Here is a 115,343-nt window from a genome sequence, read left to right as displayed (position 1 = left end):
CAGCTGCGCTTTCTGATCCATCAGGGAGCCGCCGACCACTGGCTCGCGGGTCCTTTCATCAGCGCAGCGGGGCAGGTGGTGGTGCGCCACGGTTCGCGGACTGCCGCCTATGACGACGCCGTGGCCAGGCTCCGCGCCGGTGAGTACCTGGCCGTGATGCCCGAAGCCGGCGTCAGCCGCAGCTTCAAGGTCCGCGAATGCAGGACCGGGGCGGTACGGATGGCGGCCGAGGCGGGCGTGCCGCTCATCCCGGTCTCAATCTGGGGTGCCCACCGGATCCTGACCCGCGGCAACGGCCTTCCGCTGCACCTCATCCGGCGCGCACCGGTCCGGGTCCATATCGGCAAGCCGGTGCACCTGGCCGCGGATGTCGACGCGGATGCTGAAACGGCACGGCTCCGCGGGACGCTGCAGGCGGGAATCGACGCCGCCATCGCCAGCTTTCCCGTGGCGGCCCGGCCGGGCGACTGGTGGATGCCGGCGGACCTCGGTGGCGGCGCCATCTCCGAAACGGAACGCCGAAGGCTCGATGCCGCCGATCTGGCGAGGGACCGCCGTCGTACTTCTGATCCCCCAAGTAAGTAGCAGAACAGGGCGTTCCCAAAGCTGGGAACGCCCTGTTCTGCTACACAGACGGGTCAGTCGGAGACGACGAACGTCTCCGGGCCCTGGCGGCGGGCCTTGCCCGCTTCCATCAAAGGCCCGACGACGGCGCGCAGCGCTGCCATCGAATCGTCCACTTCCATGAGCACCGGGTATTGGTACGCGATGAGTGCCAGCAGGTCACGGACCGCTGCCTGGGCCTCGTCGGCGTCCAGCTCCGGCTCGTGGCCGAGGAACACGTCGGACGGGTGGTCAGCATGTCCCTGTCCGGGGTTTTCCTGCGCATAGCTGATCGCGAAGGCCTGGATCTTGCCCTTGCGGCTGGCCGGCACGCCGGACCCGAAGGCACTGGCTTTCGGGGCGCGCAGCACGATCGCGCCGTGCGCGCCGCTGAGCTCGTCCAGGAACAGTCGCTGCACCGTGCCGATGCCCAGTTCGCCCGGGCTGTCCCAGCCGTGCACGGACGTGTAGTACCGGCCCACGACGTCGGACAGCTCCACAGAACCGGTGGCCAGGTCCTCGATGCGCTCCGACGCCGCTTCCTCGGAACCGTCGCCGAAGACCGGCAGCTTCAGGGCCGCCGGCTCCACCACGACGAGCCGGGTGTGCTGGATCGGGGTGAGACCCGCCGCTTCCGCAAAGGCGGCGCCGGACGTGCCCGGCTCCACCTTGCAGCGCAGCCGGGTAACGCCCGACGGCGACCCCTCCGCCTCGCGGCGCAGCATCATGAGCAGCGTGGAACCGATGCCGGCCCTGCGGTGGTCCCGGGCCACTTCGACGTACGCCCACAGCCGCTCCGGGTGCAGGCTCGCCTCGTGGACCACGCCGGCAGCAACCGGGATGGCCACGCCGTCGACGACGTCCTCGGCCACGATGCAGCGCCGCCACGGCGCGTTTCCGGAAGGCGCGAGGGTGCCGCGGAACTGTCCCGCCTGGTCGGTCTCAGGGTCGCCCCAGACTTCCAGCAGGGCGAGGTCGTCGCCCTCGCGCCATTCGCGGTATTGGATCGCCACGGCTAGGCGCCGATCAGCCGTGCGGCCAGGTAGCCCTCCACCTTGTCCAGGGACACGCGTTCCTGGCTCATGGTGTCGCGTTCACGGATGGTGACCGCCTGGTCCTCGAGCGTGTCGAAGTCCACCGTGATGCAGAACGGGGTGCCGATCTCGTCCTGGCGACGGTAGCGGCGGCCGATGGCGCCGGCGTCGTCGAAGTCGATGTTCCAGTTCTTGCGCAGCTGGGCGCCCAGGTCCTTGGCCTTCGGGGAGAGGTCCTCGTTGCGGCTGAGCGGCAGCACGGCGGCCTTGACCGGGGCGAGCCTCGGGTCAAGCTTGAGCACGGTGCGGACATCCACGCCGCCCTTGGCGTTCGGGGCCTCGTCCTCGGTGTAGGCGTCGATGAGGAAGGCCATGAAGGACCGGGTCAGGCCGGCGGCCGGCTCGATCACGTACGGCGTATAGCGCTCGTTGGTGGCCTGGTTGAAGTAGCTGAGGTCCGTACCGGAGGCCTTCGCGTGCGTGGAGAGATCGAAGTCCGTGCGGTTGGCGATGCCTTCCAGCTCGCCCCACTCGGAGCCCTGGAAGCCGAAGCGGTACTCGATGTCGGTGGTGCCCTTGGAGTAGTGGCTGAGCTTGTCCTGCGGGTGCTCGAAGAAGCGCAGGTTCTCCTCCCGGATGCCCAGGCCGGTGTACCAGGCCATGCGCTCCTTCATCCAGTACTCGTGCCACTCTTCGTCCGTGCCCGGCTCCACGAAGAATTCCATCTCCATCTGCTCGAACTCACGGGTGCGGAAGATGAAGTTGCCCGGCGTGATCTCGTTGCGGAAGGACTTGCCGATCTGGCCGATGCCGAACGGCGGCTTCTTCCGGGACGTGGTGAGCACGTTGCTGAAGTTCACGAAGATGCCCTGCGCGGTTTCGGGGCGCAGGTAGTGCAGGCCTTCATCGCTGGCCACCGGGCCCAGGAAGGTCTTCAGGAGACCGGAGAATTCCTGCGGCTCGGTCCACTCACCGCGGGTTCCACAGTTGGCGCAGACGATGTCCTTGAGCCCGTTCTCTGGCGGGCGGCCCTTCTTCTCCTCGTATTCCTCTTCGAGGTGGTCCGCGCGGTAGCGCTTGTGGCAGGAGAGGCACTCGACGAGGGGATCGGAGAAGACCTCCACGTGGCCGGAGGCTTCCCATACCTGGCGGGGAAGGATCACGGAGGAGTCCAGACCCACCACGTCCTCACGGCCGCGCACCACGGACTGCCACCACTGGCGCTTGATGTTCTCCTTCAGCTCGGCACCGAGGGGTCCGTAGTCCCAAGCGGAACGCGAGCCTCCGTAGATCTCGCCGGCCTGGAAAACGAAACCTCTCCGTTTGGAAAGGGAAATGACCTGGTCGAGGACGGATTTTGCTGCCATGGGAACTCCAATTTCTACAGGGCCGCTGGGTGCGGTCCGCGGTGTCTCTGGCCCTGGACCGCGGCTGGATGCCGGGCGGGGGCGTGTGAAAGGGAAAACTGTGCAGGAAGCTGCGAGTCCTAGCCTACCGGGAGCTGCCTGTGGAGGGCGCCTCTCATCTTTGAAAGGGGTCCCTCGTTCGGGGTGCGCCGCTACCTTCGAAGGCGCCCGTCACCTTCGAAGCGCACCCCGCGGCCAGGGCAGGGTGGCCACGACAATGGACGCCAGGGTCAGCAGGGTCCCCAGAACCGTGGCCGCCTCCACCACGGTGCCCGGCGTGGGCACCAGCAGGTCTAGGCCGAGCGACCCCAGCAGCTGCCCGGCGATCATGCCGAGGCCCGTCACCAGCACCCCGAGGCTGCGAACCAGCAGCGCACCGAGGCCGATGAACACGCAGCCCATGGGCCCGCCGAGGTAGTACCACCACTCCCCCGGCAACGGGTTGGCCGGCCCGGCGACGGCCACCTTGATGGACCAGGCGACCCACAGCACGCAGGTGCCGGCGATGAAGTTCACCAGCGTGGCGGCGATCGGCGTCCCGTAGTGCACGGTGGCGGTGCCGTTCATGGCCTGCTGGAAGCTCATAAGGAAACCGGCCAGAACAGGCAGGATGATCGGCAGCAGGAGAGCCGCGGGATCGGCCGCCCCGGCGCCGGCCGTGCTGCCGGCCGCACCGGACGCCCCCGCCGCGCCGCCGGAGAAGCGCGGCGACACAGCCCAGGAGACCGCGGCGATGGTCAGGATGCAGCCGATGACGCGGATGCCGGTCACGGATTTCTTGCCCGCCGGGCCGATGCCAAGGCGGTCCACCAGCAGGCCGCTGAGCGTTTGGCCGGTGACCGTGGCCACGGTGAAGAGGGCTATGCCCAGCAGCCCCACGGTGAAGGACTGCGCGAAGACGAAGAAGGCGCCGATGCCGCCCGCGAGCGCGTAGTACGGCGGGAAGCGGCGTTCGCGCAGCGCGGGCAGGATCCGGGCGAGCCCCGCCCGCCCGCGCGGAGCCAGCAGGGACACGAGAACCATCACAATCAGCCCGGTGCTGAAACTGACGACTGCGGCGGCGACGCCGTCACCGAGGCGGGCACCAAGGGCCCCGTTGATGCGCCCCTGGACGGGAATCGCAAGGCCGGAGGCCACGGCCATCGGAAGGCCCGCGGCAAGGGGCAGCCGGGGTGCATGGGTCATTCGTTTCACCTAACGTCAGGCATCATTACAGGTATGAGCAACCCGGAAATCGAAGAGATCCCCATCCGCGACACCATGATCCGCCTGGGCCAGCTCCTCAAGCTCGCCAACCTCGTGGAGGACGGCGTGGAGGCAACGGAGCTGATCAAGAACGGCTTGGTCAAGGTCAACGGTGAGATCGACGACCGGCGCGGCCGGCAGCTTCACAACGGGGACACGGTGACAGTGAACGGCCAGACCGTCCGGGTCAGCGCCCCCCAGGTCTAAGGAGGCCTACTTCTTCAGCACCTCATGGGTGAGGAACTCGGACACGTGGCCGACCTCCTGCGCGTTGATGCCGTGCCACATGCCCGTGTACAGCACCTTGGTCAGTTTCACGTGCTTGCGCACCCAGCCCATCGTGTACTCGATCTTGTCCGGCGTGATGACCGGATCCTGCTGGTCCCGGCCCCAGAACAGCGGCACCGTCCCGTCCAGCTCGGCGTCCCTGAACTCGCCGTCGGAATCCGCATTGACCACAAAGCCGGAAAGTCCGACGACGGCGGCAAAGTCAGCGGGCCGCTGCCGGAGCAGCGTGGTCGCCATGGCCATTCCCATCGAGAACCCGAGAAGGGTGACGGACGGGTGGTTTGCCTTGACCGTGTCCAGCCAGTCCAGGACGTACGCTGACGCAGCCTTGACGGCGTCGACGGAGTATTCGATCGATCCGGTCAGCGGGAACCAGGAAAAGCCCGGCCCCATGGCGATGGGTGCGCGGACCGAAGCAACAGCGAAGTCGTCCGGGAGCATGTCAGCCAGGCTGAGGAGGTCCTGCTCGTTCGCGCCGTAGCCGTGCAGCAGGACGAGCAGGGGCTTGCCGGCCCTGGCTTCCTCAGGCTTGGACCACAGAACAACGGGGGCAGGAAAGGAGTCGGCTAAAGTCATGGCTCCATTCTTACAGTTACCCGCTGGTAACAACTTACGGTGGCGTAGCCAGGCGGTGACGGTACAGGATGGGAACGTGAGCGGAACCGAACCCATGCAGCAAGCCCCAGCGCCCATAGAAGAGACGAATGAGCCTGCGGGCCGCCATCCCTGGAACCGGTATGTGGCCATGGGCGATTCCTTCACCGAAGGCATCGGCGACCCCGAACCCAGCAGCCCGGGCGGCTACCGCGGCTGGGCGGACCGGGTGGCGGAAGAGCTTGGACGGGGCCATGAGGATTTCGCCTACGCAAACCTCGCCGTGCGGGGACGGCTGCTGCAGCAGATCATCGACCAGCACCATCGCGGCCATGGTCCTCGAGGCCCTGAATGTGCAGCACAGCCTGGTGCCGCTCGCGCCGAAGCCGTTGCCGCCGCGCAGCTGGCGCGAGGCGCGGAGCGAAGACCTCGTCTGGGCGCGGGAGTATTTTGTGCCGTGGGTGGTCCGGCGCCTGCGCCACAGGTCCTCCGGCGACGGCATCACCCCCAAACGGCCGACGCCGGGACCTGTGTTCGGTCCGGGCGTCCCGTTGGGTTCGGGTGAAGGGCCGCCGGGGCTGGGTGATCCGGTCCGGCAATAGCCGGGCTGAGCGGATGAACTGCCAGGGTAATCGAACTGGCAAAGGTGAGGAGCGTCGTCGGGCATGGATTCCCAGGAGGTGCTGCGGACCCGGCTGGCCGGCCAGCAGCTGAGGGAGCCGCGGGCTTCGACGGCGGAGGAAGCCCTGAGGAATCTGCTGGCCGTGCAGGCTCAGGAGTTTCCCTATGCGCGCTGGTCCCTGGCCCAGCGGACGACGGGGGCCACCGCGCAGGATGTGGAGCGGGCGGTCGCCGACGGACGGATTCTCCGGACCCATATCCTGCGGCCCACCTGGCATTTTGTGCACCGCGACGACCTGCCATGGTTGCGTGCCCTGTCCGAACCGCGGCTCCACCAGGCAAACGCCGGCACGTACCGCAGGACCGGAATCGACGACGGGGCAGCGTCCAGGAGCGCAGACGTGCTGGCGGAAGCGGTGGCCGGCGGGTTCCACCTCACCCGTGGGCAACTGGCTGACAGGCTGCAGACTGCCGGATTGCCGGCCAGGGGTCTCGCCCTCGCGTACCTGATCATGCATGCGGAGATCAGCGGGGTGCTGGTGAGCGGTACCCCCGTCCGCAGCCCGGGCGGAGCTCTGAGGCAGACCTATGCGGCGTTCGATGAGCGTGTGGCCGGGGCCGCCCCGGCTGCCGTGTTCTCGCGGGAGGAATCGTTGGCGGCCCTGGTGCTGAGGTATTTCGGGAGCCGCGGGCCTGCCACCGTCCGGGATTGCGCGGACTGGTCGGGTCTCACGATGACGGATGTGCGCAAGGGGTTGGTGCTGGCGGACGAGATTGCTCCGGGAGGGATCGCCGCCGCAAGCTTCGACGGCGCCGACTTCTATTTCCGGCCTGCTGGGTACGGCCGGGAGGCGCCGAGGCCGGGCGGGGGACCGGGACGGGTCTGTGAACCAGGGCAGGTACGCGAACCAGGGCGGGTCCGCGAAGCAGGGCGGGTCCGCGAAGCAGGGCAGGCCCGCGAACCAGGGCAGGCCGGCGATGGTCGGCCGCAGATCGACCTGGTCCAGTGCTACGACGAATACGTCATGGGCTACTCGGCCTCACGGCATTATTTCGGTGGAACCGCGCCGGCCTACCCCTTTGGCGACAACCCCATGCACGTGGTCCTGCTCGACGGGGTGCTGGCGGGATCCTGGCGGCATTCGATGGTCCGCCGGGGGTCCGCAGCGGAACGCTGCGAGCTGGACATCCGGTTCTCCCGGCCGCTGGGCCATGCCGCCGGGCAGGTCGTGGAGGCAGTGGAAGCTGCCGTGGCCAGGTACGGGGAGTTCCTCGGCATGCCGACAGTCCGGATTCCGGCGGGCACCTGACTCTGAGGCCCTGACCCCCAGACCCCTGGCTCCAAGTGCACCGCATTCCAGTGCACCGCTTTCCAGTGCACCGCATTCCAGCGCACGGCGTCCCGGAGCAGCTCCCAGCGCCCCTTCCCGTGCAGCCGTGCGCTCTGGGCATAAGCACCCCGGGCACTTTCCCTCACGGACTAAGCTGGAATCGACATTCACCGAGAGGCCCCACCGTGTTCGACTTCTTTTTCTGGATCATCATTCTGGCCGTCCTGGTTCCGATGGGCATGCGGATGTACCGGAGGTCGGTCCAGCGGCGGAACCAGGGGCCCGGCCTGCCCGGACAGTACCCCGGCCAGTTACCCAACCAGGGAGACGACCAGTTCGGCAACCAGCCGGGCAGCCCGTTTGGCGGCCCAATCTCTGGCCGCCCGGACAACCGGCCGAGGGACGGCTACACCCAGCAGGACTACTTCAGCGGCGGATTTGGGTTCCCGCAGCGCGGTGGCCGTGAAGAGCTTCCGCCCCTTAACCAGCCCTACCCGGATCAGCAGTACCCGCCATACCCACAGCCCGGACAGCACCAGTCGTATCCGAACCAGCCGTATCCGAACCAGCCGTATCCTAACCAGCCTGCCCCCGACGGAACTGGTGCACCCCCTTGGCAGCAGGGACCCGTTCCCTACGAGGACAGCCCGGAGTACCGGGCCAACCCGCCCCAGCCGCAGCAGACCCCCACCCCTCCCACCGGATCAGCCCCGTCAACTCCCCCGCCGCCGTCGGCTCCGCAGGGGTTCCGTGCACGGAAGCTGGCTGAGCTGGACCAACAGTACAGCGACGGCCAGATCTCCATGGAGGAGTACATGGCCCGGCGCAACGACATCATGAACGGTTAGGCAGCAAACCCGCGCTGCAAAGCCCCGCGATGCGGGGCCGCCCCTGCACCGCCTCAGGTTGAATTAACGGTCAGCTGAGTTGACCGGTCAGGACGCGTTGACGGTCAGCGTGACGGGGGCCGCCGTCGCGGGACCGCCGCATTCCGTCGCTTTGCCGATCTGTTGCCAGACCAGTGACACCCGTTTCTCCGCGAGAGTCTTGCCGGCACGATCGAGGGCGCGCACAGTTACCGACCCAGGCGATTCCACAACGAATCCAAATCGCCAGGCCTCGGAGCCGGTCCGCTCGACCGAGATGTGGTGTTCTGCCGGTCCCTGCCCGGGCGGGAAGCCGAGACCGTTGGCCCCGGTCGGAGTCGGAGTTGCCGTTGGAAGCACCGCTGGCGGGGCCGGGCGGTCTGTTTGCCGGGAACATGCATCCGGAGTGCACAGCTGAACCCAGGCCACGTCGCGGGTGTCCCCGTCCAGAGCCACAGTGACGTAGTTGATCCAGGCCATGGTCGGGCAGGCCTTGCCGCATCCCGGCACCGGCAGGAGCGCCGGCAGCAGGAGTGCAAGGCATGCAATAGGTCTCAGCCGGACCATGCGGCCAGCATAGGACCGGACACAATCGAAAGCTACAGGCTCCCGCGCTCGCTGACGAAGGGCCACAAGTGTACGTTCGCGCGAAAAGTATCGAGAACAAAAACAGCCCGCGGCCCGCTGCTTGTGGCTGCGGGACGCGGGCTGAGGCACAGGCCGGTCGAAACCGGCCCGAACTCAAGTTTTGATGTAAACCGAGTTTCGAGTTTAGTCGATCTGCGGGAAGCCGAGGTCAATCACCGACGTGGACGGGTCGGGCCAGCGCGTGGTGACCACCTTGCCGCGGGTGTAGAACCTGATGCTGTCCGGGCCGTACATGTGGGTGTCGCCGAAGAGCGAGTTCTTCCAGCCGCCGAACGAGAAGGTGCCTACCGGAACGGGGATGGGGACGTTGACGCCCACCATGCCGGCGTCTACGTCGAACTCGAACTGCCGGGCTGCGCCGCCGTCGCGGGTGAAGATGGCCGTGCCGTTGCCGAACTCGTTCTCGTTGACCAGCCGGACGGCGTCGCTGTACGTGTCCACGCGGACCACCGACAGGACCGGGCCGAAGATCTCGTCGTCGTATACCTTCATGCCCGGCTTCACGTGGTCCACCAGGCTGACGCCGATGAAGAAGCCGTTCGAATCGAACTGCTGCGAGCGCCCGTCCACGACGACGGTGGCGCCTTCGTTTTCCGCTCCCGCTACGTAGGAAGCCACCCGGTCCCGGTGTTCCGCGGTGATCAGCGGACCCATCTGGGAGGCGGGGTCGGTTCCCGGGCCGATCTTGAGGCCGGCCATGCGGCTGGAGATGGCCTGCACGAGGTCGTCGGCGATGTTGCCCACTGCCACGAGGACGCTGACGGCCATGCAGCGTTCGCCGGCGGAACCGTAGGCCGCGGAAACCGCAGCGTCGGCAGCCATGTCCAGGTCGGCGTCGGGCAGCACCACCATGTGGTTCTTTGCCCCGCCCAGCGCCTGCACACGCTTGCCGTGGTCCGCTGCCCGCTTGTAGATCGACTGCGCGATGGGTGTGGAGCCGACGAAGCTCACTGCCTTCACGTCGGGGTGCTCAAGCAGGACGTCGACCGCTTCCTTGTCCCCCTGGACTACGTTCAGCACGCCGGCGGGCAGCCCCGCCTCGGCAAAGGCCTCGGCGATGAAGATCGCGGCAGACGGGTCCTTCTCGCTGGGCTTGAGCAGCACGGTGTTGCCGCAGGCCAGGGCGCTGCCGATCATCCACAGCGGCACCATGGCCGGGAAGTTGAACGGCGTAATGCAGGCCACGACGCCCACCGGCTGGCGGACGGAGTGGACGTCGATGCCGCTGGAGACCTGCTCCGAGCGCTCACCCTTGAGCATGTGGGAGAGGCCTGTGGCGAACTCGATGTTCTCCAGGCCGCGGGAGATCTCACCTTCGGCGTCGGAAAGGACCTTGCCGTGCTCGCTGGTGAGGATGGCAGCGAGCTCGGGCTTGCGCTGGTTCAGGATCTCGCGGACCCGGAAGAAGATGTTGGTGCGCTTGGCCAGGCTGGTGGCCCGCCATGCCGGCAGCGCGGCGCGGGCGGCGGCGATAGCCTCCTCGGTCCGCGACGCCGAAGCGAGCGCCACCTGCTTCTCCTGTTCGCCGGTGGCCGGGTTGAAGACGGGGCCGAAACGTTCGGCGTCGCTGACGCGGCTGCCGTTGATGAAATGCGGGATCGTTTCCACGGGAAGTCTCTTTTCGTGCGTTGCTTGCAGATGCGTTGCTTATGGTGTGACCGGGGAATGTGCCGGAAGAGCCGGGCTACTTCGCGGAGGGCAGCGAGCCGTCGGCGAGCTTGATGATCATCGAGCAGTCCTTGCCCGCCTCGCCGGCGTCGATGAGCTGCTGGAACAGCTTCTGGACGTGCTTGCCGATCTCGAGCGGCGTGCCGGTGTCCTCGGCCGCACTGATGGCCAGGCCGATGTCCTTGTTGGCCAGTTCGGTGGTGAAAGTGGGGGCGAAGTCGTTGTTGGAGGCGGCGGTGGAGACCACGCCGGGCACCGGGTACCAGGTCCGCAGCGCCCACGAGTCGCCGGAAGAAACGGAGGCGATGTCCCAGAAAACCTGCTTGTCCAGGCCCAGCCGGTCGGCCAGGACGGCACCCTCCGCGGTGGACGCCAGGTTGATGAAGAGCATGAGGTTGTTGCAGATCTTCGCTGCCTGCCCGGTGGTGGCACCGCCGGTGGGGATGATGTTGGCCGCCATCGGGCCGATGTAGCCGGTGGCGTCGGCGACCGCACCCTCCTCGCCGCCCGCCATAAAGGTCAGCGATCCGGCCTTGGCCCCGCTCATGCCGCCGGAGACCGGGGCATCCACGAAACGGAAGCCGGCGGCAGCGGCGGCGTCGTGCAGTTCCTGGGCGGACGCGATGTCGATCGTGGAGGAGTCCACGAGCAGCGTGCGGGTGTCTGCGTGTGCCAGCACGCCGTCCTCACCGAGGTACACCGCGCGGGCGTGCTCACCCTTGGGCAGCATGGTGAACACCACGTCCGCGCCGTCGACGGCCTCGGCAATGCTGCCGGCCGGCTTCACACCAGCCTCCTCGGCGGCGGCAAGTGCCGCAGGGTTGAGGTCAAAGCCCCGGACATCGTGCCCGGCCTTCGCCAGATTTGCGGACATGAAGCCGCCCATGTTTCCGAGGCCGATCCAGCCGATTACTGCCATTTCATGAGCTCCTTTGCTACGGATCCGGCCGCCGGGGCCGGAAGGTCTGTGTCCACAATCACATCCTGCTAGAGTGCAATCAAGGGGAAAAATTACAGACGGCATGTGCACTGATGCACACAGAACGAAAGGCCCGCGGTGGACCTGAGGCGGCTTCCGAGCCCTGACGACCTGCTGATCCTGCTGACAGTGGCGCGCCTGGGCAGATTCAATGCGGTAGCGGAAACGCTGGGCACCACCCACACCACCATCTCCCGCCGGATCCTCGCCCTAGACAAGCAGCTGGGCGGGCGGACCCTGGAACGCAGCCCGCACGGCTGGGAACTGACCCAGCTCGGCGCCTCGGCAGTGGAGGCGGCGGAGGCCATCGAGAGCACGCTCGGATCACTCTCCGGCCTCATCAGCCAGGACCGGAGCGCCCTGGCCGGGCTGGTGCGCGTCGCGACGACCGACGGGGTTGGGGCGGTGTTCGTCACGCCTGCGCTGGTCCGGCTGCAGCAGCAGAACCCGCAGCTGAACGTCGAGATGCTGAGCGCCACCCGGAAGGTCAGCCAGAACAGGTCCGGCGTGGACCTGGAAATCGTGGTGGGCCGGACCGACGTCAGCAACGCCCAGACCATCTTCCTGAGCAACTACTACCTGCGCCTCTACGCCAGCTCCGGCTACGCCGCGGAACACGGACTGCCGGAAAAGCTCGACGACGTGGGGCAGCACGGCTTTGTCTCTTACGTTGAGTCTGCGCTCCAGGTGGCGGAGCTGGGGCACCGCTGGTCCTCCGAGCTGCCGATGCCCAGCTCAAGTTTCCAGGCCACAAGCGTGTTCGCCCAGGTGGAGGCCGTCCGGCAGGGCGCAGGCATCGGTCTGCTACCTAACTTCATGGTGGCCGGGCAGCCGGACTTTGTTCCCGTGCTCGCCGACGACTTCGAGCGCCAGCTGCCCATCTGGGCGGTGGCCCGGCCGGAGTCCCTCCGCTCGGCCCCGGTGCAGGCCGTCATCGCGTCGCTCAAGGAGGAAGTGAAGGCCCGGGCAGCCATGCTGGCGGGCTGATGCCCGGCCGTGCAGCGCCCGGACACCCGCCAGGCGCCCGGACGCCCGCCGGGCTGTTCCCCAGGCAGGCGAGCGCCCGCCGTCGGGCCCTGTCCCTCCGGGCTCAGGCCTGGAACAGCCGCCGCACCACCTGTCCGGCCGCGAGCGCATCCAGTCCCTCGTTGATCTCGGCAAGCGGCCTGGTGTCGGTGTGCAGCAGTTCCACGGGCAGCCTGCCCTCGCGCCAGTAGCCGAGGTAGAACGGGATGTCACGTGCGGGAACGGCGTCGCCCATGTACGAACCCAGCAGGCGCTTGCCGGCTCCGGCAAACTGCAGCGCCGGCACCGTCAGCTCTGCTGACGGGTGGGGCAGGCCGACCGAGACGACGGCGCCGCCCCGGGTGACGTGTCCCAGGCAGGCGGCGATCACCCCGGCCGAGCCGACGGCTTCGATGGCCACGTCCACGCCGTCGCCGGCGGCTTCCTTGATGAGACCGGCCGCGTCCTCGGGCGTCCCCACCGCGCTGGCGCCGCAGTCGAGGGCGAGCTGGTGTTTGCCAGGATTGGGGTCGATGGCGATCACGCTGGCGGCCCCGGCGAGGGAGGCGGCCATGACGGCGGAAAGCCCCACTGCCCCGAGCCCGAAGACGGCCACCGACTGGCCTGCCGCGACAGCGGCGGTGTTCAGCACGGCGCCCATGCCGGTGAGCACAGCGCAACCGAACATCGCCGCCACAGTGTCCGGGACGTCGTCGTCAATCACCACCACCGATTCCCGGGCCACCACGGCGTAGTCGGCGAAGGCCGAGACGCCCAGGTGGTGGTTGATCCGCTCCCCCGCCGGCGTCCGCAGCAGCGCCTCACCGTGCAGCAGGTCGCCCGAGCCGTTAACCTCGGCCGCCCGGTGGCACAGCGCAGGACGGCCCGACCGGCAGGCGCGGCAGTCCCCGCAGCTCGGCACGAAGACCAGCACCACGTGGTCACCCACGGACACATCGGAGACGCCGTCGCCGAGCGACACGACCCGCCCCACCGCCTCGTGGCCCAGCGCCATCGGTAGTGGCCGGACCCGCGAACCGTCCACCACGGACAAGTCGGAATGGCACAGGCTGGAGTAGGTGATGGCAATACCAAGCTCGCCGGCGCGGGGCTGCGGCCGCTCCAGTTCCTGCACGACGAGGGGCCGGGCGTCGGTGTAGCTGGGCTTCTGTGAGGGAGCTCCGGCCGCGGTTTCGGTGTTGGGGACCGTAGCGTAGAGGACTGCTGCTTTCATGGGAATCCTTGGTCTCGGTGAACGGGCAACTGCCCGGCCCCGCGTGGGTGGCGGGTCCGGGCAGCTGCTGAATGCTCGCTGGGGTCAGGGCTGAAGCCGGCCGGGTCTACTTCTTGCCCGCGGCCAGCAGGTCGGCAGTGCCCTGGGCATCGGCCGCATCCACGTCGTGGAGCGAGACGCCGCGGGTTTCCTTCAGGAAGAACACCGCGACGGCGGTGATGGCGCAGGCGATCAGCAGGTAGATGGCCACCGGAACGGAGGACTTGTAGGTGGCCAGGAGCGACGCGGCGATGATCGGGGCCAGCGAACCGGCGACGATGGAGGTCACCTGGTAGCCCAGCGAGACGCCGGAGTAGCGCATCCGGGTGGGGAACATTTCCGCCATGATCGCGGGCTGGCCGGCGTACATCAGTGCGTGGAACAGCAGGCCGATCATGATGGAAGCCAGGATGACCAGGTCGTTCTTGGTGTCCATCATCGGGAAGGCGAAGAAGCCCCAGGTGGCGCCCAGGATGGCGCCGGCCATGTAGACGGGCTTGCGGCCGAACCGGTCAGACAGCTTGCCGACCAGCGGAACGGCGGCGAAGTGCACGGCATGGGCGAACAGCAGCAGGAGCAGGATCCGGGTCGTGTCGGCCTGGACCACGGTCTTGAGGTAGGTGATGGAGAACGTCACCACGAGGTAGTAGAGGATGTTCTCGGCGAAGCGCAGGCCCATGGCCGTGAAGACGCCGCGCGGGTAGCGCTTGAACACCTCGGCAACGCCGTAGCCCTTGTGCCCGGCCTCGACCTCTTTGCGGGCTTCGAGGAAGATCGGGGCGTCGTTGACCTTGGTGCGGATGTAGTAGCCGATCAGGACGATCACCGCGGAGAGCCAGAACGCCACGCGCCAGCCCCAGCCGAGGAACGCTTCCTGCGTCAGCGTGGAGGACAGGATGAACAGCACGGCCGTGGCCAGCAGGTTGCCCATGGGCACGGCGGACTGCGGCCAGCTGGCCCAGAAGCCGCGGGACTTGCTGGGGCTGTGCTCGGCCACGAGGAGGACCGCCCCGCCCCATTCGCCGCCGACTGCGAAGCCCTGGGCAAACCGCAGGAAGACCAGGAGCGCGGGCGCCCAGTAGCCGATCTGCTGGAACGTCGGAAGGCAGCCCATGAGGAAGGTGGAAACACCCACCAGGATGATGCTCAGCTGCAGCAGTTGCTTGCGCCCGAACTTGTCGCCGAAGTGGCCGAAGACGATGCCGCCGATCGGGCGGGCAACGAAGCCGACGGCGTACGTGAGGAAGGCGGCGATGATGCCGTCCAGCTCGGTGCCGGCGTTGGGGAAGAAGGTCTTGCCGAAGACCAGGGTGGCAGCCGAGGCGTAGAGGAAGAACTCATACCACTCCACGACCGTGCCGGCCATGGACGCCGTGACAACTTTCTTGAGGCCTGAGGCCTTGACGTCGGTTTCTTCTGCACGCCTTGCGGCGGAGCTTTCCGTACTCATTGCGAACTCCTTCGGCGTCTTCCTCGACACCACGGGGACCAGTCGGGGGCGAACTGGTGTGATGCGCACCACGAACGCCGGATTCAACGAGTATGGTCTGCCAATGACGCAAGCTCAACGCCAAATAGTGCAGGGCGCATCTGCATAAATGCACACATCCACCGGTGGCGTTGCCACGATACGGTCGGCTCGGGCCGGGCGGACCGGTCCCGAATCAGTTGCGGAAGTGTTCCCTGAGCTGGGCATTCAGCTGCCCGATCTCCGTGAGGAAACCGTCGTGGCCGATCGGCGAATCGATCATGTGCACGTCCACGTTCCCGGGCAGGGCCTCGGCGAGTTCCAGCGACTGCGAGGGAAAGTACAGCCGGTCCGTCTCCACGGCGGCCACGAACACGTCGGCCGTGACCCGGGCCAGGGCTTCCTTCAGCGTCCCCCGCCCGCGGGTGACGTCATGGCTCATGAGCGCTTCCGTCAGGGCGATGTAGCTGTTGGCGTCGAAGCGCCGGACCAGCTTGTTGCCCTGGTGGTCGAGGTAGCTCTCCACCTGGTACCGGCCGCGGCCCGCCAGGGCATCGGCCTGCAGCGGCTCTTCAGGGGCCTGGGCGTTCCTGCCGAACCGGAAATCGAGCTCGAAGGCCGACCGGTAGGTGATGTGGGCAATCCGCCGGGCGAGCGCCAGGCCCTCCGCCGGTTCCGGGCCGCCGTAGTAGTCACCGCCGTTGAAGTGGCGGTCCTGCCGGATGGCAAGGGTCTGTGCCTGCGCGAAGGCGATTTGTTCAGCGGTGCTCCTGGCGCCAACGGAGATGACACCGCAGCGGCGCACGCGCTCCGGGAAAGTCACTGCCCATTCGAGCGCGCGTGCCCCGCCCATGGACCCGCCAACCACGGCGTGCCAGCTGCCGATGCCGAGCCGGTCCGCGAGCCTCGCCTCGGCAACAGTCGAGTCCCGAAGCGTCACCAGCGGAAAGCGTGAGCCCCACGGCTTGCCGTCCGGAGCGGTCGACGACGGTCCCGTGGACCCGTAACAGCCGCCCAGGATGTTGATGGAAATGACAAAGAACCTGTCCGTGTCCGCCGGCGCGCCCGGCCCGGCGAGCTGTTCCCACCAGCCTTCCTCGTCACCGGCACCCCGCGTCACGTGGGTGCTGCCGGTGAGGGCATGCTGAACGAGGATCGCGTTGGAGCCGTCCTCATTGAGCGTTCCCCAGGTTTCGTAGGCCAGGGTCACGTCCGGCAGGAAGCCTCCGGCCTCGAGCTCGAGGCTGCCGATGTTGAGGTACTGGACGGTGCCGTCGGGAAATGCACGGCCGTCAGGAAGAGTGCGGCCATCGGGAACTGCCGTCCCCTCCGGAACTTCGGCGGCGGGGACGTCGGTGCTGCTGACAGAAATCGTCATGGGTAAACCTCTTCTACGCGCTTGCCCGCCGGCAGCTGTCCGGCAGGCCAGGTCTTCACCCGGGGCACCCCACCGCGAAAGGAGGGTTGCCGGCCAGCAAGCCGGGGCTGTCGCTGGCACTCATGACCTGTTGCCCAGTTTACGAAACAGGCGGACATCTGCGCGAAGAATGTGACGGCTGTGTGACTCCCGGCCGATCCGCGCGCCGGGAGGACCACCAGCAACGGCCGGATCAGGCGCCTTTCGCCGCCCGGAATCCGGCGTCGAGGTCAGCCAGGATGTCGTCGATGTGCTCAAGGCCCACCGACAGCCGGACCAGGCCGGGGGCCACCCCGGCCACGCTCTGCTGTTCCGGGGTCAGCTGGCTGTGCGTGGTCGACGCCGGATGGATAACGAGGGAGCGGACGTCACCGATGTTCGCCACGTGCGAGTGCAGTTCCAGGGCATCCACGAAGCGCTTGCCTGCCTCGGCGCCGCCGGCGACGGTGAAGGACACCACCGCGCCGGTGCCCTTGGGCCCGTACTTCAGGCCCCGCTCGTACCACGGGCTGGACGGCAGTCCGGCGTACGCCACTGACTCCACATCGTCCCGGGCTTCCAGCCAACCGGCGACGGCCACCGCGTTGGCCACGTGGCGCTCCACCCGCAGGCTCAGTGTTTCCAGGCCCTGCGCGATGAGGAAGGCATTGAACGGGGACACCGCGGACCCCAGGTCGCGGAGGAGCTGGACCCGGGCCTTGAGAATGTAGGACAGGTTGGCTCCCAGAGCCCCGCCTGCGCCGAGGTCGCGGGCGTAGACCAGGCCGTTGTAGGTGGGGTCCGGCGTATTGAAGCCCGGGAAGCGCTCCGGGTCCGCACCGAAGTCGAAGTTGCCTGAATCCACGATGACACCGGCAATGGCGGCGCCGTGGCCGCCCAGGTATTTGGTGGCCGAGTGCACCACGATGTCCGCGCCCCACTCGAGCGGCCTGATGAGGTACGGCGTGGACAGCGTGTTGTCCACGATGAGCGGCACGCCGGCCTCGTGCGCAGTCCCGGCGACACCTTCGATGTCCAGGACGTCCTGCCGCGGGTTGGAAACCACCTCGGCAAAGAAGAGCTTGGTGTTCGGCTGCACAGCGTCGCGCCACTGCTCCAGGTTGTCAGGGTCGGCCACGAAGGTGACTGATATGCCGAACTTCTTCAGGGTGTGCGCCAGCAGGTTGTAGGTGCCGCCGTAGAGGCTGGGGCTGGCCACCACGTGGTCGCCGGCCTCGGCAATGTTCAGGATGGCGTACGTTTCTGCGGCCTGGCCGGAGCTCAGGAGCAGCGCGGCAAGCCCACCCTCCAGGCTGGCGATCCGCTGCTCAACGGCGTCCTGGGTCGGGTTGCCGATCCGGGTGTAAATGGGCGCGATCTCGGCGAGCGCGAAGCGGTCCGCCGCACTTTCGGCGCTGGGGAAGACGAACGACGTCGTCTGGTAGATCGGCAGCGACCGGGCGCCGGTGGCATTGTCCGGCACCTGGCCGGCGTGGATCTGGCGGGTTTCGAATGACCATGCGTCGGACATGCAGGCTCCTCTGCTCAAGGGGCATGTGCTGGTCCGGCACAGGCCCGCGCTTGCCGCACGGCGGGCGCCGCGCAACCAGGTCTTCACCCGGGGCACCCCGCCGCGGTGGAGGGTTGCCGGCCAGCGAGCCGGGGCCTTCTTCGCTGGCACTCATGACCTGCGACCAGTGTAGGAATGGCCCTGTTATGCCGACAGCTTTGTGACGAATTTCGTCAAAGTATGGACTTTTCGCAATGTTAGGCAACCCTAAGCTGAGAGCCCCGTCACAAAGTGCCAAGATGAGGGCATGCGCATGGATCACGTCTCTTACGCCTGTGAACACGATGGCCTCGCGGCCACCACCGAACGTATCTCCTCTGCCCTCGGCGTCGAAGCCGTAAAGGGCGGAGTGCACCCCCGGTTTGGGACCCGGAACATGATTATTCCGCTGGCCGGCCACAAGTACCTTGAGGTCGTTGAGGTCCTGGACCACCCGGCATCGGACAAGGCACCGTTCGGCCAGGCCGTCCGGGCCCGGTCCGCGGCGGGCGGCGGCTGGATGGGCTGGTGCGTCGAAGTTGACGACCTCGCCCCCTTCGAGGAGCGGCTTGGCCGCTCTGCCGTGAACGGCAACCGTAAGTTCCCCGACGGCCGGGAGCTGGTCTGGAAGCAGATCGGCATCCTGGGCCTGATCGCGGACCCCCAGGTTCCGTACATGCTGAAGTGGGAGGGCGATCCGGACCTGCACCCGTCCAACGCCTATGACAGCAATGTGAAGATGTCCAGCCTCACCATCGCGGGCTCTGCCGAGCGCGTGACCGAGTGGCTCGGCGAGCCGGTTGAACGGCCGCTGGAGGATGTCGCGGTGAACTGGGTGGCCCCGCACGGTACGCCGGGGATCCTCTCCGTCACGTTCGAAACCGCTGCGGGCGCCGTCACCATCTGACGCTCTCCGCCCTTCTCTTCGGCCGCCATCAGCGGGTGCCAACGACGTCACCCGCCGATGGCGGCCGAATCATTTTTAAGAACTGCAGTTAGCCCAGGCCGACGGCCTTGCCGAACAGGCTGAATCCCACGAACGCCACGATGTCCAGCAGCGCGTGCGCGATCACGAGCGGCATCACCCGGCGGGTTCTGGTGTAGACCCACGCAAAAACGATGCCCATGATGGCGTTTCCAATGAACGGGCCGAACCCCTGGTACAGGTGGTAGCTGCCCCGGAGCATCGAGGACACAAAGATCGCCAGAGGCATCGACCAGCCGAACTTGCCGAACCGGTCCAGCAGGTAGCCCACCACGATGACTTCCTCCACGATCGCATGGCGCACCGCGGACAGGACCAGCACGGGCACGGTCCACCAGTAGGCGTCGAGTCCGCTGGGGATGATCGCCGTCGTAATGCCCAGGGCACGCCCCGCGGCGTAGAGGCCGAGCGACGGAATGCCGATCAGGGCGGCCAAGCCGAGCCCCTGCAGCAGGTCCTTGCCAGGCCGGGCGAAGTTGAATCCCAGTTTCCGGAACGCGGAGCCGGAGTCATGCCCGGCCCCGGACTTCGACTCGCGCTGGTCGGTCAGGAAGTAGATCACCAGTAGGACCGGCACCAGGGCGAAGATGATGTCCAGGAGCTGGTAGGTCAGGTCGAAATACTCGCGGGTGCTTTGCGACCTGTTCAGCGTGGACGTCCCCTGCGCCAGCGGCGCCTGGGTCATCTTGTCCAGCAGCTGCACCACGGAGTAGACGGCGGACTGCCCCAGCGACAAGCCAAGGACAATCCATACTTCGAACCGCAGCCGACGGCGGGAGGGAACCAACATATTCCTATCTTGCCTGTACCTGCTGGTACTTTCCTGTCAGCCCGCCGGTTCCTGTCCGGCCGCGGGCTGACCCTATGCTGGGGAACTATGAGCGCTCCCGGGAAAATCATCATGATCCGGCACGGCCAGTCCGCAGCCAACGCGGACACCTCCATCTACAACAGGGTGCCCGACTACCGGATTCCGCTGACGGAGCTGGGGCTGGAGCAGGCGAAGGCCGCCGGGGAGCGCATCCGCCGCGAGCTGGATGGCCAGCAGGTGAGCGTTTACGTGTCTCCGTACCTGCGCGCCTACCAGACGCTCGAGGCGCTGAATCTTGGCTCGCTGACGGAGCGGGTGATCGAGGAGCCGCGGCTGCGCGAGCAGGACTGGGCCAACTTCCAGCTTTCCGGCGACATCGAGGACCAGAAGGAACTCCGCAACGCCTACGGCCATTTTTTCTACCGCTTCCGGGAGGGCGAGTCGGGCTCCGACGTCTACGACCGGATCTCCTCCTTCATGGAAACCCTGTACCGGCACTGGTCCAAGCCGGACTACTCCCCCAACGCCCTGCTGGTGACGCACGGCCTGACCATGCGCCTGTTCTGCATGCGGTGGTTCCACTGGTCGGTGGAGTACTTCGAGTCGCTGAACAATCCGGAAAACGCCGAGATCCGCATGCTGGTTCAAAACAGCCAGGGCAAATACGACCTCGACACGCCCTTCACCCAGTGGGTGGACCGCAGGATGGACGAAACCGTCCTGGACGCCCCGCCGGTGATCTTCTAGGCGGCGCTGTCCTCGTTCTCGCCTTGCGTTACGGGCCGGCCACGATCACTTCGGTGCCGCGCGCTTCGAACGCGGCCTTGTCCGCGGCGGAAATGCCCGAGTCGGTGATGAGCCGGGTGAAGTTGTAGCCGTCCATGGTGGCGAACGCCCTGCGGCCCACCTTCGAGGAGTCCGCGATCACGTAGGAGACGCTGGCGCGGCTGGCCAGCAGGGCATTGACTGTCGCCTCCGCCTCGCCGGTGTTGGTGGGCCCCACTTCGGCATCGACCCCGTTGACCCCGATGAAGGCGATGTCCAGCACCACCTTCTGCATGATGATGTCCGTGTACGGGCCCACAAGCTCATAGGACCGGGTATTGAGGATGCCGCCGGTCACCATCACCTTGATGTTGGGCCGGACGGCAAGCTGCGAGGCGATGTTGATGGCGTTGGTAACCACCGTGAGGGTGGGCTGGTTCGACGGCGAGTTGAGGTCCTCGCGGGTAGCCAGGATCTGCGCCAGGGCGGTGCTCGTGGTGCCGCCGCACAGCCCGATCACCATGCCCGGGGCGATGAGCGCCGAGGCGGCGAGGGCGATCTCCTGCTTGGCCACGGCGTGGTCGTCCCTGTTGTACCTGCCGGGAAGGTCGTAGGCCAGGGCGCCGGTGGTAGCGCCGCCACGGGTCCGCGTCAGGAGCCGCCGCTTGGCCAGGCTGTCCAGGTCGCGCCGGGCGGTTGCCGGTGACACGCCGAGCCGGGTGACGATTTCCTCGACCTCCACCTGGCCGGCCTCGGCAAGGAGATCCAGGATGGCCGTCAGTCGGTCGGTGCGGGTCATGCAGGGCCTTTCAATCCTAAAACGTCACGAAAAATGACGGATTTTGATTCTATCAGACCCCTAATGATCATTTTGCGTCACCTTGCACGGCCGGTGACCCCGCCTGACACTACCGTGCACGCACCCCCGCGCGCCAAACGGCGTGCGTGAGCGGCATGCCGGGCCGGTACGCCAGGTGGGTGGCGGACGGGGCGTTGAGGACGTGCAGGTCTGCCCGGTGGCCGACGGCGATGGAGCCCACCGCCCGTTCGCCGTCGACGTCGTTCCCGGACTCGCGCCGCAGCGCCAGGGCACCGCCGTACGTCGCCGCCCGGACGGCCTCGTGGACGCTCAGGCCCATCTGCAGGACGGCGGTGGTGACGCAGTACGCCATGGAACTCGTGTAGGACGTGCCGGGATTGCAGTTGGACGCGAGCGCGACGGGCACGCCCGCATCCAGGAGCTTCCGGCCGGGCGCCAGAGGCTGGCGGGTGGACAGATCGCAGGCCGGCAGGCAGGTGGCCACGGTTCCCCGCGTGCCCGTTCCGGCGGCGGCGTCCCAGCCGGACCATGTGGCGGCGAGATCGGCGATGTCCTGCCCGGAAAGATAGTTGACGTGGTCCACGCTCGCCGCGCCGAACTCCACCGCGAGGCGGACACCGGCGCCGTGGCCCAGCTGGTTGCCGTGGACCCTCAGGCCCAGTCCGGCGTCGCGGCTGGCCTGCAGCACCGCGCGCGACTGCTCCTCCGTAAAGGCACCCTTTTCGCAGAACACGTCCGCCCAGCGGGCGTACGGAAGCACAGCGTCCAGCATCGGGCCGCAGGCGAGTTTGGTGTACTCGTCCGGATCCACGCCTGCCGGCACCAGGTGTGCACCCAGATAGGTGACCTCGTCCGCCACCGTCGAGGCGATGCGGGCGCTCCGGGCCTCCTGCTCGATGTCCAGGCCGTAGCCGGTCTTCGTCTCCAGGTACGTCGTGCCCTGCGACACGGCCTCGGCAATACGGCCCTGCGCCAGCCGCGTAAGGTCGTAGTCGCTTGTGTTCCGGGTGGCCTCGGTAGTGACCGCGATGCCGCCGGCGCTGTACTCCTCCCCTGCCATCCGGGCCTCGAACTCAGCCGTCCGGTCGCCGGCGAAGATCAGGTGCGTGTGGGAGTCCACCCAGCCGGGCAGCAGGGCCCGGCCGCCCGCATCCACGGCGTCATCGGCGGCCGGGGCATCCGTTGCCCGGCCGATCCAGGAGACCCGTTCCCCCTCGATCACCACTGCCGCGTCTTTGAGGACACGGTGCTCCGCGTCCTGGGTCATCAGTTCGGCAATGTTGGTGATCAGCGTGCTCATGGATCCATTCTTCAGTGCCGGATGGACCAGCGCGTGGCAGCCAGCGCATCCGCCGTCCGGGATACCGGACCGGCGCCGCTGTCTTGCCCCACACCGCCCGCATGTCCGGCACTCTGTGCGTCACGGCCGTTCGGGCCCGCCAGGATCTGGGCCGCGGCCAGTTCAGCGATGCCGGACGACGTCTGGAAACCGTAGCCGCCCTGGCCGGCGAGCCAGTAGAACCCGCGGGCCTCGGCGTCGAACCCCACTACCGGGACGCCGTCGGCCGCCTCGGTGCGCAGGCCGGTCCAGGCCGTCCGGACGGTTCCGATCCCCAGCGTCGTCAGGGAGTTGAGCCGGGAGATGAGCCGCTCCACGTCCCCGGGACGGGGACGCGCGTCCTCCGCCGGGCTGGCCACGTGTTCCGACGGCGAGATCAGCACGTCGCCGCCTTCCTTGCGGAAGTAGAAGGAGTCGTCGGCGGCGGCCACCATGGGGCTGCCTTCCGGCAGCGGATGGCCGACGCCGACAATCGCTGCCGTGCGCCGGTACGGCTGCAGGCCGATCTTCTCGACGCCGCTCAGCACCGCCAGCTCGTCTGCCCAGGCGCCGGCCGCGTTGACCAGCACGCCGGCGGAGAAGCCTTCCTGCCCGGCGCCGACCTCCCAGCCTGATCCCAGCCGCTGGGCCGAGTGGACGCGGGCGCCGGTGACGATGTCCACGCCGGCTGCCGCGGCACGCGCCCGGTGCCTTTCCAGCAGCGCCGGGGCGTCGCACCCGAAGGACCCGGTGTCCAGGCCGGCTGCGGAGAAGGATTCGGGCTTCAAAGCCGGGCACAACCCGAGCGCTTCGTCATGGCTGATCAGGCGCATCTCGCCGCTGGCCTCGGCGCGCACGGTTTCGTCATCTCCGATGAGCAGAAAGCTCCGCGGCGACAGCACGGGCCGGGACTGTCCGGCGTCGTCCGCCGCGATCAGTTCCAGGGTGCGGACGGTCAGTTCCTGCACCACCGGCGGGCCGTAACTGGGTATCAGCTGCCGGGCCGAACGCGAGGATGTGTGGTACGCCAGCTGCTGCTCCGCCTCCACGAGGGCCACGGTGCATTTGCCGGCCAGCGCAGACGCCAAGGACAGCCCGGCAATCCCGCCGCCCACAATGACTACGTCATAGGTTGATGCCATGGGCTCAATCTTTACAGATGCCCGGAACCTGCGCAGTCACGATGCCTGCGCAGCCACCGCGTCCCGGCTCTTGACGAACGCCTGGACGCAGGTCTCGACGTCGTCGGCGCTGTGTGCCGCGGACAGCTGGACGCGGATGCGGGCAGCGCCGCGCGGCACTACAGGGAAGCTGAAGGCCGTGACGTAGACCCCGTGCTGGAGCATCTGGTCAGCCACCTTTGCCGCCAGCACGGCGTCGCCGAACATGACCGGCACAATGGCGTGTTCGCCCTCGAGCAGCTCGAAGCCTTCCTCGGTCATCCGGCGGCGGAACAGCTCTGCGTTCCGGAAGAGGCCGGCCCGCAGCTCCCCGGAGGTCTGCACCAGATCCAGTGCCTTGATGGTGGCCGCTACGATGGCTGGCGCCAGGGAGTTGGAGAAGAGGTAGGGGCGGGCCTTCTGCCGGAGCATGGCCACCACTTCGCCGCGGCCGGACACGTAGCCGCCGGAAGCACCGCCAAGCGCCTTCCCGAAGGTGCCGGTGAAGATATCTACACGGTGGGCAACCCCGGCGTGTTCGGGGGTCCCGGCACCGGTGGCTCCCATGAACCCGACCGCGTGGGAGTCATCCACCATCACCAGGGCGTCGTGCTTCTCGGCGAGGTCGCAGATGGCCTCCAGCGGGGCAAGGTAGCCGTCCATGGAGAAGACGCCGTCGGTGACGATGATCTTCCGCCGGGCGTCCTTGGCCTCCACGAGCTTCGCCTCCAGGTCGGCCATGTCCTGGTTGGCGTACCGGAACCGCTGCGCCTTGCAGAGCCGGATGCCGTCAATGATGGAGGCGTGGTTCAGGGCGTCGGAGATGATGGCGTCCTCCGGCCCGAAGAGTGATTCGAACACACCGCCGTTGGCGTCGAAGCAGCTGGAGAACAGGATGGTGTCCTCCGTGCCGAGGAACTTTGAGACCCTGGCTTCGAGTTCGAGGTGGAGGTCCTGGGTGCCGCAGATGAACCGGACGCTGGCCATGCCGAAGCCGCGCTCGTCCATGGCGGCCTTGGCCGCCGCGATGATCTCGGGGTGGTCGGCCAGGCCCAGGTAGTTGTTGGCGCAGAAGTTCAGGACGGGCGAGCCGGACTCCCCGATCTGCCCGGCCGTGATGTGGCTGGCCTGGGCGGAGTCGATGTGCCGTTCGGTCTTGTAGAGGCCTGCGGTGCGGATGTCGTCCAGCTCGGCAGCGAGCTGGTCTTTGATGGCTGAGTACATGGCGGGTTCTCCTCGGCTGGGAAACTGTCAGAAACTGTGGATGGGCAGGCGGCCGGGTTTTTCGGGCCCGATCTTCAGGCCGGGGTGTGGGTCAGACTTCGGACCAGTCGAGCACCACTTTGCCGCCGACGCCAGCCTTCGCGATCTCGAAGCCCTTCTCCCACTGGGTGGCCGGCAGCACGTCAGTGACCACGGCGGAGATGCTGGCGTGCACCGCGGGGTTGGAGGACAGCATGGCGCTCATGGCGTACCAGGTCTCGAACATCTCGCGGCCGTAGATGCCCTTCAGGGTCAGCATATGGGTGACCACCTTGCCCCAGTCGATGTCGATGGACTGGCTGGGGAGGCCCAGCATGGCGATGCGTCCGCCGTGGTTCATGTTGTCGATCATCTCCGGCAGCGCCGTGGGATGGCCGGACATTTCCAGGCCGATGTCGAAGCCCTCGCGCATGCCCAGTTCCCGCTGCGCCTCGCGGACCCGCGTCTTGGAGACGTCAATGGCCAGGTCCACGCCGAGCTGCCGGGCGAGCTCGAGCCGCGGTGCCGAGACGTCGGTGATGGCGATCTTGCGGGCACCTGCATGCCGGGCGACGGCGATGGCCATGAGGCCGATCGGTCCGGCGCCGGTGATCAGCACGTCCTCGCCCACCAGCGGGAAGCTCAGCGCGGTGTGCACGGCGTTGCCGAAGGGGTCGAAGATGGCGCCGAGCTCGGGCGTGACGGAGGGGTCCTGGTGCACCCAGACGTTCGTTTCCGGGATGACCACGTACTCGGCGAACGCCCCGTCCCGCTGCACGCCCACGCTGACCGTGTGGATGCACATCTGGCGGCGGCCGGCGCGGCAGTTGCGGCAGATCCCGCAGACGATGTGGCCTTCGCCGGATACCCGGTCGCCCACCTTGACGTAGCGCACGTCCTCGCCCGTGGCCACCACCTCGCCATAGAACTCGTGGCCGGCGATCAGCGGCGCCTCGATGATGCCCTGCGCCCAGGCGTCCCAGGACTGGATGTGCAGGTCCGTTCCGCAGATGCCGGTGGTCAGCACGCGGATCTTGACCTCGCCGGATCCGGCCTCGGGTTCCGGGCGGTCGGTCAGTTCAAACCCGGCGTGTGCGCCGGACTTGTAGAGGGCCTTCATTGGCTTCCTAACGTTCGGCATGCGGTGGCATGCGGGGAAATCTCCCTTCATTAGAGCCACTCCAGACCCGTTAGCACAAGGGGAATTTTCTCAATCGACGATTAAGGAATTGCTAAGGAATAGGATGGACGGCATGGAGATCCACCAGCTCGAAATGCTGCGGGAGCTTGGCGCGCTGGGAAGTGTCAAGGCCGTGGCCGATACCCTGCTCGTCACGCCGTCGGCCGTGTCCCAGCAGCTCGCCCAGCTGCAGAAAAGCGTCGAGGTGCCGCTGACGCGCAAGGAGGGCCGGAACCTGGTCCTCACAGAGGCAGGCCAGGTGCTGGCTGACGCGGGTGCCGCCGTCGTCAGCGCCATGGCCGACGCGCGGATGGCGATCGGCGCGTACCACAGCTCCACGGTGGCGCCGGTGACGGTGAGCGGTTTCCACAGCGCGGGGCAGGCGCTGTTTGCGCCGCTGGCCCGGCTGCTGGACGGCCCGGACAAGCCGAAGGTGCTGCTCTCCGACGAGGACGTGGCGCAGCAGGACTTCCCCGCGCTGACGGCGCGGTATGACCTGGTGCTGGCCCACCGGATGGACCACAGCCCCAAGTGGCCGGAGGAAAGGGTGGCAGTTATTCCGTTGGCGCACGAGCCGCTGGACGTGGCACTGCCGGCCGGCCACCGGCTGGCCGGGCAGGCGGCGCTGACGGCGTCCGACGTCGTCGGTGAACCCTGGGTGACCAGCCGCGCCGGCTACTCCCCCGCGGACGTGCTGTCCGCCGTCGCCGCGGTGTCCAGCCGGGAGCTGAACATCGTGCACCGGATCAACGACTACTCCACGGTGGCAGCGCTGGTGGCGTCGGGCAGCGTGATTGGCCTGCTGCCGCGGCACACGGCGCGGCCCGTGCTGAACCCGGACATTGTGCTGCGGCCACTGCACGGGATCAGCACCCGGCGCCGGATCGATATCCTGGCGCGCCCGGAAAACCTGAAGCGCGCGTCGGTCCGGGTGGTGTGCGAGGCGCTGCAGGACATCATGGCCCGCCTCAGCCACGGTTAAACCCAACTGGGTCGCAGTTGTTGTCGTTATGAGCCCTCAAAACGACAACAACTGCGACCCAGAATCGGGTTACACGCGGCTAGGCGGTGACGCCAAGCTTCTCCAGGATCAGCTCGCGCACGCGGCCGGCGTCGGCCTGGCCGCGGGTAGCCTTCATGACACCGCCGACGATGGCGCCGATGGCCTGCACCTTGCCGCCACGGATCTTCTCCGCGACGTCGGGCTGCGCGGCCAGGGCCGCGTCGATCGCTTCCAGGAGCGGGCCGTCGTCGGAGACCACGGCCAGGCCGCGCTTCGCGACGACCTCGGCCGGAGTGCCCTCGCCAGCGAGCACGCCGTCGAGGACCTGGGAGGCCATCTTGTTGTTGATCTTGCCCGCTTCCACCATCTTGCTGAGTTCCACGATGGTGGCCGGTTCGATGCCGAGCTGGCCGGGGTCGACGTCGGCGGCCTTGGCGCGGCCCACGATCTCACCCATCCACCACTTGCGGGCCACGGAGGCCGTGGCGCCGGCGGCGATGGTTTCCTCGATCTCGTCCAGCACGCCGGCGTTGACGACGTCGCGGAACTCCAGGTCCGAGTAGCCCCAGTCCTGCTTCAGGCGCTTGCGGCGCTCGGCCGGCGGCTCGGGCAGGGTCGCGCGGAGCTCCTCCACCCACTCCCTGGAGGGAACAACGGGAACCAGGTCCGGCTCCGGGAAGTAGCGGTAGTCGTCGGCGTCGGACTTTTCCCGGCCCGACGTCGTCGTGCGCGTGTCCTCGTGCCAGTGGCGGGTTTCCTGAATCACCGGCTCACCGGAGTCCAGGACGGCGGCGTGCCGCTGGATCTCGTAACGGACGGCGTGTTCGACGGCGCGCAGCGAGTTTACGTTCTTCGTCTCGGAGCGGATGCCGAAGCGTTCGCGGCCGTGCGGGCGCAGCGAGACGTTGGCGTCGCAGCGGACGTTGCCGCGCTCCATCTTGGCGTCCGAGACACCCAGGTTCTTGACGATTTCACGCACTGCGGCGACGTAGGCCTTGGCGAGCTCGGGGGCCCGGGAACCGGCGCCCTCGATCGGCTTGGTGACGATCTCGACGAGCGGAACGCCGGCGCGGTTGTAGTCCACCAGCGAGTACTCAGCGCCCTGGATGCGTCCGGCCGAGCCGCCGAGGTGGGTCAGCTTGCCGGCGTCCTCTTCCATGTGCGCGCGCTCGATGTCGACGCGGAACACGGTGCCGTCCTCGAGTTCGATGTCCAGGTAGCCGTCATACGCGATCGGCTCGTCGTACTGCGACGTCTGGAAGTTCTTCGGGGTGTCCGGGTAGAAGTAGTTCTTCCGGGCGAAGCGGCAGGATTCGGCGATCTTGCAGTTCAGTGCCAGGCCGATCTTAATGGAGGACTCCACCGCGGTCTTGTTCACCACCGGCAGGACCCCTGGCATGCCCAGGTCCACCTCGTTGACGTTGGTGTTGGGCTCGTCGCCAAACACGTTGGGAGCGGAGGAGAACATCTTGGTCTTGGTGTTGAGCTCCACGTGGACCTCGAACCCCAGGACGGGGTCGTACTTCTCCATGGCCTCTTCGAAGCTCAGGGTTGCGTCAGACATCAGTGTGAACCTCCGTGGCTCGAAGCAGCAGTCGAAGCGGCGAGTTCGGGGGCCTTGGCCAGCAGCGGACCGCCCCACTTCGCTTCCAGCAGGGATTCCAGGACAGCGCCCACCCGGTAGAGCCGTGCATCCTCGCGGGCCGGCGCCAGCAGCTGGATACCGACGGGCAGTCCGTCCTCGTCGGCCAGGCCGCCGGGCAGGGACAGGCCGGGGACGCCGGCCATGTTGGCGGGAATGGTGGCGACGTCGTTGAGGTACATGGCCAGCGGGTCGTTGAGCTTCTCGCCGAGCTTGAAGGCCGTGGTGGGGGCCGTCGGGGAGATCAGCACGTCGGCCTTGGCGAAGGCAGCCTCGAAGTCGCGCTGGATGAGCGTGCGGACCTTCTGTGCGGAGCCGTAGTAGGCGTCGTAGTAGCCGGCGGACAGCGCGTACGTGCCCAGGATGATGCGGCGCTTGACCTCGTCGCCGAAGCCGGCGGCGCGGGTGGCACCCATGACGCGTTCGATGGTCAGGGGCGGATCCTCGGGGAGCACGCGCAGGCCATAGCGGACGCCGTCGAACTTGGCCAGGTTGGAGGACGCCTCGGACGGCATGATCAGGTAGTAGGCGCCGAGGGCGTACTTGAAGTTGGGGCAGGAGACCTCGACGATCTCGGCCCCGGCCTCCTTGAGCAGCTCGAGGGACTCGTTGAAACGGTTCTCGACGCCGGCCTGGTAGCCCTCGCCGTGGAGTTCCTTGATGATGCCGATCTTCATGCCGTCGACGTTGCCGAGGCGCGCCGCCGCAACGAGGTCGCCCAGCGGGTCCGGCAGGGAGGTGGAGTCGTGCGGATCGTGGCCGCCGATGACCTGCTGCAGCAGCGCCGAGTCCAGGACGGTGCGCGAGACCGGGCCGATCTGGTCCAGCGAGGATGCCATGGCGATGGCACCGTAGCGGGACACGCCGCCGTAGGTGGGCTTGACGCCCACGGTGCCGGTGACGGCGCCGGGCTGGCGGATGGATCCGCCGGTGTCTGTGCCGAGCGCCAGCGGCGCTTCGAAGGCGGCGACGGCGGCAGCGGAGCCGCCGCCCGAACCGCCGGGGATGCGGTCCAGGTCCCACGGGTTGCGGGTGGGGCCGAAGGCCGAGTGCTCGGTGGAGGAGCCCATGGCGAACTCGTCCAGGTTGGTCTTGCCCAGGATCGGCATCTTGGCGGCGCGCAGCTTCTTGACGACCGTGGCGTCGTACGGGCTGTGCCAGCCTTCGAGAATCTTGGAGCCGGCCGTGGTGGGCTGGCCGATGGTGACGATGAGGTCCTTGACGGCGATCGGAACGCCGGCGAGCTCGTGCAGCTCCTCGGCGGCCTGCCCGCCGGCGGCGCGGATGGCGTCCACCTCGGCGGCGACGGCGAGTGCTTCCTCGGTGTTGACGTGCAGGAACGCGTTGACGCCGCGTTCTCCCCCGTCGACGGCGGCGATGCGGTCCAGGTGCGCCTGGGTGACCTCGACGGCGGTGACCTCACCGGCGGCGAGCTTCGCGGCCAGCTGGGCTGCGGAAAGACGGATGAGTTCCGTGCTGTTGGTTTCAGTCATGTTCTAGTCCTCATCCAGGATTGCCGGGACCTTGAAGCGGTCTGCGTCCGAGTCCGGAGCGCCGGAGAGTGCCTGCTCCGCGGTGAAGGTGTGGCCCACCTCGTCCTCGCGGAACACGTTGCTCAGCGGAATCGGGTGCGAAGTAGCCGGAACGCCGTCGCCGGCGGCCTCGCTCACGGACTTAACCGCGTCCACGATGACGGCAAGTTCGCCGGCCATCCTGTCCAGCTCTTCAGCACTCATCTCAATGTGCGCGAGCCGCGCTAGGTGCGCGACGTCGTCACGGTTGATCGCAGCCATGGATCTCCCTGCAAGTTCGGAATGGGTTTCCGAACTAGTCTACTGTCACGTTGCCCTGCCGCTTTCCTGCTACTCACCTTCCGGCCACGGAGCGGGACAACAAGCAACGCGGGGTCACTTAGCGCCCATCCGAAGGTCCGGATTGGGCGGCAAGTGACCCCGCGATGCTTGTTTCTGCTGTCTAGTCTCCTTAGTGGATGCCGATGGCTCCGGTCAGGATTGCTACTGCCAGCATGACCAGGGCGACGACTGCGCTGCGCCAGAGGACCTTTTTGTGGTGGTCGCCCAGGTCTACCTTGGCCAGGGAGACCAGCAGGAGGATGGCGGGGACCAGCGGGCTCTGCATGTGGAACGGCTGGCCGGTGATGGAAGCGCGGGCCATCTCGGCGCCGCTGATGCCGTAGTGGGCGGCCGTCTCACTCAGGACGGGCAGCACGCCGAAGTAGAAGGCGTCGTTGCTCATGAAGAACGTCATGGGGATGCTGAGGACGCCGGTGATGACTGCCATGAGCGGGCCCATGCTGGACGGGATGATCTGCACCAGCCAGGCGGACATGGCCTCGACCATGCCGGTGCCCTTCAGGACGCCGGTGAGGACGGCGGCGGCCATAACCATGCTGACGACGGCCACGATCGACGGCGCGTGGGCAATGAGCTGGGCGCCCTGGTCCTTGACATGCGGGAAGTTCACCAGCAGGGCGATGGCCGAGCCCACCATGAAGACGTACGGCAGGGGCACGAGGTCGGCGACGAGCATGCCCATGACGGCGACGGTGAGGGCCAGGTTGAACCACTGCAGCTTGGGGCGCAGGGTCTTGCGGTTGGGGTCCAGGGCGGTGTCGGCCATGGCGGTGTCGGTGTCGTCGACGAGGATCTCGGTGCGTTCCAGGACGGCAACCGAGGAACCTTCGGGGGAACCGCCGACGGCGGGGCCGCCCGTTGCGGGAACAGGTGCGGAACCACGGACCGAACCACCGCGGCCGGTGCGGCCGCCGCCGGCGGGAGTACCGCCGTCGAACCCTTCTGCCGTTTCCGGCGTTCCCCAGATCTCCGGCTGCGTGGCGCGGAGACGGTTGCGTTCCTGCAGGCCCAGGATCCAGGCGAAGACCAGGACGACGGCGAGGCCGGCGACCAGCGACGGAATCATGGGGACGAAGACCTCGTTGACGTCGATCTTCAGGGCGCTGGCGGCGCGGGCGGTGGGGCCGCCCCAGGGAACGATGTTCATGGTGCCGTTGGCCAGGCCGGCAACGCAGGTGAGGACGACCGGGCTCATCTTCAGCCGGAGGTAGATCGGCAGCATGGCCGCGGTGGTGAGGATGAAGGTGGTGGAGCCGTCGCCGTCCAGGGATACGGCAGCCGCGAGCAGTGCCGTGCCCAGGACCACCTTGGCGGGGTCATTGCCGAGCTTGCGCAGGATGAACCGGACCAGCGGGTCGAACAGCCCGACGTCGATCATCAGGCCGAAGTAGATGATGGCGAACATCAGCAGCGCCGCGGTGGAGGTCATGGACTTCATCGAGTCCATGACCATGTCGCCGATGCCGAGGCCGGCGCCAGCGAAAAGACCGAAAACGGTGGGGACGATGATCAGCGCCAGCACTGGCGTCAACTTCTTCGTCATGATCAGCACCATGAAAACCGCGATCATGGCGAATCCAAGTAATACCAGCACAGCCGGCTCCTTTTAGTGAACGGCACCACCCCGGTGTGATGCGTACTACAGAGGTTAGAGTGGCCCCGATCACGGCAGTGCCTTTGGCTCAATTGATTGGCATACTGCTTATTGGGAGCATTTTGCGCATTTTGCTCAAACGCCCTGCTGCCAGCCTGGAACGGCAGCCTGCAGCCGTTCGACACACAGAGGAGTGCCATGATGAGCCCAGCCGGCAGGCTTCCGCTCAGGTTCTCCACCCAGACACTGCTCCTGCAGCTGGGCGTGGTTCTGCTCGTTGTGCTCCTCAGCGGCGCGGTACATGCGTGGCTGACCTTTGAACGGCTGGGCCGCGAGGCGGAAAACCAGGCACTGACCCTCGCCCGGACCGTGGCCTCGGACCCTTCGGTGCGGGCCAACGTGCAGGCCATCAGCCGGCAGGCGGGCACTCCCCCGCCCGCGGAGCTGAAGGCCGGGCCGCTCATGGCGGTGGCCGAGGGCGCCCGCACCCGCACCGGCGCCCTGTTCGTGGTGATCACCGACGAGACAGGGCTGCGGCTGGCCCATCCCGACGCCGACCGGCTGGGTGAGCGGGTCAGTACTGACCCGTCCGAGGCGCTTGCCGGCCGCGAGGTGACCACCCGCAACACCGGCACGCTGGGCCCGTCGGCCGGCGCGAAGGTCCCGGTGTTCGCACCGGACGCATCTTCCGGTGCGGGGACTGGCTCAGGTTCCCGGACCGTAGTGGGCGAGGTCAGCGTTGGCTATTCCACCGAGTCCATCGGGCAGAGCCTGGCCCGGGACATCGTGCCGATCGTGCTGACCGCGGCCGGCTCGCTGGCCGCCGGGGTCCTGGCGTCGTTCCTGCTCAGGCGCCGGCTGCAGCGGCTCACACTCGGGCTGGAACCCGAGGAAATCGGCGCGTTGGTGCATGACCAGGTGGCGGTCCTCGAGGGCGTGGACGAGGGTGTGGTGGGCATCTCCGCCGACGGCCGGATCAGCGTGTTCAACGCCGCAGCCCAGCGCCTCCTCTGCCAGCCCGACCTCGCGGGCCAGCTATGGCAGGACGCACCGGTGCCGGCCCAGCTTAAGGCACTGACCCTGCCGGATGCCCGGGAGGGCGAGGCGGTGGAGCTGGTCGCCGGCGAACAGGTCCTGGTGGCCAGTGCCCGGAAGGCGCTGCACCGCCGCGAAGACCTGGGCTGGGTGGTCATGCTGCGCGACCGCACGGAGCTCCAGCACCTGACCCGGCAGCTCGACGCGGTGGGAACCATGTCCACTGCCCTGCGTGCCCAGCGGCACGAGTTCGCCAACCAGCTGCATACGATCGCCGGGTTCATGAGCATCGGCCAGCACCAGCAGGCGCGCGACTACCTTGAGAAGCTCGCCGCCACGGGTCCGCTGAAATTCCCCGTGGACCAGGCCGAACTGCTGCAGGACCCGTATCTGCAGGCGTTCATCGGCGCGAAGGGCGTGGAGGCCGATGAGCGCGGGGTATCGTTGCGGATCGGGCCGGAAACCCTGGTCCGCGGCCAGGTGACGGAGCCGCAGGACGTCACCACGGTGCTGGGTAACCTGATCGACAACGCGGTCAACGCGGCGGTGGCCGGCACGGCCGCGGAGCGCTGGGTGGAGCTTGAGCTGTTGGATAGCGAGGGCGACGGCGGCGGTACGCTGCACGTCGTCGTCGCCGATTCCGGCGACGGGCTGCCGGAGGGCAGCACTCCCGAGGCGGTATTCGCAGAAGGGTTTACGACGGCGGCCGGCAATGGTGTGCGGGGAGCCGTCCGAGCTGGCGGCGGCCAGGGGCTGGGCCTTGCCTTGGCGCGTCAGCTGGCCCGGCGGCGCGGAGGCGACGTGACGGTGCTGGAGCCGGGGAACGTCGGTGGCCCGGGCGCCGTGTTCATGGCCACGCTGCCCGGCACCACCACTGCGGCCACAACCGCGCGGAAAGCCTGATGGGCGCGCAACGCTTGCTGGGCGCCGGACAAGACTGATGGAGACCGGACGGAAGGACGAGGATGTCTGAGGATTTCAGGGTGCTGATCGTGGATGACGACTTCCACGTCGCCAAGCTCCACGCTGCCTATGTGGATTCCGTGGCAGGGTTCCTGGCGCTGCCGCCGGCGGGTTCGGCGTCGCTGGCACTGCAGTCCATCCACAGCCTGCGCCCGGACCTGGTGCTGCTGGACGTGTACCTGCCGGACGCCTCCGGCCTGGACCTCCTGCACCAGCTGGACGTGGACACGATGATCCTCAGCGCGGCATCGGACGCCGCGTCGCTGCGGACCGCGTTCCGGCGCGGCGCCCTCGGATACCTGCTCAAGCCGTTCACCGCCGAGTCGCTGTCCCAGCAACTTCGGTCCTATGCCCGGTACCGGCGGATCCTTGGCCAGCCCGGAGCTTTGGACCAGGACACCGTGGAGCGGGCAAAGCGGGCGCTCATTCCGGGCGACGTCTCACCGTCGGCCAAGCCGCGTTCGGCGACGGAGGCGGCGGTGCTGGAGTCGCTGGTTCCCGGCGAGCAGTACTCGGCGGCCGACGTCGCAGGCCGCGTTGGCGTGTCCCGGGCAACCGCCCAGCGGTACCTGTCCTCGCTGGCGGACGACGGCGCCGTCGAGATCCAGCTCCGTTACGGCACCACGGGCCGGCCCGAACACCGCTACGGCCTCCCGGGTTCCTAGAGGCGCGCGAACTGGCAGGTAACGCCCTTAAAACCGGAATTTGAGGGCATTACCTGCCAGTTTGAGCCTGAGGCCCCGCCGCTCGGCACGAACCCGCCTTTTAGGCTGCTTCCCTGCCTGTCCCGGGCGCAGTCCCGGGAGGAGCGGAGCTTTCGGGCAGGTCGGTGCTTTGGGGCACACGGGGTTGATCAGGCACGACTGGGTCAAGTGCCTTGAGTAGGGCGTGGATGTGTGGTGGCCAGCGGGGTGGTTCCCAGTCGGGTTGTTCGCTGGGGTAGTGGCGGCCGGTGGGCGAGGTCCAGCCGGGTGGGTCGTTGGCGCTGGCGGCGGTGGGTGTCCAGGCGGTGTTGTGTTTGAGGCGGTGGTGTTTTGGGCAGGGCTGGGCAAGGTTGCTGATTCCGGTGGGTCCGCCGCGGGCCCAGGCGAGAAGGTGGTCGGCGTCGTTGTCCAGGGAGTGGTTGTTGCAGTTGGGGAACGTGCATTTCGCGTCCCGAAGCCGGAGCCACTGCCGCATGGGCTTGGGGATGCGGTAGCTGGTCCGTCCGATTTCCAGTGGTGCTCCGTCATGGGGGTCGGTCAGCACTCTGCGGAAGGACGGGGCGTCCGCGACGAGTGCGCGGGCCATGGAGGGCGGGATCGGCCCGTAGCCGCTGAGCATGGCGGGTTCCTCGGTCAGGCCGAGCAGGGAGAGCGCCGGAACGGTGACCAGGACCTGGGCCGCGGGCGAGGGCACGCCACCGGCGGGAACCAAACCGGCCGGAACTTGGCCGGGGAGGCGGTCGTCAACAGCGCCGCCGCCGGCTACCTCGGTGAGGCCTGCTTCAGGTTCGAGGCCGGCGGTGAGGAGCCAGGTTGAGGCGGCGTCGGCGCGGAGTTGGGTGAGGGTCCGGGTTTCGTCGGGTCCTTGCATGACGCGGGCGGCTGCGGTGGTGCGGTCCCAGATCCCGGCCGCCTGGTCCGCGGGCAGGTAGGCCGAGAGCCAGGCCATCCCGTCCCGGTCCGGGGCGTACTCCACCCGACGGTCCGCCGCCGAACGGGCGTGCCGTTTTTCGATGCTGACCGGGTGGTGCCGCTCCCGCCAGGTACGCACCTTCGCCCGGAACCGGCACGGGACGAGCTCCCCTGCCGGGCAACCGCGGGCGGGGTCCGGCGCGTCCGGGTCCAGGAAATGCGCCTCCAACGCTGCTGCCCCGGCCGGATCGAGGTTCGCGGTTTCGTCGACCATGATCCGGGCGTGCTGCCACGACAGGGACCCTGCCTGCAGCCCCGATAGCGTCAGTGGCCGGACTGTGGTCAGCTCAAGGGCCTCGACCAGCAGGGCGCTGGCGGCGCGCTCGCTGATGGTCAGCACACACGCGATCTCCGAGGTCACAGCCATCTCCCTGACCATGCGGTCCTGCGGGGACTCGGCCGGCGACGCCATGGCCTTCTCGGCGTTGGCGTATCCGGCCGTGAGCTGGACCTTCAGGGCCGCGAGGCGGGCCTCCACCTTGGCCACCTCGTGCAGCCCGTCCAAACACGCATCCGCCTGCTCCCGCAAAGGGTCAACATGGGAAGGCGCAGGGTCGTCCTGCAGGGGGACGTTTCCTGCCGCGCGGTCAACGAACACAGCCAGCACCGGAGTAGAGGCGTCGATGGCCTCCATCGTCTCGACAGCAGCACTGCTTTCCATACCCGAAGCATCTCACCGAGCACTGACAATTTAGCGCCGGGCAGGTTAGGCACCTGGTCCAGCGACCGGCGTCGGGAAAAACAAAGCGCGAACTGGCAGGTAATGCCCTCAAAATCGGGATTTGAGGGCATTACCTGCCAGTTCGCGCCTGGTGGAGGTGCTAGCTAGCGCTCTTCTGGGCGACGAGCTCGATTTCCACGAGCATTTCCGGATCCAGGAACGGCAGCACGTGGACCAGCGACAGCGTGGGGCGGATCTCGCCGAAGACTTCGCCGTGCGCACGTCCGGCGTCCTCCCACTTGCTGATGTCCGTCAGGTACAGCTTGGACTGAACGACGTCGGCGAGCGCGAATCCGGCGTCGGCCAGGACGGTCTCAAGCTTCTGCAGGATGAACTGGGTCTGCTCGTAGAAGTCGCTGCCGACGATGCCGTTCTCGCCGCTGGCAGCGGTGGCCGAGATGTAAAGGGTGTTGTCCACCTGGACCGCGCGGGAGTAGCCGAGCTTCTGTTCCCAGACTGAGCCGGTGCCGAACGTCTTGCGCATGCTGCTGCGCCTTTCACTTGGGGTTTTAAGTCGGCTCCACTCTAGGCGGGCCGGACCTCCAGCCTGAAAACCAACAGCTTTATGTCAGTGCCGGGCACATACCAGTCGCGCTCGGGCACCCGCCGGAAGCCTGTCTTCCGGTACAGCCCGTGGGCGCTCTCCCAGTCCCCGCCGGTGGTCAGTGCCACCGCATGTATCCCGTCCAGCGACCTTGCGTGCGCAATGATCGCTTCGACCAGGGCCAGGCCGGCACCGCTGCGCTGCACGGCCGGATCCACCACCAGCATGCGGAACTCAAGCTCGTCGTCCAGCGCGATATCGGCATACTTCTCACCTGCCAGGGCCAGCGTCACCGAGCCGACAATCGTGCCGGTGCGCTCCGCCACCCAGATGGTGGCCCGTTCTGCCCGCGTGGCCACGTCCTGGATCTGCTTCATGTACGGATGGTCCGCGGTCTCGAAGTAGCCGGCCGCCAGATAGGCGTCCCGGGTGATGCGGGCGATTGCCCCAAAGTCGGCGGGGACGGCGGGACGGACGGTGATCTGCGGCTGCACCCGTCAATGGTAGTGCCAGGCAACCGATGCGCCCTGCGAAACAGCTGTTTCCGTGACTGAACTATCACGGTCCCGACGGCGGCGCTTCCCCGCGGCCCGGGACCATTCCGGGCAGCCCGACGACGGCCCGGGAGCCATGCCCGACGACGGTCCGGGGACTTTCCGGGGCCGCGTCCGCGCCGCTCTCCAAAGGAGCCTGCCGGTGTTACGAAGGGAGGCCCCGGAAGGCTCCGAATAACCTGACGTTGCGGCTTTCTTGCGGCGGATTTCCGGGAGTTTCCGGCGGTTTCGGCTTGCGACCCGCACGCTGGCTCCCGTGCTCATGCGCGTGTTTAGTGGTGTCCACCCACCCGCACCGCCAACTGAGGAGGATCCCCATGCCGCCGCACTTAGACCATCCGAAACGTCCCACCCGCCGCCAGCTGCTGGCCTGGTCCATTGCTCTTCCCGCCATCGCCGCGCTGACAGCCTGCAGCGTCCAGGCCACTGCGGCCGGCGAAACAGACTCCGATGCATTGAAGGCGCCGCTGGCCTCACAGGTTCCGGCCGGCACCGAACTGGTGGTGGGCGATCCGACCACTCAGGTCGCCCTGGAACTGTCCGGGCAGATCGACAAGTTCACCTTCCCCATCAAGTTCGCCAACCTGTCCGGCGGCCCGCAGACCACTGAGGCGTTCCGCGCCAAGGCCCTCGACGTCGGCTCCGTGGCGGACATCCCGCCGATCCACGCCACGTGGACCGGCCTGGACGTGAAGATCATTGCGAGCCAGTACCGCGCCAATGCGGTCCGATTCCCCGTCTACGAACTCGGCATTGCACCCAAGGCCGGCATCAGCAGCCTGGCCGACCTCCGGGGAAAGAAAATCGCCTACAGCCCCGGCCAGGCACAGGGCGCGCTGGTCCTGCGGATCCTGGAAAAGGCAGGGCTCAAGCAGAGCGACGTGAAGCTCGTGGAGCTGCCCAGCACAGGGGACGTCTACCCCACTGCCCTGGCGGCAAAGCAGGTGGATGCCGCTCCCTTGGGCGGGGTCAATATCAAGCGCTACCTGGCCAAGTACGGCGGCGAAGGCGCCACCACCATCAAGCACGGCCTCCGCGACGATCCCGGCCACCTCTACGCTCCGGTCCAGGTGCTGCAGGACCCGGCCAAGGCGGCCGCCCTGCGTGAATACGTGCAGCGCTGGGGTGCCGCGCAGCGCTGGATCGAGGACCACCCCAAAGAATGGCGTGACGGGTACTACGTCCGCAACCAGAACCTCAGCGCAGAGGACGGCGACTACCTCATCAAGGCCGCCGGACGGAAGGACATCCCCACCTCGTGGACAGATGCCATCGCCCGTCACCAGGAGACCATCGATCTGCTGGCCCGCGAACAGCAGAAGCCGCCGTTTGACGCCCACAAGCTCTACGACGTCCGGTTTGAGTCGATCGGCGGCACCGCCTTTGCAGATGGCTCTGCTGCAATCTCCGGTGCCTCGCCTGCAGCACCGGCCCCGGCGGCCACTCCATCTGCCGCAACCACCGGGGCCCGGCCATGACCGCCGGAGTGCTGGTCCGGAAACTGGCCGCCGGCGTTTCCCGGCCTGCCGGCACCGGCCAGCCAGGTCGGGAACCCAACAACGGCGAACCCAGCGACCGGAAGCCCAACAGCGACGATTCCAACAATGGGAAACAACGCAACGAATCAGGCAACGGAAATTCCGACAGTTCCGGCGCCCCGGACCGCCGGCCGCTGACCCGGCGGCTGGGCCCGGGTCCGCGGCGCCGGTTCGCCGCCCTCGCCGGCCCGGCACTGCTTCTGGCCGCCTGGTGCCTCGCCTCCGGCACGGGCCTGCTCGACCCGCGCATCCTCTCCGGGCCCTGGACCGTCGTCGCCACCGCCGGTGAACAGCTGGCCGCCGGGAAACTGCAGGAGCACCTCGGAATTTCTGCCCAGCGGGCGGCCCTGGGGCTGTTCTTCGGAATCGTCCTCGGCGTGGTCCTCGCCCTTGCTGCCGGGCTTAGCAGAGTGGGCGAGGCCCTGATAGACGGGCCGGTACAGATCAAGAGAGCCATCCCGTCACTGGCGCTCCTGCCCCTGCTTGTCCTTTGGTTCGGGATCGACGAGACCATGAAGGTCCTCACCATCACCCTGGGTGTGTTCGTCCCGATCTACCTGCAGACCCACGCCGGACTGCGCAGCATCGAAACCAAATACGTGGAGCTGGCCCAGACAGTGCGGCTGAGCCGCCTGGCATTCATCAAAAGAGTCGTGTTGCCGGGAGCCCTGCCGGGGTTCTTCCTCGGTCTGCGCTTTGCGGTGACCGGCGCATGGGTCTCCCTCGTCGTCGTCGAACAGATCAATTCAACCAGCGGCATCGGCTACATGATGGAGCTCGCCCGAACCTACGGCCAAACCAACATCATCGTCCTCGGCCTGGCCGTCTACGGAATCCTCGGACTCCTCTCGGACGGCGCCGTCCAACTCCTGCAACGAAAGGCACTTTCATGGCAACGAACGATGGCCGGCTGACCCCGACCGCCGTGACCCCGACAGCAACGGTCAGCGTGCGCGGCCTCATCCGCGGCTACGGACCGAAGGGCGTCCTGAACGGTGTGGACCTCGACATCGCCGCCGGCGAGTTTGTGGCACTGCTGGGTCCCAGCGGCTGCGGGAAAAGCACCCTGCTCCGCGCCCTCGCCGGACTGGATCATGAGGTCAGCGGAAGCGGAACGGTGACCGTGCCCGCCAAAGTCTCGGTGGTCTTCCAGGACTCCCGGTTGCTCCCCTGGGACTCAGTGCTGGGTAACGTCACGCTGGGCCTGCAGGACCACGACGCCGAAGAACGCGGCCGCCGTGCGCTCGCCGAAGTGGGACTCGCCGGACGCGAAAGGGCGTGGCCCCATCAACTCTCCGGCGGGGAACAGCAGCGCGTTGCGCTGGCCAGATCCCTGGTCCGCGATCCCGAACTGCTGCTTGCGGATGAGCCCTTCGGGGCGCTGGATGCGCTGACCCGGCTCAAGATGCACAGCCTGCTGGCGGACCTGGTGGCCGCCCATCAGCCTGCCGTGCTGCTGGTCACCCACGACGTGGATGAAGCGATCGCGCTGGCGGACCGCATCGTCGTGCTGGACCACGGCAAGGTGGCGCTGGAACGGAAGGTCATTTCAGGAACCAACCGTGCCCCGGACGACGCCGGCTTTGCGGGGGTGCACTCCGACCTGCTGGGAGCCCTGGGTGTGGACCGGCACCGCGTAGAAGCGGCTGCTTAGAAACCGCCGCCTAGAACTGCCGCCCGGAACTCCAGCCAGACCGTCCAGCCCAGACGCCCACGCCCCGGCACGTCGACAGCCAGACACTTTCGAAAAGGACCGAACCATGAGCACTCCCGAACGCACGCTGCACCTGAACGCCTTCCTGATGAGCACCGGCCACCACGAGGCATCCTGGCGGCTGCCGGAAAGCGATCCCCTGGCGGGGACCGACGTCCGCCACTTCCAGAACCTGGCAACCATCGCGGAACGCGGCAAGTTCGACTCCGTCTTCTTCGCCGACTCCCCCGTGATCTTCGGCGACGTGGGCCGGCGGCCCGCCGGGCGGCTGGAGCCCACGGTGCTCCTGACGGCCCTGGCGGCGGTAACGGAGAAGATCGGCCTGATCGCCACGGCCTCCACCACGTACAACGATCCCTACAACCTGGCCCGGCGTTTCGCCTCCGTCGACGTGGTCAGCGGTGGCCGCGCCGGCTGGAATGTGGTGACGACGGCGGGCCCTGACGCCGCGCGCAACTTCGGCATCGAAGACCAGCCGTCCCATGCGGCGCGCTACGAGCGGGCGGCGGAGTTCCTCGATGTGGCCGGCAAGCTTTGGGACAGCTGGGACGACGACGCCGTGGTCGCGGACAAGGAGTCCGGGATCTGGGCCGATCCCGGCAGGGTCAGGCCCATCAACCACACAGGCAAGCACTTCAGCGTGCAGGGGCCGCTGAACGTCCCGCGCTCCCCGCAGGGCTATCCGCTGCTGGTCCAGGCGGGCTCGTCCGACGACGGCAAGGACCTCGCTGCCAGGTACGCCGAGGCGGTATTCACCGCCCAGCAGACCCTCGCCGATGCGCAGGCCTTCTACTCCGACCTGAAAAGCCGGGCCGCCGCCGCGGGGCGGGATCCGGAAGGGATCAAGATCCTCCCGGGCATCGTGCCGGTGATCGGGTCCACCGAAAGCGAAGCCCGGAGGCTGGACCAGCAACTCGAGGACCTCATCAAGCCGGAGTACGCGAGGGCGCAGCTGGCCAAGACGCTGCGGGTGGATCCGGATGATCTTGCCCTGGACCGCCTGCTTCCGGCGGATCTTCCCAATGAAGATGAGATCGAGGGCGCGAAGAGCCGGTACACGCTGATCGTCCAGCTGGCCCGCCGGGAGAACCTGACCGTCAGGCAGCTCATCGCCCGGCTTGGCGGCGGGCGCGGGCACCGGACCTTCACAGGGACGCCGGAGCAGGTGGCAGACGCCATCGAACTGTGGTTCCGGAACGGCGCCGCGGACGGTTTCAACATCATGCCCGCGGTGCTCCCGTCGGGGCTGGAAACGTTCGTGGACCACGTGGTTCCGGTACTCCGGGCCAGAGGCCTGTTCCGTGCCGAATACACCGGCAACACGCTGCGCGGGCACTACGGCCTGGAGCGGCCGCTGAACCGGTACTCCGGTGCTCTCGCTTTGAATTCGGTGTAGACCCGGACGCCCGCCGGGACCATAATTCCTGCACCGCATGTTCAACACTCGCGGTGCAATGGAATGAAGGGAAGAGCCCATGAACGAGGAAGGGGCTCCGCGGCTTACCGTCGTGCAGCCCGGACAAGGCAGGGAAGCACCGCTCGGCGGCATCGGCGTCGTGTTCAAGCTCTTTGGCGAGGACACCAACCAGCAACTGTCCATCGTGGAGCACCCGTTCCCGGTGGGCGCGCTGGTGCCGCCGCACATCCACACCCGCGAAGACGAGTACTCGATCGTCATCGAGGGCGAAATAGGATTCCGGTCCGGTGACCGCGAGGCGGTCCTGGGTGCAGGCGGGTACATCACCAAGCCACGGAACGAACTTCACACCATGTGGAACGCGGGCAAGGTGCCCGCCCGCATGATCGAGGTGATCAGTCCGGCCGGATTTGAGCACTTCTTCTGGGGCCTGGCCAACCACATCGAAGCCGGACTGCCGGACCCCGAGACGGTCGAGAAACTCGCGGCCCACTTCGGGCTGCGCTTCGCCGAGGCGCCGTGGCTGCCGGACATTATTGCGCGCTACAACCTGACGCCGCCGCGGATGTGAACCGCGCGCATGTGAACCCGCGCATGTGAAGCATCGGACCGCAAACCACCCGGGCCGCAATTGGCCGGCGGCGGCCCGCGCGGCGGCGCAGGGGAACTAGAGCGGGAACTTGCCGGACATCTCCAGCGTGCCCGCGCAGGTCCAGGCCGACAGCCGTTCCTCGGCGGAGGGCCCTCCCTCGAGCGGGCTGGTGAGCCGTGGGCGCCGCACCCAGCATCCGGCTTCCTCGGCCACCAGCGCACCCGCGGCGAAGTCGTGCTCGTTCAGGCCACGCTCGCCGAAGGCGTCGACTGTTCCGTCGGCAACCATGCAGAGGTCCAGGGCAGCCGAGCCGAGCCGGCGCACGTCGGCGAAGCCGTCCACGAAGCTGCCCAGCGCCGCGAACTGCTCAGCGCGCACTTCCGGGTCATAGCTGAAGCCCGTGGACAGGAGCTGGCCGGTGCGGCCGGGAACCGGACCGGTCAACTGCACCCGCTTTCCGTCCTGCTCCAGCCAGGCACCCTGGCCCCGGGAAGCATAGTACACGCGCCCCAGCGCGGGGGCATGTACGACGCCGGCCAGCCACACGCCGTCGGAATCGGCAACAGCCACGGAGGTGGCGTAGTAGACGATATTGCGGATGAAGTTGGTGGTGCCGTCCAGCGGATCAATGGACCACCGCAGCCCGGTCGGCTGCTCGGGCCGCGTGGTCCCGTGTTCCTCGCCGGTGATCACGTCGCCCGGGCGCGCACTGCGGATGGCGGTGCGCACGGCTTCCTCGGCGGCAACATCGAAGGCGGTGACCCAGTCGCCGGCTTCGCCCTTGTTGGCCACCGTCCCCGAGTCCAGGGCGCCGTTGCTGCGCTCGGCCAGCACACCGGCACCGGCCGCCGCGGCGGCCTTGGCCACGTCCAGGAGCCCGGTCACGTCCAGGCGGCTTGCAGTATCCAGTGTCACTCGGAGTCCTCCCCGTTACCCGAAACGGCGGTTGCCTCGGGATCGTCAGTTTTAGCGTCAGGTTCCCCGTCAGCCAGGGCGTCCCCGTCAGCCGCGGCAGGCCCATTGGCCAGCAGTTCCCGGAATCCGTCCTCGTCCAGGATGGGCACTCCCAGCTGCTCGGCCTTGTCCCGCTTGGTGCCGGCATTGTCACCGGCCACCAGGTAGCTGGTCTTCTTCGACACCGACCCTGCCGCCTTGCCGCCGCGGACCAGGATGGCTTCCTTGGCCTCGTCGCGGCTGAAGCCTTCCAGGGTCCCGGTGACCACGACGGTCAGCCCCTCGAGGGTACGCGGCGTGGACTCGTCCCGCTCGTCCTTCATCCGCACCCCCGCTGCTGCCCAGCGGTCGATGATTTCGACGTGCCAGTCCTCGGCAAACCATTCCTTGAGGGCGGCAGCAATGGTGGGGCCGACCCCGTCCACGCCTGCGAGCTCCTCCTCGGATGCCTGCCGGATGGCGTCCATGGTGCCGAAGTGGTTGGCCAGGGCGCGCGAAGCCCGGGGACCGACGTGCCGGATGGACAGCGCCACCAGGACGCGCCACAGGGGCTGGGTCTTGGCCTTTTCGAGCTCGGTGAAGAGCTTCCGGGTGGTGGCTGTCGGCTTCGAGGGCGTCTTGGCCGTTCCCTTGCTGTAGAAGTAGGGCACCAGCTCGAACTCGCCGGTGGGAACACCCTTGGACCGCTTCTCACGCCGGATCTTCACCGGTTCCAGGTCCTCCGGCGTCAGGTCGAATAGGGCCGCCTCGCTGACCAGCGGCGGGACCTCGGGTTCCGCCGGCTGGGTCAGCGCGATTGCTGCCTCCCAGCCGAGGGCTTCAATGTCGAACGCTCCGCGGCTGGCCACATGGAACACGCGCTCACGCAGCTGCGACGGGCAGGACTTGGCGTTGGGGCAGCGGATGTCCACGTCCCCTTCCTTCCCGGGAGCAAGGGGCGTTCCGCAGGAGGGGCATTCGGTGGGCATCACGAAATCGCGCACGGGCGGGTCCTGCTGGTCCCGGAGCGCAAGCACCGGACCGACGATCTCGGGGATGACGTCGCCGGCTTTCCGGAGCACCACGATGTCGCCGATCTTGACGCCCTTGGCCTTGACCACGTCCTGGTTGTGCAGGGTGGCCATGCCCACGGTGGAGCCGGCGACTTTAACCGGCTCCATGATCCCGAACGGCGTAACCCGGCCCGTGCGGCCGACGTTGACCGCGATGTCCAACAGCTTTGTGTGCACTTCCTCGGGCGGGTACTTGTAGGCGACGGCCCAGCGCGGAACGCGGGTGGTGTAGCCCAGGGCGCGCTGGGTGGCGAAGTCGTCGATCTTCACCACGATGCCGTCAATCTCGTGAAGCAGGCTGTGCCGCTTGTCCCCGTATTTCTCGATGAATGCCAGCACCTCGGCGGGGCTGCCGAGAACCTCGAAGTACGGGCTGACCGGCAATCCCCACTCCGCCAGGAGCCGGTAGGTCTCCGACTGGCTGGCTGCCTGCAGGCCCTCGCGGGCGCCGATGCCGTGGACGAACATCTGCAGGGGGCGCTTGGCGGTTTCTGCCGGGTCCTTCTGCCGGAGCGAGCCGGCCGCGGCATTGCGCGGGTTGGCCAGCGGCGCCTTGCCCGCCTCAATCAGCGCCTCGTTGAATTCGGCGAACGCCTTGGACGGGATGAACACCTCGCCGCGGATTTCCATCTCGGCGGGAAATCCGCTGCCGCTGAGCTGCTGCGGGATCTCCTTGATGGTGAGCACATTGTGCGTAATGTCCTCGCCGGTGGTGCCGTCGCCGCGGGTCGCGGCCCGGACCAGCTTGCCGTCCCGGTAGAGCAGGTTCACGGCGAGGCCGTCGATCTTCAGTTCCGTGAGCCAGGCGGCGTCCGGATTGCCGGACTTGGCGACCCCTGCCTCCGCCTTGGCGATCCAGGCTTTCAGTTCGTCGATGGAGAACACGTCCTCCAGGCTGTACATGCGCTGGAGGTGTTCGACGGCGGCAAACGCCGCAGACACTTCTCCGCCAACCTCCTGGGTGGGCGAATCATTGGAGACGAGCTCCGGATGCAGCGCCTCGAGTTCCTCCAGCCGGCGAAAGAGAGTGTCGAACTCGGCGTCGGAGACGAGGGGCTCGTCCTCCTGGTAGTACGCGAAGCGGTACTTCCGGACGAGGTCCGCCAGGTTCTCGTACTCATCCCGTACCGATTCAGACGGAATGGCTTCCGGCTCAAGCTGGTCAGTTCCGGTGGCTGCGGCGGTACCCGTAACTGCGTTATCTGTGGGGCCTGATGGTGTGCTCACAGACCTATCTTGCCTTACAGCAAGGACATTTTGCCGGGGCGGCAGGCCTCCCCTGCCGGCAACAGTCCTACCAGTGGCCGGGGCGGTTGCGGCTCCACAGAGCGAAGGCCAGTCCGCCCAGACCCACCAGGAGGACGCCGCCCATGATGGCGAACAGGCCGAAGATGCCGATGCCGGAGCCCTTGTCCGCGACCACGACGGCGGCGGCCTGGCTGGCGTGGACCGGGGTGGGGATCGGTTTGGTCCAGGTGGATTCGGCCGCGGGGGCGGAGGACGACGGGCCGGGAGTGGCTGCAGAGGTGACCGGAACCGCGGCGGGCGTCGCCACCACCACGGCGGTCCCGGCATCGGCGGGCTGCGGGGCCAAGGGCGTCATCGCGGGAGCGGGGACGGCCGGCGCGGGTGCGGGGGCAACGCGCGGCGCCGCTGGCGCCACGGGCCGTACAGGGGCGGGGGCCGGCGCAGGTGCCTTCCGTGCCGGCGGCGGTGCCGGCGCCGGAGCCGGCGCGGGGGCGGGGGCCGCCGTCGTCGTCGGAGCCGGAGAACCGGACGACGGCGGAGCTACCGGCGAAGGCGATACGGTGCACTGTTGCTCGGGCAGACAGGCGGCCTGCGCCGCTCCGGCGGCGCCGGCCGCAACAGTGAAAGCCAGCATGGCGGCGGCAATTCCGGGCAGCAGCGCGCCACGCAGACGGGTGATTCGGATCATGGAAGTACCTTTGCAGCCGCGCAGCATACCCTGCGCCGAGTTTTGTCCCGGGTATCTTCCTACAGTCCGGCGCGGCGCGCCAAATCGGCTACTGCCGGTTTTCCGGCGGCAGCGCGATCTGGAGCTTGCGCACCTTGCCCCGGCCCACGATGTAACCGCGCCCCGGAATGAAGTCGGTGCCGACCCGTCCGAGCGACGTATTGAGGAGGCTGTCACCGTCGATATCGCCCGGATTGATCAGCAGTCCCCGCCTGCCCGACTTGAACGGCTGGGCCAGCGACCACGCCGATGACCAGGTGGATGTTTCGGACTCCCCCACGATCCACTGGTCGGCCTTGATGGACGCCGCCACCAGCCTTTCGATGCCGGATTCGGCCAGGGTATCCGTGAATTCCGTGAGTCCCTCGATGAAGATGGCCACTTTTCCCGGGTTGGCCGAGGCGTGGTCCGTGAGTGCCTCCACGGCCTCTTCGACGTCGTCGGCCCCCACCAGCGAACGGTCCCAGACGGGCAGGGACGCCACCGCGGATTTCCTGGCGGCAAGGTAAACCAGTTCGGTGCCGGGGTTGGACCGGCGCAGCGCGTAGGCCATGGTCACCAGGGCCACGGTCCGGCCGGCGCCCGGCGGACCGGCGAGCAGCAGCGGCCCCTTGGCCATGAGCGTTGCCGGCTGCAGTGTTTCGTCGTCCACGCCGATGACGGGAAGGTCCGGGAGCCCGGCGGGCAGGATGTCCAGGTCGATTTGCTCGGGCAGCCGCTCGATCCGGGGAGCCCGTTCCACGCCCTGGCGGAGCATGGCCTCGCTGAGTTTGTGGACTTCGCGCGCCTGCAGGGCCAGGTTGGAGTTGCCGCCCAGGACGGCGAGCTGCACCTCGTGGCCGCCCAGCAGCCCGCGGCCGGGAGGCGAGGCCTGGCCGAGGACGTCCTTCGGCACGTCCATGGTCAGGTAGTCGTCCTCGGCGGAAAGACGCAGCACCAGCCGCCGCTGGATGGAGGCAAGCAACGACGCCGGGACGGAGTTGGGGCGGTCACCGGTGACAACGAGGTGGATGCCCAGGGGACGGCCGTCCGTGGCCAGCTGCAGGAAGAGGTCCCAGAGGCCGGAGAGCTTGCTGTACTCGTAGGCCTCGCGGAAGGCCGACATGCCGTCGACCAGCACAAAGATGCGCTTTTCATCCGGCAGGCCGGCGAGCTTGCGGTACTCGCCGATGGTGGAGGCACGGACCTCGGCGAAGCGCCGTGCCCGGTCCTCGGCGAGATCGCTGAGCCAGCGCAGGAGCCTGCCCACGCGCTCCACGTCGTCGCCGTCGATGATCCCGCCCACGTGCGGGAGCTCCTCGAGCATTTTGAGGCCGGCGGAGCCGCAGTCGATGCCGTAGACGTGGACGGGGCCGCCGCGGGGTGTGACGGCAGCCGCGATGGCGATCCCCCGCAGCGCCGCGGACTTGCCCGAGCCGCCGGTGCCGTAGATGGCCATGTTGCCGTCTTTGTCCGGTTCGTAGAACACGGTGGGCTGGTCCTGGCGGGCGGGATCGTCCGCCACGCCCAGCAGGAGCCGTTCGTCGGTGCGCGGGTTGGGGAGCAGCGAGAAGTCGTAGGTCGTGGCAAGTTCGTTCAGCCACGGCTTCCGCGGCGGCTCAATGGCCAGCAGGTCCGCGGCGGCGATGACGTTGGCGGTCATCCGGGCGATGTCGTTGGGTCCGGCGGGTTCGTCCTGCACGGCGGTGTCGGGCGCCGGTGTCTCCCAGGTGGGACCGGACCCGAAGGCCATCTCCACGATGTCGATCTGCGGGCGCTGCGGGCGTTCGGTGGTCCAGCCGCCGGCGTAACCGGTCTGGAACCCCTGGATGCGGCCCGGCCCGGTTTTCGCCGCGCCGCGGCCCGGAATGGAGGGGTCGAAGTACGCGGCGTCCGGAACGCCGAGGATATCCGTGGCGTCGTCTTCGTCGGCCATGCGCAGCGCCACCCGGAGGTTGGTGTTGGCACGCAGGCTTTCCTTGATGACGCCGGCGGGCCGCTGGGTGGCGAGGATCAAGTGCAGGCCCAGTGACCGGCCGCGGGCGGCAACATCCACCACGCCGTCCACGAACTCGGGCACCTCGGTGGCCAGGGCTGCGAATTCATCCACCACGATGACCAGGTAGGGCGGGGCCTCGGGATCTGCCTCGCGCTGGAGGGCGAGCAGGTCCTTGGCCTTTTTCCTGTTGAGCAGGTGTTCGCGGTAGTGGAGCTCGGCCCGCAAGGAGGTGAGGGCGCGGCGCACCAGGTGCGGCGAGAGGTCGGTGACCAGGCCCACGGTGTGCGGCAGGTTGACGCAGTCGGCAAACGCAGCGCCGCCCTTGTAGTCCACGAACAGGAAGCTGACGCGGTCCGGGCTGTAGGCGGTGGCCATGCCCATGACCCAGGACTGCAGGAACTCCGATTTGCCGGCGCCTGTGGTGCCGCCCACCAGCGCGTGCGGCCCCTCGTTCTTGAGGTCCAGGTGCAGCGGTTCCACGCCCTTGGATCCCACGAGGGCACGGAGCGAGCCGTTGTCCTTGCGGTTGGCGACGGCGGTGGAGCGGACGGAGTTGTTCTCCTGCCAGCGTTCGGCCACGGCCTGCGGGTTGTCGAGGAAGTCCTTGCCCACCAGCGCTGCATAGGACACGGCGCGCGGCAGGTTCGAGTCGTCCTCCACGGGCTTTCCGGCGTCGACAACCGGCGAGAGCATGCGGGCCAGCTGGCCTGCAAGTTCGGCGTCGAGGCTCTCGCAGCTCACGGGGTAGGTGTGGCGTCCCAGCCGGACCTGCCCGGTGGTGGTGCCGTGCTCGCCGTCGACTGCCATGAAGTCACGGCAGGCGGCCGGAAGGGATTCGACGCCGGCAGCCACCCACAGGACGTGGACGCCGGTATCCGGTCCGCGTTCCACGAGCCGGGTCAGCCGGCCGCGGTCCACCGGCGCGTCGTCCTCGACAATCACCAGCACCGAGGGCAGTACCGGCGGCGGAACCTCCGCGGTTTCGTCGAGGATGCCGGGCCGGTGCACAGGACCCTGCGCGGGACCCTGCGAGCGCAGCGCGGCCTCCCGGAGTTCCACGAGGTCTTCGATCCGGGCCAGCAGGCTGGTGCCGCCTGCCGAGCCGGCCGCGAGGTGGTCGCCGCCGAGCGGGCTGTGGCTGGAGCCGACGTGCGGCAGCCACTGCAGCCAGTTCCAGCGTTCCCGGGACCGGGCCGAGGTGATGGCGGCCACGGCCACTTCCGCGGGGGAATGCAGGCCCACGAGCTGGAGCACCACTCCGCGTGCCACGTCATCGACGAGTCCGCGCGGCCCGGCGAGGCCGAACGAGCCCGCGGACCGCAGCTGGGAAACGACCGGCACGCCCTCGATCTGCCGGAACTGGTCCAGGCAGTCCTCGATCTCGCGCCGGTACTCTGTCTCGGTTTCGGCGGTGTTCGGCTCCTCGAACGGAATCCGGGACGGCACCGTGCCGAGCCCGAAGCGGAGGGCCAGGAACCCGGAGTGCTCGGGCCGGTGGGTCCAGAGCAGCGGGCCGAGCTTGTAGATGGAGTCCACGGTGTCACTGACTGACGGTGCTTCCTGGAGCCGGACGGCCCGTTCCACGCGCTGCAGCTCGGTGGTGTCCTGCCGGAAGGCCGCCATGGCCTCCCGGAACTGCTTCAGCTGTTCCTTGCGCTCGCGCTTGCTTTGCAGCTTCTGGTCCACGTAGTGGCCCACGATGAACAGCGGCATCATCAGCATGAAGAGCATGGACAGCAGGCTCTGGGTCACCGCGAACAGCACCGCGCCCATCATCAGCGGAGCGATCAGCATGATGTAGGGGAAAGGGTGGTGGTCCTGCCGCTTGGGTCCGGCCGGGGGCACCCGCTTGCCCGGGGCGAACCGGGGCACCACCCGCGGGGAACGGTTGAAATCAACCAGGGGCGACGTCGGGGCTGCCGCGCCGCTGCGCGCCAGCGGCACCACAGTCACCCCGGTGTCGCCCAGCGTGACGGTGTCGGAGGAATTCAGCGTGGCGCGGGTGACGGGCAGCCCGTCCATCTGGAGGCCATTGGCGGAGTTCGTGTCGACGATCTCGATGCTCTCCCCCACCGTGATGCGGGCGTGCCGCTTCGACGTGAGGGGGTCGGTGAGCCGGACGTCCACGTTCCGGTCCCTTCCGATGTAGCTGGTGCCGGACGGCAGCGAAAACTCCCGGCCGACGTCGGGCCCGGAGACTATCCGGAGTGTGGCCGCGGCGGGGCCGCGGTCCGCGGCAGGGCCGGCGTCGTTCGGGTTACCGAACTGGTCGCTCACCTGGGTGAGCGAAACGACGGACCCCGGCCGCAGCCCGGACTCAAGGAGGTTGTCCGCCCGGTCCAGGACGATGCCGCGCATGCCGCCGGCCACGAAGGCCTCGTCGATCCGGAGGGAAAGGTTTGGCGGAGCGGGCTCCTCCCGCCGGGCGGGGTCGGCGGTCCACAGCTCGGTGGCGATGTCCGCGACCGTTGCGCGGCCGTCCACTGTGACGGCCAGGTCTTTGGCCTCGGCGGGGTCCCTGCGCAGGGTCAGTCGGATCCTCATGCTTCGACGTCACCGCGCATCTTTTCCAGCAGGTGCAGGTCCTCGGCGGTAACCAGGTGCGAGGTGACCGCGTGCTCCACGAGGCGGGCCCGGCGGTTGGTGGCCAGCTTGCCGCCGCCGCCCCGCAGTCCGGCCACTCCGGCACGGTCCAGCTTGTCGCACACGTTGTCCAGCTTCCGGTTGAACCGGGTGAGGGCCCAGCCCAGGGTCCGGGCCGCCTCCGCGGAAGACGGAATGGCGCTGAATCCGGTGCCTTCGCGCCGGAGCATGGGTTCGGCGAGCGCCACGATGAGGGCCTTCTGGGAGTCCGTGAACACCACCGGGCCGATGGTGGTGTCCCCGCCGCTGGTTTCGCTGCTGGTCTCCTGCCGGAACGACGGCGTTTTCAGGTGGACGGCGAATTCGTACGTGGTGGGTCCGGCCGTGAAGATGACGCTGGTGTGGCTGAACACGAGCGGCAGCCGGGCGCCGGGCGAGAGCCAGGCCTGCATGCCGCCGGATCCGTCGGCCACCGTGGCGGACAGCCGGCTGCCCACGTTGCTGAGCCACCAGATGCCGTCATACCTGGCGATCTGCAGGAAGCGCCGGTGCAGGTAGGGGTTGTCGTCCACCTCGAGGTCGCCCTCGCGGCCAATGCTGAAGATGTCCTCATCGGTGGGCTCGTACCACTCGCCGCAGAAATCTATGGCCAGGTCTCCCATGTTTTCCTGTCTTGTCGTCGGGTCTGTTGCTGCTGGGCGGCCGGTCACGGTGCTGGCGCCGCGGGGTGCTCAGGGCGCGCTAGAGGCACGCGATGGAGTCCTCTCCGGCCGGCGACGCGGAGCCGTCGCTGCGGACGATGATCACCTGGATGCAGGTGGGCTCCGCCGGATTGGCCGTGACGTCCGCCCTGGTGGCCGACGTCGACAGGTAGCTTCCGCCGCCCTTGACCGTCTTGATCCGCCACTTGTAGGTGTCCCCTGGCTTCGGCTGCGGGTTGGTCCAGGTGAAGCGGACCTTCCCCTGCGCGCCGGCGCTGCCGGCCAGCTTGGCGACGTCGGGCACGGACCCGTCGTCGACGGCGTCGGCGGGCGGTTTGGTGATGCTTTCGGTGGGCCGGGCCCCGGGCTGCGGCGCGGCCGATGCCACCACAATGCCTACGATGACCGCCAGCACCAGGAGCGTTCCGCCGGAGACGGCGAGCCACAGGTTGCGCCTGCCGTGGTCCGCCGGGTGCTCCCCCGGCTGGCCGGAGGCATCATCTTCCACAGCCTTGGGCTGGTTGCTGCGCAGGACCGTAGCGTCGGCCCAGCCGTCTGCCGCAGGCGAAGTGAACGGCTCCGCCTCCGGTGCCGGTGCCGGAGCGGCCGACGGCGTGATGCCCGGTACCAGCCCACTCACCGGCCCGGGCGCCGGTGAAGTTGGCCCCGGTACAGTTGGGCCCGGTGCAGCCGGCGCTGGCGCGCCGCCCCAGTCCAGCGGCTTGGTCCGGGCCGGGAAGGTGGGGGCGCTTCCGGTCCGGTCCGGGTCGATGGAGGCGACGTTGCGGACGCGCGTCTCCTCCACGCCGTCGTCCAGGTGCACGTCGTCCGGCTGGCGTTCCTCGAGCACCTCGAACGGCGTAACGGACAGGTTGAGCTCGGCCTGGATCCGCTGCAGCGCCAGGGCGAAAGCGTGGGCGGACGAATAGCGTGAGGCCGGTTGCTTGGCCATCGCCGTCGCCAGTGCCAGTTCGAGGGATTCCGGCACGTCGGCGCGGCCCAGCCGGGGTACCGGCATGTTGGTGATGCGCGAGATGAGCTCGCGCTGGGAGTTGTCGGCACCCGGCAGCACGAATGGCGACCGTCCGGCGAGCAGGGTGTACAGCGTGGCGCCGAGGGCCCACACGTCCACCAGCACGCCGTCGACATTGCCGTCCCTGAACTGTTCCGGCGGCGACCAGGGGATGGACATCCCGGCATCCTCGTCGACGTCGCCGGCCAGCGTGCCGGAGATGCCGAAGTCGGTGAGCGCGGGGCGGTTGTAGTCGGTGACAAGGATGTTGGCGGGCTTGATGTCCCGGTGGGCGATGCCGGCCCGGTGCGCCGTTTCGACGGCGGAGGCCACCTGGATGCCGACGGCCAGGACCTCGTCAACACTGAAGCGCTGCCGGCGGTACCGGACGTCCAGGCTGGGCCGGGAGCAGTATTCCATGGCGAGGTAGGAATGGCCGTCCTCGGTCACCTCGGCCTCAAAGATGGTGACGATAAAGGGGTGCGAGGACAGCTGGGCCATGAGGTTGGCCTCGGACTCGAAGCGGCGGCGGGCGCCCTCCGTCTTGAGGCCGGACAGCAGCACCTTCACCGCCACCTTGCGGCGGGGCCGGTCCTGCTCGTAGAGGTAGACGTCAGAGAAGCCGCCCGATCCGAGCAGGCTGACGTAGCTGAACCCAGGGATGCGGGGCGGTGGTGCCGCCGGCCGCTTGGAACTCACAGGATCTCCTCAAAGCGCAAGGAAACGTCATCGCCGATTTCTGCGATGTCTCCGTCCAGGACAATGGCCATTTCATTCTGGGCAAGGCGCCGCGGCGGTTGCCCTTCGCGGACCAGCACCGTGCCGTTGGTGGCTTTCAGGTCGCACAGCATCACGTGCCAGCCCTCCAGCCGGACCTCCACGTGCGACCGCGAAATGTCGCCGCCGGGGCTGGCCACCTGGACCAGCCGCGGCATGGTCCCGCCCTGGACCCGGGACACCGACGGCTGCCGCCCGATCACGAGCGACTGTTCGAGGTCGATCAGCTCGCCCGTGGACAATCGCAGCCGGCCCAGCCGGGGGCGCGGCACCTGGATGGCGACGTCCGGCAACTGTGCCCCGCAGGTGAAGCACTGTCCGCTGGTAGGCGGGTTGGCGTGGCCGGCGGGGCACACCCGGGCGAGCACCAGCGGGCCGTTGCCTGCCGCAGCAGCCTGGCCGGGTTCCGATCCCTGCCCTGCCTGCTGCCCTCCGGAGGTGGACAGGTTGCTCTTGAGGATGGTCTGCCCGTCGTGGTCCCCTTCAGCCGCCGCGCCAGGCCCGGGTACGGAGCTGAACGACGGCGGAACCTGGGCTGCCGCGAACGATGGCGGTACGTCGGGCGTTGCGGACGACGGCGGCGCCTCAGTCGCTGAGAACGTGGGCGGCACCTGCGGTGCCGGGGCACGGCCGCCGCCCGTCGCCCACGGCACGGAGTCGATCAGGCCTGGCAGTGCCGGGGTGGAGGGGGCAGTGGTTGAAGGGGCAGGCGTTGCAGGGTCAGGGGCTGACAGGGCGGGCGCTGACGAGGCGGGGGCTGACGAGGCGGGGGCCGACGGGGATTCCTGAGCAGCTGTTTCCTTGGTTCCCGTCTCCGGAACTGCCGACTCCCCGCCCACCGGCGCACCGCCGTCGTCGTCCTGGTCTGTCCGCACGGCGGCGTCTTCAATGCTGCGCACCACGGTCTTGTCCCAGAGGTGGTCGTACGAGCCGGTGAGTTCGGTGGCCGGGCTGTCCTCGGGCAATGTCCCGGCACTGGCAGCACCCGTCTCAGTGAATCCCGTGACCGTTTCCTGCAGCCCCGCAACTGTCTCGGCCGACGCTTCCGGCTCCGGCTCTGCCGTCAGGGAAATATCCTCGCCCGGCGCCGCTATGGTTTCGGCCGAGGCCTCAAAAGTCGTTGCTGCAGTGGACGGTGCAGCAGCGGACGGTGCAGCGGCAGACGGTGCGGCAGTATCCGGCCGGTCTGACCGGCTACCCCCGGATTCGGTGACGCTGACGCGCAAAGACTGCAGGAGGACGGTCCCCTCAACCACCGGCAACTCGGTGTGCAACGCGGCGGCGGGCCCCTCAGGATGTGCTTCCGCGGCAGCCGGCACGTCCACGCTGAACGACTCGGGTGCGTCCAGCCACCGCTCAGTCCAGGTGGTGACGTTCCGGCCGTCGAGCTTTACAGGGCCCGACGCGAGCTGGACTGTCAGGTCGACGTCGCCGCGCAGGAAGACCCGCAGCGAGCCGCTGAACCCGATGATCCCGAAGCACGGGCTGGCGGACAGCGGTGCACCGAACCCTCCCGTCACGGCGTGCAGGACCTCGGCTGCGTCAGGACCTTTCGCCAGCAGATCCCACACCGTGCTGACCAGAGGGGCCGGAGTGGCAGGGTCCAGGATCACCGCAGTTCCCTGCCGGATGAGGCCTAGCCACCCGCCGGGGACGTAGCTAGCTGCGGCCATTGACAGTGTCCTCGCTTCCGGCGCGCGGCAGCGTGTCCTCGTCTTCCGCGTCGGCGGCCGTGCGGGGTGCCGTCGTGGCCACACCGGCGTCGTTGAGCACGTTCCGGGCATCGATGACGATCACCGTAATGTTGTCCCGGCCGCCGCGCCGCAACGCCGCCTGGATCAGGGCATCCACTGCCTCCTGCGGGTCCTCGAGAGTGCTGAGGATTTCCTCCATCTCCGCGTCGGTCAGTTCACCGTTGAGGCCGTCCGAGCACACCATCACCCGGTCGCCTTCCTCAATCGGCAGGAGCCAGTAGTCGGCCTCGGTCTCGTCGCCAGCGCCCAGCGCCCGTGTCACGACGTGCCGGCGGGGATGAACCGCGGCTTCCTCAGCGGTGATCTCGCCGCTCTCGACGAGCTCCTGGACCTCGGAGTGGTCCACGCTGACCTGGGCGAGGCGGCCCTGGCTTAACCGGTACGTCCGGGAATCCCCGATGTTCATGACCAGCCAGTAGGGAACACCCATCTGCTCCACCACCACCACGCCGCTGAGCGTGGTGCCGGCCCGCGAGCCGGTGGCGGAGCGGATTGATTCGTCGGCGCTGGCAAGATACTGCTGCACCACTCCGGCGGTGGCTGTCCGCTCCCCCGTGGCGAGTTGCGGCAGCTGGGCCAGCGTCCGGACGCACATGCCGCTGGCCACCTCGCCGGCTTCATGGCCGCCCATGCCGTCGGCCACGGCGAACACGGGATCGGAGGCGATGTACGAGTCTTCATTGAGCTCGCGGCGAAGGCCCCGGTCCGTTCCGTAGCCGTAGCTCAGCCTGAGGCCTGGCTCGCCGCCGGTCTCTGGAGTTCCGGCCGCCTGCTGTGAATTCATGCGTGTCCTACGTTGAAGGTGCGGTCCCCGAAATGAACTGTGGTTCCGGGGCTGACAAATGCGGGCACGCCCGGCTGCAGCGGCGTGCGCATGCCGTCGGGTGTGGTGACGGCGCTGCCGTTGGTCGAGTGGCGGTCGGTGACCCAGACGCCGGTGCCGTCGGTGAGCAGGTGGAGGTGCGTCTTGGAAATCGTCCTGCCCGGATCCGGGACGGGCAGCAGCTGCGCCTGCGATTCCCCGGCGGCAGGGGCGGGGTTGCGCCCGATCAGGACGGTGCGTTCCAGGCGGAAGTCGCGGCCGTCGTCGAGCGTTATCCGCAGCACCGCCTCAGGCGCGTCCTGGCGGACCCCGGCGCGCACCTGGGTGCGGTCCATTGCATCATCCAGGTGAACAGGGATATCCGGGCTAACAGCGGACCCAAGTGATCCGCCAGGCGGAACCGGCTCTGCCGGCGTTCGGGAAGCAACTGAGTTCCTCGACGCAACCGGGGAGGCCACCTGCTGCACCGGGGGCAGGTCCAGGGGCGCGAAGCCGTACGGGCCCTCGATGCCGCCGGTGGCCACGGGGTTGCGGCCGTTCACGACGTCGAAGACGAGGGTTTTGGCCGCACGGTCGTGCCATCCGCGGAGCTTGCCGTTCCGGTCCCAGGCGCTGGACACCACAACGACGACGGCCCAGGCCGCGCCGAGGAGCAGCAACGGTCCCAGGATCAGCAGGGCTGCGTCGAACCACTTGAAGACCGCCACCAGTACGGCTGCGAGGACGGCCAGCAGGATGCCGGCGCCGGTCACGATGTCCCGCAGGAGCACAGCACCGAGGCCCGGGGCGTAGCCGTCCTTGTCGGCGCTGCGGATGCCCATGACCCGGTTGCCGATGGTGTTGCCTGAGCGGCCCTCGACGCTTGCGACGGCGAACGCATAGGCAAGGGTCAGTCCGGCTCCAATGCCCCCCAGGAGCGCCAGCAGGCTTGTGTCGTAGATGATGAGCCCGGCGCTCCGCGTGCTGGTGATGCCGGCGAACCCGAAGGACAGCAGTACCGTCAGGATGGCCAGCGGCGCGAGCCAGTCGAGGACGGCCGCGCCGAGACGCTTGCCCGGCGCCGCAGGAACCAGCGCAAGAGTGCCTGACATGTCCGATCCTTCCCCCAGCCCTACCGGGATGCTACCGGGAATCGGAGCGGCTTGCCTCCCGCCGCGGCCGGGCGTCACTCCGCGGCCGGGCATCACGCCCCGATCCAGCCCGGGTCCCCGGCTGAGCATGGCTCCCCTGTTGGGCAGCGGGGTGCCGCACGCACCGCAGAAGCTTGCCCCCGCGCGGACAGGCTGCCCGCAACGTGGGCACGGCCCTGTCCCCTCAACAACTGCAGGCCCGGCGCCAGGCACAAACGACCCGCTCACCGCCGGAACCCCCGTGCGGCCAGGGCAGTCCGGGCCTCAGCCAGCAGCGACCGCGGCGAGAACCGCGCCTGCTGGCGCCGCCAGAAACCGACGGTTCCGGTCATCTCCTTGAGCGAACCGTCCACGACGTCCCAGTACTCCCGCACCTCATCCTCGCTGGGCTGGCCGGCCCCGAAGATGGACGCGTCAGCCCGGTGTGCCAGCAGGGTTGTGGCGCTGCCCGTGGCGGGGAAGGCTTCAGCGACGACCGCCGCCGTTTCCCGCCTGGTGGCGCGGGTGTCCACAGCGGCACCCATGTCCGTTGCCAGGCTGAGGACCTCGTTCCAGCCGCCGCCGACGCGCTGGGCAGGATCGCCGCCGGTGAAGCGCGCCTTCCGGCGGCGGGCCTTGAGCAGGGCGATGAGCAGCAGCGGCAGGGCGAGGATGCCGATGGGAATCATGGCGATGCCGATGGCAGTGAGGATCGGACCCCAGAGCAGCCAGGGGTTGTTCTTCTTCTCGTCGGCGTCGAGCGCGTCGGGAGAGGAATCCGGCGGCAGGTCCGCCGGCTCCTGCGGCGGTGGCGGCGGCTGCAGGACCTGGGGCTTCGGCTTGGACTTGTTTTCCGGATCGGGCGGGATGGGAATGTTGTCCTTGGGCGGCGTGGGGTCGAAGGCCACCCAGCCCACCCGGTCGAACGCCACCTCTACCCAGGCGTGGACGTCCTTGCCCAGGATTTTGATTTCGCCGGCACCGTTCTCGGGACTCTTAGGGTCGGGGTAGAAACCCATGACCACGCGCGACGGGATCCCCAGGTGCCGCAGCATCAGGGACATCGCCACGGCATACTGCTCATCGTCGCCCAGCATCTGCTTGGCGGTCAGCAGGTCCCGGATGCGCGCAGCGCCATGCCCGGAGACACTGGGAAGCTGCCCGTCGGCGATGAGCCCGTTGCTGAAGGCGCCCTTCTTCTGGAAGTGGGCCTCGATCTGCCGCACCTGGTCCACGGCCGTCGGGGCGTCCGCGGCCAGGTCGTTGGCCTGGGCGCCCACCACCGGCGGCACGTCGGTGGTGTCGGGCAGGCTGACCTTGGCGAAGTCGTATTGCGTCAACTGCCCGTGCTCGAGCTTCACCGGGTCCGAAATCTGGACGGTGTAGGAGTCACCCCGGGACAGGCCTTGGGTGGTCACCGCCGTGTCGGTTCCGGAGTTGAAGTACAGCCCCGAGGCAGCGCCGGATGAGCCTGGGCCGAAGCTGAGTCCGGTGGTCTTCCGTCCGCCCGGGACGAAGTAGCCCTGGTAGTCGTCGATGGTGATGTCCAGGCTGTAGTCGTCCGTCGGGACGGCGTCCGTGGCGTCGGCCAGCGTGTTGATCGATTTCGCGTCGCCCACTTTGCTGAAGCTGCCGGAGCCGTTCGGATCCATCGTGTAGTTGGTGCCGTTGAAGGAATCGAGCGCGCCGAGCCGGACCCGCGCGTCCTTGGGCAGCCCCTTGACCGTGAACAGCGCGTCGTCCTTCTTGTCCTTGACGAAGTTCCGGAAGCTCGCCAACGGCGTGACGTAGGCCTTGGGATCAAAGGGAGGGACGACGACGTTGCGCAGGACGCGCCGCTCGTCACCGCCGGCGATAAACGGCGATACCGCCGCGGTGATTCCCACCGTCGCCGCCAGGACCCCTGCTCCGGCCGCCAGGCGGCGCATTTGCGCCTTCCTGGCCGTGCCGGCGTCGTGCTGGGGACGGTTCACCGACACCTTGTGCGTGTCGCGACGGCGCAGGGCATCCCGCCGGAAGGTGGCCCAGGCGATGCCCACCACCGTCAGGGCGATGCCCCTTTCCACGGTCAGGAACCCGGCGTTGGTGCTGAAGGCGATGCCGGTGACGAACAGGACCAGGACCGGCAGCAGCGGCCAGTAGGGGCTCCGGATCCGCCAGGTCAGCACACCGGCCGTGGCTGCGGCTATGAGCGAGCTCAGGAAAGGGACGATCAGCACGCCGCCCGCAGTGCCCACCGGAACTCCGACGGTCAGCATGTCCTTCCACGAAAAGACAACGCCGAGCAGCAGCGTCCGCAGCGATTCAAGGCTTGGCAGGAATCCGGCGACCGCGGCGTCGGGCACCGCGAGGGCCGTCCCCAGTAGCAGGTAGGTGCCGAAGGCCAGGGCTGTGGTGATCAGCAGCCCCAGCCGGAATTGGGCATTGCCGGCAGCGAGGGCCAGGCCCAGGATGATCCCGCCAAAGCCGGCAACCAGGTAATGGGGGTCGCCGCCGAAGCTGAGGCTGAACCCCAGGACACCCAGCCCGAGCAGAATGGTGAGGGCGCCGCCGTCGAGCACAAAATGCCACACCGGCCGGCCGTCCGCGAACGCGGGCCCGGCAGCAGCCCGGGCTGAACGGCGGGGGCGGAGACCGGTAGCCTCACTCATGCTGCAGCCTTTCGCAGGACGGAGGGAAGGTCGGAGAGGTCACCGACGGTGAGCACGGTCAGGTCGCCGATGTTGGCACGGGCCGGGGCGGCGCCAAGGTCCACGAGCACGGCGAGGCTCCGGACGCCGGGCGGCACCGAGGCGGCTGCCGAGCGCAGTTGCGTGGGCGTCACATAGCTGCCCACGACGAAGAAAACCACGGAGGCGTTGGGCACCGTGTCGGCAAGGGTGCGGGCGAGGTCGACGGCGGTCTTCCGGAGCGGGGAGCCGACGATCCGGGTCATGTCATCCAGCATGTTGCGGCCGGTCTCGCAGCGCAGCGGACCGGACTGGGTCAGCACGTCCAGTTCGCGCTGTTCGCGGATGGCCTGCCGGCCGATGGACGCGGCGGCCGATATGGCCAGCTCGAACTCCTCCTCCGACGCGTATTCGTCCGTGTTGATGGACAGCGAAATGGCCAGGTGGGCGCGCCGGGTTTCCTCGAACTGGCGGACCATGAGCTTGCTGGTCCGGGCGGTGGTCTTCCAGTGAATGTGCCGCCGGTCATCCCCCGGGACGTAGTCGCGCAGCGCGTGGAAGGAGACGTCCGCGCTGGACAGTTCCGTGGTGGGCATGCCCTCCAGGTCGCGGATGAACCCGGCGGCGGAACCGGCCAGCGCAACCGTCCGGGGGTGCACATAGAGGTCCTCCGGTTCGGTCCAGAGCACCTGCCGGCGGAGCAGGTGCAGCGGATCGGCCCGGACAGATCGCACCGGACCCACCACGATGACAGCCCTGCGCGCTGTGGGGATGGTGAACAGGTCCTCGTGCACCTGCTGCGGCTTCATCCGCGGAAGGTGGAAGACGGCGGTAGCTGCCCCGACTGGCAGTTCGAGGTCAGCGGGCAGGAGCGGCCGTGCGGAGGTGTTGGACACGGCGATGCTTCCGACGGCGCTGTCCCCCACTGCCACCCTGGTCCGGGCGAGGTCGAGCACAACGCCGTAGGAGGAACGGCCAAGGATAAAGCCGACGGCGATGACGAAGAGCACCAGCGCCGCAATGGCTGCTGCCTTGGCTTCCTGCCAGCCGTAGGCGTTTCCGGCCGCCCACAGGAGAACCGCGGCCGCCAGCACGGACCAGCCCAGGACGCTGACCACGGACAGGACGGGGAGGACGCGGCGGCCCCACACGCCGTCGGCCATCCGCCGCGCCGGACCAAGCGCGAGGCGCGCTGTGCTGCCGGCATCCGACCACAGCCGTTGCCCCGGCAGCCGGACCTTGTACAGCCGCACGCTGGGCAGTTGCACCTTAGGTAGCCGCACCTTAAGCCGCTGCACTTTGGACGGCCGCACGCTAGACGGCCGCGCGCTGCTGCGGCGCCGCGACATCGGACAGAACGCGTCCCAGAACGGCTTCGGCCGTTGCCCCGGAGAACTCGGCCTCGGGGTCCATCACAAAACGGTGGGTCCAGACGACGGCGGCGAGGTCCTTGATGTCGTCCGGGAGGACGAAGTTGCGCCCCTGGCCCGCGGCCCAGACCTTGGCCGCACGGACCATGGCGAGGGCGCCACGCACGGACACACCCAGGCGGGTCTCGGGAGCGTTGCGGGTTTCCTCGCAGAGCCGGGAGATGTACTCCAGCACCGCGGTGTCGACGTGCGTCGTGGCGGCAAGGTCCGCCATGTCGGCCACGGCCTGTGTGGTGATGACGGGCTGCAGGTCCCGGGACCGGTCCTTGAGGTTAGTGCCGCCCAGGAGCTGGACGGTGGAGGCGTGGTCCGGGTACCCGATGGAGGTCTTGATCAGGAAGCGGTCCAGCTGGGCCTCCGGCAGCCGGTAGGTGCCTGCCTGCTCGATCGGGTTCTGGGTAGCCAGCACCATGAACGGGCGGCCGGCTTCGTAGGTGGTGCCGTCCACGGTGACGCGGGACTCCTCCATGACTTCCAGCAACGCCGACTGCGTCTTGGGCGAGGCCCGGTTGATCTCGTCGGCGAGCACGATGTTGCTGAAGATCGGTCCCTTGTGGAATTCGAACCGCTGGGTCTTCTGGTCGTAGATGGTCACGCCGGTGACGTCCGAGGGCAGCAGGTCAGGTGTGAACTGGATGCGGCTGTTGGACCCCTGGACCGTGGCCGCGAGGGCCCGGGCCAGGGAGGTCTTGCCGGTGCCCGGGGCGTCTTCGAAGAGGACGTGGCCTTCGGCGAGCATCGCGGTGAAGGTCAGGCGGATGACGTGGGCTTTGCCCAGGACGGCCTGGCCCACATTGGCGACGAGCTTCTCGAACGTCCCTGCAAACCAGTCGGCCTGCTCGCTTGTCATGGTCATGGTTGATTCCTCTTCTGTGTCATTGCAGGCATGTTCGTACTCAGCAGACGGTGGGTCGGCACGGTCAGCACTGCCCCACCCCCGGGCCCCGGATGTCCACGGTGATGCCCTTGACGTACCAGCCGGGGTGCGGTCCGCCGTTCATCAGGTACCAGCGGCTTCCGTTGTTGTAGATGTCGGACCAGCAGGGGGTGGCGATCCAGCCGTCGGAGTAGGACACCCAGTTGGCGTCGCTGCCGCCGCAGCTGCGCGTGGCGGCGTTGTACCGGTCAGGGACGCCGGGCTTGCCCGGGCAGCTGTTATTGTCGGACCGCTTGACTCGAACCTCCGTCAGCGGCGGCGTCGGGTCCGCGCCGCTGGTAGCCGTGTCACTGCCGGCCTGCCCGTAGACCACGGTAAACGCCCGGACCCGCAACGTGTGCGATTTGTCCCAGCCTCCCGCGGCGCGGTCGTACCGGTTGCTGAGTCCCACACTGATCCAGTTGCCGCCATCGAAGCTCACTTCGAACCGCTTGATGGCACGCCCGTTGCTCGCCGGGTTGTTCCAGGTCCAGTGCACATCGCCGTCGCCCTTGGCGGACTGTTGTCCAGCCACATTCGGCGCGTTCGGCGGCGCGTAGGGGTTGCCCGAGCCGATGGCCTTGCCATCGCCGGAGACATTGTTTTTGCTGGAGGCGGCGATGATGTTGACGGTCACGTCCCGGCCGTTCGGCTGGCCTCCAATGGTCCCGCCGCCGGTGCTGATCGGGCCTGATCCGTACGCCGTGGACCAGCGGTAGCTGATCTCCGACGCCTGTGAACCGTTCCGCTGCGCCTGGGTGAGCGGCGTGAACGTAACGTCCAGCTGTCCGTCCTTCCCGTTCGCCCGTACGGTTCCGCCGTTCACGGTGCCAGGCTTGCCGGCGGCCCGGACCGGCGCCGACTGTGCGCTGGTCCCGGATGTGCCGGCCTTGTTCGTGGCGGAAACCGTAAAGGCGTAGTCCGCCTCGGAGTTGTCCACCGTGACGTTCAGGGACGTGCCGGAGGCCACCTTCTGGCTCTTGACCACCGCCCCGCCCCGCAGCGTGGTCAGCGTGTAGGCGGAGACGGCGTCGCCATTATTGTCCGGCGGGGTCCAGCTGACATTGAGCTGGGACTGGTTGCCCACCGAGCCGGCGCCGGCGGCGGTGGGGGCAGCCGGCGTCACCGGGACGCCGGCCGGCACCTCCGCCGCGGAGTAGGTGCTCCACTCCGAGGGGTCCTTGGCGTCGTTCCGGGCGAGGACGCGCACCTTGTAGGCCACGCCGTTGGTGAGGCCCTTCCAGAGGTAGCTGGTGGAGGTCAGGTTCTGGATCTGCGGGTTCTGGCCGCTGGGTGCCGGTGAGATTTCCAGATCGTAGGACTTGACCGGCGAACCCTTGCTGGCCGGTGCCTTCCAAACAATGGAGAGCTGCTTGTCGCCGAACTTCAGGGACGGAGCCAGCGGCATCTCGGGTTTGACGTCGGGCCGGACCTCGGCGGATGCCGGGGACCGGTCGGATTCTCCGAATTCGTTCGTCGCGGTCACCTGGAAGTGGTACTTGGTGTCGTTGACCAGGTTGTTCAGGGTGCACGAGTTGGCCGGGCAGTCCTGCTTGTAGCCGCCTTCGCCGTACACCGTGTAGTTGGTGATGGGCGAACCCCTGTCCGCCGGCGCCGTCCAGTTGAGCAGCGCAGTCCGGTCCCCCACACTCTGCGCCAGGGGCGTGGTGGGGGCAAGCGGCTCGTCCTTGACCGTGAGCCGGATGCGGGCGGTGGCGTACCGGGACGAGTCCTCGGTTTTGTCCCCCACGGTGTAGGAGACAATCAGAGTGCCGGAGAACCCGGCCGATGGCGTCACCGTCACCGAATCGCCGCTGATGGCGGCAGTGCCCTGCCCCGTTTCCGTGGCGACGCCGATGATCTTCAGCGGGGTGTCCGGGAACGGGTTGGAATCGTTCGCCAGCACCTTGACGGTCACCGGCTTGCCGGCCGCGGCGTTTTCCTCCACGTCGTCGTTGGCGACGGGCTTGGCGCGGTTGGTTGCAGTCAAGGCGAGCCGGAACGTGGCAGTCGATTCAAGGCCGCGCGGGTCCTTGGCCGTCACCTGCACGGCGCCTCCGTCGCCTGTCCGCGCGCCGTCCCTGGCAGAGACTTTCAGGGTGGCGCCGTCGATGGCCGCGTTGAAGCCCTGTGGTACCGCGCCGGCGATCTCGTACTTCATGTTCGCGGCGTCGTCCCCGTCCGGGTCCGTGGTCAGCTTCGCAAGGTCTGCCGAGGCGGAGTCACCCAGCGGAACATCCACCGAGCCGCCGAGCAGCACGGGCGGGTTGTTCCGGTTGGGGTCGGGAAGCACCTTGGTGCGGATGCTCAGCGTGGACTTGAGTCCGGCGGCGTCGTCCGGTCCGGCACCGTCCGTCACTTCGAAGGTGATGGATCCGGGGCCCACATAGTCCCTGTCCGCCGTGTACTTGACGGCGGTGCCGTTGCCGGCCACCGGGTTGCCGCCGTCCGCACCGATGAGCTTGATCCGGTCGGCCTGGGTCAGCCGGGGCGTGCGGCCGTTACGCACCTTGACCCACTCGGCGAGGTCGGCGGTCACGGACTGGCCCGCCACCACTTCGAGGACCTCGTCCTTGGCCAGGGTGGGAACCTGCTGGCCGAGGCCGGGCACCCAGATGATCGCCGTCGATTTCTGGCCGTCCACGTCCTCAACCGTGTAGGGCACCAGCTGGGGCTGCCCGGTCAGCTCGACGATCACGTTGCCGTCCGGCCCCGGGCGCGCGGTGTCGGCACTGCTGCTGACTTTCAGGTTCTCGCCGACGCCGTCAGGGTCCTCGTCGTTCTTGAGGACGGGGACGTCGACGGCGGTCTTGCCGAGCGTCTGCGCTGAAGTCACCCGGTCGTCCCGGGCGATCGGTGCCTGCAGCGGGACGTTGCTGTCCACGACCATCCGAATGGCTGCCTGCGCGGAGGCGCCGCGTTCGTCGGCCACGGTGTAACGGACGTTGACGGTGCCCTCGGTGGCCGGTGCCTGCAGCAGGATGCGGCCGCTTTGCTTGCTGACCGTGGCCTTGAGTGCGGCATCGGCTTCGATGCCGTCGGTGAGGATCCGGATCAGGTCCCCGTCCGGGTCGGTGTCGTTGCCGGCCGCGTCGACGGCGATCTGCCGTCCGGGCCGGACCTTGACCTGGTCATCCACGGGGGTGGGCTTCTGGTTGGTATCGCTGCGGGGTGCGATGCCCACGGTGACGGTGCCGGTGTTCACGGCGCCCTGGCGGTCCACCACCTTGTAGCGGAACGTGTCGGTTCCCGCGCCGTTTCCGGCCGCGACGAAGTCAATGAAGTTGCTGCCCGCCGTCGCGGTGCCCATGCCGGGCGTGCTGTCGATGCCGGTCAGCTGGACGGAGTCGCCGTCGGGGTCTATGCCGTCCAGCGGCACGGGGATGCGCACCGTGCCGGCGGCCACTACGCGGGCGGTCAGGTTCTTGGGCTGCGGCCGGGAGTTTTCGGCGCCTTCCAACGGCAGGATGTGGATGGTGACGGCGGCGGCGCTCTTCTGGCCCTGCGGGTCCACGGCGTTGTAGATGGCGCGCACGGTCTTGGGCTGGCTGCCGGCGATGAACCGGAGGGTGTTTTCCGAGACGAAGCTCTTGCCGTCCTCCGCCGGAACAGCCTGCGGCAGGACCGGGTCAACAGTCAGCTTTTCGCCCTGTGGATGGGTGTCGTTGTCCAGGACCGGGATGGTCACCACGTCGTTGACGCGGACGTTGACCTCGTCGGGCTTGGGCTGCGGCGCCTCCACCACGGCAGGGGCTGGAACGGGCACCACCGAGACGCTTCCCGTGGCGGACGACTTGCCGTTGGACATCGTGTAGCGGAACAGGAAGGGGTCCTTGGTGCCGGCGATGTCGGTGATCCGCAGGACGCTGTGGTCGATCACGCTGACCGAGGCAGTGGCGTTCTCCGGCACGGCGACGGACTGCAGGACCAGGACGCCCCCGGACGGGTCGGAGTCGTTTGCAAGCGGGTCCAGCAGCACGCTGCCGCCCACCGGCAGGAGCGCCACGTCGTGGACGGCGACGGGATTTCCGGTGTCCTTGCCGGATTCCACATCCACCCGGATGAGGCCCTGGCTGCTTTGCGGCCCGTTGCTGGCAAGGTACGTCAGGTAGACCGGACCCGGGGTGCGGCTGCGGAAGGTGAAGGTGCCGCCGTCGGTGACCGGGCCCAGTTCTGCGGCTCCGCTGGCTTCCACCTGGGCGAGGCGCAAGGCGCCGCCGTTGGGATCGACGTCGTTCTTCAACGGTGCGATGACCAGGTCCTGGCCCACCACGGCGGTGACGTGGTCGGCGTTGACCACGGGAGCGAGTGCTCCCGGCGGCTGGACGTTGACCACCACCTTGCCCGTGGTGGTGGCGCGGCCGTCCCAGACGGTCACCGTGACGTTCTTCTTGCCGGCCGACGCGCCGGAGTCCTGGTAGGTGAGCAGGCCGTCGCGGCGGACCTTGACCTGGTCCTGTTCGTTGTCGGCGGTGGCTGACATCAGGACCAGGTCGTCGCCGTCGGGATCGGCCCAGTCGGTGAGGATGTTCTGGCTGACGGTCTTGCCCTGCTCCACGAGGAGCGTCGTAGGGTCGCCGCGCTTGAAGGCCGGGGGCCGGTTCTCGTCCGGTCCGACGACGTTCAGGCTCACCTTGCCGCCGGCGGACAGGCCGCGGCCGTCCGCCGCGGTGTAGTCGAAGGTCTCGGTCCCCGGCGCGGCGTCGGCCGGCACCGTGATCTGGAACGCGGACCCGCCGTAGATGCTCTCGATGCTGCCGGCCTGCGGGCCTTCCGTACCGAGCGACGCCGTCAAAACGTCGCCGTCGGGGTCGGAGTCGTTGTCGAGGACGCTCAGGACCGTGGTGCGCCCCGGCCGGACGCCGACGACGTCGGGTTTCGTTTCGGGGGGCCGGTTTGGTTTGGTGCGGTCCGGCAGGACGTTGATGGTGTTGTCGTCGGCGGACTCTTCATCGGGGTCGTCAGCCTGGTTCTTGGGCGGGACAACGTCGTCCCAGTTGTTGACCAGCTGCATGTTCTGGTTGACCAGCCACACGTTGCCCGAGTTCACGTCGTTGAGGACTACGAGGTCCCGGTTGACGCGGAACACGTAGCTGGGCGACGCGCTGGCCTTGGGCACGGCCACGTTCTTGTTGTCGGCCTCGTTCGCGCAGTCGCGGACGTACTTGTTGGCCCCGGACCACGCCGCGTGGATGCAGCCGCCCAGCTGCACCGGCGCTGCCGGCACGCCCTGGCCGCCGAAGGTGACGGTCTTCGCGGCAGAGCCATTGAGAGGCTGCTTGAGGAGTGCCTTGCCGGTGGCCACGGCCACGTAGTCCGACGCCGGGCCCGACTGCTGGAGCTTCGCCTCCCGCGCGTCGGCCAGCGGCACCTCGCGCCCGCCGGGCAGGAACAGTTTTCCGGCGGCTGAATCCAGGACCACAGGCTGGTCCCCCACGACGGAGAGCTGGAGGTCCCCGGCTCCCTTCAGCCCGTCCCACGCGCTGGACTCGGTGTGGGTGGGTGCACCCGCGGCGTCCACCGTGGTCACGGTCAGCTGCCCGGACTTCGGGTCCGCGGAATAGATGCGGTCATCCGGGCCGACGGCGGACACGAGGCCCGGGGAACCCTTCACGGCGGGCTCGCTGGACTCCTCGTCGAAGGCGTTGACGGTCGACGGGGACATGGCCCACATCTTGCCGTCGGACGGGTCGGTGACCGAGATGACGTCGGCGCCGAAGCTCACCTGCGCGGTGCCGGGAAGCTTCTTGTCGCCGCCCAGCCGCATGTTGGCGGCGGACACCTGGTTCAGGGTGGAGCCGGATTCGTCGTCGACGAACACCTTGCCGGCATTCTGCAGGACATCGAACGTGGTGCTGGCCGGGGTCACGGCACCGTCGAGAACCCGCGAGGGGTAGTTGAGCCGGCCGACGGCGTTGCGGGCCTTGCTGACCACCCAGACGCCGCCGTCGTTAAGGTCCACCTCGGTGGTCTTGAACCCCGGGTAGATCACGGCACCGGCCACCAGCGCTGCGGCGGCAGCGGAAAACACGGTACCGGTGACGATCGTGTTGCGGCGTTTCCTCAGCCCCAGCTTGCCGAACAAAGTTGACACAGCGTTATTATTCCCCCGAAATCAAAGCCGCCTGAGCGCGGCTTGCTGGCCCCTGATGTTCATCACGGGCCGGTGACATTCCGCCACTCCCCCATAGAGACGCCGGAACGATTTTCGAGTCTCGACTATTACATGGGCGCTGGCGGCTTGTCCAAGGACAGCCCTATGGCCGTCGCTTACCCGGCCAGCCTACCCGCGCGGTCCCGTCCGGGCGATGGGGAGGACTGCCCACGCCGGCCCTGTCGGCCGGGCTTGGGCCGGGAGCGCAAATCCAACCGCCTTAGTCCAGCACCAGTCCCTTGCCCCGTCCCCTCGCGAGGATGACCGGCTGGATCTCGCCGAATCCCCTGACGTTCTCCACGTCCTGGGGAATGAGCACGAACCGCTCGTCCTGGTCCAGCGCCGCCGCCGTCATCGAGTCCACCAGTACGGTACCCGGATCAGCCAGCGTGGTCAGGCGCGCGGCAAGGTTGACGGTGGGGCCGTAGATGTCGCCCAGGCGGGAGAGGATGCGTCCCCAGACCATGGCAACGCGTGCCTCCGGCAGGATCTCGTCCCGGGTGAAAGCCTCGGCCAGGGCGAGGGAGATTTCGGCGCCCGCAGCCGGTGTCTCGGCGATATAGAGGACTTCGTCGCCCACGGTTTTCACCAGCCGGCCACCGCCCACGGAAATGATCTCGGCGCACTTGTTCTCGAACCGTTGCACCAGCTTGGCCAGGGTTTTCTCGTTCATCCGCCTGGAAAGGCTCGTGTAGGAAACCAGGTCGGCGAAGCCCACGGCACGCGCCAGCGGCAGCGGGGCATCGTCCTCGTCCCCTTCGCGGCCTTCCTCGCTGGCCTGCAGGCCGGCTTCCGCCCGGACAGCCAGCCTCTGCACGGCGGCGTTGAGCTGGCGCCGCCAGGAATAGACGAGCATCTCCTCGAGCGGGTCCACCAGCGCCGGCAGCTCATGGACCAGGCGCTTGCGGGCCTGGGCGTCGGTCAGCCCCTGTTCGTGCACCATGTCCTCAACCAGGGCCTCGATCTGCCACACCACCATGCGGTCCGTCATCTGCCCAATGGCGCGGGTCACCGAGATGGCGGCTTCCTCGGTGAGCATTCCGGCCCGGACCATGCCCACCGCCGTGGACAGGGCGGCCAGGTCGCGTTCCGTGAAGGCAACGTCGTCGTCGCCCCAGTTGGGGAAGCCCAGGGCACGCCACAGCTTGCGCGCCGAGAGCAGCGACAGGCCCACGCCGGCGGCCACCTCGCGGCGGCGCAGCTTGCGTTCCCCGCCCAGAAGCCTGGCTTCGAGGGCTTTGGCCGCAATGCGCTCCGCGGACATTGTGCCGGTGGCCGGATTTTCGACGACGGCGTCCGTCACCTCCCGGTGGCCGTTCTCCCGCGTGCCGGGCTGGCCTGCGCCAGTCCCCTGCGTGCCGGCCTCGTGCGTGCCCGCCTCCTGCGTGCGTGTCTCCTGGCCGCCGCGCTGATCATCATCGTTCATCTCTTCCACCTTCTCTCACATCCCGCGGAAACCGGGCGTCGGGCACATCCGGCGCCTGACCCAATCCAAAGGGTTCCTCGTCCGGAAGCTCGTCAAGGGCGTCCAGCAGGAACCTGTGGAAGGTGGCAACTTCCGGCACATCCTTCAGCACGGTGCCGAAATGGTGCCCGGCATCCAAGGATATATTCCCCGAACGCAACATCCGCTGGAGCATCGACTGGCTGATTGTGACATTACGCACTGAGACCAGGAAAACCTGCCGGTCCCGGCGGCGGAGCGTGCCCTGGCGCGCCAGGACCCGCTGGCTGGTCAGGAAGTACCGGGTGGACTGCCACCGCAGCAGCCGCGGCAGGCAGTACCCCAACAGAATCCAGAGGCCGGCAATCACGCAGCCGGCCACTGCCCAAAACGTCCTTTCCCCGGTGATCGCGGGGGCCAGCGAGGACAGGCCGCCGCGGATGATCCATGCGCAGGCGAACGCAGCAAGGGCGGGCACCACAATGAAAACCACCGCCGGGATAAACAGCACCCGCGGCTGCGGGCGGGTCACCACGATGACCTGCTCGCCCGGGAGGAGTTCCTTACGCATATCCGCTTTCGCCGGACCCCTGTTTGCCAGAGCTGTGCTTGTCAGAGCTGTGCGTCCCGGTGCTGTGCTTGTCAGGGTCCTGCGGCGACCACGGCCGCAGGTGGACCACGTCGCCCGCAGTCACCACGTGCTCGTGGGAGGAGGCATCCACCACCAGCAGGGAGCCCGAGTCATCAAGCCGGGACGCGTGGCCGATGATCTCGTGGTCGCCGGGGAGCTGGGCGCGGACCTGCTGGCCCAGGGTGACCATCGCCGTTTCGACGCGCTTGTGCAGCGAAGGGCCGCCGGCCAGGCCGGCGGTAGCGTCGCCGTCGGCGTTGCAGAAGCTGCGGTACAGCGTGCAAAAACGGGAGAGGTAGCTCTTCAGCAGCGCGGTGCGGTCCACCGTCCCGGCACCCTGCAGCTGGACGGACGTGGCCGTGGGCACGGGCAGCTCGTCCTCGGTGAGCGTGACGTTCAGCCCGGTGCCCAGGATGACGGGCGGCACCGAGCCGTCACCCATGGGGCCGAGCTGGGCGAGGATGCCGGCGATTTTCCCGCCCCGCACCAGGACGTCGTTCGGCCACTTCAGGTCAGCCGGAATTCCCGCTGTCTCATCCAACGCGTCGCGCAGCGCGACGGCGGCCAGGAGGGACAGCCAGGAGTAGGTCTGGGTGGGCAGGGGGCGGCCGTCAGCATTGACGGGCCGGAGCACCAGTGAGACCAGGACGGAGCTGCGGGCCGGTGCTTCCCAGGCGCGGTCGAGTCGGCCGCGCGCGGCCGTCTGGTGCTCCGCCGTCAGGACTGCCAGGTCGGGCCAGGCCTTGGGATCCGCGGTCACGGCCCGCAGAAGGTCGGCGTTGGTGGACCCGGTTGTGTCCACAACCGTCAGCTGCGCGATGCCGGTGGCGGCGAGGAAGTTGGCGTCGGACAGGGCCTCCCGGTCCAGGGCAGGCCGCTCGGGCAGGCCGTTCGCTCCGGTCAGGTTCTCCTGCGGTCCACGGCTATCGTCAGGGCGTGCGGCATCCATAGTTGAATCCTAGCGACTCGGCGGGCCTCCCGGCCGGGAAAGCCCGTGGTCAGAAGCCGGCTCACAGGAAGATGCCAGCTAAACCATAAACAAGCCGGCCCACGGGAAGAGGCCCAGCGCGAACGTACACTTGTGGCCCCAATTCCGGATGGAAAAGGGGCCACAAGTGTACGTTCGCGCTGTCACAGGAAGATGTCAGGGACGAGGTCCGCTTCGGCAGCCCCCAGGCTGTAGGGACGGAAATCGGTGACGCCGGCGGCGGCCAGGACCTGCTCGTCCGTGTAGAAGTTGCCGGTGCTGAAGGTCCCGGTGGTGCCAGCCTGGTTGACGGCCCCCGTGAGCACGGCGTGGGCGGCGTCGGCCATGATCTCGGGTCCGCGGGCAGCCCGGGCCATCGACTCGCCGCCGGCCATGTTCCGGATGGCGGCAGTGTCGATCAGCGTCCGGGGCCACAGCGAGTTGACGCAGATGCCGTCGTTCCTGAGCTCCTCCGCGAGGCCCAGTGTGGTCAGGCTCATGCCGTACTTGGCCATGGTGTACGCCAGGTGCCGCCCCGCCCACGTCGGGTCAAGGTTGAGCGGCGGCGAGAGCGTGAGGATGTGGCCGCCGGATGACTTCCGCAGTGCGGGCAGGGCCAGCTTGGACAGCAGGAATGTGCCGCGGACGTTGACGTCCTGCATGAGGTCGTAGCGCTTCATGTCCACGGCGTCCGTCGGCGAGAGGTCGATCGCGGAGGCGTTGTTGATCACGACGTCGATTCCGCCAAAGCGGCCGACGGCGGCGTCCACGGCGTGCGCGACGTCGTCGTCGTTCCGCACGTCCCCCACCAGCGGCAGGGCACTACCGCCAACGGCCTCCAGTTCCTCGGCGGCACTGTAGACGGTACCTTCGAGCTTGGCGTGCGGCTCTCCGGTCTTGGCGAGCAGCACCACGTTGGCGCCGTCGCGCGCTGCGCGCCGGGCGATGGCCAGGCCGATGCCCCGACTGCCGCCGGACATCAGGATGGTCCGGCCCCGCAGGCTGCCGGCGGCCCGGTAGGGTGTGGCCGGAACAGGGTAAGCGTCGCTGCTCGAAGTCATAGGGACACTCTAGCCGCAATTTGTTACCCGCGAGTAACATTGGCGGTTCCGTCGGCGCCACGGACGAAAATTGTAGGAACCCTACAGCGGTCCCGGAAATTTGCGTCACTAGACTAGCCATCAGGGCCTTGGATTTGTACGGATGCTACTTAAGCCGGCAACCAGCGCCCCGTCACGCTGCCACAGCAGAACAGCTACAGCACAACAGCTACAGAGCCGGAGACACTTCATGAGCCACGATCTGACCACGACGGCGGGAAAAATTGCCGATTTCCGCGACCGCCAGGCCCGTGCTGAGCAGCCTTCCGGACCTGAAGCCATCGAAAAGCAGCATGCGCGCGGCAAGAACACCGCCCGCGAGCGCATCGACCTGCTCGTGGACGAAGGCTCCTTCGTGGAGTTCGACGCCCTGGCGGTCCACCGTTCCACCGCCTTCGGCATGGAGAAGAAAAAGCCGCTCGGCGACGGCGTCGTGTCGGGTTACGGCACCGTGGATGGCCGTCTCGTGGCCCTCTACAGCCAGGACTTCAGCGTGTACGGCGGTTCCCTGAGCCAGGTCAACGGCGAAAAGATCGTGAAGGTCCAGGAATTCGCGCTCCGCAACGGCTGCCCGGTGGTGGGCATCAACGACGGCGGCGGAGCCAGGATCCAGGAGGGCGTAGCCTCGCTGGCCATGTTCGCGGACATCTTCCGCAACAACGTCCACGCTTCCGGCGTCGTACCCCAGATCTCCCTCATCATGGGCCCGTGCGCCGGCGGCGCAGCCTACTCCCCCGCCCTGACCGACTACGTGGTCATGGTGGACAAGACCTCCCACATGTTTATCACCGGCCCGGACGTCATCAAGACCGTCACTGGCGAGGACGTGGACATGGAAACCCTCGGCGGCGCCCGGCAGCACAACGCCACCACCGGCACCTCCACCTACCTGGCCTCCGACGAAGCCGACGCCATCGAGTTCGTCCGGGAACTGCTCGACTTCCTGCCCTCCAACAACCTCTCCGAGGCGCCGGTCCAGGAGCACCAGCAGGAACTGGAACTCGACGAGGACGACCTCACCCTCGACACCCTGATCCCGGACTCCGCGAACCAGCCCTACGACATGCGCAAGGTCATCGAACAGATCGTCGATGACGCCCACTTCCTGGAGATGCAGTCGCTGTACGCTCCGAACGTGATCATCGGCTACGGCCGCGTCGAAGGCCACACCGTCGGGATCGTGGCCAACCAGCCGCTGCAGTTCGCCGGCACGCTGGACATCTCGGCCTCCGAAAAGGCGGCGCGCTTCGTCCGCCACTGCGACGCGTTCAACATTCCGATCGTCACCCTCGTGGACGTTCCGGGCTTCCTCCCGGGCAAGGACCAGGAATTCCAGGGCATCATCCGCCGCGGCGCCAAGCTCCTCTACGCCTACGCCGAAGCCACCGTGCCCAAGCTGACCGTGATCACCCGGAAGGCCTACGGCGGCGCCTACATCGTAATGGGCTCCAAGAAGCTCGGGGCTGACCTGAACCTCGCGTGGCCCACCGCCCAGATCGGCGTGATGGGCGCGCAGGGCGCCGTTAACATCCTTTACCGGCGCGACCTCGCCGCCGTCGCGGAGTCCGGGGGCGACGTCGAGGCCAAGCGCGCCGACGTGATCCGGCAGTACGAGGAAGAGCTGCTCAACCCGTACCAGGCGGCAGAGCTGGGCTACGTTGACGCCGTCATCGCGCCGTCGGACACGAGGCTGCAGATCATCAAGGGGCTGCGGGCGCTGCGCGACAAGCGTGCCAACCTGCCCACCAAGAAGCACGGAAACATCCCCCTGTGACCGCCCAGAATCCGGCGGCCGAGCCGGCCCAAATCCTGTTTTCCGTCACCAAGGGCGAACCGACGCCAGAGGAACTGGCGGCGCTTACCGCCGTCGTACTTTCCCTGGGTTCCGCCTCGGCGGGCCGCCCGGAGAAGCCGAGCATCCGGCAGTGGATGCGCCGGCAGCAGCTGCGGCTGGAGCCGACGCCGGGTCCGGGCGCCTGGAAGCGCAGCCGGGGCTGAACCCCCACCGCCTCCCTAACCCCGCTCCGCTCGGCCAGGGAACCCGCGGCGGAGGCCCCTAATGTTCAGCGACTCTTTCATAACCGGAAGACCGCCGTTAGTCTCATGGGGTGACTAATGAATCTGCCGCCCCGGCGCGCCCCCGGACCGCCATCGACGCCGTCGCCGATGCCCACACCGACACGCTCCTCGCCCTGGATCCGAGCCTGGCCACCACGCTCGGCATCCCGGGGCACGACACCGAGTTCCAGGACTTTTCCCCTGCCGGGCTCGGCAGGTTCGCCACGGCGGAACGGAAGACCCTGGAGGCTCTCGAGGGTCTGGAGCCCGTTGACGACGTCGACGCCGTCACCCTCGATGCCCTGCGCGAACGCCTTGGCCTCCAGCTGGAGATCCACGATTCCGGCTGGAATCTCGCCGAGCTGAACAACATCGACTCCCCGGCGCAGAACATCCGGTCGATCTTCGATCTGATGCCCACGGACACCGAGGAGCACTGGGCCAACATCGCCGGGCGCACGCACAGCGTACCGGCGGCCATCAGCGGCTACATCGAGTCCCTGCGGACGGCCAAGGACAACGGCAAGGTCTCGGCCCGGCGCCAGGTGTCGATCGTGATCGAACAGACCACCAAATACGCCGCCGAAGACGGCTTCTTCGCCAAGCTCGCCGCCGACGCCAAAACAGCGGACGGCCCGCTGCCCGCGGAACTGCAGGAGAAGCTCGACGCCGGTGCTGCCGCCGCCCGGGCGGCGTACACCGAACTGGCGGCCTTCCTGCGGGAGGAACTGCTGCCCGTCGCCCCGGAGAAGGACGCCGTGGGCCGGGAGCGCTACGCCCTGGCCTCGCGCGTGTTCCTGGGTGCCGCCGTCGACCTCGAGGAAACCTATGCGTGGGGCGTTGACGAACTCGAACGGATCATTGCCGCGCAGGAACAGGTGGCCGGGCAGATCAAACCGGGCGCCTCCATCACGGAGGCCAAGGAGATCCTTAACAGCGATCCAGCCCGCCGGCTCAAGGGAACGGATGCCCTGACGGCGTGGATGCAGGAGCTGTCCGACCGCGCTGTCTCGGACCTTGCCGGCGTGCACTTCGAGATTCCCGACATCATGAAGACGCTGGAATGCCGGATCGCGCCCACCGACGAGGGCGGCATCTACTACACGGGGCCGTCGGACGACTTCAGCCGGCCCGGGCGGATGTGGTGGTCCGTTCCCCCAGGCGAGGACACCTTCACCACGTGGGCCGAGACCACCACCGTGTTCCACGAGGGCGTGCCCGGACACCACCTGCAGGTGGCCACCGCCGTCTACCGGCGCGAACTGCTCAACAGCTGGCGGCGCAACGTCTGCTGGACCTCGGGGCACGGCGAGGGCTGGGCCCTGTACGCGGAGAAGCTCATGGAGGAACTCGGCTACCTCAAGGATCCGGGCGACCACATGGGCATGCTGGACATGCAGCGCATGCGGGCTGCCCGGGTGGTGTTCGACATCGGCGTCCACCTGGAACTCGACGTCCCCGCACGCTGGGGAACGGGCACCTGGACGCCGGAGAAGGGCTTCGATTTCCTCAAGGCCAACCTGGACATCAGCGAGGGCAACCTGCAGTTCGAGTTCGCACGCTACCTCGGCTGGCCGGGCCAGGCCCCGTCCTACAAGGTGGGGCAGCGCCTGTGGGAGCAGATCCGCGCCGACCTCGAAGCCCGGCCGGACTTCGACCTCAAGGCCTTCCACACCAAGGCGCTGAACATCGGCTCCGTAGGCCTCGACACCCTCAAGCGCGCCATGCTCAGCTGACCTGCCGCCACTGATTGAGCCTGCCGAAACCAATGCCCGCCGGGGACCCGAGTTTTTGTCCAGATATCGCGAGTTTAAGGCCGTCCAGGTCGCGATATCTGGACGAAAACTCCCCGGCGACGGCGAGATGTTTGCCACACACCCCACGGGAATAACTTCACAAGAAACCGGCCTTACGGCGATTTTCTGCGCATCGGGACCATCGCAGGCTCATTCGGACACGTAATATTTCTCAATGTCCACTGGAAGCTGTATTTTATGCGGCCTAGCTTGTTGTGGTGAGCAATCAAAGCACTTCATGCGCGACCGGGCGTTCCGGCTTCCAGCTGCCCCGGTGGGCAGGTTCCTTCGGCTTCCAGATCATTGCGGCCCTGATCATCGGGCTGGGGCTTGGCCTGCTGGCCAAATACACCGGCAGCACCAAGGCGAACCCCAACGGGCTGGGCGCCACGCTGCAGACCATCGGCTCCAGCTACGTGTCGCTGCTGCAGACCGCCGTCGTGCCGCTGATCTTCACGGCCGTGGTGAGCTCGATTTCCAACCTGCGTGAAGTCTCCAACGCGGCGCGGCTTGCCTGGAACACGCTTCTGTGGTTTGCCATCACGTCGCTTGTCGCCGTGCTGATCGGCATCGGCCTGGGCGTGCTCCTGCAGCCGGGAGCCAACACCGGCATCTCCGGCGACGCGGAATACGACGGCAAGCAGGGCGACTGGTGGGCGTTCCTCGTCGGTCTGTTCCCCAAGAACTTCCTCGGCCTTGGCGCCAGCTCCACCGTCACCGACTCCGGCGCCGTGACCACCTCCGTCAGCTTCAATGTCCTGCAGATCCTGGTGATCGCCATCGCCGTCGGCGTTGCCGCCCTCAAGGTCGGCAAGCAGGCTGAGCCGTTCCTCGCCCTCAACGCCTCTGCGCTGGCCGTCATCCAGAAGGTGCTGTGGTGGATCATCCGCATCGCGCCGCTGGGCACCGTGGGCCTGATCGGCAACGCGGTGGCCGTCTACGGCTGGGACACCATCGGCTCGCTGGGCAAGTTCACCGTGGCCATCTACATCGGCCTGGCGCTGGTGCTGTTCGGCGTCTACCCGATCCTCGTCCGCAGCCACGGCCTGTCCGTCAAGCAGTACTTCTCCGGCGCGTGGCCGGCCATCCAGCTGGCCTTCGTTTCCCGCTCCTCCATCGGCACACTGCCCCTGACCCAGCGCGTCACCGAGCGCAACCTCGGTGTTCCGCGGGGCTACGCCTCCTTCGCCGTGCCGCTGGGCGCCACCACCAAGATGGACGGCTGCGCAGCGATCTACCCGGCCGTCGCCGCGATCTTCGTGGCCCAGTTCTTCGGGATCCAGCTCGACTTCAGCCAGTACCTGCTGATCGCCCTGGTCTCCGTCCTCGGGTCCGCTGCGACGGCGGGAACCACCGGCGCCGTCGTCATGCTGACGCTGACCCTCTCCACGCTGGGACTGCCGCTGGCCGGCGTCGGGCTCCTGCTGGCCATCGACCCCATCCTGGACATGGGCCGCACGGCCGTGAACGTGGCCGGCCAGGCACTCGTGCCCACGATCGTGGCCAAGCGCCGGGGGATCCTCGACGAGACCCTCTACAACGCAGCGCGCACCGGGGAGGCCTTCCGCGAGGAAGCGGCCCCCGCCGCCGTCGAGCGTGAACTGGCTGGGTCGAAGGCCTGATTTTGACCGAATGCGTGTGCCCCGGGAGTTCATCCCCGGGGCACACCCATTTAAGTCCGGCGCCCAAGTCCACCCGCCTAAATAGGCCCGGGCGGCGGGGAGCAAGGGTAGGGTACCGGCATGGACATCATTCTGGTTCCCGGTTTCTGGCTCGATGGTTCATCCTGGTCCGGCGTCACTCCGCCGTTAGTGGAGGCCGGCCACCAGATCCATGCACTGACCCTTCCGGGGCTCGAGGCAAAGGACGCCAAGCGTTCAGGCATCGGGCTCCGCGACCACATCAACGCAGTGGTCGAAGCCATTGACGGCATCGAGGGTCCGCTGGTCCTCGTCGGCCACTCCGGCGGCGGCGCCATCATCCATGGCGCCGTTGACGAGCGCCCGGACCGCGTCGTGCGCGCGGTGTACGTGGACAGCGGACCGCTCGGCGAGGGCGGGGTCATCAATGATGAACTGCCGGCTGACGGTGATGAGATCCCTTTGCCTTCCTGGGACGTGTTCGACGACGCCGACCTCACCGATCTCGACGACGGGCTGCGCGAAGATTTCCGCGCACGGTCCATCCCGCAGCCAAAGGCCGTGGCCTGCGACAGGCAGCACCTTCGTGATGTCCGCCGGTACGACGTCCCGGCCACGGTGATTGCCTGCGAGTTCCCGTCCTCGTTGCTGACGGAGTGGATGGACGCCGGGCACCCTTACGTTGAGGAGCTTGCCCGCATCCGCGATGTGGAACTGGTGGATCTGCCCACCGGACACTGGCCCCAGTTCACCAAGCCCGCAGAACTGGGAGCGGCAATCCTCGCCGCCGTCGACCGGACCAACTGACTGGGCGTACCGCCCAGGCCCCACCCGCCTGCCGCGTCCGGCTGGTATTGTGCCTGCGTGTGAGCGGCGCTAGCGGCCGCCAATCACGCCCTTTTCCACGGCCTTGGCGACGGCGTCGGCTTCGGCCTGGGTGAGCGTGCCGTCCTTCACGGCCTGATCGAGCCGGCCCTTCAGGGCAGCCGCACGGTCCGCCTGCGCCTGGGTGCGGAGTTCCTCGAGCGCGGCCTTGACCTTGGCTTCATCGATGCCCAGGGATTTGGCCAGGGAGGCTGCCAGCGCCGCCTCCCTGGCGGCTTTGTCCGGCTTGGTGGCGTCGCTGCGGGGGCCGCCGGGATGGTTTGCCTGGCGGAATGCCCGCAGGGCGTCCTCCAGCTTGGCTTGGTCCACGCCCAGCTTGGCCGCGAGCGCCGCGGCGTCCCCCTTGAGGACCCCTTGGCCGCGTCCGTATCCATGACCGTGCCCGTGCGGGCCGCCGTCGAAACGCGGAACGTCCATAGGATCGCCGGCCGGGCTGCTTGATGCGGGGGAAGGCGTGGGAGTGCCTGTTGTCGCGGCTGCCATTCCGGTGACACCGAATCCTGCGCCCAGTGCCAGGGCAGTAGCGCCCAGTCCGAGAGCCACTTTCTTTGAACGCTCCATGGTCCGCTCCTCGATCCACCGGCCTTGAGGCATCCTTGCCGCCGTGCCGGCCACGTCAACAGGATGCACCCTTCTCCTCAAGAACTGCTCTTGTCCGGCTGTGAAGACGCTGTGAATGTTGCCGTCCAAAGTCTGAGGCGCTTCGGAGCTGTTGCGCAGAGTGCAAACTTGCACGTAGTGTAACTGCGTGTCCACTTCCACTTCCTCCTCTACTCCCCCACCGGCCCCTGACCCTGCCGGCGCCGACGGGCCGGTCTCCCGGCGCGAGCTGAACAAGGCCGCCACCAGGCAGGCAATAACCGGCGCAACACTTGCCCTCCTGCGGCAGCGCGGTCCGGGCAACTTTACGGTCGAGGACATTGCCGAAGCGGCTGGCATCTCCCGCCGGACCTTCTTCAACTACTTCAGCAGCACGGAGGCCGCCATCGCGTCGGTGACCAACGGCTTCCTGGACAGCGCCCTCGAACAGTTCCGCCGGCGTCCCGCAGACGAACCCATCCTCGAGTCAGCCCGCGCCGCCCTGGTCGAACTGGCAGATCCAATGACCGTCGCGCCGCTGGCCGAGCTGTTCGGGCTGACGCAGGGCAACCCGCTCATGGCACGCTCCGAACTCGAGGCCTGGGACCACTGCACCGAGCAGATCGTTGCAGCGGCCCGCGAGCGTTCCCAAGGGGGCGCCCGGACTGAGCAGGGCTCCGGGACTGACCAGGACGAGCTCTACGTCCGTGCCCTCGCCGGATCGGTCGTCTCCTGCGGCAAGGCTGCCATGGACGTATGGTTCCGCCGCTGCGGACCCGATCTCTCCCCCACGTCGCTGGCGATCCTCCGCCAGCTGCTCATCGATTCGATGGGCCTGCTCGGATCCGGCTTCGCCGGGCCACCGGCGGGCCCGAAGAAATCCTCCGCCAATCCCTCCACCCGCAACGCAGAACGGTCCTGACATGGCACTTCTCCTGTACCGCCTTGGTAAGTTTTCCTACCGTCACCGGTGGCTCGTCGTCACGCTCTGGCTCGCGGTTTTGCTGGCAGTCGGCGGTGCAGCGGCGGCCTTTCACGGCACGCTGTCCAACAACTTCCAGATTCCCGGCACCGAAACCCAGCAAATGGCCGACAAGCTCCAGAAGGAGCTGCCGGCGTCATCCGGCGGCTCGGCCGGGGTTGTCTTCCAGGCAGATGAGGCACAGTTCAGCCAAGCCGGCAAGGACGCGGTGTCCGCTGCCCTGACCAAGCTCGAGGCCCTCCCAGACGTCCGGGCAACCGTCGACCCGTTCACCACGCAGGCCCGGTTGGACCAGGCAGCCCAGGATCTGGCCAGTGGCGAAGCAAAGGCAGCGGCGGGCAAGGCCCAGCTGGACAAGGCCGCCGCGGAACTGGCCGCCGGCAAGGAACAGCTGGCCGCTGCGGAGGCGCAGATGACCTCGGCCGGACTCCCGGCATCGGCCATCGAGGCCCAGCTGGGCCAGGAAAAAGCCGCCCTGGCCGCCGGCCAGGCAAAGCTCGACGCCGGAACCAGGGAATCCGAGGCCGGCGCCGCCAGGCTGGCACTGGCCAAGCGCCAGGTCGAAGCGTCGCAGGGCTTGCGTTTCGTCTCGGAGGACGGCAAGGCTGCCATTGCCCAGGTCCAGTTCAAGACCTCCATCAACGGGCTGGACCCCAAGGTGCGCCAGGAAGTCCAGGACATCGTGCAGGAGGTCTCCGCTGCGGGCGTTACTGCGCTGCCGAGCAAGGAAATCAGCGAGGACGTCTCCGAGATCTTCGGCACGGCTGAAGTCATCGGTATCGCGGTCGCGGCACTGGTCCTGATCATCATGCTTGGCACACTCGTCGCCGCCGGGCTGCCGCTGCTGATGGCCGTGATCGGCGTGGCGGTGGGCGTTGGCGGCACCATGGCCCTGAGCAGCCTCATCGACATGAGTTCCATCTCCCCGATGCTCGCCCTCATGCTGGGCCTGGCCGTCGGCATCGACTACTCGCTGTTCATCGTCAACCGCCACCGCGGGCAGCTGCTGGCAGGCATGGACCCGGAAGAGTCGGTGGCCCGCGCCACCGGAACCTCCGGCAACGCCGTGCTATTCGCCGGCCTGACAGTCATCATCGCCCTCGCTGCCCTGGTAGTCCCGGGCCTTCCGTTCCTGGGCGTCATGGGCGTGTCCGCGGCCGGAACCGTTGCAGTTGCCGTCCTCGTCGCCCTGACCCTGACGCCCGCCATCCTCTCCCTTGTGGGCAGCAAGCTGATTTCCAGGCGGGCCTGGGCCAAGGCCGAGAGGCACAATGCCGACCCCAACCGCGAGGCCGAGGACCGCGCCAAGGACGAACACCGCAGCAGCCACGGCTGGGGCGGACTGGTCACCCGGCACCCGGTGCTGGCCATGCTGGCCGGCGTCCTGGCACTGGGCATTGTGGCCCTGCCCGCCGCCCAGCTGCGGCTTGCCCTGCCCGACGGCGGCTCCGAACCTGCCGACTCCCAGGCCTTCAAGGCCTATGACGCCACCAAGCGCAGCTTCGGCGAAGGTATGACCGGACCGATCATCGTGGTGGGTGACTTCCCGGACGGCCTGAGCGAGTCCGAAGCAACAGCCAAGCAGTTGGACGTCGCGGACATCCTGCGGGAGACGGACAACGTCACCGCCGTCATTCCGGTGGCACTCAGTGAGGACCGCGGGACCGCGGTGTTCCAGGTCATCCCGAAGGAGGGGCCGGCAAGCGCCAGCACCGTCAACGTGGTCTCCGACATCCGCGCCGAGCGCGCCGAGATCAAGGACTCCACCGGGGTCGGCATCGGCCTGACCGGGCAGACGGCAGGCAACATCGACGTGTCCACGAAGCTCGGCGACGCGCTGCCGTCCTACCTGGCGATCGTGGTGGGGCTGTCGCTGATCCTGCTGCTGCTGGTGTTCCGCTCCATCGTGGTGCCGCTGCTGGCGACCGGCGGCTTCCTGCTGTCGCTGGCGGCCGCCTTCGGCGCCGTGGTGGCGGTCTACCAGTGGGGCTGGCTGGGTGGGGTGTTCGGCGTCGACAACCCCGGCGCTGTGCTGAGCTTCCTGCCGATCATCCTGATCGGCGTGCTGTTCGGCCTGGCCATGGACTACCAGGTGTTCATCGCTTCGGGCATGCGTGAATCCTTCATGCATGGCGAGTCCGCGAAGCACGCCGTCCGTTCCGGTTTCAGCCACGCTTCGGCCGTGGTCACCGCCGCCGCCATCATCATGATCAGTGTCTTTGCAGGCTTCATCTTCTCGCACCTGAACATGGTCCGGCCGCTCGGCTTCGCGATGGCATTCGGCGTGCTGGTGGACGCCTTCGTGGTCCGCATGACCATCGTTCCGGCGGTCATGTACCTCCTCGGCGAGAAGGCCTGGTGGCTGCCGGGCTGGCTGGACCGCATCCTGCCGGACGTGGACGTGGAGGGCGCGAAGCTCGGCAAGCAAAGCACGACGGCGGCCAGCGCCTCTGCAGCCGAACCCGCCAAGGTTCCGGCCAGCTGACCGCTGACGGCAGCAGTGGATACGAGAAATCCGCCCGCTGATCCTTTGGATCGGCGGGCGGCTTTCTGTCTGCACGGCGCCCTAACAATCGATTAAGGCCCTAACAACCGATTAAGCGGTCAGCGCCCCTCCCCCGTGTTTCAGGCAGCGAGAGCGCCGTGCCCGCCGACTACCCTCCGCCCCCGCATGCGCACCTTTGCATGACGCCGGAGTTCACGCCTGCCTCCGCAGGCTTCCGCGTTCGACGCGTCACTCTCCGCCCCCGGGAGGGGTGGCGCGGTGGAGTGGTAGGTGTGGCCTGTCGGAGTCCGGATTTCTATGGAGTGCCTCGGGCCGGATCTGGGTTGGGCTTTCCAGCCAGGCCCTTCTTTGGTGTAATTACACGCCTCGCACACGCCCGCGCCGTTGCCGAGCCTGGTGGGTCCATCGTCGTGCCACGGGACTATGTGGTCGAGGTGCCGGATGGGAGCGTCGCAGTAGGGCGTCCGGCAGGTGTCGTCACGAATTTGGATGAAGCGGCGCAACGGTGCCGGGAACAGCCGCCTCCGCGAATCCATGGCCACCAAATCACCCGACCCCGGCGCCGTGTACAGCCGGCGGACCCAAGCCTTGAGCTCCTGATCTCCCCCGGCCTGTTCGCCGGTCACCATCGACCGCGCCCAGGCAGCCGGGACAACGCCGTAGCCGGCAATCCTGGCGGGCTCGCTGTCACCCTGAAAGAGGGTTCGGTCCGTCATGACGAGGTGGACATTCACACCGGAAATCCCTCCCGGGGTACCGGTGGTCCACTCGACCAGGGTATCGGCGCTGATCTGCCCACGGCTACGCTGGTCCCCGGCGGCGCGGAGAGAATCGGCGTGCCGGGTCAATGCCGTGTATACGCCGATGCCCTCGTGAACTGGCAGCAGGGCCGTCAGGTACACCATAGTGTCCGGGGCCGGCCGGATACTCACCGACCGCTCGGACACCGCACGGCTCGCCCGCTGCGCGACGGAGCGAGAATCCCGCCGGATGGCCGCAGCCCTCGCTGCGGCGACAATCGCCCGGGTTCCTGCACCCTTGAAGGTTCCCGTGTCTGCGGCGAGTTCCTCGTCGGCGGCGGACCGGTCGGCGGCACTAAGGCATGCTGTCTCCCGCACGATCAGGGTGGCGCGCTCTTCATTCAACTGTCCGGTCTCCAGTGCGGCCAGAGTGTGCGGCATCTCGCTGACCAGGGCCCTGGCCATCCCCAGCAGGCGGCCGCCGCGGTGCGGCGATTCGCCCCGGGCAAGCGCAATCTGCGCCGCCGAGTCCATGCGGCATTCCTTTCCGCGGTCTTTGCCGAGGTCCTCGGCAGTCAGCATCGCAAGCCCGGCCTGCGGCCCAGTCCCTGCCTGATTTTGCCGCTGCCGGGCATCGAATGTGGCAGCGATCCGGGCCTGGAGCCCCGCCACGGCGGACTTCAGCTCTTCCAGGTCCCGCAATTGATCAATCAGTCCGGCATCATCGGCAAGCATGCGGATACCGGCCAAGGACCTGATCAGGTCCCTAATTCCAACCTCATCCGTAACTTCAGCCGTCACCGGCTCCCGACTGCCTTCCATGGGCCAAGTCTGCCAAGGGGGTCCGACATTTTTAGCGAGGTCACGGCGACGTACATGGCCGTGACCGCCGGTGGCACTTCTGAACGTATTACGCTGGAACAGTGACCCGCCTCATTCTTGCCTCGCAGTCCCCCGCCCGCACCAAGCTCCTGACCGAGGCCGGCATCGAACACGAGGTCCTCGTGTCCGACGTCGACGAGGACGCCGTGCAGGAGCGGTACGGCGTCACCGATCCGCACGACACCGCCCTGCTCCTGGCCCGCGCCAAGGCTGAAGCTGTCGCCTCGCTTCCGGAAGCCGAAGGGGCCCTGGTGCTCGGCTGCGATTCGGTTTTCGAGTTCGACGGCGAGTCGCACGGCAAGCCGTACACAGTGGACGTCGCCCGGCAGCGGATGCTGCGGATGAGCGGCAGCAGCGGGGTCCTGCACACCGGCCACTGGCTGGTGGACTGCCGGGACACGGACGACGACGGCGGCTCCGGCGCCACGCTGGGCAGCGTCGCCTCCGCGGAAGTGCACTTCATGGAGATGCAGCTCGCAGAGATCGACGCCTACATCGCCACCGGCGAACCGCTGCACTGCGCCGGCTCTTTCACGATCGACGGACTGGGCGGCGCCTTCATCCGGAAAGTCGACGGCGACCCGCATGCCGTCGTCGGGCTGTCGGTGTCCACCCTGCGTTCCCTGCTGGCCCAGGCGAACGTGAGCATCACCGAGTTCTGGCAGGACCTGCCCGACTCGGCAAATCCCGGGGAGTTGTAGCTTCCCTACAAAGGCCGGGCCTCTTACACGCGGATTCCGCCAGTAATATCGGCGGAATCCTCAAATTCAGGCTAGGCTCCCTGAAGGAAAGAAGGAGACGCCTTGTCAGTAAAGCCGGAGCAGTCCGCAGGTCCAGTGCATTCAAAAATCACCAAGGTTCTGATCGCGAACCGCGGTGAAATCGCCGTCCGCGTCATCCGCGCAGCCCGGGACGAGGGCATCGCCTCCGTCGCCGTCTACGCCGATCCTGACCGGGACGCCCTCCACGTCCGGCTCGCCGACGAAGCGTACGCCCTGGGCGGCAACACTGCAGCCGAGTCCTATCTCGTGATGGACAAGCTGATCGAGGTGGCCCGCCAGTCCGGCGCCGACGCCATCCACCCCGGCTACGGTTTCCTATCCGAGAACGCCCAGTTCGCGGCCAAAGTCATCGATGCCGGCATCACTTGGATCGGCCCCTCGCCGGAATCCATCTCCGCCCTGGGCGACAAGGTCCAGGCCCGCCACATCGCCGAGAAGGTGGGCGCCCCGCAGGTGCCCGGCACCGCCGACCCCGTTGAGTCCGCGGAGGAAATCCTGGAATTCGCGGACAAGTTCGGCCTGCCCGTGGCGATCAAGGCGGCCTTCGGCGGCGGCGGCCGCGGCATCAAGGTGGCCCGCACCCGCGAGGAAATCCCCGAACTCTTCGATTCCGCCGTCCGCGAGGCCACCGCTGCCTTCGGCCGCGGTGAGTGCTTCATCGAACGGTTCCTCGACGCCCCGCGCCACGTCGAAACGCAGTGCCTCGCCGACGCCCATGGCAACGTGGTGGTGGTGTCCACCCGCGACTGCTCACTCCAGCGCCGCAACCAGAAGCTCGTGGAGGAAGCCCCCGCCCCGTTCCTGACGGCGGAACAGAACGAACGCCTCTACGAATCGTCCAAGGCCATCCTGAAGGAGGCCGGCTACCTCGGCGCCGGAACGTGCGAGTTCCTCGTCGGCCAGGACGGCACCATCTCCTTCCTCGAGGTCAACACCCGCCTGCAGGTGGAGCACTGCGTTTCCGAGGAAGTCACCGGCATCGACCTGGTCCGCGAGCAGTTCCGCCTGGCCCGCGGCGAAGAGCTGGGCTACGGCGACCCCGAGGTCCGGGGCCACTCCTTCGAGTTCCGCATCACCGGCGAGGATCCGGGTCGGAACTTCATGCCCGCACCGGGCACCGTGAGCACCCTGAAGAACCCTACCGGCCCGGGCGTCCGCATCGACTCCGGCATCGAAGAAGGCGACGTCATCAGCGGCAACTTCGACTCGATGCTGTCCAAGCTGATCGTCACCGGAGCGAACCGCCCGCAGGCCCTGCAGCGCGCCCGCCGCGCCCTCGAGGAGATGGTGGTGGAAGGCATTCCCACCGTCATCCCCTTCGACCTGGCCGTGGTCAGCAACCCGGCGTTCGCGCCTGCCGAGGGTCCGTTCAGCGTCCACACGCGGTGGATCGAAACCGAGTTCGTCAACGACCTTCCCGCCTGGACGCCGAACGGCGCCGCGCCGGAGGGTGAGGACGCCGCCGAGCGCCGCACCGTGGTGGTGGAAGTGGGCGGCAAGCGCCTCGAGGTGGCACTGCCCGCCAGCCTCGGCTTCAGCGGGGCTGCAGCTGCCGGCGCGAAGCCGGCCAAGTCAAAGAAGCGCAGCCGCACGGGCGGCGCCACCGCCGCCGCGGGCGGCAACGCCCTGACCTCCCCCATGCAGGGAACGATCGTTAAGGTGGCCGTGGCCGACGGCGACGTCGTCGCCGAAGGTGATCTCGTCGTCGTACTTGAGGCGATGAAGATGGAGCAGCCGCTCACCGCACACCGCGCCGGTACGGTTACCGGCCTTACCGCCGCGGCGGGCCAGACGGTGGCCGCGGGCGCCGTCATCGCAACCATCGAGGACTAAAACGGTCTAAGAATAGTCAGCAAACGAAAATGCCCGGTGTGAATCACACCGGGCATTTTCGTTGATGCATCTAACTCCGGAAATCAGGCCACGTTGTTTTCGTAGTCGGTGTCCTTGGTTTCACGCGTGATCCACAGGGCAATGAACGTCAGCACCGCGGCAACGGCCATGTAGACGCCGACGAGCCAGGTGCTGCCGCCGGCCGCCTGCCACAGGGCGATGGCGATGAACGACGCCGGAGCGGCTCCGATGACGCTGGAGAGGTTGTAGGCAACAGCCGAGCCGGTGTACCGGACGTTGGACGGGAACAGCTCGGGCAGGATCGCAGCCATCGGGCCGAAGGTGAGTCCCATCAGCGTGAAGCCGACAATGAGGCCGACGATTGCCGCGCCCGGGCCGGGGCCGAACATCGTGAACCACAGCACGCCGAACACGAAGATGCCTGCGGTGACACCCATCAGGAACTTGCGGCGGCCCCACTTCTCGGCCAGCGGTCCGGACACGAGGGTGAAGATGCCAAAGAAGACGACGCCGAGGATCAGCATCCAGAGGAAGTCACCGCGGGAAACTCCCAGGCCGGGAACGAAGTTGGCCACCTCGGCCGCGGACATCGGCTTGCCGGCCTTCTCCGCGGCGGCCTGCGCGGCCGCAACCGTGGCGGGCTTGGTGCCGTAGGTCAGGGTGAAGGAGGTCATGATGTAGAACAGCACGTACGTTGCCAGCATGATGAACGTTCCGGCCAGCACCGGGCGCCAGTGGCTCTTGATCGTGGCGGCGAACGGGACCTTGGCCACCTTGTCCTCCTTCAGGACCTTCTGGAAGGAGACGCTCTCTACGAGCTTCAGCCGGACGTAGAGGCCCACGATCACCAGCACGGCGCTGAGCAGGAACGGAACGCGCCAGCCCCAGGCGATGAATTCCTCGGGGGTGAGGGCCGCGTTGAACCAGATGAAGAGCAGGTTGGCGAGGATGAAGCCGATGGGGGCGCCGAGCTGCGGGAATGTTCCGTAAACGGCGCGCTTGCCCTTGGGCGCGTTCTCGGTGGCCAGGAGCGCCGCGCCGGACCACTCACCGCCCAGCGCCAGGCCTTGGGCGAAGCGCAGCAGCACGAGCAGCAGCGGCGCGAGGACGGTCCAGCCGGCAACGGAAGCCGTTGGCAGCAGGCCAATGAAGAAGGTGGCGAGGCCCATGGTGAGGAGCGAGGCCACCAGGGTGCCCTTGCGGCCGAACTTGTCGCCGAAGTGCCCGAACAGGACCGAGCCGATGGGCCGGGCGATGAAGGCGACGCCGAAGATCGCGAACGAGCTCAGGAGTGCGTTGATCTCCGTTGCCTGGGGGAAGAACAGCTTGGGGAAGACCAGCACCGACGCGGTGGCGTAGATGTAGAAGTCGTAGAACTCGATCGTCGTTCCGATGAGGCTGGCAAAGATCACTTTGCCCTTGGAGTTCACCGGTTTGGCGGTGCCATGTTCCGTTGACGTTGCAGGCGATGACATGTGGGGACGCTTTCATGAGAACTGGACGGACCTCGCGCGGAAGCCCCTCCAAACATAGGTATAAAACAGAGTTCAATCTTACTTCGCGCCGTCCATTGAACGGACAAGTGAGTCCAGCATGCGGACGTTTCGGGTTGTCTCAGCATGAGGTCGTTCCGACCAGCCTAACGCCGCCCCAGGCGGGTTGATAGGCAAATGTCACAGCACGTTAACAAAGCGCGACCGTCTGCGAAACGCGCCATCCCTACCTTGGAAGGACAACATTCCCCAAGGAGGTATACCGTGACTGCTGACCGCACCGCAGACGCCGGAACCCACAATTCCCTCGATCTTGCCGCCGCCACAACCACCGACGCACCCGCCCTTGAAGAGCGTCCCGGACGGTGGATCGCCAACTGGGACGCCGAGAACAAGCACCAGTGGGAATCCCAGGGCCGCTCCATCGCGCGCCGCAACCTGAACTGGTCCATCTTCGCCGAGTTCCTCGGCTTCGTCGTCTGGCAGCTGTGGTCCATCGTGGTGGTCCAGCTCCCCGCTGCAGGCTTCACATTCAGCAGTTCCGAAATCTTCTGGCTGATCTCCATGCCGAGCCTCGTCGGCGCCACGCTCCGGATCCCCTACACGTTCATGGTTCCGCGCTTCGGCGGCCGGAACTGGACCATCGTCTCCGCCCTGCTGCTGCTGATCCCCTCCATCGGGCTCGCCCTCTGCGTGTCCAACCCGGAAACGCCGTTCGGCGTCATGCTGGTCGTGGCGGCCCTTGCAGGCTTCGGCGGCGGCAACTTCGCCAGCTCGATGGCCAACATCACCTTCTTCTACCCGGCCCGTGAAAAGGGCTGGGCGCTGGGCCTGAACGCCGCCGGCGGTAACCTCGGTGCAGCCGTGGCACAGCTGGCCGTCCCGATCGCCATCACGCTGCTGGCTGCCGGCACCGTCAACCTGCCCGTCGCCGGCCTGATGTGGGTTCCGCTGATCCTCCTGGCAGCCTTCGGCGCCTACAAGTACATGAACAACCTCACGAGCGCCAAGGGCGACGTTGCCGGATCCCTCGCGGCGATCAAGGAACCCCACCTGTGGGTCATGGCCCTGCTCTACATCGGAACGTTCGGCTCGTTCATCGGCTTCGCCGGCGTCTTCCCCAAGCTCATCAAGGACTACTTCCCGGCCTTCTCCTCAATCTCCGTCGGCGCCGTGGCCCTCTCGCTGGCCTTCCTCGGCCCGCTGGTCGGCTCGCTGGCCCGACCCTACGGCGGCCGCATGGCTGACCGCATGGGTGGAGCCCGGATGACCGTGGCAGCCTTCGCCGCCATGGCCGCCATCACCCTGACGATGATCTGGACGCTGCCGCTGAAGAACTTCTGGCTCTTCCTGGTTCTCTTCCTGATGCTGTTCACGGCCAGCGGCTTTGGAAACGGCGCCACGTACCGCATGATCCCGGTGATCTTCGCGACCTCCAGCCGCGCGGCCCGCTCCGGGGCCAGCTCGGTGCAGACCCAGCGCCTTGCCTCCTCGGCACTCGGCCTGATCTCCGCGATCGGCGCCTACGGCGGGTTCGTCATCCCGCAGGTGCTGAATGCCTCCAACACCGCCAGCGGCTCTTACACCCCGGCCTTCTACGGCTTCGTCGGAGCGTACGCCCTGATGCTGACCGTCTGCTGGTTCTGTTACATCCGCAACGCCAACCGAAATGCGATGGGACACGTCTAACATGACCAAAAGCGCCGACACGCACTGCCCTTACTGCGCCTTGCAGTGCGCCATGACGCTCAAGTCCCCGGCGGCTCCGGCCGCAACGGGCCTGGCCCCGGCTGTGCAGCCGGGGCCAGCCCCCGTGCCGGCAGGGCCGGGGCTCGAGAGGCCCGCCCTTGAGGTGAACGGACGTGACTTCCCCACCAACCGCGGCGGCCTCTGCCGCAAGGGCTGGACGTCCGCTTCGCTCCTGCAGCACCCCGGACGCGTCACCGAGCCCATGTTCAAAGGGCCCGACGGCGTCTTCCGCCCCATCTCCTGGGACGAGGCCCTGGAGCGCGTCACCGCCGCTGTCAAGGACGCCCGCACCAAGTACGGCGCGGACTCCGTGGGCGTCTTCGGCGGCGGCGGCCTCACCAACGAAAAGGCGTACCAGCTGGGCAAGTTCGCCCGCCTTGCGCTGGGCACCTCGCGGATCGACTACAACGGCCGGTTCTGCATGTCGTCCGCGGCTGCCGCAGGCATGCGGGCGTTCGGCCTCGACCGCGGGCTTCCCTTTCCGCTTGAGGCACTGGACACGGCCAGCACCATCCTGATGCTCGGCTCCAACGTCGCCGAGACCATGCCGCCGTTCGTCCAGCACCTGCAGGGCGTCCGCGACGCCGGCGGCCTTATCGTGGTGGACCCGCGGCGTTCAGCCACCGCCGCGTTCACCGCCAACAACGGCGGACTCCACCTGCAGCCCCTTCCCGGCACCGACCTCACGCTCCTGCTGGGCCTCTCCCACGTGGTGATCCATGAGGGCCTTCTCGACACCGACTACATCCAGTCGCGCACCACCGGCTTCGACGCCGTGGTCCGGTCCGTCAACGCCTACTGGCCGGAGCGGGTCCAGTCCATCACCGGCGTGCCCGCCGAGCTCATCCGCGAAACAGCCCGGCGGCTGGCCAGCGGTGCCCGCCAGGGCGGCAGCTACATCCTCACCGGGCGCGGCGTGGAGCAGCACGTGGACGGCACGGACACCGCCACAGCGGCCATCAACCTCAGCCTCCTGCTGGGCCTGCCCGGCAGTGCGCGCAGCGGCTACGGCACGCTCACGGGCCAGGGCAACGGCCAGGGCGGCCGCGAGCACGGCCAGAAGGCCGACCAGCTGCCGGGCTACCGCAAGATCACCGACCCCGCCGCCCGCGCGCACATGGCGAAAGTCTGGGGCGTGGATGAGTCCCTCATCCCGGGCCCCGGCCTGCCGGCCGTGCAGCTGCTCAAGTCACTGGGACAGCCCGACGGCGTCCGCTGCCTTTTCGTGCACGCCTCCAACGTTGCCGTCGCCTCGCCGGACGCCAACGCCGTCATTCGCGGGCTCCGCAGCCTGGACTTCCTGGTGGTCTGCGACTTCTTCATGTCCGAGACCGCCGCCGAGGCCGACCTTGTCCTGCCGGTGCTGCAATGGGCCGAGGAGGAAGGCACGCTGACCAACCTCGAAGGCCGCGTCCTCCGCCGCCGCCAGGCGATCCAGCCGCCGGCCGGTGCCCGCAGCGAGCTGTGGATCATGGCCCGGCTGGCCGAGGCACTCGACGCACCGTCCACCTACAGCGACGACCCGGAGACGGTCTTCGAGGAGCTGCGCCTGGCATCCGCCGGCGGGGCGGCCGACTACTCCGGCATCGACTACGCCATGCTGGACGGCGGAGCAGCCGCGTACTGGCCCTACCCCGCCGGCAGCACCGGAACCCCGCGCATGTTCCTGGACAGCTTTGCCCACGCCGACGGCAAGGCGGTCATGACCCCGGTGGCGCCGCGCCGCCGTCGTGATCCCCTGCCGAATCCGGACCCGGCAGCCAAGCCCATGACCCTCATTACGGGCCGCCTGCTGGAGCACTACCAGTCGGGCGCCCAGACGCGGCGGGTGGCCGAGCTCCTGGCCTCGCAGCCCGAAGCCAGGGTACAGATCCACCCGGCTGCCGCCGCGGCCATGGGCATCACGGACGGGGCGGAGGTCTCGGTGACGAACGAGCGCGGCGAAGTGGTCTGCCGGGCCGAACTGAGCACGGCCATCCGGCCCGAAACCGTCTTCCTGCCGTTCCACTTCCCCGAACTGGAAAGCGCGAACCGGCTGACGGAAGCGGCCACGGATCCCATCTCGGGGATGCCCGAATTCAAGTTCAACAAGGTGTGGGTCCGGCTGGCAGCAGCGGCCACCCCCGCCACCAGTCTTCTTCAAACAGCGGAGGCCTCATGAGCGAGCAGATTGTAATTGTCGGATTTGGGCCGGTGGCCGCGCGGCTGGTCGACGAACTGCTGCCGTCACTGCGTGCGGGGCAGGTGGGGCTGACGGTCATCGGCCAGGAAGCCGAGGCCGCGTACAACCGGGTGCTCGTAGCCGACCTCGGTGTCGGCCGCACCACCCCCGAGGCGCTGGCCCTCGCCGACGCCGCGGCGCTGGTGGCCGACGGCGTGGACGTCCGGCTGGGCGTGAAGGTCCGGCGCGTGGACCGTGCCCGGCAGTCCGTCATCCTCTCCGACGGCAGCTCCGCCCACTACGACCGGCTGGTCTTGGCCACCGGTTCCCGGCCCGTGATCCCCAACCTCACGGGCCTGAACCCCGACCCTGCCGCGCCCGTCCTCCCCCCGGGTGTCACCGCGCTCCGCGACCTCCGCGACGCCGAGGTGCTGCGCCGGGCGGTGGCAGGACGCAAGCGCGTGGTGGTGCTGGGCGGCGGCGTGCTGGGCCTCGAGACGGCCCTCGCGGCCGCGGAGGAAGGTGCCACGGTCACGGTGGTGCACAACGGACCCCACCCGCTGGGCCGGAACATCGACCGCGGCGGCGGCGCCGTGCTGGCGGCGAGCCTGCGCAACTGCGGCGTCCGGGTAGCCGGCAACGCCCGTTCCACGGGCATTGAGCACAAGGCTCCCGACGGCGGGTTCTCGGCTTTGCTGCTCGACGACGGATCGGCGATCGACGGCGACCTGCTGGTCCTCTCCTGCGGCGTCCGCCCGCGAATTGAGCTTGCCGAAGGCTGCGGGCTCTCCACCGGGACAGGCATCCTGGTGGACCACCGGCTGCGGGCGCACCACGAGCCGCACATCTTCGCCATCGGCGACTGCGCTGAGGTCCGCTGCCCGGATCCTGCCTGCCTCGAGTGCCGCACAGCGCGGGGACCGTCCGGCCTGGTGGGACCCGGCTGGCGGCAGGCCGAATGGCTCGCCGAATACCTTCTGCTGCTGTCCGGGGGTTCCGCCGAGGACGCCGACTCACTGCCCCCGCTCCCCCAGGAAAAGCCCGGCGTGATCGTGCTCAAGGCCCGCGGCATGAACATGGCCGTAGCCGGGGACAACTCCGCAGAGCCGTGGGACGAGGAAGTCCTGACGGCCGGCGCCGTCAATGGCAGGCCGCGGCTGCAGATCGCCCAGTGGGCGGATCCCGAGCACGGGCGCTACGTCAAGATGACCACCCGCGGCGGAGTGCTGGAAGGCCTGGTCAGCGTGGGCATGCAGCGCACTGCGGGAGAGCTGGTGCAGCTCTTCGAACGCGGCGCCGAGCTGCCCGCGGACAGGTCGCTGCTCCTGCGCCTCGACGGGCCCGACCAGCTGGCGTCTGCGGGTGCCTCCAACGACCCGGAGGCCACCGTGTGCCGCTGCGCCGGTGTGAGCGGCAGCAAGATCGCCGGCGCCGTCACCGGGGGCTGCTCCACCGTGGCCGAGGTTTCCGCCTCCACCAGGGCTGGCACCGGCTGCGGCGGCTGCCACGAAGACATCAAGGGGCTCATCGAGAAGCACTTTCAGGGGGCTGCCGCCTAAGGCCGCAGCCGGATGACCTGGCTGCCCAGATGCAGCCTGTTTGGAAGACCGCGTGGCGCGTACGGCGTTCTGCCTCGACGGAGGGGTGCGGTGGCCCTGCCAGGAGAACCCTGAGCTGCCGCGTCACACAAATCGGGCATGCCGCCCCTGGCCGGTAGCATCGGGGTCATGAATGCCGACGAAGACGACGACATCACCGAAGAACTGCTGGCCGACTCCGAAAAGCTCACCGGGCTGAGCCTGGAGCTCCTGGGCCTGGACCCGCACCCCGACGACATGACCGCCGAGCAGCGGCTCCAGTTCGATCCCGAGGATCTCGCCGCGATGGCCACTGACAGCCCCCGTGAGCGGGAGCAGTCGGTGCGCCAGACGCGGCTGCTGGCCGGCCTGCTGTGGAATTCATCCAGCATCCTCATCGACCAGCTGTTCCGCGACCTGGGCACACTGCACGAACTGGAGACGGTCACGCCCGAGGCCATCGCCGGAATGTCCGTGCTGTCCTCGCTGCCTCCGCGGTTCGCTTCCAGCTACGATGCGAAGTTCACGCAGCGGTTCATTGTGGTGGCAGCGGATGTCACCGCGTCCCTAGCCCGCGGCTGGACCGCCCCTGGCTGCCTTGCGGGGGAACTCGCGGTCCACTGCCTGCTGGACCAGGCCCGGATCACCGAGGACATCTACGAGCTGGACCTCCCCGAGGAGTGGCGGACCGTCGTTGAGGAAGTCCTGCTGGAGGACGCCGACTCGGAAACCTTGTACACGGACGGGACCGGCGAAGCGGGCACCGCCGTCGAACAGGATCTCGGAAACCTGGACATCCGGCACTGGTTCGAGCCCTTCGCGCCCGGCGACGCCGTTCCCCCGTACGCCTGCTCCTGAGTGTGGGCACAACAGCAGAGGGTCCGATGTCATCATCGGACCCTCTGCTGTTGCTGCCGGATTCTTAGCGTCCGTGTCCGGCTTCCGTGGCCGTGATGTTGAAGGAACCGTCCAGCTTCACTGTTGCCCGCGAGCCGTCGGCCTTCGTGATGTGGGCTTCGTAGACCGCACCCTCGGCGTCGGTCTCAACCCGCCGAACCGTCGCGCCGGGGTTGGCGGCCAGCACCGCGTTCCGCACCCGTGCGGCAGTGCTCCCGGTCAACAGCTGCTCGGTGATTCCGTTGGCCTGGTGGGCACCTTTGGCGTCCGCGCTGGACTGGCTGCCGTTTGTGGACGAGGCAAGGACGGGGTAGCCCATGGCAAGGTAGGCACCACCGCCCACGAGGGCCGCCACGAGGGCGGTGTTAATTGCGGCTTTTTGAACAGTGATCATGGCACGCTCCTGGCTTCCGCGGTCCGACCGTTCGGAAGAAAAATCTCCGCATAGCTGACCGCTGGTGGATCGGTCTGTCGGAGCCCGGAGCCGCCAATCCCGGGGATCGACAGTCTGAATTTTACTCAGCTCTGCCGGTGGCGACTAGGAGGATGGTGCCATTCACAGGTTGCGCGGCGGCGCCGGGTCTCGACAGGCTCGACCTGCGGACCCGGGCGGCGCCTTACATGTGCACGTGCAGACGACGTGCGGCCTCGGAGATGGAGCCGCTCAGCGATGGGTACACCGTGAAGGTGCTGGCGACGTCGTCGACGTGCAGTTTCTGCTTCACCGCGATGGAGATGGCGAAGATCAGCTCGGACGCGTTGGCGCCCACCACCACGCCGCCGATCACGGTGCCCGATCCCTTGCGGGCGAAGATCTTGACGAAGCCGTCCTTGACGTTGCGCATCTTGGCGCGGGCGTTGCTCTGCAGGGACAGCTTGATGATGTCGCCCTGGTACTTGCCGGATTCGATCTCGGCCTCGGACACGCCGACCGACGCGATCTCGGGCGAGGTGAAGATGTTGGACGCCACCTGGTGGAGCTTGATGGGGGTCACCTGGTCGCCCAGGAAGTGCGCGATCGCGATCCGGCCCTGCATGGCGGCGACGGAGGCGAGCGCCAGGACGCCGGTGCAGTCGCCGGCAGCGTAGATGTTCGGGGCGGTGGTGCGGGACACGCCGTCCACCTTGATGTGGCCGCTTTCGGTCAGCGCCACGCCGGCTTCCTCCAGCCCGATTCCTGCCGTGTTGGGAATGGAGCCCACACATACCAGGCAGTGGCTGCCGGTGACCTTGGAGCCGTCACCGAGGGTGACCACCACGCCGTCGTCGGTCCGTTCCACCGTTTCGGCCCGTGAGCGGGACAGCACCCGCACGCCGCGGCGTTCGAAGACGTCCTCCAGCACCTCGGCGGCGTCGGTGTCGGACCCCGGAAGCACGCGGTCACGGCTGGAGATCAGGGTGACCTTCGAGCCCAGGCCGTTGTAGGCGGAGGCGAACTCGGCGCCGGTCACGCCGGAGCCCACCACGATCAGTTCCTCGGGCAGTTCGTCCAGGTTGTAGATCTGCGCCCAGTTCAGGATCCGTTCGCCGTCCGGCCGTGCCGTGGGCAGCTCCCGCGGGTGCGCCCCGACCGTCAGCAGGATGGCGTCTGCCACCACGGTTTCGGTTCCGTCGGCGGTCAGGACCTCGATGGTGTGGTTGTCCACCAGCTTGCCGGAGCCGTTCAGGATGCGCACGTTCTGGTGCTCCAGGCCGGTCTGGATGTCGAGGGACTGCTGGCGGGCGAGGCCGAGCAAGCGGTCGTTGATGTGCTTGAGATCGGCGCGCATGACCGGAACGAAGTCACCGCCGTCGACGTCGAACTTGACCCCCAGCTCGCCGGCACCGCTGACGCGGGTCATCAGGTCCGACGTCGCGATCAGCGTCTTGGACGGCACGACGTCGGTCAGTACCGCGGAGCCGCCGAGACCGGCCCGCTCGATGATAGTGACAACGGCTCCCAGCGAGGCGGCCACCATGGCAGCTTCATAGCCGCCCGGACCTCCGCCGAGAATTGCGATTCGGGGGGCGCTGAAATCAGGATGCATAGTCACAAGCGACCATTCTCCCGCATCCCGCGCCCGACCACCAACCTTCCGGGCCCGGCCGGGCGGCCCGCACGGGCGCGTTTCTGCTGCCCGCACCGGTTCGCGCACGGTAGCTTGGACCGGGTGAGCACAACAGAATTCCTGGACACGGATCCCTTCGAGGCAGCGCGCACGGCTGCGGACTACATCGCGGCGGAGACCGGGGTCGCAGCGCACGACATCGCCCTGGTCCTGGGCTCAGGCTGGGCCGAGGCCGCCGACCTCATCGGCGAGACCACCGCCACGCTCGCGGCGTCGGAGGTCCCCGGCTTTTCGGCTCCCGCCGTGGAGGGGCACGTGGGCACCATCCGGTCCGTGCTGACGCGGGAAGGCAAGCGCGCACTGGTTCTTGGGGCGCGCACCCACTACTACGAGGGCAAGGGGGTCCGGGCCGTTGCCCACGGCGTGCGCACCGCCGCCGCCGCCGGCTGCCGGACCCTGGTGATCACCAACGGCTGCGGCGGGCTCAACGAAGACTGGGCACCCGGCACCCCCGTGCTCATCAAGGATCACATCAACCTCACCGCGACGTCCCCGCTCGAGGGTGCCACCTTCGTGGACCTGACAGACCTGTACTCCTCCCGGATCCGGAACCTGGCCCGCGAGGTGGATCCGTCCCTGGACGAAGGTGTTTACGCCCAGTTCACCGGCCCGCATTACGAGACGCCGGCCGAGGTGCAGTACGCCAAGCGGGTCGGCGCGGACCTGGTGGGCATGTCGACGGCGCTGGAAGCCATCGCTGCCCGGCACGCCGGCATGGAGGTCTTCGGCATCTCGCTGGTCACCAACCTCGCGGCCGGCATCAGCCCCACTCCGCTGAGCCATGAGGAAGTGCTCGAAGCCGGACACGCTGCCGGGCCGCGCATCTCCAAGCTCCTGGCGGAAATCATCGGCCGGCTCTAACCGCAACGCGGGAGCCCACTCAGCGCCCGCTGCGGGCTTCGGAAGGGGCGCTAGGTGACCCCGCGTTTGTCGACGGCGAGGAGTTGGGCGAGCGCGTCGGCACGCGCCTTGGGAAAGCGCCGTTCGAGGGACTGTGCGATGCCTGCCACGGTCTGCCGCGCGAGTTCGGTGCGCCACGCCAGCTCCGCCTGGCGCATGGACTGCGAAATGACGCAGCTCCGGAGGTAGTCCTCGTCGGCATCGCCGCCGGGGCAGTTCGCCAGGATGCCGTCGCAGCGGAATGCCAGGTCCCGGCCTTCGATGGCCAGCACCACGTCCAGCACCGAGATCCGGTCAGCGCGGCGCGCCAGCTGGAACCCTCCTTTGGGGCCGGACACGGACTGCAGGACGCCTGCCCGCACCAGGCACTGAAGCTGCTTGTTCAGGTACGCCGGCGGCAGTTTGTACAGCTCCGCAAGCCGGCCGCTGCTGATCGGTTCCCCGCCGGGCGTCCACGCCAAGTTGACGCAGCAGTGGAGGGCCCACTCCACCCCCTGGTTCAACTTCACAACCCAGACGCTACGTGTCCAGAATTTTCGCTGTCAAGAAGCGTTTCCGCCGCTCTTAACCGGCCGGGTTATGACGCGTCCGCGGCCCTGCCCGGCACCGCTGCGCCGCACTTTGACGATAGTTTGGTTCCCATGACGTCTTCCGAAGCCGATCAGCAGCTGCTCAACGACGCCCGTGCCTGGGCCGCCCAGGATCCGGATCCGCGCACCGCGGCAACGCTGACCGAGCTCGTGAAGCTCACCGAAGCCGGCACACCCGCCGCTCGGCAGGACCTCGAAGACAGCTTCCGGGGAACGCTGCAGTTCGGAACGGCCGGCCTGCGCGCCGCCCTGGGACCAGGGCCCAACCGGATGAACCGCGTCGTGGTCCGCCGCGCAGCGGCGGGCTTCGCCCAATTCCTGCTCCGGGCGGTGGCGGAAGCTTCGCCCGGCACCCGGCCACGCGCCGTCGTCGGCTATGACGCCCGCTACAACTCAGACATCTTCGCGGCGGAGACGGCGGCGGTGTTCACCGCGGCCGGAATCGAGACATTCCTCATGCCGGCAGCCCTGCCGACGCCGCTGCTGGCCTATGCGGTCCGGACTTTGGATTGCGACGGCGGGGTGATGGTCACAGCCAGCCACAACCCTCCGCAGGACAACGGCTACAAGGTGTACCTCGGCCGGCATGCCGTGGAGGAAAGTGGCCGGGGGGCGCAGATCGTGGCGCCGGACGACGCCCGGATCGCCGCCGAGATCAGCAGCGTGGGCGACCTTGCCTCGATCCCCCTGGCCCCGGACGGCTGGACGGTCCTGGACGCCGGGATCGTCCAGGACTACCAGGCCGCCACGGCAGGGCTGGCCGACCGCGGGCTCTTCCCGGCCCGGGACCTGAAGATCGTCCTGACACCGCTGCACGGCGTGGGCGGCACCACTGCTGTTTCCGTCCTCGAGGCGGCCGGGTTCACAGACGTGACGCTGGTCAGTGAGCAGGCCGAGCCCGATCCGGACTTCCCCACCGTCAGTTTCCCCAACCCCGAGGAACCCGGCGCCCTGGATCTGGCCCTCGGGACGGCGATGCAGGTGGCTGCGGACATTGTCCTGGCCAACGACCCCGACGCCGACCGTGCCGCGGTGGCCGCCAAGGACCCGGACACCGGTGCGTGGCGGATGCTGCGGGGCGATGAGGTGGGCGCCCTGCTGGGAGCGCATGTCGTGGCGCGGCTGGCCGCCTCCAGGCTGGCTGGTTCCGGCACGGACGCCCCTGGCTCCGACGCCCCCGGCGCGGATGGTTCCGGAGCAGCCTCGGGCGGCGGCGTGTTCGCCAATTCGGTTGTTTCCTCGCGGCTGCTTTCCCGCATCGCCGCCGCAGCCGGGTACGCGCATGTGGAGACGCTCACCGGGTTCAAGTGGATCTCCCGGGTGCCGGGCCTCGCCTACGGCTATGAGGAGGCACTCGGCTACTGCGTTGCGCCGGATCTGGTCCGCGACAAGGACGGGCTGTCCGCCGCGGTGCTGATCGCGGAACTCGCGGCCGCCGCCAAGGCGGAGGGCAAGACGATCTTCGACACCCTGGACGAGCTGTACCTGGTCCACGGGCTCCACGCGAGTGACCAGCTGAACATCCGCGTGGGTGACCTCGGCCTGCTGGACGCCATGATGAACCGGCTGCGCGTGAACCCGCCCGAATCGTTTGGCGGTTCGGCCGTGGAGTCGTTCGTGGATCTGGCCGAAGGCAGCGAACACCTGCCTCCGACCGACGGGCTGCTATATGTGACCCGGGACCTAAGCCGCGTGATCATCCGGCCGAGCGGCACGGAGCCCAAGCTCAAGTGCTACCTCGAGGTCATCCAAAGCGTTGGCTCGGCCGCTGAACTGCCCGAGGCCCGGCTGGCGGCCAGGGCAGCGCTGGACCGCGTGCTGACCGACGTGCGCGAGGCGCTGGGACTCTAAGCGGTTCGCGGCTGGGCCGCCAGGAAAGCTTTAGAGCTCAACCTCAATGAAGCCGTCCACGATGCGCGTGCTGAAGACGGCAAGGCGCAGATCCGCGTTGCCGAAGCATTCGCCGGTCTCGAGGTCGTAAACCTCCTTGTGCAGCGGCGAAGCGATGGTGGGGCGCGTGCCGCGTGATCCGAGGATGCCGCGTGCCATGACGTAGGCGCCGGTGGCCGGGTCCTCCTGGGCGACGGCGAAAACCTCACGGGGGGCGGTGCGGAACAGGGCCACCTGCCGGCCGGCCACGAGTGCCGCTTCGCCCCAGGCGAGTTCCAGGTCCTCCACCGCGCAGACGCGGTGCCAGCCTGCTGCATATCCGGTGGCGAGATCCTCAAGTTCCAGTGTTGCCGTCATGTCCGGCTCCTCTCCCTTTGCGTGCTTTCCGGCGGCGGGCCGGTCCTACAAGGCGTGTGATTCCGCCTGCTTTTGCCGCCGCTGCGGCCGTATACCAAAGCTAGGACCCAGGTGTTTCGACGGGGTGCAGTCAATGTGTCAAGAACGTAAAAGACACCTCACATGGCGTGAAACAAACCCGTGATGCAGAAGTTAAGTTCACGAAACAAATGGGAAACTGAAGCGAAACTGCGTCTCCCTAGGCTGAATGCACAAGCTGCAGAGCACCGTCTGCGGCCCATGCGAAAGGCCCACAGTGACCGAACAGACTTCAACCCCATCGACTCCGCGCCGCATTGTGGTCGCCGGCGGCGGCCCTGCAGCCCACCGTTTTGCGGACGCCATGCATGCCCGCGGCCTCGAGGGCTGGCAGGTAACTGTTCTGACCGAGGAAGCCCACCTGCCCTATGACCGCGTTGCACTGAGCAAGGCCCTCACGGACAGCACCGTAGACCTGACGCTGGGTACGGCTTCCATGTGGGACCACGAGTCACTCACCCTGCAGACCGGCGAGCGCGTGGTGAAGATCGACACCGCAGGCAAGTCCGTTGAAACCGCGGCCGGCAACACCTATGAATACGACGAACTGGTGGTTGCCACCGGTTCGGATGCCGCCCGGCTCCCGCTGCCCGGCGCCGAGCGCGTGCACGTCTACCGCACCCTCGAGGATGTCTGGGCCATCAACAAGTCCATCGCCGAACTCACCGAAAAGCTCGGCCGCAAGGTCAACGCCGTGACCATCGGCGGCGGCCTCCTCGGCCTCGAATCCGCGGCCGGCACCGAACAGCTCGGCGCCATCCCCGTTGTCATCAACGGCGCGCCGTGGCTCATGAACACCCAGCTCGACGAAGGCGCCGGGCAGGCGCTGGGACGCCTTATCGAGGCGAAGGGCTTCGAAGTCCACGGCGGCGTGTTCCCGTCCGAAATCCAGGCGGACGACGACGGCCAGGTCACCGGGGTGCTGATGGCCGACGGCCGCATCATTCCGGCCGACATCGTCATCGTGGCGATCGGCGTCAAGCCGCGCGATGAGCTCTTCCGCGCCGCAGAAGGCGAAGAGTCCCTGTTTGACCTGGGCCCCCGCGGCGGCGTGGTGATCAACGACTTCTGCGCCACCCAGGTGCCCGGCATCTGGGCCATCGGCGAGGTCGCCAACTTCGAAGGCATGTGCCTGGGCCTGGTGGCCCCGGCCAACACGATGGCCGAGATCGTCGCCGACCGGCTGCACGGCGGCGAGGCCACCTTCCCCGGTTTCGACACCGCCACCAAGCTCAAGCTTTCCGGCGTGGACGTGGCCAGCTTTGGCGACGCGTTCGCCAAGACGGAACATGCCCTCGAAATTGTCTACGCAGACCCCGCCCGCGGCGTCTACCAGAAGATCGTCACCACCGACGACGCCAAGACCCTCCTCGGCGGCATCTTCGTTGGCGATGCAGCCCCCTACACCAGCCTCCGCCCGCTCCTGGGCCGCGAGCTCCCCGCGGAACCCGGCGCCTATCTGACGGCGGCCGGCGGCGGCGAAGCCCCCGAGACCGAACTGCCGGACGACGCCACCCTGTGCTCCTGCAACAACGTGACCGCCGGAACCATCCGCGACGCCATCAACGGCTGCGGCGCCTGCGACGGCAACGCCCCCGTCCAGGAACTGGGCGAGCTCAAGGGATGCACCCGCGCCGGAACCCAGTGTGGTTCCTGCGTGCCGATGCTGAAGAAGCTGCTGGAAACCGAACTGACCAAGTCCGGCGTCGAGGTTTCCAAGGCGCTGTGCGAGCACATCCAACTGTCCCGCCAGGAACTGTTCGACGCCATCCGCGTCCTGGAACTGACCTCCTTCGAAGAGATTATGGCCAAGTACGGCACCGGCGCAGGCTGCGACATCTGCAAGCCGACCATCGCCAACATCCTCGCCAGCCAGAACAGCAACTACGTCCTGGACGCAGGCCGCGGCACCCTGCAGGACACCAACGACCGCGCCCTGGCCAACATGCAGAAGGACGGCACCTACTCGGTGGTCCCCCGCATCGCCGGCGGCGAGATCACCCCGAAGAAGCTCGGCGTCATCGCCGCCGTCGCCGAAAAGTACAACCTGTACACCAAGATCACCGGCGGCCAGCGCATCGACATGTTCGGTGCCCGGCTGGAGCAGCTGCCCGAAATCTGGAAGGAGCTGGTGGACGCCGGTTTCGAGTCCGGCCAGGCCTACGGCAAGAGCCTGCGCACGGTGAAGTCCTGCGTCGGTTCCACCTGGTGCCGGTTCGGCGTCCAGGACTCGGTGGCCATGGCCATCCAGCTGGAGCTCCGTTACCGCGGCCTCCGCAGCCCGCACAAGCTCAAGATGGGCGTCTCCGGCTGCGCCCGCGAGTGTGCCGAGGCCCGCGGCAAGGACGTCGGGGTGATCGCCACCGCTGACGGCTGGAACCTGTACGTCGGCGGCAACGGCGGCGCCACCCCGGCCCACGCCCAGCTGCTGGCCAAGGACCTGGACGACGAGACGCTGATCAAGTACATCGACCGCTACTTCATGTATTACATCCGCACCGCCGACCGCCTGCAGCGCACCGCGCGCTGGCAGGAGGAGCTCGACGGCGGCATCAAGCACGTCGAGGACGTGGTGGTCAAGGACACCCTGGGCATCGCCGAGGACCTCGAGGCAGCCATGGCCAAGCACGTCGACACGTACATCGACGAGTGGGCAGACACCCTGAAGGACCCCGAGCGCCTGCGCCGGTTCCGCTCCTTCGTCAACGCCCCCGACCAGAAGGACGACTCCATCACCTTCGTCCCGGACGAGCGCGGCCAGATGCGCCCGGCCACGGCTGAGGAAAAGGCGCTGGCCGCCCGGCAGCCCGTGCTGGTCGGGGCTTCCATCCCGATGCGGCCCTCCGCGCCGGACCTGCTTGACGAGAACGAGGTATAGGCATGCAGCTCAGCATTGATCTCACCGGCCGCGATGTCCTGGTCACCGGCTCTGATGTCGCCGCCCGCCAGGCCGTCCGCCGCTACGAGGCAGCCGGCGCCGTCGTCTCCCGCCTCAGCACCCCGCAGGGCGCCGGGCACGACGGCCCGCTGCCCGAGCGCCCGTTCCTGGTCGCCGCCGTCGACGACGGCCAGCCCGGCTGGGAACAGCTGCTGGACCGCTGCCGTGCCGCCGGCATTCCGGTGGCGGCCGAACCGGCCGCCGGCCGGGCCGGGCACGTCACGCTGGTTGGCGGCGGCCCGGGCACCGGCGAGCTGCTGACCGTTGCGGCCGTCAAGGCCCTGCGCGATGCCGACGTCGTGTTCTACGACCGGCTGGCCCCGTACCAGGGGCTGGCGTCCCTCACCTCCGCCGAACTGGTCGACGTCGGAAAGCGCCCGGGACACCACAAGGTGAGCCAGGGCGACATCGAGAAGCTCATGGTCGCCTCCGCGCTGGAAGGCAACAACGTGGTGCGGCTCAAGGGCGGCGACCCGTACGTCTTTGGCCGCGGCGGCGAGGAAGTTGCGTCCTGCGTGGCCGCCGGCGTCCCCGTCCGCGTCATTTCCGGTGTCACCAGCGCCATCTCCGTGCCGGCTGCCGCCGGCATCCCCGTGACGCACCGTGAAGTCAGCCACATGTTCACGGTGGTGTCCGGCCACGCGCCGCTCACCGAGAAGGAACTCACGCACCTTGCCGGCCTGGGCGGAACCATCGTGGTGCTGATGGGCATCGGCACGCTGCACCACCTCGCCGCCGGCCTGCGCCGCGCCGGGATGCGCACCGACATGCCCATGGCTGTGGTGGAGCGCGGCTACCGGCCCGGCCAGAAGACCACCATCGCGGAACTCGGCAACATCACCACTGCGGCCGCCGGCTGCAGCAACCCCGCCGTCCTGGTGATCGGCGAGGTGGTGCGGGTGGCTGAAGCCAACCGCGGGCATGCCGAGGCCGCGGCGGAACTCGACCGCCTGGCGGCCTCGCTGCTGGGTTCGTGATAGGCATGAACGCAATGAATGCACTCGCCCCCACCGAAACAGCCCGCACCGAAACCCCGCCCGCTGGGACAGCATCCGCCGAAACCGCTCCGGAGGCGGCTGCCGAGGCCCCGCTGGAGGGTTTCCGGATCGGCGTGACCTCCCACCGCCGTTCGCGGGACCTCATCGAGGCCCTGGAACGCCGCGGCGCCGAGGTCCTGCATGCCCCGGCCCTGAAGATCGCCCCGGTGAACGAGGACATCAGCCTCATCGAGGACACCAAGGCGATCATCGCAGCCAAACCCGACCTCTGCATCGCCACCACGGCCTACGGCATGCGCCGCTGGTGCGAGGCGGCGGATGCGTCGGGCATCGGCGAGCAGCTGCTGGAAACCCTGGGCGCCTGCCGGATGTTCGTCCGCGGACCCAAAGCCCGCGGCGCCGTGCGCGCGGCCGGCCTGGCCGACGTCGGAATCAGCAGTGACGAAACCACCGCGACCCTGGTGGACATGCTGCTGGCCGAGGGCGTGCGCGGCAAGACCGTGGCCGTGCAGCTGCATGGCTACACGGACGTCCGCCAGCTGGAGCGGCTGCGCATGTCCGGCGCCACGGTCCTGACCGTGACCCCGTACCGCTGGGTCAAGCCCGACGGCGCCGACCGCCTCCCCCGCCTGATCGAGGCTGCGTGCAGCGGCAACCTGGACGTCCTGACGTTCACCAGTGCCCCCGCCGTGGATGCGATGTGGAGCACGGCCCACGAGATGGGGCTGTACAAGCAGCTCGTGGAGAGTCTCAAAACCACCGTGACGACCGCCGTCGTAGGTCCCGTGACCGCGCAGCCGCTGCTGGACGCGGGCATCACCCCCCTGGTGCCCGAGCGGTTCCGGATGGGCGCGCTGATCAGGCTGGTGTGCGAGCACCTCGCGCTGAACCATGTGCGCCGCCTGGACACGCGGTCCGGAAAGGTGGAACTGCGCGGCCGTTCGCTGCGGATCGACGGCGAGCCGGTGGAGATCGCCCCGGCGCCGCTCCTGCTGCTGCGCGCGCTCCTGGGCGCCGGCGGCGCAGTCCTGTCCCGGGAGTCGCTCTCCGAACTCCTGGAACTGCGCGGCTCGGTGCACGCCCTGGACATGACGGTCAGCCGGCTCCGCTCGTCCCTGCCGGACGGCAAGCTCGTGGAAACCGTGGTGAAGCGCGGCTACCGCATCCGCGTCTAACCCTTTCACCGCAACGGGGGCCCACGCCCGCAGGGTTCCCTGGCCGAGCTTGCGAGGCTAGGGTGCGGGTGGGAAGGGTCACTTAGCGCCCAATAAGGCCCTCCCATTGGGCGCCAAGTGACCCCGCGTTGCCTTGTTAGCATGCTTGCGCCGCGGTGTGACCCACGGCATTACCAGTCAGTAAATACTGGCGAACGGGCAGAGAATAACAGGCAACACCCGGGAAACACCCCGGAAAAACCGGACGCCTACGCTGGGGTTCATCAAGCACACCGGCCGCACGATGGCCACCAGCGAAAGGGCCTGCACATGTCCGCACCGGCATTGTCCCCCACCTCCGGCACCTCCCTCTCGGCGGCAGCCGCCTCCGCCAGCGCCACTCCTTCCGCGAAGATCGTCATCGCCGGGGCAGGCCCGGCCGCCCAGGCGCTCGTGGCCCAGCTCGCCAAAGCCCGATTCTCCGGCACAGTCACCGTGCTGAGCAGCCGCGACGACGCCCCCGACGACCTGCTGGAGCTGGCGGCCCTGCCGTTCGTCTCCGTACGCTTCGGCCAGCCCGCCAGCCACATCGACGCCGCGGCCAAGGTGGTCACCACCGCCGACGGCATGGAATTCAGTTACGACGAGCTGGTCATCGCCACGGGCTCGGCCCCCGTGGATTCGCCGGTGGACGGCTCCGGTCGCTGCCTCAGCTACTCCACCATCGACGACGCCGCCAAGATCGGCCACGCCGTCAAGGAAGTCACCCGCGTCCTGGGCCGCAGGCCGCTGGGTATCCTGGTGGGCACCGGTCCCGCCGCCGGACAGGCCGAAGCGGTGCTCCGCGCCCGCGGCGTCCGTCCCGTGCGCACCACCGCCCGGCCCGCCGCCGTGGTGCCCACGCTTGCCGGTTCCGTGCTGCCGGCCGCCGGCATCGTGTTCGAGGACGGCAGCCGCATGAGCGGCGACCTCGTGGTCCTCGCCGAGGACCGCACGCCCCGGGACAGCCTGGCCGCCGCCGCCGGCGTGAAGACGGCAGCGTCCGGCGGGATCGTCGTCGGCCGCGACTTCCGCTCCTCCGTGCCGGGCATCTGGGCCATCGGGGATGCCGCAGCGTTCGACGGCGTGCGGCTGGGTCTGCTGGTGGCGTCCGGATCCGCCGCAGGCGCCTGCGCGGCGGAGCTCATGACGGCGCTTTCCCGAGGGCAACTGGCCACGGCTGCGTAGCTGTCCCGCTGTGGCAGGATGGTTCGAAACGGCACCGCGATCCCGGGGTGCCGTCGGCCAGAGGCCCGTGGAAAGGACCAGCATGAGCAACGAAGCCAGCCCCGGAACGGGCACCGCGACCAGCCCCGCAGGATCGCCCGGCGAACGTGCCGGGGAGGGCACCGGGGCGCCGGGCATCGCTGCCTACATCGACCACACGCTGCTGAAGCCGGAGGCCAGCGAGGCGGACATCCTCAAGGTGTGTGCCGAGGCCGCCGAGTACAGGTTCAAGTCCGTGTGTGTGAACCCGCTGTGGGTCAAGACGGTCAAGACTGCCCTCAGGGGCACGGGCGTGCTCACGTGCTCCGTGGTGGGTTTCCCGTTGGGCGCCACGCCCAGCGACGTCAAGGCGTTCGAGGCGCGCGGGGCCGTGCTGGACGGTGCCGATGAAGTGGACATGGTCATCGACATCGCTGCCGCCAGGGCCTCGGACAAGGGCGCCCTGGTGGACGACATCAGGGCCGTGGCCGAGGCCGTGCACTCTGAAGAGGCGATCCTCAAGGTCATCATCGAGACCGGCCTGCTCAGCGATGACCAGAAGGTCCTGGCGTGTGAAGCGGCCGTGGAGGCCGGGGCCGACTTCGTCAAGACCTCCACGGGCTTCAACGGCGGCGGTGCCACCGTCGAAGACGTCGCTCTTCTGCGGCGCACCGTGGGCCCGGACCTGGGTGTCAAGGCCTCCGGCGGCGTGCGGTCCCTCCAGGACGCACAGGCTATGATTGCTGCAGGCGCAACACGTATTGGCGCCAGCTCCGGTATTGCAATCGTCAAAGGCGAACAGGGTTCGTCTGCGTACTGACCGGCGGCAGCCACAGTTTGAGCCCCGCGGGGCCGAGGAGGAATGAATGTCCAGCAAGATTGACCAGCAGGTAAAGACGCCCCAGAACGAGAACCCGCTGGCCGGCAGCATCGTTCTGTTCGTGGTGATCATGGCCCTGTTCCTGGGTGCCATCTACTCGCTGTCCTTCCTGACGCTGGGCAACCCGTGGCCGATGGCCGTGTGCCTTGGCCTCTTCGCCCTGGCGTTCTGGATCCCGCAGACCATCACCGGCCGCTCGGATTCAGCCGGCGAGTACTAACCCCAACGCAGACTTAAAGACTGAAGCCCCGGAAATTATCCGGGGCTTCAGTCTTTAAGTCTCAATCACGGCAGTCCCAGCAGGCTGCTGGCCAGCCGGCCGGCCAGGGCCAGGGCTGCCGGGAAATGCGTACCGGCGAGCGACCAGGCCGCCAGGCACATCCCCACCATCGCGTAGCCGCTCACCGGGATCAGCACCAGCCACTCCCGCCGCGACCCGGCCCGGCCCAGCAGCGGGATGGAGAAGGCGCCGTTGGGCCGCCAGAAATTCCGCAGCACCCACAGCCGGCGCAGGAACCTTGGCGGCTTGATCACCAGCGGCCAGAGGAGCGGCACACCTCCGGTGGTCACCATGTCACCCACGATGTGGACCACGACGCCGATCAGCATGGACATGGGCAGCCAGGTCCACTGGTGCGGCGCGAACCAGGTCACCAGCCCGGCCATGACAAGCGCGAAGACCCAGTTGGTGATCCACCCCGACTTCGGAAACAGCTTCAGCGCCTTCGCGGCGATGTTGATCATGAACATGCACAGCAGCCCGGCGCCGACGGACAGCACACCCCACGGCGTGTCCACCTGGACCTGCGCGGCAACCGCGGCGAGCAGCACGAACATGGCCGCCCCCAGCACCGAGTGCGTGCCCTGCCGGTGGCCGCCGCTGGCATTCTCGATGCCCACGGCGATCATGTTGGACAGCGGCGGCAGCGAGTGCGCCACGGTGCTGGAGCGGTGGTCCCAGTCGCACACCAGGGCTGTGCCCGCCGTCGCCATGCCGCCGATCAGCACGCCGGTGGGGTCCAGCGGATACCAGCCCAAGGTGTACGGCCCCGTCGCGGCAACGGCCACCCACGCCGCGGCTCCCGACGCGGCGTGGTGTCCTCCCATCACGGCTAGCCCTTCGAGGCTTCGAGCGGAACCGGAGCGTCCGCGAAGATGTTGCGGATGACGCCGTCGGCCCATTCCAGGATTTCCGCGTCCTGCAGGTCGCGGCCGCCGATCCTTGCCGTTTTCGGCTTGGGGATGAGCACGGCGTCGAGGGCAGGCTTGGACTGCGAGCCCGGGTACATGCGGTTGAGGCGCATGGTCTTGGACTCGGGCAGCTGCGCCGGGGAGAACCGGATGAAGTTGCCCTGCAGGGCGACGTCGGACAGCCCGGCTTCGCGGGCCCCCACCCGGAAGCGCGCGACGGCGACCAGGTTCTGTGCGGGCAGCGGCGGCTCGCCGTAGCGGTCCACGAGCTCGGCGAGGACCTCGTCGATGGCTTCGTTGGTCACGGCGGACGCCAGCTTCCGGTAGGCCTCCAACCGCAGCCGCTCCCCCGGGACGTAGTCGTGCGGCAGGTGGGCGTTGACGGGCAGCTCGATCTTCATCTCGGCGGCCTTCTCCTCCGCTTCACCGCGGTACTCGGCCACGGCCTCGCCCACCAAGCGGATGTAGAGGTCGAAGCCGACGCCCTGGATGTGGCCTGACTGCTCGCCGCCCAGCAGGTTGCCGGCGCCTCGGATTTCCAGGTCCTTCATGGCCAGCTGCATTCCCGCGCCGAGCTCGTTGTGGGTGGCCACGGCCTTCAGCCGCTCCAGCGCCACCTCGCCCAGGGGTTTCTCGGAGGGGTAGAGGAAGTAGGCGTAGGCGCGTTCGCGTCCGCGGCCCACGCGGCCGCGCAGCTGGTGGAGCTGCGACAGGCCGTACTTGTCCGCGCCGTCCACGATCAGCGTGTTGGCGTTGGAGATGTCCAGGCCGGTTTCGATGATGGTGGTGCACACGAGGACGTCGAAGCGCTTCTCCCAGAAGTCCACGATGATCTGCTCCAGCCGGCTCTCGGACATCTTGCCGTGTGCCACCTCGACCCTGGCCTCGGGAACGAGTTCGCGGATCTTGGCCGCGGTCCTTTCGATCGTGGAGACGCGGTTGTGGACGAAGAACACCTGGCCCTCGCGCATCAGCTCGCGGCGGATGGCGGCCGAGGTCTGCTTGTCCGTGTACGGCCCCACATAGGTGAGCACCGGGTGGCGTTCCTCCGGCGGGGTGGCCAGGGTGGACGTTTCGCGGATGCCGGTCAGCGACATTTCCAACGTACGCGGGATCGGGGTGGCACTCATGGCCAGGACGTCCACGTTGGTGCGCATCTTCTTCAGCGCTTCCTTGTGCTCGACGCCGAAGCGCTGCTCCTCGTCCACGATCACCAGGCCGAGGTCCTTGAACTCAAAGTCCTTGGACAGCAGCCGGTGCGTGCCAATGACCACGTCGACGGACCCGTTCTTCACGCCCTCGGCCGTTTCCTTGGCTTCCTTGGACGCCTGGAACCGGGACAGCGGCTTCACCCGGAGCGGGAAGCCTGAGAACCGCTCGGTGAACGTCTCGTAGTGCTGCTGGGCGAGCAGGGTGGTGGGCACCAGCACCGCCACCTGCTTGCCGTCCTGCACGGCCTTAAAGGCGGCGCGGACGGCGATCTCGGTCTTGCCGTAGCCGACGTCGCCGGAGACCAGCCGGTCCATGGGGATCTCGCGCTCCATGTCCGCCTTGACCTCGTTGATGGTGGTGAGCTGGTCCGGTGTCTCCACATACGGGAAGGCCTCCTCCAGCTCGCGCTGCCACGGCGTGTCCGGGGCGAAGGCATGGCCGCGCGAGGCCATCCGGGCCGAGTAGAGCCGGATGAGCTCGCCGGCGATCTCCTTGACGGCCCGGCGCGCCTTGGACTTGGTGCTGGCCCAGTCCGCGCCGCCCATCTTGCTGAGCACGGGCGTGTCGCCGCCGACGTAGCGGGTCACCTGGTCCAGCTGGTCGGTGGGGACGAACAGCCTGTCCCCCGGCGCCCCGCGTTTGGAGGGCGCATATTCCAGCACGAGGTACTCGCGCACGCCGTCGCTGCCGCCGGCCACCTTGCGCTGGAGGAGTTCCACAAACCGGCCGATGCCGTGCTGTTCGTGGACCACATGGTCGCCCGCCACCAGCTGCAGCGGATCCACGGCGTTCCGGCGCTTGGACGGCATCCGGCGCATGTCCTTCGTGGAGCTTGCGGAAGTGCGGCCCAGCAGGTCAGCCTCGGTCAGGAGACCGAGTTTCAGTCCGTCCAGGACAAAACCGCGTCCGACGGCGGCAGTCGTCACCTCGATGATCCCCGCCTGGGGTTCGTGGTCCAGTGTGTCCACCCGGGCACAGGGGATGTCCGCGTCGTGGAACAGTTCGGCCAGGCGCTGCGCCGGGCCCGGGCCTTCGGTGGCCACGACGATCCGCCACTGGTCCCGCACGTGCGAGCCGATAAAGTCCATCATCTCCGCCACGTCACCCTGGTAGCCGCGCGGTTCGCGGGCGTGGAGGTTGAGCACGTCGATGTCCGGCGTCAGTTCCTCGTCCGTGGCCAGCGACGTGATGGACCACCAGGACACCTCGTTCCCGAGCGCCGCTGTGCGGGTCTCGGCCAGGGAACGGAAGCTGGCGGAGTGCAGGGCCGCCGAGGCCTGCGAGCTGAGGTCCAGCGGCGCGGTTCCGCCGTCGGACGCCGTGGACCACGCTGCCTCCAGGAACTCCTCGTTGGTGGCCGCGAGGTCGTGCGCACGGGTGCGGACCTTCTCGGGTTCGATGACCACCGAAATGGACCCCGCGGGCAGCTGTTCCATGAACGGGACCATGGCGTCCACCAGGACGGGCGCCAGGGATTCCATGCCTTCCACGGCTATGCCGCCGGCGATCTTCTCCAGCATGTCGGCGGCGGCGGGGAGCTGGGGCTTCATCGTGGCAGCCCTGGACATAACCGAGGGGGTGATGAGGATTTCGCGGCACGGCGGGGCGTGCAGTTCGGTGGGGTGGTGCACGCCGGGTGCGGACAGCGAGCGCTGGTCGGCGACGGCGAACCAGCGCATCTGGTCCACCTCGTCGCCGGAGAACTCCACCCGGACGGGGTGGTCCTCGGTGGGCGGGAACACGTCCAGGATGCCGCCGCGGACGGCGAATTCGCCGCGGTGCGTGACCATGTCCACGCGGGAGTAGGCGGCGGCCGCGAGGTTCCGGATCACGTCATTGAACGGGACCTCCTGGCCCACCTTCAGGGTCACCGGCACCAGTTCCCCCAGGCCGGCCACGATCGGCTGGACCACGGCGCGGACGGGGGCCACCACCACGCGCAGGGGACCCGCTGCGTTTTCCGGGTGCGCTGCATCTGAGGGGTGGGCTGACTCTTCGGGGTGGGCGAGGCGCCGCAGGACCGACAGGCGGCGGCCCACGGTGTCCGACCGCGGGGAGAGCCGCTCGTGCGGGAGGGTTTCCCAGCTGGGGAACTCGGCCACGGCGTTGGCCGGCAGGTAGGCGCGGAGCGCGGCGGCCAGGTCCTCGGCCTCGCGGCCGGTCGCGGTGACGGCCAGGACAACACCCGGCGCGGCATGATCAGCGCTGGCGTTTCCGTCGCCCGCAGCGTTCAGCAGGCCGTCCGCCATCTCGGCGAGGAGCACCGGCCGCAGGCCTGCCGGGGCGCTGATCTGGTAGTCCTCGCTGCGGATGCTGAAGCTCCGCGCGGCCTCGGCCTGCACCCGGGCGAACGTCTTGTCCGTGTGAAGGACGCGGCGCAGGCCGTTGAGTGGCAGCCCGTTCAGGGACTGGCCATCGGAGGGCTGGCCGGTGGGGCGCTGGCCTTTGGGGTTCATGGGCAGGAACTCCTGGAATCTCATTCGAACGCAGGCAACACGAAAAGCCGAGATTCTTGCGAATGCCGGGGCTCCCAGCCTACCCCTGCAGGCATGGACGCGGCATCCGGGTCCGGAATGCCGCATTGCTAAGCTTGCTGAGCAGGTGAATTCAGCACAGCCCAATTGTCCGGCACAGCACGACGTCCAGCACAGCCATGACGCCGCCCCAAGGAGACTCCCGTGAGCGACCAGACCGGAAAGAACAGCAGCGGAAATGACAGGAGCGCCGGCAAGACGGTGCTTGTCACGGGCGCCACCGGGTACATCGGCGGCCGGGTGGTCCCCCGCCTGCTCGACGCCGGCCACCGCGTCAAGGTGCTGGTCAGATCCCCGGAGAAAATCGCCGGCGTGCCGTGGTTCGACGACGTCGAGGTGGTCAAAAGCAGCCTGGACGACTCCGCGGCCCTGGAGGAAGCCCTGCAGGGCGTGGACGTGCTGTATTACCTGGTCCACTCCATGGCGGCAGGCTCCGGATTCGAAGCCAAGGAAAAGGCCATGGCCGAGCTCGTGTCCGGCGCCGCCGCGGCAGCCTCCGTCCGGCGGATCGTTTACCTGGGCGGCCTGCACCCGCGCAACACGGCACTGTCAACGCACATGCGCTCCCGTGAAGCGGTGGGCGAAGTATTCCTGTCCGGTCCGGTGGACGCCATCGTGTTCCAGGCCGGTGTGGTGATCGGCTCCGGCTCCGCGTCGTTCGAAATGATCCGCCACCTCGCCGAAACCCTGCCCCTGATGCCGGCGCCCAGCTGGGTCCGCAACCGGATCGAAGCCATCGCCGTCCGCGACGTGCTCCACTACCTCGTCGGGGCGGCATCCCTGGCGGAACCACTCAACCGCACCTTCGACATCGGCTCCCGGGATGTCCTGACGTACGCCGGCATGATGAAGGAATATGCGGCAGAGGCGGGCCTGCCGCCGCGCCCGGTCCTGGCATTGCCGGTGCCGGCGCCCAGACTGGCCGGATTATGGGTGGCCCTGGTGACCCCGATTCCGCTGTCCATGTCCGTGCCGCTCGTCCAGTCCCTGCAGCACGACGCGGTTTCCGCCGAACACGACATCGACAACTACATCAAACAGCCCGACGGCGGCCTGACCGGCTACCGCAGGGCCGTCGCCCTGGCACTCGGCAAGGAACGTGACGGCCAGGTCGAAACCACCTGGGCCAGCGCCGGTGCCGACGCCGACCCGCTGCCGAGCGATCCCGGCTGGGCCGGGCACCGGGTGTACGTCGACGAACGGACCTTTGCCAGCGACGTGGATCCGTCGCACGTGTGGACCGTCATCGAGGGGATCGGCGGCCGCAACGGCTGGTACTCGCTCCCGCTGGCGTGGAGCGTCCGCGGCTGGCTGGACAAGCTCTCGGGCGGAGCGGGCCTGCTCCGCGGCAGGCGGCACCCGCACCATCTGGTGTCCGGTGAGGTGGTGGACTGGTGGCGCGTGGAACGGATTGAGCGCGGCCATTTGCTCCGGCTGCGGGCCGAAATGCGCGCCCCGGGGCGCGCCTGGCTGGAGCTCTCCGTGGAGCCCGACGGAACCGGAAGCCGGTACCGCCAGCGTGCGATTTTCTTCCCC

87 protein-coding genes, 1 pseudogene and 2 riboswitches (2 of these 90 cut by a window edge) are annotated in these 115,343 nt (G+C 68.1%); of the genes and pseudogenes, 38 read left to right on the top strand and 50 right to left on the bottom strand.

Going from position 1 to position 115,343, the window contains the following annotated elements; translation table 11 throughout:
* Nucleotides 1-585: the 3' portion of a lysophospholipid acyltransferase family protein gene (locus ACFVTE_RS10820; protein ID WP_387100161.1), read on the top strand. It extends 252 nt beyond the left edge of the window; only the last 585 of its 837 coding nucleotides appear in the window; its start codon lies beyond the left edge, outside the window; the stop codon is at nucleotides 583-585.
* 53 nt (nucleotides 586-638) lie between these two features.
* On the opposite strand, the gene ACFVTE_RS10815 is transcribed toward ACFVTE_RS10820, so the two are convergent.
* From ACFVTE_RS10815 to ACFVTE_RS10805, 3 genes are all read right to left on the bottom strand, one after another.
* Nucleotides 639-1,616, bottom strand: coding sequence for a GNAT family N-acetyltransferase (locus ACFVTE_RS10815; RefSeq protein WP_387100159.1), 978 nt, complete (start codon nucleotides 1,614-1,616; stop codon nucleotides 639-641).
* Between the two features lie 2 nt (nucleotides 1,617-1,618).
* Nucleotides 1,619-3,004 (bottom strand): glycine--tRNA ligase, encoded by a 1,386-nt coding sequence (locus ACFVTE_RS10810; RefSeq protein WP_387100156.1) that lies wholly within the window; start codon nucleotides 3,002-3,004, stop codon nucleotides 1,619-1,621.
* A gap of 210 nt (nucleotides 3,005-3,214) precedes the next feature.
* Nucleotides 3,215-4,228: a DMT family transporter gene (locus ACFVTE_RS10805; RefSeq protein WP_387100153.1), complete on the bottom strand. Its 1,014-nt coding sequence runs from the start codon at nucleotides 4,226-4,228 to the stop codon at nucleotides 3,215-3,217.
* A 33-nt stretch (nucleotides 4,229-4,261) separates the two neighbouring features.
* On the opposite strand from ACFVTE_RS10805, the gene ACFVTE_RS10800 reads away from it, so the two are divergent.
* The gene (locus tag ACFVTE_RS10800) at nucleotides 4,262-4,495 is read left to right on the top strand and encodes an RNA-binding S4 domain-containing protein (protein WP_387100150.1); all 234 of its coding nucleotides are present in this window, start codon (nucleotides 4,262-4,264) and stop codon (nucleotides 4,493-4,495) included.
* Nucleotides 4,496-4,501: 6 nt separating this feature from the next.
* On the opposite strand, the gene ACFVTE_RS10795 is transcribed toward ACFVTE_RS10800, so the two are convergent.
* Nucleotides 4,502-5,152, bottom strand: coding sequence for an alpha/beta fold hydrolase (locus ACFVTE_RS10795; protein ID WP_354261847.1), 651 nt, complete (start codon nucleotides 5,150-5,152; stop codon nucleotides 4,502-4,504).
* 94 nt (nucleotides 5,153-5,246) lie between these two features.
* Here ACFVTE_RS10795 and ACFVTE_RS10790 point away from each other — a divergent pair.
* The 3 genes and pseudogenes from ACFVTE_RS10790 (at nucleotide 5,247) to ACFVTE_RS10780 (ending at nucleotide 7,970) form a co-directional block, all read left to right on the top strand.
* A pseudogene (locus ACFVTE_RS10790) lies at nucleotides 5,247-5,772 on the top strand (SGNH/GDSL hydrolase family protein).
* Between the two features lie 63 nt (nucleotides 5,773-5,835).
* Nucleotides 5,836-7,101, top strand: a complete 1,266-nt coding sequence (locus ACFVTE_RS10785; protein ID WP_387100146.1) for a winged helix DNA-binding domain-containing protein — start codon at nucleotides 5,836-5,838, stop codon at nucleotides 7,099-7,101.
* A gap of 206 nt (nucleotides 7,102-7,307) precedes the next feature.
* A complete protein-coding gene (locus ACFVTE_RS10780) occupies nucleotides 7,308-7,970 on the top strand; it encodes a hypothetical protein (protein WP_387100143.1) in 663 nt (220 codons plus the stop codon).
* Nucleotides 7,971-8,057: 87 nt separating this feature from the next.
* On the opposite strand, the gene ACFVTE_RS10775 is transcribed toward ACFVTE_RS10780, so the two are convergent.
* The 3 genes from ACFVTE_RS10775 to mmsB all read right to left on the bottom strand — a co-directional run bounded on the left by ACFVTE_RS10775 (nucleotide 8,058) and on the right by mmsB (nucleotide 11,223).
* Nucleotides 8,058-8,555: a hypothetical protein gene (locus ACFVTE_RS10775; RefSeq protein WP_387100140.1), complete on the bottom strand. Its 498-nt coding sequence runs from the start codon at nucleotides 8,553-8,555 to the stop codon at nucleotides 8,058-8,060.
* 204 nt (nucleotides 8,556-8,759) lie between these two features.
* Nucleotides 8,760-10,244, bottom strand: coding sequence for a CoA-acylating methylmalonate-semialdehyde dehydrogenase (locus tag ACFVTE_RS10770; protein ID WP_387100137.1), 1,485 nt, complete (start codon nucleotides 10,242-10,244; stop codon nucleotides 8,760-8,762).
* Between the two features lie 76 nt (nucleotides 10,245-10,320).
* Nucleotides 10,321-11,223 (bottom strand): 3-hydroxyisobutyrate dehydrogenase, encoded by a 903-nt coding sequence (gene mmsB / locus ACFVTE_RS10765; protein WP_387100134.1) that lies wholly within the window; start codon nucleotides 11,221-11,223, stop codon nucleotides 10,321-10,323.
* A gap of 144 nt (nucleotides 11,224-11,367) precedes the next feature.
* Between mmsB and ACFVTE_RS10760 the strand changes: the two genes are divergently transcribed.
* Complete coding sequence (locus ACFVTE_RS10760; RefSeq protein WP_387100518.1) at nucleotides 11,368-12,270, top strand: LysR family transcriptional regulator; 903 nt, start codon at nucleotides 11,368-11,370, stop codon at nucleotides 12,268-12,270.
* A 103-nt stretch (nucleotides 12,271-12,373) separates the two neighbouring features.
* Here the strand turns inward: ACFVTE_RS10760 and ACFVTE_RS10755 are convergent, their stop codons facing one another.
* From ACFVTE_RS10755 to ACFVTE_RS10740, 4 genes are all read right to left on the bottom strand, one after another.
* A complete protein-coding gene (locus ACFVTE_RS10755) occupies nucleotides 12,374-13,522 on the bottom strand; it encodes an alcohol dehydrogenase catalytic domain-containing protein (RefSeq protein ID WP_387100131.1) in 1,149 nt (382 codons plus the stop codon).
* 106 nt (nucleotides 13,523-13,628) lie between these two features.
* Nucleotides 13,629-15,011 carry an MFS transporter gene (locus tag ACFVTE_RS10750; RefSeq protein ID WP_387100128.1) on the bottom strand — a complete coding sequence of 461 codons (1,383 nt, stop codon included), beginning with the start codon at nucleotides 15,009-15,011 and terminating at the stop codon, nucleotides 13,629-13,631.
* Nucleotides 15,012-15,225: 214 nt separating this feature from the next.
* The gene (locus tag ACFVTE_RS10745; protein WP_387100125.1) at nucleotides 15,226-16,407 is read right to left on the bottom strand and encodes a homoserine O-acetyltransferase; all 1,182 of its coding nucleotides are present in this window, start codon (nucleotides 16,405-16,407) and stop codon (nucleotides 15,226-15,228) included.
* Nucleotides 16,408-16,419: 12 nt separating this feature from the next.
* Nucleotides 16,420-16,535: riboswitch (SAM riboswitch) on the bottom strand.
* A 104-nt stretch (nucleotides 16,536-16,639) separates the two neighbouring features.
* Nucleotides 16,640-17,956: a bifunctional o-acetylhomoserine/o-acetylserine sulfhydrylase gene (locus tag ACFVTE_RS10740; RefSeq protein WP_387100122.1), complete on the bottom strand. Its 1,317-nt coding sequence runs from the start codon at nucleotides 17,954-17,956 to the stop codon at nucleotides 16,640-16,642.
* A gap of 41 nt (nucleotides 17,957-17,997) precedes the next feature.
* Nucleotides 17,998-18,114: riboswitch (SAM riboswitch) on the bottom strand.
* A gap of 128 nt (nucleotides 18,115-18,242) precedes the next feature.
* On the opposite strand from ACFVTE_RS10740, the gene ACFVTE_RS10735 reads away from it, so the two are divergent.
* Nucleotides 18,243-18,881, top strand: coding sequence for a VOC family protein (locus ACFVTE_RS10735; protein ID WP_387100119.1), 639 nt, complete (start codon nucleotides 18,243-18,245; stop codon nucleotides 18,879-18,881).
* A gap of 88 nt (nucleotides 18,882-18,969) precedes the next feature.
* Here the strand turns inward: ACFVTE_RS10735 and ACFVTE_RS10730 are convergent, their stop codons facing one another.
* Nucleotides 18,970-19,749 (bottom strand): CPBP family intramembrane glutamic endopeptidase, encoded by a 780-nt coding sequence (locus ACFVTE_RS10730; RefSeq protein WP_387100116.1) that lies wholly within the window; start codon nucleotides 19,747-19,749, stop codon nucleotides 18,970-18,972.
* An 87-nt stretch (nucleotides 19,750-19,836) separates the two neighbouring features.
* On the opposite strand from ACFVTE_RS10730, the gene ACFVTE_RS10725 reads away from it, so the two are divergent.
* Complete coding sequence (locus tag ACFVTE_RS10725; protein WP_387100113.1) at nucleotides 19,837-20,517, top strand: histidine phosphatase family protein; 681 nt, start codon at nucleotides 19,837-19,839, stop codon at nucleotides 20,515-20,517.
* A 28-nt stretch (nucleotides 20,518-20,545) separates the two neighbouring features.
* On the opposite strand, the gene ACFVTE_RS10720 is transcribed toward ACFVTE_RS10725, so the two are convergent.
* The 5 genes from ACFVTE_RS10720 to tdh form a co-directional block, all read right to left on the bottom strand.
* Complete coding sequence (locus tag ACFVTE_RS10720; protein ID WP_387100110.1) at nucleotides 20,546-21,334, bottom strand: DeoR/GlpR family DNA-binding transcription regulator; 789 nt, start codon at nucleotides 21,332-21,334, stop codon at nucleotides 20,546-20,548.
* A 109-nt stretch (nucleotides 21,335-21,443) separates the two neighbouring features.
* The gene (locus ACFVTE_RS10715) at nucleotides 21,444-22,655 is read right to left on the bottom strand and encodes an amidohydrolase family protein (protein WP_387100108.1); all 1,212 of its coding nucleotides are present in this window, start codon (nucleotides 22,653-22,655) and stop codon (nucleotides 21,444-21,446) included.
* Nucleotides 22,656-22,666: 11 nt separating this feature from the next.
* Entirely contained in the window at nucleotides 22,667-23,815 is a 1,149-nt protein-coding gene (locus ACFVTE_RS10710; RefSeq protein ID WP_387100105.1) for an NAD(P)/FAD-dependent oxidoreductase, read from the bottom strand.
* Nucleotides 23,816-23,851: 36 nt separating this feature from the next.
* Entirely contained in the window at nucleotides 23,852-25,057 is a 1,206-nt protein-coding gene (locus tag ACFVTE_RS10705; protein ID WP_387100102.1) for a glycine C-acetyltransferase, read from the bottom strand.
* A gap of 91 nt (nucleotides 25,058-25,148) precedes the next feature.
* A complete protein-coding gene (gene tdh, locus ACFVTE_RS10700) occupies nucleotides 25,149-26,195 on the bottom strand; it encodes an L-threonine 3-dehydrogenase (RefSeq protein ID WP_387100100.1) in 1,047 nt (348 codons plus the stop codon).
* Between the two features lie 133 nt (nucleotides 26,196-26,328).
* On the opposite strand from tdh, the gene ACFVTE_RS10695 reads away from it, so the two are divergent.
* On the top strand, nucleotides 26,329-27,237 hold the full coding sequence (locus tag ACFVTE_RS10695) for a LysR family transcriptional regulator (RefSeq protein WP_354263396.1): 909 nt from the start codon (nucleotides 26,329-26,331) through the stop codon (nucleotides 27,235-27,237).
* 79 nt (nucleotides 27,238-27,316) lie between these two features.
* Here ACFVTE_RS10695 and gatB read toward each other — a convergent pair whose 3' ends face one another.
* The 4 genes from gatB to ACFVTE_RS10675 all read right to left on the bottom strand — a co-directional run bounded on the left by gatB (nucleotide 27,317) and on the right by ACFVTE_RS10675 (nucleotide 32,368).
* The gene (gatB, locus tag ACFVTE_RS10690) at nucleotides 27,317-28,822 is read right to left on the bottom strand and encodes an Asp-tRNA(Asn)/Glu-tRNA(Gln) amidotransferase subunit GatB (RefSeq protein ID WP_387100098.1); all 1,506 of its coding nucleotides are present in this window, start codon (nucleotides 28,820-28,822) and stop codon (nucleotides 27,317-27,319) included.
* On the bottom strand, nucleotides 28,822-30,393 hold the full coding sequence (gene gatA / locus ACFVTE_RS10685; protein WP_387100095.1) for an Asp-tRNA(Asn)/Glu-tRNA(Gln) amidotransferase subunit GatA: 1,572 nt from the start codon (nucleotides 30,391-30,393) through the stop codon (nucleotides 28,822-28,824). The genes gatB and gatA overlap by 1 nt, the downstream gene beginning before the upstream one ends.
* Nucleotides 30,394-30,396: 3 nt before the next feature.
* Nucleotides 30,397-30,693, bottom strand: a complete 297-nt coding sequence (gatC, locus tag ACFVTE_RS10680) for an Asp-tRNA(Asn)/Glu-tRNA(Gln) amidotransferase subunit GatC (protein WP_003802035.1) — start codon at nucleotides 30,691-30,693, stop codon at nucleotides 30,397-30,399.
* A gap of 190 nt (nucleotides 30,694-30,883) precedes the next feature.
* Nucleotides 30,884-32,368: a CitMHS family transporter gene (locus ACFVTE_RS10675; protein WP_387100093.1), complete on the bottom strand. Its 1,485-nt coding sequence runs from the start codon at nucleotides 32,366-32,368 to the stop codon at nucleotides 30,884-30,886.
* 198 nt (nucleotides 32,369-32,566) lie between these two features.
* Between ACFVTE_RS10675 and ACFVTE_RS10670 the strand changes: the two genes are divergently transcribed.
* Nucleotides 32,567-34,306 (top strand): ATP-binding protein, encoded by a 1,740-nt coding sequence (locus tag ACFVTE_RS10670; RefSeq protein ID WP_387100090.1) that lies wholly within the window; start codon nucleotides 32,567-32,569, stop codon nucleotides 34,304-34,306.
* Nucleotides 34,307-34,368: 62 nt separating this feature from the next.
* Complete coding sequence (locus tag ACFVTE_RS10665) at nucleotides 34,369-35,031, top strand: response regulator (protein ID WP_387100088.1); 663 nt, start codon at nucleotides 34,369-34,371, stop codon at nucleotides 35,029-35,031.
* A 100-nt stretch (nucleotides 35,032-35,131) separates the two neighbouring features.
* Here ACFVTE_RS10665 and ACFVTE_RS10660 read toward each other — a convergent pair whose 3' ends face one another.
* From ACFVTE_RS10660 to ACFVTE_RS10650, 3 genes are all read right to left on the bottom strand, one after another.
* Nucleotides 35,132-36,703, bottom strand: a complete 1,572-nt coding sequence (locus ACFVTE_RS10660; RefSeq protein ID WP_387100086.1) for a DUF222 domain-containing protein — start codon at nucleotides 36,701-36,703, stop codon at nucleotides 35,132-35,134.
* Nucleotides 36,704-36,863: 160 nt separating this feature from the next.
* Nucleotides 36,864-37,247: a RidA family protein gene (locus ACFVTE_RS10655; protein WP_387100084.1), complete on the bottom strand. Its 384-nt coding sequence runs from the start codon at nucleotides 37,245-37,247 to the stop codon at nucleotides 36,864-36,866.
* Between the two features lie 41 nt (nucleotides 37,248-37,288).
* The gene (locus ACFVTE_RS10650) at nucleotides 37,289-37,801 is read right to left on the bottom strand and encodes a GNAT family N-acetyltransferase (protein WP_387100082.1); all 513 of its coding nucleotides are present in this window, start codon (nucleotides 37,799-37,801) and stop codon (nucleotides 37,289-37,291) included.
* A 377-nt stretch (nucleotides 37,802-38,178) separates the two neighbouring features.
* Between ACFVTE_RS10650 and ACFVTE_RS10645 the strand changes: the two genes are divergently transcribed.
* The 5 genes from ACFVTE_RS10645 (at nucleotide 38,179) to ACFVTE_RS10625 (ending at nucleotide 43,101) form a co-directional block, all read left to right on the top strand.
* Nucleotides 38,179-39,339 (top strand): ABC transporter substrate-binding protein, encoded by a 1,161-nt coding sequence (locus ACFVTE_RS10645; protein WP_387100080.1) that lies wholly within the window; start codon nucleotides 38,179-38,181, stop codon nucleotides 39,337-39,339.
* Nucleotides 39,336-40,313, top strand: a complete 978-nt coding sequence (locus tag ACFVTE_RS10640) for an ABC transporter permease (RefSeq protein WP_387100077.1) — start codon at nucleotides 39,336-39,338, stop codon at nucleotides 40,311-40,313. Before ACFVTE_RS10645 ends, ACFVTE_RS10640 begins: the two co-directional genes overlap by 4 nt.
* Nucleotides 40,289-41,053, top strand: coding sequence for an ABC transporter ATP-binding protein (locus ACFVTE_RS10635; RefSeq protein WP_387100074.1), 765 nt, complete (start codon nucleotides 40,289-40,291; stop codon nucleotides 41,051-41,053). The genes ACFVTE_RS10640 and ACFVTE_RS10635 overlap by 25 nt, the downstream gene beginning before the upstream one ends.
* A gap of 106 nt (nucleotides 41,054-41,159) precedes the next feature.
* On the top strand, nucleotides 41,160-42,509 hold the full coding sequence (locus ACFVTE_RS10630; protein ID WP_387100072.1) for an LLM class flavin-dependent oxidoreductase: 1,350 nt from the start codon (nucleotides 41,160-41,162) through the stop codon (nucleotides 42,507-42,509).
* 79 nt (nucleotides 42,510-42,588) lie between these two features.
* Entirely contained in the window at nucleotides 42,589-43,101 is a 513-nt protein-coding gene (locus tag ACFVTE_RS10625; protein WP_387100070.1) for a cupin domain-containing protein, read from the top strand.
* A 96-nt stretch (nucleotides 43,102-43,197) separates the two neighbouring features.
* Here ACFVTE_RS10625 and ACFVTE_RS10620 read toward each other — a convergent pair whose 3' ends face one another.
* From ACFVTE_RS10620 to ACFVTE_RS10540, 17 genes are all read right to left on the bottom strand, one after another.
* Nucleotides 43,198-44,037, bottom strand: a complete 840-nt coding sequence (locus ACFVTE_RS10620; RefSeq protein ID WP_387100067.1) for an inositol monophosphatase family protein — start codon at nucleotides 44,035-44,037, stop codon at nucleotides 43,198-43,200.
* Nucleotides 44,034-46,355, bottom strand: a complete 2,322-nt coding sequence (gene ligA, locus ACFVTE_RS10615) for an NAD-dependent DNA ligase LigA (protein WP_387100065.1) — start codon at nucleotides 46,353-46,355, stop codon at nucleotides 44,034-44,036. Before ligA ends, ACFVTE_RS10620 begins: the two co-directional genes overlap by 4 nt.
* Before the next feature lie 67 nt (nucleotides 46,356-46,422).
* On the bottom strand, nucleotides 46,423-47,064 hold the full coding sequence (locus ACFVTE_RS10610; protein WP_387100062.1) for a hypothetical protein: 642 nt from the start codon (nucleotides 47,062-47,064) through the stop codon (nucleotides 46,423-46,425).
* Between the two features lie 88 nt (nucleotides 47,065-47,152).
* Nucleotides 47,153-51,625 (bottom strand): FtsK/SpoIIIE domain-containing protein, encoded by a 4,473-nt coding sequence (locus ACFVTE_RS10605; protein WP_387100059.1) that lies wholly within the window; start codon nucleotides 51,623-51,625, stop codon nucleotides 47,153-47,155.
* Entirely contained in the window at nucleotides 51,622-52,326 is a 705-nt protein-coding gene (locus ACFVTE_RS10600; RefSeq protein ID WP_387100056.1) for a hypothetical protein, read from the bottom strand. The genes ACFVTE_RS10605 and ACFVTE_RS10600 overlap by 4 nt, the downstream gene beginning before the upstream one ends.
* A 79-nt stretch (nucleotides 52,327-52,405) precedes the next feature.
* Nucleotides 52,406-54,076, bottom strand: coding sequence for a serine/threonine-protein kinase (locus ACFVTE_RS10595; RefSeq protein WP_387100054.1), 1,671 nt, complete (start codon nucleotides 54,074-54,076; stop codon nucleotides 52,406-52,408).
* Nucleotides 54,073-55,827: a hypothetical protein gene (locus tag ACFVTE_RS10590; protein WP_387100051.1), complete on the bottom strand. Its 1,755-nt coding sequence runs from the start codon at nucleotides 55,825-55,827 to the stop codon at nucleotides 54,073-54,075. Before ACFVTE_RS10590 ends, ACFVTE_RS10595 begins: the two co-directional genes overlap by 4 nt.
* A complete protein-coding gene (locus ACFVTE_RS10585) occupies nucleotides 55,814-56,692 on the bottom strand; it encodes a PP2C family protein-serine/threonine phosphatase (RefSeq protein ID WP_387100048.1) in 879 nt (292 codons plus the stop codon). Before ACFVTE_RS10585 ends, ACFVTE_RS10590 begins: the two co-directional genes overlap by 14 nt.
* Entirely contained in the window at nucleotides 56,689-58,074 is a 1,386-nt protein-coding gene (locus ACFVTE_RS10580) for an RDD family protein (protein ID WP_387100515.1), read from the bottom strand. Before ACFVTE_RS10580 ends, ACFVTE_RS10585 begins: the two co-directional genes overlap by 4 nt.
* A gap of 11 nt (nucleotides 58,075-58,085) precedes the next feature.
* Nucleotides 58,086-60,491, bottom strand: a complete 2,406-nt coding sequence (locus ACFVTE_RS10575; RefSeq protein ID WP_387100045.1) for a transglutaminase domain-containing protein — start codon at nucleotides 60,489-60,491, stop codon at nucleotides 58,086-58,088.
* Complete coding sequence (locus tag ACFVTE_RS10570; protein WP_387100512.1) at nucleotides 60,488-61,672, bottom strand: DUF58 domain-containing protein; 1,185 nt, start codon at nucleotides 61,670-61,672, stop codon at nucleotides 60,488-60,490. Before ACFVTE_RS10570 ends, ACFVTE_RS10575 begins: the two co-directional genes overlap by 4 nt.
* Before the next feature lie 151 nt (nucleotides 61,673-61,823).
* Nucleotides 61,824-62,795, bottom strand: coding sequence for an AAA family ATPase (locus ACFVTE_RS10565; RefSeq protein WP_387100042.1), 972 nt, complete (start codon nucleotides 62,793-62,795; stop codon nucleotides 61,824-61,826).
* 64 nt (nucleotides 62,796-62,859) lie between these two features.
* Nucleotides 62,860-68,949 (bottom strand): Ig-like domain-containing protein, encoded by a 6,090-nt coding sequence (locus ACFVTE_RS10560; protein ID WP_387100039.1) that lies wholly within the window; start codon nucleotides 68,947-68,949, stop codon nucleotides 62,860-62,862.
* A gap of 280 nt (nucleotides 68,950-69,229) precedes the next feature.
* On the bottom strand, nucleotides 69,230-70,435 hold the full coding sequence (locus tag ACFVTE_RS10555; protein WP_387100036.1) for an adenylate/guanylate cyclase domain-containing protein: 1,206 nt from the start codon (nucleotides 70,433-70,435) through the stop codon (nucleotides 69,230-69,232).
* Nucleotides 70,425-71,024 carry a PH domain-containing protein gene (locus tag ACFVTE_RS10550; RefSeq protein WP_387100034.1) on the bottom strand — a complete coding sequence of 200 codons (600 nt, stop codon included), beginning with the start codon at nucleotides 71,022-71,024 and terminating at the stop codon, nucleotides 70,425-70,427. The genes ACFVTE_RS10555 and ACFVTE_RS10550 overlap by 11 nt, the downstream gene beginning before the upstream one ends.
* A complete protein-coding gene (locus tag ACFVTE_RS10545; RefSeq protein ID WP_387100031.1) occupies nucleotides 71,017-72,033 on the bottom strand; it encodes a biotin--[acetyl-CoA-carboxylase] ligase in 1,017 nt (338 codons plus the stop codon). Before ACFVTE_RS10545 ends, ACFVTE_RS10550 begins: the two co-directional genes overlap by 8 nt.
* 182 nt (nucleotides 72,034-72,215) lie before the next feature.
* Complete coding sequence (locus ACFVTE_RS10540; RefSeq protein ID WP_387100028.1) at nucleotides 72,216-73,112, bottom strand: SDR family oxidoreductase; 897 nt, start codon at nucleotides 73,110-73,112, stop codon at nucleotides 72,216-72,218.
* Between the two features lie 229 nt (nucleotides 73,113-73,341).
* Between ACFVTE_RS10540 and ACFVTE_RS10535 the strand changes: the two genes are divergently transcribed.
* From ACFVTE_RS10535 to ACFVTE_RS10515, 5 genes are all read left to right on the top strand, one after another.
* Nucleotides 73,342-74,925 carry an acyl-CoA carboxylase subunit beta gene (locus ACFVTE_RS10535; protein WP_387100026.1) on the top strand — a complete coding sequence of 528 codons (1,584 nt, stop codon included), beginning with the start codon at nucleotides 73,342-73,344 and terminating at the stop codon, nucleotides 74,923-74,925.
* Nucleotides 74,922-75,149, top strand: coding sequence for an acyl-CoA carboxylase subunit epsilon (locus ACFVTE_RS10530; protein WP_387100023.1), 228 nt, complete (start codon nucleotides 74,922-74,924; stop codon nucleotides 75,147-75,149). The genes ACFVTE_RS10535 and ACFVTE_RS10530 overlap by 4 nt, the downstream gene beginning before the upstream one ends.
* A gap of 110 nt (nucleotides 75,150-75,259) precedes the next feature.
* Complete coding sequence (locus ACFVTE_RS10525) at nucleotides 75,260-76,945, top strand: DUF885 domain-containing protein (RefSeq protein ID WP_387100020.1); 1,686 nt, start codon at nucleotides 75,260-75,262, stop codon at nucleotides 76,943-76,945.
* Nucleotides 76,946-77,220: 275 nt separating this feature from the next.
* Nucleotides 77,221-78,627: a dicarboxylate/amino acid:cation symporter gene (locus ACFVTE_RS10520; RefSeq protein WP_387100017.1), complete on the top strand. Its 1,407-nt coding sequence runs from the start codon at nucleotides 77,221-77,223 to the stop codon at nucleotides 78,625-78,627.
* A 120-nt stretch (nucleotides 78,628-78,747) separates the two neighbouring features.
* Entirely contained in the window at nucleotides 78,748-79,452 is a 705-nt protein-coding gene (locus ACFVTE_RS10515) for an alpha/beta fold hydrolase (RefSeq protein WP_387100014.1), read from the top strand.
* 69 nt (nucleotides 79,453-79,521) lie between these two features.
* Here the strand turns inward: ACFVTE_RS10515 and ACFVTE_RS10510 are convergent, their stop codons facing one another.
* A complete protein-coding gene (locus tag ACFVTE_RS10510) occupies nucleotides 79,522-80,091 on the bottom strand; it encodes a hypothetical protein (RefSeq protein ID WP_387100510.1) in 570 nt (189 codons plus the stop codon).
* Between the two features lie 187 nt (nucleotides 80,092-80,278).
* Between ACFVTE_RS10510 and ACFVTE_RS10505 the strand changes: the two genes are divergently transcribed.
* Both ACFVTE_RS10505 and ACFVTE_RS10500 read left to right on the top strand, forming a co-directional pair.
* Complete coding sequence (locus ACFVTE_RS10505) at nucleotides 80,279-81,031, top strand: TetR/AcrR family transcriptional regulator (protein ID WP_387100011.1); 753 nt, start codon at nucleotides 80,279-80,281, stop codon at nucleotides 81,029-81,031.
* Nucleotide 81,032: 1 nt separating this feature from the next.
* Nucleotides 81,033-83,576, top strand: coding sequence for an MMPL family transporter (locus ACFVTE_RS10500; RefSeq protein ID WP_387100008.1), 2,544 nt, complete (start codon nucleotides 81,033-81,035; stop codon nucleotides 83,574-83,576).
* Nucleotides 83,577-83,716: 140 nt separating this feature from the next.
* Here the strand turns inward: ACFVTE_RS10500 and ACFVTE_RS10495 are convergent, their stop codons facing one another.
* Complete coding sequence (locus ACFVTE_RS10495) at nucleotides 83,717-85,159, bottom strand: HNH endonuclease (protein WP_387100004.1); 1,443 nt, start codon at nucleotides 85,157-85,159, stop codon at nucleotides 83,717-83,719.
* Nucleotides 85,160-85,260: 101 nt separating this feature from the next.
* On the opposite strand from ACFVTE_RS10495, the gene ACFVTE_RS10490 reads away from it, so the two are divergent.
* Nucleotides 85,261-85,920 (top strand): Maf family protein, encoded by a 660-nt coding sequence (locus ACFVTE_RS10490; RefSeq protein ID WP_387100002.1) that lies wholly within the window; start codon nucleotides 85,261-85,263, stop codon nucleotides 85,918-85,920.
* A 102-nt stretch (nucleotides 85,921-86,022) separates the two neighbouring features.
* Nucleotides 86,023-87,834, top strand: coding sequence for an acetyl/propionyl/methylcrotonyl-CoA carboxylase subunit alpha (locus tag ACFVTE_RS10485; protein WP_387099999.1), 1,812 nt, complete (start codon nucleotides 86,023-86,025; stop codon nucleotides 87,832-87,834).
* An 83-nt stretch (nucleotides 87,835-87,917) separates the two neighbouring features.
* Here the strand turns inward: ACFVTE_RS10485 and ACFVTE_RS10480 are convergent, their stop codons facing one another.
* Nucleotides 87,918-89,330, bottom strand: coding sequence for an MFS transporter (locus ACFVTE_RS10480; RefSeq protein WP_387099996.1), 1,413 nt, complete (start codon nucleotides 89,328-89,330; stop codon nucleotides 87,918-87,920).
* A gap of 282 nt (nucleotides 89,331-89,612) precedes the next feature.
* Here ACFVTE_RS10480 and ACFVTE_RS10475 point away from each other — a divergent pair, with 282 nt between their 5' ends.
* From ACFVTE_RS10475 to ACFVTE_RS10460, 4 genes are all read left to right on the top strand, one after another.
* Entirely contained in the window at nucleotides 89,613-91,037 is a 1,425-nt protein-coding gene (locus ACFVTE_RS10475; RefSeq protein ID WP_387099993.1) for an MFS transporter, read from the top strand.
* A gap of 1 nt (nucleotide 91,038) precedes the next feature.
* Nucleotides 91,039-93,258 carry a molybdopterin oxidoreductase family protein gene (locus ACFVTE_RS10470; RefSeq protein ID WP_387099990.1) on the top strand — a complete coding sequence of 740 codons (2,220 nt, stop codon included), beginning with the start codon at nucleotides 91,039-91,041 and terminating at the stop codon, nucleotides 93,256-93,258.
* Nucleotides 93,255-94,817 carry an FAD-dependent oxidoreductase gene (locus ACFVTE_RS10465; RefSeq protein WP_387099987.1) on the top strand — a complete coding sequence of 521 codons (1,563 nt, stop codon included), beginning with the start codon at nucleotides 93,255-93,257 and terminating at the stop codon, nucleotides 94,815-94,817. Before ACFVTE_RS10470 ends, ACFVTE_RS10465 begins: the two co-directional genes overlap by 4 nt.
* Before the next feature lie 168 nt (nucleotides 94,818-94,985).
* Complete coding sequence (locus ACFVTE_RS10460; protein WP_387099984.1) at nucleotides 94,986-95,693, top strand: hypothetical protein; 708 nt, start codon at nucleotides 94,986-94,988, stop codon at nucleotides 95,691-95,693.
* Between the two features lie 64 nt (nucleotides 95,694-95,757).
* Here ACFVTE_RS10460 and ACFVTE_RS10455 read toward each other — a convergent pair whose 3' ends face one another.
* Entirely contained in the window at nucleotides 95,758-96,126 is a 369-nt protein-coding gene (locus tag ACFVTE_RS10455; RefSeq protein ID WP_387099981.1) for a hypothetical protein, read from the bottom strand.
* Nucleotides 96,127-96,349: 223 nt separating this feature from the next.
* Nucleotides 96,350-97,765: an NAD(P)H-quinone dehydrogenase gene (locus tag ACFVTE_RS10450; RefSeq protein WP_387099978.1), complete on the bottom strand. Its 1,416-nt coding sequence runs from the start codon at nucleotides 97,763-97,765 to the stop codon at nucleotides 96,350-96,352.
* Between the two features lie 117 nt (nucleotides 97,766-97,882).
* Here ACFVTE_RS10450 and ACFVTE_RS10445 point away from each other — a divergent pair, with 117 nt between their 5' ends.
* Nucleotides 97,883-98,701: a purine-nucleoside phosphorylase gene (locus ACFVTE_RS10445; RefSeq protein ID WP_387099975.1), complete on the top strand. Its 819-nt coding sequence runs from the start codon at nucleotides 97,883-97,885 to the stop codon at nucleotides 98,699-98,701.
* 50 nt (nucleotides 98,702-98,751) lie between these two features.
* Here ACFVTE_RS10445 and ACFVTE_RS10440 read toward each other — a convergent pair whose 3' ends face one another.
* Nucleotides 98,752-99,249: an RrF2 family transcriptional regulator gene (locus tag ACFVTE_RS10440; RefSeq protein WP_387099972.1), complete on the bottom strand. Its 498-nt coding sequence runs from the start codon at nucleotides 99,247-99,249 to the stop codon at nucleotides 98,752-98,754.
* Nucleotides 99,250-99,381: 132 nt separating this feature from the next.
* Here ACFVTE_RS10440 and ACFVTE_RS10435 point away from each other — a divergent pair, with 132 nt between their 5' ends.
* Entirely contained in the window at nucleotides 99,382-101,181 is a 1,800-nt protein-coding gene (locus tag ACFVTE_RS10435) for a phospho-sugar mutase (protein WP_387099969.1), read from the top strand.
* Nucleotides 101,182-101,211: 30 nt separating this feature from the next.
* Here ACFVTE_RS10435 and nirD read toward each other — a convergent pair whose 3' ends face one another.
* On the bottom strand, nucleotides 101,212-101,577 hold the full coding sequence (gene nirD, locus ACFVTE_RS10430) for a nitrite reductase small subunit NirD (RefSeq protein ID WP_387099966.1): 366 nt from the start codon (nucleotides 101,575-101,577) through the stop codon (nucleotides 101,212-101,214).
* A gap of 295 nt (nucleotides 101,578-101,872) precedes the next feature.
* Here nirD and nirB point away from each other — a divergent pair, with 295 nt between their 5' ends.
* From nirB to ACFVTE_RS10400, 6 genes are all read left to right on the top strand, one after another.
* Nucleotides 101,873-104,533, top strand: a complete 2,661-nt coding sequence (nirB, locus tag ACFVTE_RS10425) for a nitrite reductase large subunit NirB (RefSeq protein WP_387099963.1) — start codon at nucleotides 101,873-101,875, stop codon at nucleotides 104,531-104,533.
* Between the two features lie 2 nt (nucleotides 104,534-104,535).
* Nucleotides 104,536-105,570: a uroporphyrinogen-III C-methyltransferase gene (cobA, locus tag ACFVTE_RS10420; protein ID WP_387099961.1), complete on the top strand. Its 1,035-nt coding sequence runs from the start codon at nucleotides 104,536-104,538 to the stop codon at nucleotides 105,568-105,570.
* 14 nt (nucleotides 105,571-105,584) lie between these two features.
* A complete protein-coding gene (locus ACFVTE_RS10415) occupies nucleotides 105,585-106,766 on the top strand; it encodes a uroporphyrinogen-III synthase (protein ID WP_387100507.1) in 1,182 nt (393 codons plus the stop codon).
* A gap of 309 nt (nucleotides 106,767-107,075) precedes the next feature.
* Nucleotides 107,076-107,972, top strand: coding sequence for an FAD-dependent oxidoreductase (locus ACFVTE_RS10410; RefSeq protein ID WP_387099958.1), 897 nt, complete (start codon nucleotides 107,076-107,078; stop codon nucleotides 107,970-107,972).
* Nucleotides 107,973-108,054: 82 nt separating this feature from the next.
* The gene (gene deoC, locus ACFVTE_RS10405) at nucleotides 108,055-108,810 is read left to right on the top strand and encodes a deoxyribose-phosphate aldolase (protein ID WP_387099955.1); all 756 of its coding nucleotides are present in this window, start codon (nucleotides 108,055-108,057) and stop codon (nucleotides 108,808-108,810) included.
* 46 nt (nucleotides 108,811-108,856) lie between these two features.
* Entirely contained in the window at nucleotides 108,857-109,090 is a 234-nt protein-coding gene (locus ACFVTE_RS10400) for a hypothetical protein (protein ID WP_377950014.1), read from the top strand.
* Between the two features lie 65 nt (nucleotides 109,091-109,155).
* Here ACFVTE_RS10400 and ACFVTE_RS10395 read toward each other — a convergent pair whose 3' ends face one another.
* Entirely contained in the window at nucleotides 109,156-109,977 is an 822-nt protein-coding gene (locus ACFVTE_RS10395) for a metal-dependent hydrolase (RefSeq protein ID WP_387099952.1), read from the bottom strand.
* A 5-nt stretch (nucleotides 109,978-109,982) separates the two neighbouring features.
* Complete coding sequence (mfd, locus tag ACFVTE_RS10390; RefSeq protein WP_387099950.1) at nucleotides 109,983-113,729, bottom strand: transcription-repair coupling factor; 3,747 nt, start codon at nucleotides 113,727-113,729, stop codon at nucleotides 109,983-109,985.
* 222 nt (nucleotides 113,730-113,951) lie between these two features.
* On the opposite strand from mfd, the gene ACFVTE_RS10385 reads away from it, so the two are divergent.
* A protein-coding gene (locus ACFVTE_RS10385; protein WP_387099947.1) for an SDR family oxidoreductase crosses the window boundary here: on the top strand, nucleotides 113,952-115,343 show its 5' portion. 180 nt of this gene lie beyond the right edge of the window; the window shows 1,392 of its 1,572 coding nt (coding positions 1-1,392); its start codon is at nucleotides 113,952-113,954; its stop codon lies off the right edge, out of view.

Source organism: Arthrobacter sp. NPDC058097, from assembly GCF_042884885.1.
GTDB lineage: Bacteria > Actinomycetota > Actinomycetes > Actinomycetales > Micrococcaceae > Arthrobacter.
The sequence above is the reverse complement of the archived record's forward strand: the minus strand, read 5'-3'. Positions and strand labels throughout refer to the sequence as shown.

Excerpts from the sequence above, each read along its gene's own strand:
- ACFVTE_RS10610 (WP_387100062.1), bottom strand. The coding sequence starts at position 47,064 with ATGATCCGAATCACCCGTCTGCGTGGCGCGCTGCTGCCCGGAATTGCC.
- ACFVTE_RS10795 (WP_354261847.1), bottom strand. The coding sequence starts at position 5,152 with ATGACTTTAGCCGACTCCTTTCCTGCCCCCGTTGTTCTGTGGTCCAAG.
- ACFVTE_RS10550 (WP_387100034.1), bottom strand. The coding sequence starts at position 71,024 with ATGCGTAAGGAACTCCTCCCGGGCGAGCAGGTCATCGTGGTGACCCGC.
- ACFVTE_RS10670 (WP_387100090.1), top strand. The coding sequence starts at position 32,567 with ATGATGAGCCCAGCCGGCAGGCTTCCGCTCAGGTTCTCCACCCAGACA.
- ACFVTE_RS10725 (WP_387100113.1), top strand. The coding sequence starts at position 19,837 with ATGAGCGCTCCCGGGAAAATCATCATGATCCGGCACGGCCAGTCCGCA.
- ACFVTE_RS10720 (WP_387100110.1), bottom strand. The coding sequence starts at position 21,334 with ATGACCCGCACCGACCGACTGACGGCCATCCTGGATCTCCTTGCCGAG.
- ACFVTE_RS10565 (WP_387100042.1), bottom strand. The coding sequence starts at position 62,795 with ATGACCATGACAAGCGAGCAGGCCGACTGGTTTGCAGGGACGTTCGAG.
- ACFVTE_RS10740 (WP_387100122.1), bottom strand. The coding sequence starts at position 17,956 with ATGTCCGACGCATGGTCATTCGAAACCCGCCAGATCCACGCCGGCCAG.
- ACFVTE_RS10755 (WP_387100131.1), bottom strand. The coding sequence starts at position 13,522 with ATGAAAGCAGCAGTCCTCTACGCTACGGTCCCCAACACCGAAACCGCG.
- ACFVTE_RS10455 (WP_387099981.1), bottom strand. The coding sequence starts at position 96,126 with ATGATCACTGTTCAAAAAGCCGCAATTAACACCGCCCTCGTGGCGGCC.
- ACFVTE_RS10400 (WP_377950014.1), top strand. The coding sequence starts at position 108,857 with ATGTCCAGCAAGATTGACCAGCAGGTAAAGACGCCCCAGAACGAGAAC.
- ACFVTE_RS10665 (WP_387100088.1), top strand. The coding sequence starts at position 34,369 with ATGTCTGAGGATTTCAGGGTGCTGATCGTGGATGACGACTTCCACGTC.
- ACFVTE_RS10715 (WP_387100108.1), bottom strand. The coding sequence starts at position 22,655 with ATGAGCACGCTGATCACCAACATTGCCGAACTGATGACCCAGGACGCG.
- ACFVTE_RS10605 (WP_387100059.1), bottom strand. The coding sequence starts at position 51,625 with ATGAGGATCCGACTGACCCTGCGCAGGGACCCCGCCGAGGCCAAAGAC.
- gatC (WP_003802035.1), bottom strand. The coding sequence starts at position 30,693 with ATGGCTGCGATCAACCGTGACGACGTCGCGCACCTAGCGCGGCTCGCG.
- ACFVTE_RS10625 (WP_387100070.1), top strand. The coding sequence starts at position 42,589 with ATGAACGAGGAAGGGGCTCCGCGGCTTACCGTCGTGCAGCCCGGACAA.
- ACFVTE_RS10745 (WP_387100125.1), bottom strand. The coding sequence starts at position 16,407 with ATGACGATTTCTGTCAGCAGCACCGACGTCCCCGCCGCCGAAGTTCCG.
- ACFVTE_RS10800 (WP_387100150.1), top strand. The coding sequence starts at position 4,262 with ATGAGCAACCCGGAAATCGAAGAGATCCCCATCCGCGACACCATGATC.
- tdh (WP_387100100.1), bottom strand. The coding sequence starts at position 26,195 with ATGAAGGCCCTCTACAAGTCCGGCGCACACGCCGGGTTTGAACTGACC.
- gatA (WP_387100095.1), bottom strand. The coding sequence starts at position 30,393 with ATGACTGAAACCAACAGCACGGAACTCATCCGTCTTTCCGCAGCCCAG.
- ACFVTE_RS10705 (WP_387100102.1), bottom strand. The coding sequence starts at position 25,057 with ATGTACTCAGCCATCAAAGACCAGCTCGCTGCCGAGCTGGACGACATC.
- ACFVTE_RS10735 (WP_387100119.1), top strand. The coding sequence starts at position 18,243 with ATGCGCATGGATCACGTCTCTTACGCCTGTGAACACGATGGCCTCGCG.
- ACFVTE_RS10395 (WP_387099952.1), bottom strand. The coding sequence starts at position 109,977 with ATGGGAGGACACCACGCCGCGTCGGGAGCCGCGGCGTGGGTGGCCGTT.
- ACFVTE_RS10460 (WP_387099984.1), top strand. The coding sequence starts at position 94,986 with ATGAATGCCGACGAAGACGACGACATCACCGAAGAACTGCTGGCCGAC.
- ACFVTE_RS10640 (WP_387100077.1), top strand. The coding sequence starts at position 39,336 with ATGACCGCCGGAGTGCTGGTCCGGAAACTGGCCGCCGGCGTTTCCCGG.
- ACFVTE_RS10415 (WP_387100507.1), top strand. The coding sequence starts at position 105,585 with ATGAATGCACTCGCCCCCACCGAAACAGCCCGCACCGAAACCCCGCCC.
- ACFVTE_RS10535 (WP_387100026.1), top strand. The coding sequence starts at position 73,342 with ATGAGCCACGATCTGACCACGACGGCGGGAAAAATTGCCGATTTCCGC.
- nirD (WP_387099966.1), bottom strand. The coding sequence starts at position 101,577 with ATGACGGCAACACTGGAACTTGAGGATCTCGCCACCGGATATGCAGCA.
- ACFVTE_RS10585 (WP_387100048.1), bottom strand. The coding sequence starts at position 56,692 with ATGAATTCACAGCAGGCGGCCGGAACTCCAGAGACCGGCGGCGAGCCA.
- ACFVTE_RS10540 (WP_387100028.1), bottom strand. The coding sequence starts at position 73,112 with ATGACTTCGAGCAGCGACGCTTACCCTGTTCCGGCCACACCCTACCGG.
- ACFVTE_RS10545 (WP_387100031.1), bottom strand. The coding sequence starts at position 72,033 with ATGGATGCCGCACGCCCTGACGATAGCCGTGGACCGCAGGAGAACCTG.
- ACFVTE_RS10470 (WP_387099990.1), top strand. The coding sequence starts at position 91,039 with ATGACCAAAAGCGCCGACACGCACTGCCCTTACTGCGCCTTGCAGTGC.
- mfd (WP_387099950.1), bottom strand. The coding sequence starts at position 113,729 with ATGAACCCCAAAGGCCAGCGCCCCACCGGCCAGCCCTCCGATGGCCAG.
- ACFVTE_RS10660 (WP_387100086.1), bottom strand. The coding sequence starts at position 36,703 with ATGGAAAGCAGTGCTGCTGTCGAGACGATGGAGGCCATCGACGCCTCT.
- ACFVTE_RS10410 (WP_387099958.1), top strand. The coding sequence starts at position 107,076 with ATGTCCGCACCGGCATTGTCCCCCACCTCCGGCACCTCCCTCTCGGCG.
- ACFVTE_RS10600 (WP_387100056.1), bottom strand. The coding sequence starts at position 52,326 with ATGGGAGACCTGGCCATAGATTTCTGCGGCGAGTGGTACGAGCCCACC.
- ACFVTE_RS10495 (WP_387100004.1), bottom strand. The coding sequence starts at position 85,159 with ATGGAAGGCAGTCGGGAGCCGGTGACGGCTGAAGTTACGGATGAGGTT.
- ACFVTE_RS10750 (WP_387100128.1), bottom strand. The coding sequence starts at position 15,011 with ATGAGTACGGAAAGCTCCGCCGCAAGGCGTGCAGAAGAAACCGACGTC.
- ACFVTE_RS10775 (WP_387100140.1), bottom strand. The coding sequence starts at position 8,555 with ATGGTCCGGCTGAGACCTATTGCATGCCTTGCACTCCTGCTGCCGGCG.
- ACFVTE_RS10555 (WP_387100036.1), bottom strand. The coding sequence starts at position 70,435 with ATGAACGATGATGATCAGCGCGGCGGCCAGGAGACACGCACGCAGGAG.
- ACFVTE_RS10730 (WP_387100116.1), bottom strand. The coding sequence starts at position 19,749 with ATGTTGGTTCCCTCCCGCCGTCGGCTGCGGTTCGAAGTATGGATTGTC.
- ACFVTE_RS10590 (WP_387100051.1), bottom strand. The coding sequence starts at position 55,827 with ATGGCCGCAGCTAGCTACGTCCCCGGCGGGTGGCTAGGCCTCATCCGG.
- ACFVTE_RS10480 (WP_387099996.1), bottom strand. The coding sequence starts at position 89,330 with ATGTCATCGCCTGCAACGTCAACGGAACATGGCACCGCCAAACCGGTG.
- ACFVTE_RS10645 (WP_387100080.1), top strand. The coding sequence starts at position 38,179 with ATGCCGCCGCACTTAGACCATCCGAAACGTCCCACCCGCCGCCAGCTG.
- ACFVTE_RS10695 (WP_354263396.1), top strand. The coding sequence starts at position 26,329 with ATGGAGATCCACCAGCTCGAAATGCTGCGGGAGCTTGGCGCGCTGGGA.
- ACFVTE_RS10510 (WP_387100510.1), bottom strand. The coding sequence starts at position 80,091 with ATGGAGCGTTCAAAGAAAGTGGCTCTCGGACTGGGCGCTACTGCCCTG.
- ACFVTE_RS10570 (WP_387100512.1), bottom strand. The coding sequence starts at position 61,672 with ATGGCCGACGGCGTGTGGGGCCGCCGCGTCCTCCCCGTCCTGTCCGTG.
- cobA (WP_387099961.1), top strand. The coding sequence starts at position 104,536 with ATGCAGCTCAGCATTGATCTCACCGGCCGCGATGTCCTGGTCACCGGC.
- mmsB (WP_387100134.1), bottom strand. The coding sequence starts at position 11,223 with ATGGCAGTAATCGGCTGGATCGGCCTCGGAAACATGGGCGGCTTCATG.
- ACFVTE_RS10515 (WP_387100014.1), top strand. The coding sequence starts at position 78,748 with ATGGACATCATTCTGGTTCCCGGTTTCTGGCTCGATGGTTCATCCTGG.
- deoC (WP_387099955.1), top strand. The coding sequence starts at position 108,055 with ATGAGCAACGAAGCCAGCCCCGGAACGGGCACCGCGACCAGCCCCGCA.
- ACFVTE_RS10465 (WP_387099987.1), top strand. The coding sequence starts at position 93,255 with ATGAGCGAGCAGATTGTAATTGTCGGATTTGGGCCGGTGGCCGCGCGG.
- ACFVTE_RS10500 (WP_387100008.1), top strand. The coding sequence starts at position 81,033 with ATGGCACTTCTCCTGTACCGCCTTGGTAAGTTTTCCTACCGTCACCGG.
- ACFVTE_RS10575 (WP_387100045.1), bottom strand. The coding sequence starts at position 60,491 with ATGAGTGAGGCTACCGGTCTCCGCCCCCGCCGTTCAGCCCGGGCTGCT.
- ACFVTE_RS10710 (WP_387100105.1), bottom strand. The coding sequence starts at position 23,815 with ATGGCATCAACCTATGACGTAGTCATTGTGGGCGGCGGGATTGCCGGG.
- ACFVTE_RS10785 (WP_387100146.1), top strand. The coding sequence starts at position 5,836 with ATGGATTCCCAGGAGGTGCTGCGGACCCGGCTGGCCGGCCAGCAGCTG.
- ACFVTE_RS10655 (WP_387100084.1), bottom strand. The coding sequence starts at position 37,247 with ATGCGCAAGACGTTCGGCACCGGCTCAGTCTGGGAACAGAAGCTCGGC.
- ACFVTE_RS10810 (WP_387100156.1), bottom strand. The coding sequence starts at position 3,004 with ATGGCAGCAAAATCCGTCCTCGACCAGGTCATTTCCCTTTCCAAACGG.
- ACFVTE_RS10630 (WP_387100072.1), top strand. The coding sequence starts at position 41,160 with ATGAGCACTCCCGAACGCACGCTGCACCTGAACGCCTTCCTGATGAGC.
- ACFVTE_RS10635 (WP_387100074.1), top strand. The coding sequence starts at position 40,289 with ATGGCAACGAACGATGGCCGGCTGACCCCGACCGCCGTGACCCCGACA.
- gatB (WP_387100098.1), bottom strand. The coding sequence starts at position 28,822 with ATGTCTGACGCAACCCTGAGCTTCGAAGAGGCCATGGAGAAGTACGAC.
- ACFVTE_RS10435 (WP_387099969.1), top strand. The coding sequence starts at position 99,382 with ATGACGTCTTCCGAAGCCGATCAGCAGCTGCTCAACGACGCCCGTGCC.
- ACFVTE_RS10805 (WP_387100153.1), bottom strand. The coding sequence starts at position 4,228 with ATGACCCATGCACCCCGGCTGCCCCTTGCCGCGGGCCTTCCGATGGCC.